The organism is Caballeronia temeraria (genome assembly GCF_001544795.2).
Lineage (GTDB): Bacteria > Pseudomonadota > Gammaproteobacteria > Burkholderiales > Burkholderiaceae > Caballeronia > Caballeronia temeraria.
On sequence record NZ_FCOI02000008.1, the window covers coordinates 171,910 to 275,769 of the forward strand.

The 103,860-nt window shown below is 63.4% G+C and carries 96 protein-coding genes, 2 pseudogenes and 2 riboswitches (1 of these 100 only partly in view); of the genes and pseudogenes, 46 read left to right on the top strand and 52 right to left on the bottom strand.

Annotated elements, in window-relative coordinates:
* A protein-coding gene (locus AWB76_RS14450) for an ABC-F family ATP-binding cassette domain-containing protein (RefSeq protein WP_061160803.1) crosses the window boundary here: on the top strand, positions 1–935 show its 3' portion. The gene continues 760 nt to the left of window position 1, outside the view; the window shows 935 of its 1,695 coding nt (coding positions 761–1,695); its start codon lies off the left edge, out of view; its stop codon occupies positions 933–935.
* A gap of 23 nt (positions 936–958) precedes the next feature.
* Here the strand turns inward: AWB76_RS14450 and AWB76_RS14455 are convergent, their stop codons facing one another.
* From AWB76_RS14455 to AWB76_RS14465, 3 genes are all read right to left on the bottom strand, one after another.
* Positions 959–1,735: a TetR/AcrR family transcriptional regulator gene (locus AWB76_RS14455; protein ID WP_082864442.1), complete on the bottom strand. Its 777-nt coding sequence runs from the start codon at positions 1,733–1,735 to the stop codon at positions 959–961.
* A 91-nt stretch (positions 1,736–1,826) separates the two neighbouring features.
* Entirely contained in the window at positions 1,827–2,738 is a 912-nt protein-coding gene (locus AWB76_RS14460; protein WP_061160804.1) for an SMP-30/gluconolactonase/LRE family protein, read from the bottom strand.
* A gap of 51 nt (positions 2,739–2,789) precedes the next feature.
* The gene (locus AWB76_RS14465; RefSeq protein ID WP_082864446.1) at positions 2,790–3,554 is read right to left on the bottom strand and encodes an enoyl-CoA hydratase/isomerase family protein; all 765 of its coding nucleotides are present in this window, start codon (positions 3,552–3,554) and stop codon (positions 2,790–2,792) included.
* Between the two features lie 350 nt (positions 3,555–3,904).
* Here AWB76_RS14465 and AWB76_RS14470 point away from each other — a divergent pair, with 350 nt between their 5' ends.
* From AWB76_RS14470 to AWB76_RS14495, 6 genes are all read left to right on the top strand, one after another.
* Positions 3,905–5,242: an MFS transporter gene (locus AWB76_RS14470; protein WP_061160806.1), complete on the top strand. Its 1,338-nt coding sequence runs from the start codon at positions 3,905–3,907 to the stop codon at positions 5,240–5,242.
* On the top strand, positions 5,239–7,680 hold the full coding sequence (locus AWB76_RS14475) for a xanthine dehydrogenase family protein molybdopterin-binding subunit (RefSeq protein WP_082864447.1): 2,442 nt from the start codon (positions 5,239–5,241) through the stop codon (positions 7,678–7,680). Before AWB76_RS14470 ends, AWB76_RS14475 begins: the two co-directional genes overlap by 4 nt.
* Entirely contained in the window at positions 7,677–8,537 is an 861-nt protein-coding gene (locus AWB76_RS14480) for an FAD binding domain-containing protein (protein ID WP_061160807.1), read from the top strand. The genes AWB76_RS14475 and AWB76_RS14480 overlap by 4 nt, the downstream gene beginning before the upstream one ends.
* The gene (locus tag AWB76_RS14485; RefSeq protein WP_061160808.1) at positions 8,534–9,022 is read left to right on the top strand and encodes a (2Fe-2S)-binding protein; all 489 of its coding nucleotides are present in this window, start codon (positions 8,534–8,536) and stop codon (positions 9,020–9,022) included. Before AWB76_RS14480 ends, AWB76_RS14485 begins: the two co-directional genes overlap by 4 nt.
* Positions 9,012–9,245: an EthD family reductase gene (locus tag AWB76_RS14490; protein ID WP_244173355.1), complete on the top strand. Its 234-nt coding sequence runs from the start codon at positions 9,012–9,014 to the stop codon at positions 9,243–9,245. Before AWB76_RS14485 ends, AWB76_RS14490 begins: the two co-directional genes overlap by 11 nt.
* Before the next feature lie 127 nt (positions 9,246–9,372).
* Positions 9,373–10,227 carry an NAD(P)-dependent oxidoreductase gene (locus tag AWB76_RS14495; RefSeq protein ID WP_061160809.1) on the top strand — a complete coding sequence of 285 codons (855 nt, stop codon included), beginning with the start codon at positions 9,373–9,375 and terminating at the stop codon, positions 10,225–10,227.
* Positions 10,228–10,272: 45 nt separating this feature from the next.
* Here the strand turns inward: AWB76_RS14495 and AWB76_RS14500 are convergent, their stop codons facing one another.
* Positions 10,273–11,160: a LysR substrate-binding domain-containing protein gene (locus AWB76_RS14500; RefSeq protein WP_061160810.1), complete on the bottom strand. Its 888-nt coding sequence runs from the start codon at positions 11,158–11,160 to the stop codon at positions 10,273–10,275.
* A 128-nt stretch (positions 11,161–11,288) separates the two neighbouring features.
* Between AWB76_RS14500 and argH the strand changes: the two genes are divergently transcribed.
* The 7 genes from argH to AWB76_RS14535 are packed head-to-tail and all read left to right on the top strand — an operon-like array spanning position 11,289 to position 18,351.
* Positions 11,289–12,722: an argininosuccinate lyase gene (argH, locus tag AWB76_RS14505; RefSeq protein WP_208606568.1), complete on the top strand. Its 1,434-nt coding sequence runs from the start codon at positions 11,289–11,291 to the stop codon at positions 12,720–12,722.
* Positions 12,716–13,585 carry an amino acid ABC transporter permease gene (locus AWB76_RS14510; protein ID WP_061160811.1) on the top strand — a complete coding sequence of 290 codons (870 nt, stop codon included), beginning with the start codon at positions 12,716–12,718 and terminating at the stop codon, positions 13,583–13,585. Before argH ends, AWB76_RS14510 begins: the two co-directional genes overlap by 7 nt.
* 10 nt (positions 13,586–13,595) lie before the next feature.
* Positions 13,596–14,360 carry an amino acid ABC transporter ATP-binding protein gene (locus AWB76_RS14515; RefSeq protein ID WP_061160896.1) on the top strand — a complete coding sequence of 255 codons (765 nt, stop codon included), beginning with the start codon at positions 13,596–13,598 and terminating at the stop codon, positions 14,358–14,360.
* Between the two features lie 47 nt (positions 14,361–14,407).
* Entirely contained in the window at positions 14,408–15,244 is an 837-nt protein-coding gene (locus AWB76_RS14520; protein WP_061160812.1) for an ABC transporter substrate-binding protein, read from the top strand.
* Positions 15,245–15,257: 13 nt separating this feature from the next.
* Positions 15,258–16,085, top strand: coding sequence for a polysaccharide deacetylase family protein (locus AWB76_RS14525; RefSeq protein WP_061160813.1), 828 nt, complete (start codon positions 15,258–15,260; stop codon positions 16,083–16,085).
* Positions 16,082–16,963, top strand: coding sequence for a polysaccharide deacetylase family protein (locus AWB76_RS14530; protein ID WP_061160814.1), 882 nt, complete (start codon positions 16,082–16,084; stop codon positions 16,961–16,963). The genes AWB76_RS14525 and AWB76_RS14530 overlap by 4 nt, the downstream gene beginning before the upstream one ends.
* Complete coding sequence (locus AWB76_RS14535) at positions 16,960–18,351, top strand: MmgE/PrpD family protein (protein WP_244173356.1); 1,392 nt, start codon at positions 16,960–16,962, stop codon at positions 18,349–18,351. The genes AWB76_RS14530 and AWB76_RS14535 overlap by 4 nt, the downstream gene beginning before the upstream one ends.
* Positions 18,352–18,462: 111 nt before the next feature.
* Here the strand turns inward: AWB76_RS14535 and AWB76_RS14540 are convergent, their stop codons facing one another.
* From AWB76_RS14540 to AWB76_RS14555, 4 genes are all read right to left on the bottom strand, one after another.
* Entirely contained in the window at positions 18,463–19,554 is a 1,092-nt protein-coding gene (locus AWB76_RS14540; RefSeq protein WP_061160815.1) for an extracellular catalytic domain type 1 short-chain-length polyhydroxyalkanoate depolymerase, read from the bottom strand.
* Between the two features lie 33 nt (positions 19,555–19,587).
* Positions 19,588–20,004 carry a ribbon-helix-helix domain-containing protein gene (locus tag AWB76_RS14545; RefSeq protein ID WP_061160898.1) on the bottom strand — a complete coding sequence of 139 codons (417 nt, stop codon included), beginning with the start codon at positions 20,002–20,004 and terminating at the stop codon, positions 19,588–19,590.
* Positions 20,005–20,167: 163 nt separating this feature from the next.
* Positions 20,168–20,788, bottom strand: coding sequence for an NADPH-dependent F420 reductase (locus tag AWB76_RS14550; RefSeq protein ID WP_061160816.1), 621 nt, complete (start codon positions 20,786–20,788; stop codon positions 20,168–20,170).
* Between the two features lie 130 nt (positions 20,789–20,918).
* Positions 20,919–21,653 carry an SDR family NAD(P)-dependent oxidoreductase gene (locus AWB76_RS14555; RefSeq protein WP_061160899.1) on the bottom strand — a complete coding sequence of 245 codons (735 nt, stop codon included), beginning with the start codon at positions 21,651–21,653 and terminating at the stop codon, positions 20,919–20,921.
* A gap of 106 nt (positions 21,654–21,759) precedes the next feature.
* Here AWB76_RS14555 and AWB76_RS14560 point away from each other — a divergent pair, with 106 nt between their 5' ends.
* From AWB76_RS14560 to AWB76_RS39190, 3 genes and pseudogenes are all read left to right on the top strand, one after another.
* Positions 21,760–22,683, top strand: a complete 924-nt coding sequence (locus AWB76_RS14560; RefSeq protein WP_061160817.1) for a LysR family transcriptional regulator — start codon at positions 21,760–21,762, stop codon at positions 22,681–22,683.
* Positions 22,658–23,010, top strand: a pseudogene (locus tag AWB76_RS39185) (aromatic amino acid lyase); the annotation flags it as partial. The gene AWB76_RS14560 and the pseudogene AWB76_RS39185, both read left to right, overlap by 26 nt.
* A 127-nt stretch (positions 23,011–23,137) precedes the next feature.
* Complete coding sequence (locus AWB76_RS39190; RefSeq protein WP_244173366.1) at positions 23,138–23,314, top strand: epoxide hydrolase N-terminal domain-containing protein; 177 nt, start codon at positions 23,138–23,140, stop codon at positions 23,312–23,314.
* A gap of 205 nt (positions 23,315–23,519) precedes the next feature.
* On the opposite strand, the gene AWB76_RS14570 is transcribed toward AWB76_RS39190, so the two are convergent.
* Positions 23,520–24,503 (bottom strand): alpha/beta hydrolase family protein, encoded by a 984-nt coding sequence (locus AWB76_RS14570; RefSeq protein WP_074171350.1) that lies wholly within the window; start codon positions 24,501–24,503, stop codon positions 23,520–23,522.
* A 198-nt stretch (positions 24,504–24,701) separates the two neighbouring features.
* On the opposite strand from AWB76_RS14570, the gene AWB76_RS14575 reads away from it, so the two are divergent.
* Complete coding sequence (locus AWB76_RS14575; RefSeq protein WP_061160819.1) at positions 24,702–25,406, top strand: glutathione S-transferase family protein; 705 nt, start codon at positions 24,702–24,704, stop codon at positions 25,404–25,406.
* A gap of 102 nt (positions 25,407–25,508) precedes the next feature.
* Here AWB76_RS14575 and AWB76_RS14580 read toward each other — a convergent pair whose 3' ends face one another.
* The 7 genes from AWB76_RS14580 to AWB76_RS14610 are packed head-to-tail and all read right to left on the bottom strand — an operon-like array spanning position 25,509 to position 32,247.
* Positions 25,509–26,555 carry an ABC transporter substrate-binding protein gene (locus AWB76_RS14580; protein WP_061160820.1) on the bottom strand — a complete coding sequence of 349 codons (1,047 nt, stop codon included), beginning with the start codon at positions 26,553–26,555 and terminating at the stop codon, positions 25,509–25,511.
* Positions 26,556–26,569: 14 nt separating this feature from the next.
* Entirely contained in the window at positions 26,570–27,703 is a 1,134-nt protein-coding gene (locus AWB76_RS14585) for an NAD(P)/FAD-dependent oxidoreductase (protein WP_061160821.1), read from the bottom strand.
* On the bottom strand, positions 27,696–29,120 hold the full coding sequence (locus AWB76_RS14590; protein ID WP_061160822.1) for an FAD/NAD(P)-dependent oxidoreductase: 1,425 nt from the start codon (positions 29,118–29,120) through the stop codon (positions 27,696–27,698). The genes AWB76_RS14585 and AWB76_RS14590 overlap by 8 nt, the downstream gene beginning before the upstream one ends.
* Entirely contained in the window at positions 29,117–29,431 is a 315-nt protein-coding gene (locus AWB76_RS14595; protein ID WP_061160823.1) for a (2Fe-2S)-binding protein, read from the bottom strand. The genes AWB76_RS14590 and AWB76_RS14595 overlap by 4 nt, the downstream gene beginning before the upstream one ends.
* A 10-nt stretch (positions 29,432–29,441) precedes the next feature.
* Positions 29,442–30,236, bottom strand: a complete 795-nt coding sequence (locus tag AWB76_RS14600) for an ABC transporter permease (protein WP_061160824.1) — start codon at positions 30,234–30,236, stop codon at positions 29,442–29,444.
* Between the two features lie 15 nt (positions 30,237–30,251).
* Positions 30,252–31,166: an ABC transporter permease gene (locus AWB76_RS14605; RefSeq protein ID WP_061160825.1), complete on the bottom strand. Its 915-nt coding sequence runs from the start codon at positions 31,164–31,166 to the stop codon at positions 30,252–30,254.
* The gene (locus tag AWB76_RS14610; protein WP_061160901.1) at positions 31,159–32,247 is read right to left on the bottom strand and encodes an ABC transporter ATP-binding protein; all 1,089 of its coding nucleotides are present in this window, start codon (positions 32,245–32,247) and stop codon (positions 31,159–31,161) included. The genes AWB76_RS14605 and AWB76_RS14610 overlap by 8 nt, the downstream gene beginning before the upstream one ends.
* A 282-nt stretch (positions 32,248–32,529) precedes the next feature.
* Between AWB76_RS14610 and AWB76_RS14615 the strand changes: the two genes are divergently transcribed.
* Entirely contained in the window at positions 32,530–33,411 is an 882-nt protein-coding gene (locus AWB76_RS14615; protein WP_061160902.1) for an IclR family transcriptional regulator, read from the top strand.
* 39 nt (positions 33,412–33,450) lie between these two features.
* Here AWB76_RS14615 and AWB76_RS14620 read toward each other — a convergent pair whose 3' ends face one another.
* From AWB76_RS14620 to AWB76_RS14635, 4 genes are read right to left on the bottom strand one after another with little or no spacing between them, the layout of a single operon-like run.
* Positions 33,451–34,698 carry an enolase C-terminal domain-like protein gene (locus tag AWB76_RS14620; protein ID WP_061160826.1) on the bottom strand — a complete coding sequence of 416 codons (1,248 nt, stop codon included), beginning with the start codon at positions 34,696–34,698 and terminating at the stop codon, positions 33,451–33,453.
* Between the two features lie 3 nt (positions 34,699–34,701).
* On the bottom strand, positions 34,702–36,021 hold the full coding sequence (locus tag AWB76_RS14625; RefSeq protein ID WP_061160903.1) for an MFS transporter: 1,320 nt from the start codon (positions 36,019–36,021) through the stop codon (positions 34,702–34,704).
* Positions 36,022–36,034: 13 nt separating this feature from the next.
* Positions 36,035–36,802 (bottom strand): SDR family oxidoreductase, encoded by a 768-nt coding sequence (locus AWB76_RS14630; RefSeq protein ID WP_061160827.1) that lies wholly within the window; start codon positions 36,800–36,802, stop codon positions 36,035–36,037.
* Between the two features lie 58 nt (positions 36,803–36,860).
* A complete protein-coding gene (locus AWB76_RS14635) occupies positions 36,861–37,580 on the bottom strand; it encodes a FadR/GntR family transcriptional regulator (protein ID WP_061160828.1) in 720 nt (239 codons plus the stop codon).
* A gap of 231 nt (positions 37,581–37,811) precedes the next feature.
* On the opposite strand from AWB76_RS14635, the gene AWB76_RS14640 reads away from it, so the two are divergent.
* The gene (locus tag AWB76_RS14640) at positions 37,812–38,810 is read left to right on the top strand and encodes a GlxA family transcriptional regulator (RefSeq protein ID WP_244173357.1); all 999 of its coding nucleotides are present in this window, start codon (positions 37,812–37,814) and stop codon (positions 38,808–38,810) included.
* 55 nt (positions 38,811–38,865) lie between these two features.
* Here the strand turns inward: AWB76_RS14640 and AWB76_RS14645 are convergent, their stop codons facing one another.
* Entirely contained in the window at positions 38,866–41,046 is a 2,181-nt protein-coding gene (locus tag AWB76_RS14645; RefSeq protein ID WP_061160829.1) for a hybrid sensor histidine kinase/response regulator, read from the bottom strand.
* A gap of 173 nt (positions 41,047–41,219) precedes the next feature.
* On the opposite strand from AWB76_RS14645, the gene AWB76_RS14650 reads away from it, so the two are divergent.
* Entirely contained in the window at positions 41,220–42,359 is a 1,140-nt protein-coding gene (locus tag AWB76_RS14650; protein ID WP_061160830.1) for an FAD-dependent monooxygenase, read from the top strand.
* 30 nt (positions 42,360–42,389) lie between these two features.
* On the opposite strand, the gene AWB76_RS14655 is transcribed toward AWB76_RS14650, so the two are convergent.
* Positions 42,390–42,728 (bottom strand): chaperone modulator CbpM, encoded by a 339-nt coding sequence (locus AWB76_RS14655; protein ID WP_061160905.1) that lies wholly within the window; start codon positions 42,726–42,728, stop codon positions 42,390–42,392.
* A 5-nt stretch (positions 42,729–42,733) separates the two neighbouring features.
* The gene (locus AWB76_RS14660; RefSeq protein ID WP_061160831.1) at positions 42,734–43,657 is read right to left on the bottom strand and encodes a DnaJ C-terminal domain-containing protein; all 924 of its coding nucleotides are present in this window, start codon (positions 43,655–43,657) and stop codon (positions 42,734–42,736) included.
* A gap of 289 nt (positions 43,658–43,946) precedes the next feature.
* Here AWB76_RS14660 and AWB76_RS43050 point away from each other — a divergent pair.
* The 6 genes and pseudogenes from AWB76_RS43050 to AWB76_RS14695 form a co-directional block, all read left to right on the top strand.
* Positions 43,947–44,162, top strand: a pseudogene (locus AWB76_RS43050) (porin); the annotation flags it as partial.
* Positions 44,163–44,891: 729 nt separating this feature from the next.
* Positions 44,892–46,070 carry a metallophosphoesterase family protein gene (locus AWB76_RS14675; RefSeq protein WP_244173358.1) on the top strand — a complete coding sequence of 393 codons (1,179 nt, stop codon included), beginning with the start codon at positions 44,892–44,894 and terminating at the stop codon, positions 46,068–46,070.
* 3 nt (positions 46,071–46,073) lie between these two features.
* A complete protein-coding gene (locus AWB76_RS14680; RefSeq protein ID WP_061160835.1) occupies positions 46,074–47,306 on the top strand; it encodes an MFS transporter in 1,233 nt (410 codons plus the stop codon).
* A complete protein-coding gene (locus tag AWB76_RS14685) occupies positions 47,303–48,556 on the top strand; it encodes an arsenic transporter (RefSeq protein WP_061160836.1) in 1,254 nt (417 codons plus the stop codon). The genes AWB76_RS14680 and AWB76_RS14685 overlap by 4 nt, the downstream gene beginning before the upstream one ends.
* A gap of 24 nt (positions 48,557–48,580) precedes the next feature.
* The gene (locus tag AWB76_RS14690; RefSeq protein WP_061160837.1) at positions 48,581–49,027 is read left to right on the top strand and encodes a DMT family transporter; all 447 of its coding nucleotides are present in this window, start codon (positions 48,581–48,583) and stop codon (positions 49,025–49,027) included.
* Between the two features lie 10 nt (positions 49,028–49,037).
* Positions 49,038–49,682, top strand: coding sequence for a CHASE3 domain-containing protein (locus tag AWB76_RS14695; RefSeq protein WP_074171351.1), 645 nt, complete (start codon positions 49,038–49,040; stop codon positions 49,680–49,682).
* A gap of 31 nt (positions 49,683–49,713) precedes the next feature.
* Here AWB76_RS14695 and AWB76_RS14700 read toward each other — a convergent pair whose 3' ends face one another.
* From AWB76_RS14700 to AWB76_RS14710, 3 genes are all read right to left on the bottom strand, one after another.
* Positions 49,714–50,619, bottom strand: a complete 906-nt coding sequence (locus AWB76_RS14700) for an alpha/beta hydrolase (RefSeq protein ID WP_244173359.1) — start codon at positions 50,617–50,619, stop codon at positions 49,714–49,716.
* Positions 50,620–51,013: 394 nt separating this feature from the next.
* Positions 51,014–52,186: a glutamine amidotransferase-related protein gene (locus AWB76_RS14705; protein ID WP_061160840.1), complete on the bottom strand. Its 1,173-nt coding sequence runs from the start codon at positions 52,184–52,186 to the stop codon at positions 51,014–51,016.
* A gap of 196 nt (positions 52,187–52,382) precedes the next feature.
* Complete coding sequence (locus tag AWB76_RS14710; RefSeq protein WP_061160841.1) at positions 52,383–53,603, bottom strand: tyrosine-type recombinase/integrase; 1,221 nt, start codon at positions 53,601–53,603, stop codon at positions 52,383–52,385.
* 137 nt (positions 53,604–53,740) lie between these two features.
* Here AWB76_RS14710 and AWB76_RS14715 point away from each other — a divergent pair, with 137 nt between their 5' ends.
* The 3 genes from AWB76_RS14715 to AWB76_RS14725 all read left to right on the top strand — a co-directional run bounded on the left by AWB76_RS14715 (position 53,741) and on the right by AWB76_RS14725 (position 55,469).
* Positions 53,741–54,757: a DNA-binding protein gene (locus AWB76_RS14715; RefSeq protein WP_061160842.1), complete on the top strand. Its 1,017-nt coding sequence runs from the start codon at positions 53,741–53,743 to the stop codon at positions 54,755–54,757.
* 85 nt (positions 54,758–54,842) lie between these two features.
* Positions 54,843–55,118 carry a YlcI/YnfO family protein gene (locus tag AWB76_RS14720; protein ID WP_061160843.1) on the top strand — a complete coding sequence of 92 codons (276 nt, stop codon included), beginning with the start codon at positions 54,843–54,845 and terminating at the stop codon, positions 55,116–55,118.
* Positions 55,119–55,190: 72 nt separating this feature from the next.
* The gene (locus AWB76_RS14725) at positions 55,191–55,469 is read left to right on the top strand and encodes an HU family DNA-binding protein (protein ID WP_061160844.1); all 279 of its coding nucleotides are present in this window, start codon (positions 55,191–55,193) and stop codon (positions 55,467–55,469) included.
* Between the two features lie 140 nt (positions 55,470–55,609).
* Here the strand turns inward: AWB76_RS14725 and AWB76_RS14730 are convergent, their stop codons facing one another.
* The 13 genes from AWB76_RS14730 to AWB76_RS14790 form a co-directional block, all read right to left on the bottom strand.
* Positions 55,610–57,391, bottom strand: coding sequence for a GGDEF domain-containing protein (locus tag AWB76_RS14730; protein WP_061160845.1), 1,782 nt, complete (start codon positions 57,389–57,391; stop codon positions 55,610–55,612).
* On the bottom strand, positions 57,388–58,443 hold the full coding sequence (locus tag AWB76_RS14735) for an ABC transporter substrate-binding protein (RefSeq protein ID WP_244173360.1): 1,056 nt from the start codon (positions 58,441–58,443) through the stop codon (positions 57,388–57,390). Before AWB76_RS14735 ends, AWB76_RS14730 begins: the two co-directional genes overlap by 4 nt.
* Before the next feature lie 361 nt (positions 58,444–58,804).
* Positions 58,805–59,695 (bottom strand): LysR substrate-binding domain-containing protein, encoded by an 891-nt coding sequence (locus tag AWB76_RS14740; protein WP_061160846.1) that lies wholly within the window; start codon positions 59,693–59,695, stop codon positions 58,805–58,807.
* Positions 59,696–59,759: 64 nt separating this feature from the next.
* Positions 59,760–60,485 carry an amino acid ABC transporter ATP-binding protein gene (locus AWB76_RS14745; protein ID WP_061160847.1) on the bottom strand — a complete coding sequence of 242 codons (726 nt, stop codon included), beginning with the start codon at positions 60,483–60,485 and terminating at the stop codon, positions 59,760–59,762.
* A gap of 43 nt (positions 60,486–60,528) precedes the next feature.
* Positions 60,529–61,185, bottom strand: a complete 657-nt coding sequence (locus AWB76_RS14750; RefSeq protein ID WP_061160848.1) for an amino acid ABC transporter permease — start codon at positions 61,183–61,185, stop codon at positions 60,529–60,531.
* Positions 61,182–61,931 (bottom strand): amino acid ABC transporter permease, encoded by a 750-nt coding sequence (locus AWB76_RS14755; protein ID WP_061160849.1) that lies wholly within the window; start codon positions 61,929–61,931, stop codon positions 61,182–61,184. The genes AWB76_RS14750 and AWB76_RS14755 overlap by 4 nt, the downstream gene beginning before the upstream one ends.
* Positions 61,932–61,974: 43 nt before the next feature.
* Positions 61,975–62,787 (bottom strand): transporter substrate-binding domain-containing protein, encoded by an 813-nt coding sequence (locus AWB76_RS14760; protein WP_061160850.1) that lies wholly within the window; start codon positions 62,785–62,787, stop codon positions 61,975–61,977.
* Positions 62,788–62,825: 38 nt separating this feature from the next.
* Positions 62,826–63,899, bottom strand: coding sequence for an ABC transporter ATP-binding protein (locus tag AWB76_RS14765; RefSeq protein ID WP_061160851.1), 1,074 nt, complete (start codon positions 63,897–63,899; stop codon positions 62,826–62,828).
* 13 nt (positions 63,900–63,912) lie between these two features.
* The gene (locus AWB76_RS14770; protein WP_061160852.1) at positions 63,913–64,755 is read right to left on the bottom strand and encodes an ABC transporter permease; all 843 of its coding nucleotides are present in this window, start codon (positions 64,753–64,755) and stop codon (positions 63,913–63,915) included.
* Positions 64,752–65,672, bottom strand: a complete 921-nt coding sequence (locus tag AWB76_RS14775; RefSeq protein ID WP_061160853.1) for an ABC transporter permease — start codon at positions 65,670–65,672, stop codon at positions 64,752–64,754. Before AWB76_RS14775 ends, AWB76_RS14770 begins: the two co-directional genes overlap by 4 nt.
* Positions 65,673–65,677: 5 nt before the next feature.
* Positions 65,678–66,775 (bottom strand): ABC transporter substrate-binding protein, encoded by a 1,098-nt coding sequence (locus AWB76_RS14780; RefSeq protein ID WP_061160854.1) that lies wholly within the window; start codon positions 66,773–66,775, stop codon positions 65,678–65,680.
* 161 nt (positions 66,776–66,936) lie between these two features.
* Positions 66,937–68,415: an aldehyde dehydrogenase family protein gene (locus AWB76_RS14785; RefSeq protein WP_061160855.1), complete on the bottom strand. Its 1,479-nt coding sequence runs from the start codon at positions 68,413–68,415 to the stop codon at positions 66,937–66,939.
* On the bottom strand, positions 68,412–70,109 hold the full coding sequence (locus AWB76_RS14790; protein ID WP_074171355.1) for a 5-guanidino-2-oxopentanoate decarboxylase: 1,698 nt from the start codon (positions 70,107–70,109) through the stop codon (positions 68,412–68,414). The genes AWB76_RS14785 and AWB76_RS14790 overlap by 4 nt, the downstream gene beginning before the upstream one ends.
* 164 nt (positions 70,110–70,273) lie before the next feature.
* Between AWB76_RS14790 and AWB76_RS14795 the strand changes: the two genes are divergently transcribed.
* On the top strand, positions 70,274–70,894 hold the full coding sequence (locus AWB76_RS14795) for a cysteine hydrolase family protein (protein ID WP_061160907.1): 621 nt from the start codon (positions 70,274–70,276) through the stop codon (positions 70,892–70,894).
* A 63-nt stretch (positions 70,895–70,957) separates the two neighbouring features.
* Here AWB76_RS14795 and betA read toward each other — a convergent pair whose 3' ends face one another.
* The 4 genes from betA to speB form a co-directional block, all read right to left on the bottom strand.
* The gene (gene betA, locus AWB76_RS14800; protein ID WP_061160857.1) at positions 70,958–72,649 is read right to left on the bottom strand and encodes a choline dehydrogenase; all 1,692 of its coding nucleotides are present in this window, start codon (positions 72,647–72,649) and stop codon (positions 70,958–70,960) included.
* A gap of 38 nt (positions 72,650–72,687) precedes the next feature.
* Positions 72,688–74,217 carry a purine-cytosine permease family protein gene (locus AWB76_RS14805; RefSeq protein ID WP_061160858.1) on the bottom strand — a complete coding sequence of 510 codons (1,530 nt, stop codon included), beginning with the start codon at positions 74,215–74,217 and terminating at the stop codon, positions 72,688–72,690.
* A gap of 45 nt (positions 74,218–74,262) precedes the next feature.
* Complete coding sequence (locus tag AWB76_RS14810; RefSeq protein ID WP_061160859.1) at positions 74,263–75,771, bottom strand: aldehyde dehydrogenase family protein; 1,509 nt, start codon at positions 75,769–75,771, stop codon at positions 74,263–74,265.
* Positions 75,772–75,858: 87 nt separating this feature from the next.
* Positions 75,859–76,833 carry an agmatinase gene (gene speB / locus AWB76_RS14815; protein ID WP_061160860.1) on the bottom strand — a complete coding sequence of 325 codons (975 nt, stop codon included), beginning with the start codon at positions 76,831–76,833 and terminating at the stop codon, positions 75,859–75,861.
* Positions 76,834–76,987: 154 nt separating this feature from the next.
* On the opposite strand from speB, the gene AWB76_RS14820 reads away from it, so the two are divergent.
* Both AWB76_RS14820 and AWB76_RS14825 read left to right on the top strand, forming a co-directional pair.
* Positions 76,988–77,914, top strand: a complete 927-nt coding sequence (locus AWB76_RS14820) for a LysR family transcriptional regulator (protein ID WP_061160861.1) — start codon at positions 76,988–76,990, stop codon at positions 77,912–77,914.
* A gap of 89 nt (positions 77,915–78,003) precedes the next feature.
* A riboswitch (glycine riboswitch) is annotated at positions 78,004–78,095 on the top strand.
* Positions 78,096–78,098: 3 nt separating this feature from the next.
* Positions 78,099–78,178: riboswitch (glycine riboswitch) on the top strand.
* A gap of 70 nt (positions 78,179–78,248) precedes the next feature.
* The gene (locus AWB76_RS14825) at positions 78,249–79,502 is read left to right on the top strand and encodes a D-amino acid dehydrogenase (RefSeq protein ID WP_061160908.1); all 1,254 of its coding nucleotides are present in this window, start codon (positions 78,249–78,251) and stop codon (positions 79,500–79,502) included.
* A gap of 50 nt (positions 79,503–79,552) precedes the next feature.
* Here the strand turns inward: AWB76_RS14825 and AWB76_RS14830 are convergent, their stop codons facing one another.
* From AWB76_RS14830 to AWB76_RS14850, 5 genes are all read right to left on the bottom strand, one after another.
* Positions 79,553–80,434 carry an NAD(P)H-binding protein gene (locus AWB76_RS14830; RefSeq protein ID WP_061160862.1) on the bottom strand — a complete coding sequence of 294 codons (882 nt, stop codon included), beginning with the start codon at positions 80,432–80,434 and terminating at the stop codon, positions 79,553–79,555.
* Positions 80,435–80,575: 141 nt separating this feature from the next.
* A complete protein-coding gene (locus AWB76_RS14835) occupies positions 80,576–81,148 on the bottom strand; it encodes a TetR/AcrR family transcriptional regulator (RefSeq protein ID WP_061160863.1) in 573 nt (190 codons plus the stop codon).
* An 86-nt stretch (positions 81,149–81,234) separates the two neighbouring features.
* The gene (locus AWB76_RS14840; RefSeq protein ID WP_061160864.1) at positions 81,235–82,578 is read right to left on the bottom strand and encodes an MFS transporter; all 1,344 of its coding nucleotides are present in this window, start codon (positions 82,576–82,578) and stop codon (positions 81,235–81,237) included.
* Positions 82,579–82,663: 85 nt separating this feature from the next.
* Complete coding sequence (locus AWB76_RS14845) at positions 82,664–84,862, bottom strand: acetate--CoA ligase family protein (RefSeq protein WP_244173361.1); 2,199 nt, start codon at positions 84,860–84,862, stop codon at positions 82,664–82,666.
* A gap of 8 nt (positions 84,863–84,870) precedes the next feature.
* The gene (locus AWB76_RS14850; protein ID WP_061160866.1) at positions 84,871–86,067 is read right to left on the bottom strand and encodes an acyl-CoA dehydrogenase family protein; all 1,197 of its coding nucleotides are present in this window, start codon (positions 86,065–86,067) and stop codon (positions 84,871–84,873) included.
* 145 nt (positions 86,068–86,212) lie between these two features.
* Between AWB76_RS14850 and AWB76_RS14855 the strand changes: the two genes are divergently transcribed.
* The 3 genes from AWB76_RS14855 to AWB76_RS14865 all read left to right on the top strand — a co-directional run bounded on the left by AWB76_RS14855 (position 86,213) and on the right by AWB76_RS14865 (position 89,541).
* Positions 86,213–87,061 (top strand): IclR family transcriptional regulator, encoded by an 849-nt coding sequence (locus tag AWB76_RS14855; RefSeq protein ID WP_096031302.1) that lies wholly within the window; start codon positions 86,213–86,215, stop codon positions 87,059–87,061.
* A 162-nt stretch (positions 87,062–87,223) separates the two neighbouring features.
* Positions 87,224–87,946 (top strand): GntR family transcriptional regulator, encoded by a 723-nt coding sequence (locus tag AWB76_RS14860; RefSeq protein WP_061160910.1) that lies wholly within the window; start codon positions 87,224–87,226, stop codon positions 87,944–87,946.
* A gap of 209 nt (positions 87,947–88,155) precedes the next feature.
* On the top strand, positions 88,156–89,541 hold the full coding sequence (locus AWB76_RS14865) for a GntP family permease (protein WP_061160867.1): 1,386 nt from the start codon (positions 88,156–88,158) through the stop codon (positions 89,539–89,541).
* A 190-nt stretch (positions 89,542–89,731) separates the two neighbouring features.
* Here the strand turns inward: AWB76_RS14865 and AWB76_RS14870 are convergent, their stop codons facing one another.
* Entirely contained in the window at positions 89,732–90,445 is a 714-nt protein-coding gene (locus AWB76_RS14870) for an IclR family transcriptional regulator (RefSeq protein ID WP_061160868.1), read from the bottom strand.
* A gap of 200 nt (positions 90,446–90,645) precedes the next feature.
* Here AWB76_RS14870 and AWB76_RS14875 point away from each other — a divergent pair, with 200 nt between their 5' ends.
* From AWB76_RS14875 to AWB76_RS14920, 10 genes are all read left to right on the top strand, one after another.
* Positions 90,646–91,338, top strand: coding sequence for an RraA family protein (locus AWB76_RS14875; protein ID WP_061160869.1), 693 nt, complete (start codon positions 90,646–90,648; stop codon positions 91,336–91,338).
* Positions 91,338–92,282, top strand: coding sequence for an NAD(P)-dependent oxidoreductase (locus AWB76_RS14880; protein ID WP_061160870.1), 945 nt, complete (start codon positions 91,338–91,340; stop codon positions 92,280–92,282). The genes AWB76_RS14875 and AWB76_RS14880 overlap by 1 nt, the downstream gene beginning before the upstream one ends.
* A 20-nt stretch (positions 92,283–92,302) precedes the next feature.
* Positions 92,303–93,229, top strand: a complete 927-nt coding sequence (locus AWB76_RS14885; RefSeq protein WP_061160871.1) for an SMP-30/gluconolactonase/LRE family protein — start codon at positions 92,303–92,305, stop codon at positions 93,227–93,229.
* Between the two features lie 114 nt (positions 93,230–93,343).
* Positions 93,344–94,675 (top strand): MFS transporter, encoded by a 1,332-nt coding sequence (locus AWB76_RS14890; protein WP_244173369.1) that lies wholly within the window; start codon positions 93,344–93,346, stop codon positions 94,673–94,675.
* A gap of 53 nt (positions 94,676–94,728) precedes the next feature.
* Complete coding sequence (locus AWB76_RS14895) at positions 94,729–95,880, top strand: porin (protein ID WP_061160872.1); 1,152 nt, start codon at positions 94,729–94,731, stop codon at positions 95,878–95,880.
* Positions 95,881–95,904: 24 nt separating this feature from the next.
* Positions 95,905–96,948: an amidohydrolase family protein gene (locus AWB76_RS14900; protein WP_061160873.1), complete on the top strand. Its 1,044-nt coding sequence runs from the start codon at positions 95,905–95,907 to the stop codon at positions 96,946–96,948.
* Positions 96,948–98,228 (top strand): MFS transporter, encoded by a 1,281-nt coding sequence (locus tag AWB76_RS14905; RefSeq protein WP_061160912.1) that lies wholly within the window; start codon positions 96,948–96,950, stop codon positions 98,226–98,228. The genes AWB76_RS14900 and AWB76_RS14905 overlap by 1 nt, the downstream gene beginning before the upstream one ends.
* Positions 98,225–99,454: an MFS transporter gene (locus tag AWB76_RS14910; RefSeq protein ID WP_061160874.1), complete on the top strand. Its 1,230-nt coding sequence runs from the start codon at positions 98,225–98,227 to the stop codon at positions 99,452–99,454. Before AWB76_RS14905 ends, AWB76_RS14910 begins: the two co-directional genes overlap by 4 nt.
* Before the next feature lie 25 nt (positions 99,455–99,479).
* On the top strand, positions 99,480–100,805 hold the full coding sequence (locus AWB76_RS14915; protein ID WP_061160875.1) for an MFS transporter: 1,326 nt from the start codon (positions 99,480–99,482) through the stop codon (positions 100,803–100,805).
* Positions 100,806–100,807: 2 nt separating this feature from the next.
* Positions 100,808–101,740: an amidohydrolase family protein gene (locus tag AWB76_RS14920; RefSeq protein ID WP_061160876.1), complete on the top strand. Its 933-nt coding sequence runs from the start codon at positions 100,808–100,810 to the stop codon at positions 101,738–101,740.
* Positions 101,741–101,971: 231 nt separating this feature from the next.
* On the opposite strand, the gene AWB76_RS42170 is transcribed toward AWB76_RS14920, so the two are convergent.
* From AWB76_RS42170 to AWB76_RS14930, 3 genes are all read right to left on the bottom strand, one after another.
* Positions 101,972–102,313, bottom strand: a complete 342-nt coding sequence (locus AWB76_RS42170) for a DUF7713 domain-containing protein (protein ID WP_244173362.1) — start codon at positions 102,311–102,313, stop codon at positions 101,972–101,974.
* A complete protein-coding gene (locus AWB76_RS43260; RefSeq protein WP_445343871.1) occupies positions 102,199–102,597 on the bottom strand; it encodes a DUF7685 domain-containing protein in 399 nt (132 codons plus the stop codon). Before AWB76_RS43260 ends, AWB76_RS42170 begins: the two co-directional genes overlap by 115 nt.
* Positions 102,598–102,749: 152 nt before the next feature.
* On the bottom strand, positions 102,750–103,860 hold a 1,111-nt coding region (locus AWB76_RS14930; RefSeq protein ID WP_061160877.1), incomplete at its 5' end, for an ISNCY family transposase.

Here is a 103,860-nt window from a genome sequence, read left to right on the forward strand (position 1 = left end):
AAAAGATCGCCCATCTGCAGAAATTCATCGACCGCTTCAAGGCCAAGGCGTCGAAGGCGAAGCAGGCGCAGAGCCGGGTCAAAGCGCTCGAACGCATGGAAAAGATCGCGCCCGTGCTGGCCGACGCAGAGTTCAGCTTCGAGTTCAAGGAGCCGCTCAACGTCCCGAACCCGCTTTTGTCGATGCTGGATGCGAACTTCGGCTATCCGGCGCCAGCCGACGCCCCGCCGGGCACGCCACCGACGGTCATCGTGCGGGGCATCAACCGATCCGTGCTGGCCGGGCAGCGCATCGGCATTCTCGGCGCCAACGGCCAAGGCAAGTCCACGCTGGTGAAGACGGTGGCGCACGCGCTGGCGCCGATCGCCGGTGAAATCAGCGAAGGCAAGGGCCTTAACATCGGCTATTTTGCACAGCAGGAACTCGACGTGCTGCGTCCTCTGGACACGCCGATGGAACACATGATCCGCCTTGCCAGGGACACGCCGGCGCACATGCGAGCGCCCGGGCAGAGCGGCACCGAGCAATCGCTTCGCACTTTTCTCGGCAGCTTCAACTTCAGTGGCGACATGGTGCATCAGGCGGTCGGCACCATGAGCGGCGGCGAAAAGGCGCGGCTCGTGTTGTGCATGATCGTGTGGCAGCGTCCGAACCTGCTGCTGCTCGACGAGCCTACGAACCACCTCGACCTCGCCACACGCGAAGCGCTGGGCATGGCACTCAACGAATTCGAAGGCACGGTGATGCTGGTCAGTCACGACCGGTCGCTGCTGCGCGCGGTATGTGACGAGTTCTGGCTCGTCACCAAGGGCGGCGTCGAGCCCTTCGACGGCGATCTGGACGATTACCAGCAGTTCCTGCGCGACGAAGCCCGCCGCTTGCGAGGCCTGAGTGTCGTCGATCCGGCTCCGAGCGGTCATCCGGCATCGCCATGAACATTCGGCGATGCCGTTCCCGCTTACTCTGATCGAACCTGTTCCGCCCGACGAGAGCGCTTCGGCACTGCGGCTTTCGCCGCGCGTTCCGGGGGGCTCTCCACCGAATGCTCGACCAGCGCCCGAACGCCCGCCGCGGCGAATCGCACGAGTTGCTCGTAATGCGCGGTCGATGTCGAGGTCCGCGCGGAAGCGCCCAGGCGCGCGGCACGCCCGTTGAGTGCATGCGCCTGCTGCCGTGCGCCGACGGAAAACAGATAGGCCCACGTGGCGTGTTCGCGCGAGATGCCCGGCATGACCGTATGCAGCGCATCGATGATGCGTTCAGCGATCGGGTCATAGTAAGTCTCGCGGATTCGCCGCGAACGCTCGTCGCTGCCGAGGCTGACCGACGCCACCAGTTGCACGTAAAGCGCCAGATTCACGGCATCCTCGCCATGAAAAATCTCCGACAGCGGCGTGAAGGCGATCGTCAGCACGTCTTCGACGGTGGCGGTGCGTTCGCTCGCGAACAGGTCGTCGAGCAACTTGCCACGGTGTTGATTGATCGCTGACGAGCGCCGCTCGAATACGGCCTCGTAGAGCTTGTCCTTGGTCGCGTAGTGATAGTGCACGAGCGCCTGCGCGACGCCCGCTTCGTCCGCGATGTTTCGCATGCTCGCGCCGGCGTAGCCATGCTCGCCGAACACGCGCTCGGCCGCATTCAGGATCGCGGACAGGCGCGTTCCCGGCGCGCGGTCGGGTTCCTGAGCGCCGTTGCCGGCGTGTGCGGACGCCTTCTTTTCGCGTGGTGTTTTCATCTCCGCAGACTCCGTGGCCTTACTATTCGATCGATCAGTCAGTATATCGCGATCGTCGCGACCTAACGCGACGATCGGCCCGCGCACGCCCTTATCCGAGAAACTCCGGCTCCGGCAGACCCTTCACGCCGGGCCGCACCGCGAGCACGTTGCCCGCGAGCGGCTGCTGCGCGAGTTCCTTCTCGCTCATCCGCCGGCGCGCCGTCGTGATGAAGAGGGTATCGAGGTCCGGACCGCCGAAGCAGAGGCTGCTCACGCGTCGCACCGGCAAATTGACGACCATGTCGATTCTCCCGCGCGGGTCATAGCGCGTGACGCACCAGCCGTCCATGTTCGCGCTCCAGAAGCAGCCGTCGGCATCGACGGTCGAGCCGTCGCAGATGCCGCGCCCGAGCGGCACTTCGGCGAACTTGCGGCGGTTGTAGATGGCGCCATCGACCGAATCGTAGTCGAACACGTCGATCTGGCAGCTGAACGAATCGGTCATGTACATGAGCCGGTTATCGGGGCTGAAGCTGATGCCGTTGATGCAGGTGATGCCTTCCATGATCAGATGCGGCTTCAGATCGGGATCGAGACGGAAGAGACGCCCGCGCGGCGTGTACGCGGCCGCTTCTACCGTACCGGACCAGTAGCGGCCGTGACGATCGCATTTGCCGTCGTTGAAGCGGTTCTTCGGCCGCTCGGCGTCGGGGCGCGCCACTTCGGTCAGCTCGCCGGTTTCGGGCGAGAAAAAGTAGAAGCCTGAGCGCATCCCGACGATCAGGCCGCCCTTCGCGCGCAGACCGATGCTGCCGATTTCTTCCTGCATCGGCCAGCTTTTCTTGGCGCCGCTCGACATGTCGAGGCGATGGATCGCCTGCCCGATGCCATCCACCCACCAGAGCAGTTGCGTCTTCTCGTCCCAGATGATCGATTCGCCCAGCACATCGGGCGTGGAATCGATCACGTCGATGACCGAACCCACCATGTCGATCGGTCTCGTGATGCTGCTGACAGTCATGTTGCCTCCTTGATCCTGACGTTGATATATCGACGAATCCGGGCCGTCCGCTCAGACGGCCGGCTCCCTCATGCGGGCGATGCCTTCGAGCGCGAGTCCGTAACCCAGGACGTCGTGCAGGCGAGATTTCAGTTCCTGATTCAGGCAGGTGCGCGTATAGCGTCGCACGAGACGCGGTTGCCTGAGCATCGACCTGGCGAGTTCGCGGGCCCGCGGCAGCAGGTCTGCCGGCGGCAGCACTTCGTTGACGAGGCCCATCTCCAGCGCCTCGCTGGCCGAGATGCTCTGACCCGTCAGCAGAAAGTAGTGGCCGCGCGCGCGGCCCATCAGCAGCGGCATGATCAGGTGCATGCCGTCGCCCGGCACCATGCCGCCCTGGAAGTGCGCGGTGTCCTGGATCGTCGCCGTGTCCGATGCCAGCACGATGTCGCCGAGCAGCGGAAGCTCCGCGTGCCGCACGGCCGGCCCGTTGATGATGCTGATCACCGGCGCTTCGATATTGAGCAGGTTGATGAGCAGATGCTTCGCTTCCCAGTAGATCGGATCGTAGATCGTGGGGGTCATCGAATTGCGGTTCTGGTGCATGCCCGGCGCGATGGACGGCCCGCTGAACGCATCGCCCGTGCCGGTCATGATCACGACGTCGTTTTCCCGGTCGCGGCCGACGTCGAGAAACGCCTGCTCGAACTCGCGGTGTGCCGTCAGATTCCACACGAGCGGCCCGCCGTGCGTGTGGAAGTGCATCTCCAGTACGCCGTCGGTGCGCGTCATGCGGATGGTCTCGAACTTGTCTGCGTAATCGTCGAAGGTGCTCACGGCTCTGTCCTCTGCTGAACGTTGAAAATCGCGCCGGCGCACGCCGACGAAGGCGTTGGCATGCATCCACGCAAGGCAATCAAGCGCCGATACTAGTCCTGACTGATCGATCAGTCAACAAGGGAAATTCCGGTCATGCTTCCGGTTGACCGGGTGTTTGCTCCTCCGTTACTGTGCTGACTGTTCGATCGATCAGTTTTCGATATGAACAACTCGCCGCCTTCGGGTGCGCCCTCACAAGAGCAGATGCCGCGGACCATCAGCATGTCCGCAGGTTCAAGGAGACAGCTTCATGAGACGCTTTCCGTCGTTCGTATGCCGTTCCGTCCACCCCCATTGAGAGGGCCATCATGTCGCGCAAAATCGCTCTCGATACACACTCGCCCGCCCCGGCGACGGCCCAGATGGACACGCAACGTGCGCTGTATTTCAAAGTCGCGCTGCGGCTCGTGCCGCTGCTGATCGTCTGCTACGTGGTCGCGTATCTGGACCGCATCAACGTCGGCTTCGCCAAGCTTCAGATGCAGGACGCGCTCGGCTTCAGCGATGCGGTGTACGGTCTGGGCGCGGGCATTTTCTTCATCGGCTATTTTCTGTTCGAGGTACCGAGCAATCTGCTTTTGCAGCGCATCGGCGCACGCAAGACCATCACGCGCATCATGCTTCTGTGGGGCATCACCGGCTGCGCGATGGCGACGGTATCGAGCCCGGCGGCGTTCTACGGGCTGCGCTTTCTGCTCGGCGTGTTCGAGGCCGGCTTCTTTCCGGGCGTCGTGTACTACCTGAGCCAGTGGTTTCCACGTCATCGCCGCGGCCAGATTCTCGGGCTTTTCATGACGGGCTTTCCGATCGCGGGGGTGATCGGCGGGCCGGTGTCGGGCTGGGCGATGTCGCGGCTCGGCGGCGTCGCGGGTCTCGCGGGCTGGCAGTGGCTCTATATCGTCGAAGCGGCTCCTGCGGTGCTGCTCGGCATCGTGACGTGGTTCACGCTGTCGGACGACATCGGGCGTGCGAAATGGCTGACCGAGCCGGAGCGCGAAGCGTTGCGTCATGCGTTGCGTGCCGAAGGCAGCGACACGGAGGCAAAGCATACCGGGCAGTTGCGGCAGGTGATCGCCGATCCGAAGGTGTACGTGATGAGCTTCGCGTATTTCACGTTCATATGCGGCACGTATGCGCTGAGCTTCTGGTTGCCGACGGTCCTCAGGAGCGCGGGCGCGACGAGCGTGGAGCGCGTCGGCTGGCTATCGGCGATTCCCTACGGTATCGCGGCCGTCGGCATGGTGCTGATCTGCCGCAACTCGGACCGGCTGCTCGAGCGTCGCTGGCATGGCGCGCTGGCCGCCTTCACAGGGGCAATCGCGCTTTCGCTGCTGCCGCTTATGGCGCATGATCTGACTGCGACCATCGTGTTGCTGACGATCGCATCGACTACGGTGTTCGTCACGCTTCCGCTGCTGTGGTCGCTCGCGTCGGACTACTTCGCGGGCTCATCCGTGGCTGCTGCCGCAATCGCCTTCGTCAACAGCCTCGGCCTGCTAGGCGGCTTTGCCAGTCCGTTCGCAATGGGCTGGCTCAAGACCCTGAGCGGCACGCTGAGCAGCGGGCTTTATCTGATGACCACGCTGCTTGCACTGGGTGCATGCGCGCTGCTGTGCATGCGTACCGGCCGCCAGGCGAATGCATGATCAACCAACGAACGTCGACGCCTGCGCAAGCGGGCACGCACGCGGCCAACATGGAACAGACCTTCAAGGATGCATCGCCGGGGAGCCTGCTCGGAGAGAGCGTGGCGCGGCTCGATGGCGCGCGCTTCGTCTCGGGACGTGTCGACTACAGCGCCGACCTCATTCCTCGCGACGCCCTCCATCTCGCCATACTGCGCAGCGCGCATGCGTGCGCGAGGATCGTGTCGATCGACCTGTCCGACGCGCTGGCGATGCCCGGCGTCGTCGCGGGACTGACGGGCGAGGACGCGGCCCGCTTCAGCGATGCGATGCCGCCGGCGATGGACCTGCCCGCGAAAGGCGCGCGCGGTCCGCTACAGAGCCGCTGCCTCGCGCTCGGAGAGGCGACGTACTTCGGTCAACCCGTGGCGGCGCTCGTGGCGACATCGGTTCACGATGCGCAAGCGGCGCTCGCGAAGATTCGCATCGACTATGAAGTGCACACGCCGACCGCGAGCGCGCGCGACGCCTTGCGCGACGGTGCGCCGATCGTCCAGCCCGGCTGGGACACGAATTTGCTCGTGCACGACCGCATCCGCTCAGGCGACGCCGATGCCGCGTTCGCGCGCGCGGCACATATCGCGCGAGGCGAATTGACAATCGGCTCGTCGACGAGCGCGCCGATCGAAACGCTCTGCTATGTCGCCGAGTGGGATACGCGCGGCGAGCGTTACGCGCTTACCGGCACGTTCCAGAATCCCCATACGAGCCGCTGGCTGATCGCTGCGGCGCTGCGCGTGAAGGAGTCGCAGGTGCGCGTGATCGCGCCGCGTATCGGCGGCACGTTCGGGCTCAAGATGGCGGGGCATCCGGAGGAAGTGCTGGTCGCGCTCTTCAGCCGGCTCACGAAGCGCCCTGTGGCATGGATCGAGGAGCGTCGCGAAACCCTGCTCGCGGGCGCGCGTTCGCAGCATCACAGCTTCGAGATTGCCGCGGATGAGAACGGCAGGCTGATCGGCTGGCGTGATCGCATCCTCGTGGATGTCGGGATCATCGGCGCCGGTCATAGCTGGGCGATGGCGCTCGTGACGCCGGCCGTGTTTCCGACCGTCTATACGATCGAGCATTGCGATGTCGAGTGCTCGCTGGCCATGACCAACCAGCCGCCGTGGCAGGCCATACGCGGTTACGGCAAGGAGATCGGCAATCTCGTGCTCGAACGCGCGATCGATCTGCTCGCGCAACAGACCGGCATGGACCCGATCGAACTGCGCCGCCGCAACCTCGTCGCGCGCGAAGCCTTGCCGCGCCTTCTGCCATCCGGCCTGAACGTGGACAGCGGTGACTATCCGGGCGGCCTCGAGCAGTTGCTCACGATGTTCGACTACCCGCGATGGCAGGCGCGGGCGCGCGCCGCGCGCGATTCGGAGTGCCGCATCGGGATCGGCGTTGCGTTCGAACTCACGCCGGAGGGCGGCGCACGGCCGGGCAATTTTCCGAACGGCTACGAGACATCCACGGTCCGCATGATGCCGTCGGGCGACGTGCAGGTGCTGACAGGCGTGACGTCCCCCGGCAGCGGCAGCGACACCGGCATCGCGCAGATGGTCGCGGGCGAGCTCGGCTTGCGCGCCGACCAGGTGAGCATCATCGAAGGCGATACCGACGTGACGCCGCTCGGCACCGGCAACGCCAGCAGCCGTGCGCTCATGTACGGCGGCACGGCGGCGTACCTCGCCGCGCGCGAACTGCGTGACCGGCTAGCGCAGTGCGCCGCCAACATGCTCGGCGGAAAGGCCGACGACATCGTGCTGCGCGACGGGCACGCGCGCCGCCAGTCGAACGGTGCGCAGATCGCCGTGGCCGAGCTCGCACTCGGCGCCCACTTGCGTCCGTTCACCGTGGCTGCGGGCGTGACGCCTCCGCTCGAAGTGACGCGCAGCTTCGCGCCGAAGAACGTGCGCGTGGAGCCGGACGCGCAAGGCCGCATCGCCACGTATCCGACGTTCTCGTATTCGGTGCATGCCGTGGCGCTCGAACTCGACATGGCCACCGGCAACAGCACGCTGCTCGACTATGCCGTGGTGCACGACTGCGGCGCGATGGTCAACCCCGCGCTCGTGGAAGCGCAGTTGAGGGGCGCGATCGTGATGGGCATCGGCGTGGCGCTGTGGGAACTCATCAGGATGGACGAGCAGAATCGCATGATCACCGATCGCTTCAAGAGCTATCTGCTGCCGCGTGCAAACGATCTTCCGCCGATCCGCGTCGGGCATCGCGTGACGCTCAATCCGTTTCATCCGCTCGGGATGAAGGGCGCGGGCGAATCGGGGCTCGGCGGCGCGCTTGCGGCCGTCAGCAATGCCGTGGCGAATGCGCTGGGTGACGACGCGTGCCTCGCGCACGTGCCGGCGACGCCCGCGCGCGTGATCGCTTCCTTGCAGGAGCGATTCGCATGATAGGGCATCGCTTCGATTTTCATCAGCCAAAGGAACTCGACGAAGCAGCGGACTTGCTGGCTCGCTTCGGTGAGGACGCGTCCGTGCTCGGCGGCGGCACGATGCTGGTGCCGTCGATGTCGGCGAATCTCGTGCGGCCCGCGCATCTCATCAGTCTGAGCGCGCTCGGTCTGGATTCGATCGTGCTCGACGGCACGCACCTGCGTATCGGCGCGATGACGACTTACGCGCAGCTGCTCGCCTCGCCGATCGTCGCAAGCCATGCGCCGCTGCTCGCCGCGATGGCCGCGCAAGTCACGGGCGGCGCATCGATCCTCAATCAGGGAACGCTCGGCGGGGCCGCGAGCTTCGCGAATCCATCGTCCGATGCGCCAGGCTGTCTTGCGGCGCTGGAGGCCGTGTTCGAATTGCGCTCGTCCCACGGCAAGCGTTGCATGCCGGCGCGTGATTTTTTCGCCGATGCGTTTCGTACGGCGCGGCGCGCGGACGAATTCCTCACGGGCATTCTCGTCCCGCGCGACGCGACGCTCATCGGCTGCCAGTACCAGAAGTACAAGGCGAGCGCGAGTTCGTGGCCCATCGTGACCGTCGCGTGCTCGTTGCATCGTGGCGCGCAAATGAGCGTGCGGCTCGCGGTCGGCGCGGCAGGACGCCGGCCGGCGTACCGCTGCTTCATGATCGAGGAGAGATCGTTGCTCGCGCCCGATGCCGTCATCGAGCAGGCGGCGAGCACAGCGCTCGATCTCGTCGGCGAAGGCTGGAGCGACGAACTCGCGGATGGTCATTACCGCCGCGCCATCGTGCCGGGTGTCGTGAGGCGGCATTTGCGCACGCTACTCGCGGGAGCGAAGACATGACAGGAACGATTCAGGTGCGGCTGACGCTCAACGGCGAGTCGCGTTTCGCGGACGTGGACTCACGGCTGCTGCTCGTCGAACTGATCCGCGATGCGCTGGATGCAAAAGGAACCCGCGTCGGCTGTCTGACCGGCGATTGCGGGGCGTGCACCGTGCTGGTCGATGGCGAGGTAAGAAAGTCCTGCCTCATGCTGGCGGCGTCGATTTCGGGCAACGATGTGCGAACGATCGAGGGCATCGAAGGCATCGAGACGCTGCAGGAGGCGTTTATCGCGGAGAACGGATTCCAGTGCGGCTTTTGCACGAGCGGCATGATCGTCGCGGCCGCGGATCTGTTGAAGCGCAATCCGTTGCCGAGTCACGAAGCGATACGGCGCGCCATCAGCGGCAACCTGTGCCGATGCACGGGCTACGAGAGCATCGTCAATGCAATCTATCGTGCGGCGCATGGCAACTGCTTATCAGGAGGAAGCGATGACGAATGATTCCGCCGTCACGGTTTACGTGACGTATGAAGGCGAACCCGGCGCGCGTTTCGATCGGGCTTACTACGTCGGGCATCATCTGCCGCTCGTCATGCGTCACTGGTCGCATTACGGCCTGACCGGTGTCGCTGCGTTTTTTCCGGCGGCGGAGCAGGCCGGCGCGCTCGTGATCTGCGAATGCCGGTTTCGCGACGAAGCCTCGGTCGATGCGGCGTTCGCGTAGCCGGAAGCCTCGGAAGTGATGGCCGATCTGCCGCACTTCACCGAGATCGCCCCGCGCCGTGCGCGGGCATTATCGCTATAAATTTAGGATTCCTACTGTCGACGTTTCGAATCCGGGAGACACATTCATGGAAATCGGCATCATCGGTCTTGGCGCGATGGGACGCGCGATGGCGCGCAATCTGGCGCAGGCGGGACATGACGTGAAGGCGTGGAATCGCTCGGGCGGAACGGTGGACGGCGTGGCGACGGTCGCCTCGCCGGTCGAGGCGTTTCAGGGCGACGCCGTGCTCACCATGCTCTCCGACGACGATGCGATCCGCTCGACGCTCATCGCGTCCGGCGTGCTCGCGCAGGCGAAGCCGGGGCTCGTTCATGTGGTCACGTCGACGATCTCGGTTGCGTTCGCGCGCGAGCTCGTTGCGGCCCATGAATCGGCACGCATGGGTTATGTTTCCGCGCCGGTGCTCGGACGCCCCGACGTCGCGGCGAAGGGCGAACTCAACGTGCTGGCGGGCGGCCCGCCCGATGCCGTGGCGAAGGTGCGGCCGCTGCTCGACGTGATCGGCGGTCGCGTCTGGGATATGGGCGACCAGGCGCCGACCGCCAACGCCGCAAAAATCGCCTGCAACATGATGATTACGATGGCGATCGAAGCAATGGCCGAAGCCGTCGTCCTGACGGAGGCAAACGGCTTGCCGCGCGCGCGATTCTTCGACCTGATCCTGAACACGCTGTTTGGCAGTCGCTCGTATCAGGTTTATTCCGCGAACATCGCAAAGGGAAACTACGAGCCGGGCTTCAAGGCCACGCTCGGCATGAAGGATCTGCGGCTGGCGGCCGAAGCGGCCGAGGAGGCGGGCCGTGTGTTGCCCGTGCTGGCGGCGGTACATGCGCGCATGGCTCAAACGATCGCGGCGGGAATGGGCGATCGGGACTGGTCGGCGATGGCGAAGTTCACGATCGAGTCCAACGATCCATGACGCGAGCAATGGCCGGGAACAGCTTTTCGATCATCCGCTGCACGCTCATGTCGACTCGCTGAGTTGCTGTTCGAGCCAGAATACGAACACAGATGCGAGCGCCGATTCAGCGCGCTCCGGCGGCCGCACGATGTGATACGGATGGCGCGAGGGCACCGTCGCCTTGAATGGCCGAACGAGCGTGCCTTCGACGAGATCATCGCGCACGGAGATGCTGTCGCCGAGTGCGACGCCCTGACCGTGCAGGGCGGCTTCGATGGCGATATGCGCATTGCCGATCTCCAGAATGCGCATGCGCTCGGGATGCTCCACCTTGGCTTCCATGAGCCAGCGCATCCACGAACCGGCGTGTTCGCAGAAGAGCGCATAGTGACGCAGGTCGTCGGGCGAGCGGATCGCCTTCGGACCGTTCATCAGCGCGGGACTCACCACCGGATAGAGCGACGGATGCTCGATTAGCGTCACCGAACGGTCTTTCCAGTGCGCTTCGCCGTAACGGATGCAGACGTCCACGTCAGGCGAATAGACTTCCTTGTCGTCGTTCGACGGAATCAGCTTCAGCTTGATCGCCGGATAGCGATGCAGAAAATCCCCGATATGCCGCGCGAGCCAGCGCGAAGTGAACGACAGCGGCGCCGAGACGACCAGATCGCCTGCGACGACCGTTTCCCCGACTTTCGCCACGGCCGTGGCGATCATCTCGAAAGCGCCGCGCACCGAGGGCAGCAACGCTTCGCCCGCCGGCGTGAGCTTGAGCCGCGCCCGCGAGCGAATAAACAACTCGACGCCGAGCGACTCCTCCAGCACGCGCACCTGATGGCTGACCGCGCTTGCCGTGACGTTCAACTCGTCGGCGGCTTTGGCGACAGTGGCATGGCGCGCGGTCGCTTCGAAAGCGCGCAGCGGATTGAGCGGCGGCAGACGGCTACGCATGGTCGTTCGGCACGTTCACGATTGAGATGCTGAGAAAAATTTCATTAAAGCAGGTTCAAAATCTCGCTACAAACAAAAAAATTGTAGGCCTATGCTCGTCGTGAACTCAACGTGACGAGGACGAAGGCATGAAGGTGACGGAAGGGACCGAACGACTGTGGGGCGGGCGTTTCAGATCGGCGCCGGCGGCCGAGCTCAAGGCGCTCTCGCGCTCCGAGGAAAGCTTTTTCAGGCTCGCGCCGTATGACCTGGCCGGCTCGAAGGCGCATGCCCGCGAGTTGCAGCGCGCGGGCGTACTCAACGCGGACGAACTGCAAAGCCTTCTGGCCGAAATGGAGCGGGTGCGCGCTGAATTCGTCGAAGGGCGGCTTGCGCCGTCGCCGCACGACGAGGACGTGCACACGTTCCTCGAGCGCGTGCTCACCGAACGGCTCGGCGCGGCGGGCGCGAAGCTGCGCGCGGGCCGCTCGCGCAACGACCAGGCCGCCAACGACCTGCGCCTGTTCCTGCGGGACAAGGCGCGCAGGATCGCCCGCGACGTGATCGCGCTGCAGGACGCGCTCGTCGCTCAGGCGCAGACCCATCTGCGCAGCTATAGCACGGGCTTCACGCATCTGCAGCCGGCGCAGCCTGTCGTGTTCGCGCATCAGTTGCTGGCGCATGCGCAGGCGTTCTATCGGGATGTCGATCGCCTGATCGACTGGGACCGCCGCAGCGCGCGTTCGCCGCTCGGCGCGGCGGCGCTCGCGGGCTCGGCCATCTGCGTGAATCCGGCGCTTTCGGCGCAGGAGCTCGGCTACGACGCGCCCTGCGAAAACTCCATCGATGCCGTCGCGGCACGCGATCACGTCGCGGAATTCCTGTTCGTGACGAGCATGCTGGCAGTGGACCTGTCGCGTCTCTCGGAAGAGGTGATTCTGTGGACCTCGCGCCAGTTCCGCTGGGTCGAGCTCGACGACGGCTACGCGACCGGCAGCTCGATCATGCCGCAGAAGAAGAACCCCGACATCGCCGAACTCACGCGCGGCAAGGCGGGGCGTCTGATCGGCAATCTGAGCGGCCTGCTCGCGACGCTCAAGTCGCTGCCCCTCGCGTACAACCGCGATCTCGCCGAAGACAAGACCGCCGCCTTCGACGGCATCGACACGCTCGCGCTCACGCTGCCCGCGATGGCCGGCATGATCCGCACGATGCGCGTGAACGTCGACGAACTGCGCAGGCAGGCGCCGCTCGGCTTCACGCTCGCAACCGAAGTGGCCGACTGGCTCGCGCTGCGGGGCATTCCGTTCAGCGAGGCGCACGAGATCACCGGCGCGCTGGTGCGCGTGTGCGAGGAACGCGGCATCGAGTTGTCCGATCTGACGGCGGACATGCTCGCCGCGGTCGATCCGCGTCTTCATGCCGATGTGCTCGACCGACTCACGCTCGAAGCCGCCGTCGATGCACGCAGCGGCTTCGGCGGCACGGCGCCGGCGCGCGTCGTCGAGCAGATCGATCGACTGAAGCTGGCGCTCGCGCGGCAAAGCGAATGGGCAAGCGAATACGGAGGTCCGGCATGTTGAGCGCAGCCGAGCAGACGCAGCATTCGATGACAGCGGAGCAGCCGAAGCTCGAGCGCGTGCGCCGCAGGTACTGGGGCCGCTATGTGGCGTCGGCGGCGATCGTCGTCGTGATCGGATATATCGTCGCGGCGTTCGCGCGCGGGCAGATCGAGTGGCAGACGGTCGGGCGCTTTCTCACCGCACGCACGATCCTGACGGGCCTCGTCAACACCATCGTGATGACGATTCTCGCGATGGCGCTGGGCATCGCGCTCGGCGTCATCACGGCGGTGATGCGGCTCTCCAGCAATCCGGTGCTGAGCTCCATTTCGCAAGGCTACGTATGGCTCTTTCGCGGCACGCCGGTCATCCTGCAACTGCTCCTCTGGTTCAACCTCGCGCTCGTGTTTCCGGCCGTCGGCATTCCGGGCGTGTTCACGCTGCGCACGGTCGATGTCATGACGCCGTTTCTCGCGGCGCTTCTCGGGCTGGGCATCAATCAGGGCGCGTATACGTCTGAAGTGGTGCGCGCGGGGCTGCTGTCCGTCGATACCGGGCAATACGAAGCGGCGAAGTCGATCGGCATGCCGCGCCTTCAGGCACTGCGCCGCATCATCCTGCCGCAGGCAATGCGCGTGATCGTGCCGCCCATCGGCAACGAGCTCGTCGGCATGGTCAAGCTCACGTCGCTCGCGAGCGTGATCCAGTACGCGGAGATGCTGCACAACGCGCAGAACATCTACTACGCGAACGGACGCGTGATCGAACTGCTGATCGTCGGGGCGATCTGGTATCTCGTCGTCGTCACGGTGCTTTCGTTCGTGCAGACGCGCGTCGAGCGCCGCTATGCGCGCGGCGCGGGCCGCGCGTCGAGCCGTCAGTGAGGAGACAGGCATGAATCCAATCGTGCGCGCATCGGAAGTGCGCAAATCGTTCGGCGAGTTCGAGGCGTTGAAGGGCATCACGCTCGATGTCGCCGAGGGCGAAGTGCTGTGCATCATCGGTCCTTCGGGGTCGGGCAAAAGCACCTTTCTTCGCTGCATCAATCAACTCGAAACGATCAGCGACGGCTCGCTGTGGGTGAAGGGCGAACTGCTCGGCTACCGGCAGAGCGGCAACAGGCTCCATGAACTTTCGGAGAAGGAGATCGCGAGGCAGCGTCTCGCGACCGCGATGGTCTTCCAGCGCTTCAACCTCTTCCCGCACATGACGGCGCTGGAGAACGTGATCGAAGGCCCGGTGCATGTGCTGAAGCGGCCGCGCGCCGACGCGATGAAGGAAGCGCGCGCGCTGCTCGAACGCGTCGGGCTCGGCCACAAGTGCGATGCGTTTCCGGTGGAGCTGTCGGGCGGCCAGCAGCAGCGCGTGGCCATTGCGCGCGCGCTCGCGATGCATCCGCAATTGCTGCTCTTCGATGAACCCACGTCCGCGCTCGATCCAGAACTGGTCGGCGAAGTGCTCGCCGTCATGCGCGGTCTCGCGCAGAGCGGCATGACGATGATCATCGTCACTCATGAACTGGGCTTTGCGCGCGAGGTGGCGAATCGCGTCGTGTTCATGGATCAGGGGCAGATCGTCGAGGCGGGACCGCCGGAACAGGTTCTGTCCGAACCACGCCATGCCCGCACGCGCGATTTCATTTCCGCCGTGCTGGCCTGAGAACGTCCGAACGTCATTCAAACAATCGATTCCGGAGCGAGCAGTTCATGAAAGCCACTTTTCGTTTGCAAAGCCTTTGCGCACTGATGTGCACCGCCGCGTTGCTGCATGTGGATGCGGCCAGCGCGCAGGCGTCCGCGCCCGGCAAGAAGGAAATCATCGCCGCCGTGGTGCCGAACTATCCGCCGTTCGAGTTCAAGGATCCGGAAACCGACAAGCTGACGGGCTTCGACATCGATCTCGGCGAAGCGCTCGCCGCGAAGATGGGCGTGAAGATGATCTGGCAGGAAACGAGCTTCGATCAGATGCTGAGCGCGCTCGCGACAAAGCGTGTCGACATCATTCTGTCGGGCATGACGGATATTCCCGAGCGGCGCGCGTCGGTGAATTTTCTCGACTACTTGAAGAGCGGTCCGCAGTTCTATGCGCTGAAGACGCGCGCGGGCGATTTCCCCAACATGGATGCGCTGTGCGGCAAGACGATCGGTTCGAGCCGGCGTACGTCGTTCCCGACGAACATCAAGGCGTGGAGCGACGAACATTGCGTGAAGACGGGCAAGAAGCCGGTCGCGGTCGTCGGCACCGATGGTTCGTCGGATGCGCGCATGCAGTTGCGTCAGGGACGGCTCGACGCGGCCGTGCAGGGTGGCGAAACCATGCCGTATCAGAACAAGATCGATCAGAACGCGTACGTGACGATCGGCGCGCCGTTCATGTCGCAATACATGGGCGTCGGCATGGCGAAGGACAGCGCGGCCATCAACGAGGCCGTGACGAAAGCCTTCGATCAGTTGATCGCCGACGGCACCTATCAAAAGATTCTCGCGAAGTGGGGCCTGCAGGAACAGGGCGTTCAGAAGGCGCAGATCAATGCGAGCAACTGAGCCACGATCCGCGATGCCGCGCTGGCCCGACGGCAAGCGTTCGTGTGTCGCGCTCGCGTTCGATCTCGACGGCCCGACCGGCGGCGCCATGCTCGACGGCTCGATCTGGCGCAATCCCGCTTACTTCACGCTGGGCGCGTATGGGCCGTGGCGCGCGCTCGCCAGGATTCTCGATGTGCTCGGCGAGCGCGGCGTGCGCGCGACGTTCTTCGTTCCCGCGTGGGTGCTGGAGAATTGGCCGTCGCAATGCCGCGAGATCGTGCGCGGCGGACATGAAGTCGCGTACCACGGCTATCGGCACGAGGCGTTCTGGACGCTCACGCCGGAGCGCCAGCGCGAGGTCATGGCGATATCGACGCAACTGTTCGAGCGTCATCTCGGCGTGCGTCCGGTCGGCTTCCGCACGCCGTCGGGCGACTGGACCGCGCAAACCGCCGGTATTCTCGCGGAGTTCGGCGTGCGCTATTCGAGCTCGATGCGCGGCGACGATCGTCCCTATGTCCTCGATGCGACAAGCGGCCTGATCGAGATTCCGGCGCGCTGGGAACTGGATGATTACGCGTCGCTCGCTTATCAGCGCAAACCGGATTTTCCGGCGGGGCTGGATCGGATCGCGAGCTATGAAACGACGCTCGACAACTGGCGCCGCGAGTTCGACGGCTCGCATGACGAGGGACTCTGCATGACCACGCTGTTTCATCCGAAGGTGTCGGGCAAGCCGGGGCGCGTCGCGCTCATCGAGGGTTTGATCGATCATATGCTCGCAACAGGCGAAGTCTGGTTCGCGACCGGCAGCGAAGTCGCGGACTGGTGGATGTCGAGCGGGCAGGCGCGCCTATGACGAACGATGCGAAATGGCCCGGCGGCGCGCGCTCGGCCGTGATTCTCACCGTCGATTTCAACGACGATCTCGGCATTCGCACGCAGGCGCCGGATATCGAGGGCCGCGAGAAATCGCTTTCCGTGTGGCGCTACGGCGCGAAGCGCGGCGTGGATCGCCTGCTCGCGGCGTTCGATGACTTCGATGTGCCTTCGAGCTGGTTCGTGCCGGGTCAGGTCGCGCGCGCGCATCGCGATCTCGTCACGCGGATCGACGCGGCCGGCCATGAAATCGGCGTGAGCGGCGATGCCTGCGAAGACTTCGATGCGCTCGATCTCGCGCAGCAGAAACGCGCGTTCGACAGCGGCCACGCGACGCTCACCGCGGCCCTGGGCCGCCCGCCCACGGGTTTTCGTCCGTTCACCGGCAACTGGGCGCCGGGCTTCGCCGCGCATCTGCACGCGCGCGGCATTGCCTGGACGTCGACCTGGCATGGCGACGACCTGCCTTACTACCATCACGAAGCGCCGCTGATCGAATTGCCGCTGCACGTGGAGCTCGAAGACGAGCCTTACTTCGCGTTCAATCTCGCGCCGCCGGTGCCGGCCGGTCAGTCGCGCATCGCGTCGTATCGCGAAGTGCTTGGCAACTGGACGCGCGACTTCGAGGCGTTTCATCGCTTCGGCTTGTGTTTCGTGATGCGGCTGCATCCGGAGATCATCGGAACGGCGGGGCGCATCGGCGTGCTGCGCGAATTGCTCGCGACGATGCGCGCACACGGCGATGTCTGGTTCGCAACCGGCGCGCAGGCCGCATCGTGGTGGCGCGAACGATGTCACGCCAACGAGCCCGGGCATCCGGTCGAGATATTCGAGCGTCACAGGAACACCATCGTATGAACATGCGGGAACGCGTTCTGTCGGAACAGCTCGCGAACTTCATTGCGGATTCATCGTTCGATGATCTGCCGCATGAGGTCGCCGGGAAAGCGAAACGGCATCTGCTCGATACGCTCGGCGCGGCGCTCGCGGGCGCGCGCACGGCGCCGGCGCGAGCGGCGCGCTCGGTGATGGATTCGACCGGCGATGCCATCGTCTGGGGCACATCGCGACGCGCGAACGCACGCGATGCCGCGTTCATCAACGGCATCGCGGCGCACGCGCTCGAACTCGACGACTCCGGCGGCTGCGATCACTCGGGCGCGGTCGTCGTGCCGGCGGCGTTGTCGACATTGGCGGCGCTCGGCCGCGTCGAACGGCCCGTTTCCGGCCGGGAGTTGCTGCACGCGATCGTGCTCGGCTACGACATCGCGCGACGCGTGCTCGAAGCGTGCGGCGGCTACTCGGCGCACAACGGACGCGGCTGGCATTCGACGATGACCTGCGGCGTGATCGGCGCCGCCGCCGCGAGCGCGCGCGTGCTCGGCCTCGATGCGCGCGGCACCGGCGCGGCGCTCGGGCACGCGGCGAGCTTCGCGGGAGGACTCTGGGGCTTCATTCACGACGGCTCCCAGACCAAGCGCCTGCATCCCGGCCGCGCGGCCGAAGGCGGCCTCACGGCGGCGCTGCTCGCGGCGCAGGGCGTGAGCGGCGCCACGCACGTTTTCGAGGACGTGTGGGGCGGCTTTCTGCGCACGTTCGCGGCGGACTCGGCGTGCGCCGATGCCCTCGTCGCGGAGCTGGGCGCGAACTGGAAGATCATGCGGTGTTCGATCAAGCCGCATGCATGCTGCCGCAGCATTCATTCGGCGCTCGATGCGCTGATCGAACTGGCGCGCGGCGGTCCCGTCGCGCATGTGCGCGTGACACTCAGCGAATTCGTTCACGGCATGTGCGGCGACCGGAAGCCGGTCAATCTGGCATCGGCGCAGATGAGCATGCCGTACGCGCTCGCCGCTGCGCTCGTGTTCGGTCATGCGGGTATCGAGGCGTTCGTCGAACGGGCGCGCATCGACGCGCGCGTCACGTCGATGATGCAGCGCATCGTCCTTGAACCGGACGCATTGCTCGCCGATCTCGACGAACCCGAAGTCACGGTCACCTATGCCGACGGCACGACACGCTCGCTTCAGGCAACGATTCCGCTGGGCGATCCGCGCCGTCCACTCGACGATGCGCAATTGCTGGCGAAGTACCGGAGTCTCGCGGATGACGTGATCGGCAGCGATGCAGCCACCGCGCTGGCGCATGCCGTGTTGAATGTCGAAGAATGCGCGGATGCTAAAGCGCTCGAACGCTTGCTCGTGGGACGCGACGGTTGGAATGCCAGCGAAATCTGTGTCACTTGACAGCCGGCTGCATCGGGTCGATGCACACAAGCGCCACGCGCGGCGGCGCCGATGTAGCAACGGTCCGTGGGCGCGTCGACGTGGACCGAGGAGCCGCACAGCGCGGGACGCTCAGTGACGACGCGGATGCTCCAGAAAGAATCGCACCATCTCGGCACTGGCGTCGGGGCCCGAAGGATCGGTATAGCTCCCTTTGGAAGAGCCTCCGGACCACGCGTGGGGCGCGCCGTGGATGATCCACACTTCGGCATCGATCCCCGCTTGAGAGGTCAGATGTCGGACCGTGTGCTTCCTTGCTCCGCTCTCACCTTTCGATGCACGATCAGGTTTCGCTTCACTCGCGGAAAACTCGCGTACCAATTCGTTGGCGTTGGCAGGATGCACGGTAGCATCGGCATCGCCGTGAAAAACGATGAGCGGGCATTGCGACGCGTGGTCCGCTCGGACAGGTTTCTGCGCTTTGGTTCTGACCTTGCCACCGCGCATGGCAGCCAGCGCGGAAGGCAGGTCGTGTGCGCATCCGACTGGCAGGCCCGAATGGATACCGGCTGCTGCGTACAGATCAGGATAGGTTTGCGCCACGATCGCCGCCATCGCACCGCCGGCCGAAAGACCCGCGACGAAGACGCGATTCGGATCGACGTTGTAATTTCCCATGACTTCGCGTGTGATGCCCGCGATCAGCGACGGCTCCCCCTGGTCGCGACGCTGATCGGCAGGCCTGAACCAGTTCCAGCATTTCGATGTATTCGCGCCCTGCGGCTGAGTCGGATAAACGACGATGAAGCCGTGCGTTTCGGCAAGCGCGTTCATCCGCGTGCCGGCTGCGAAATCGTCGGCGTCCTGGGTGCAGCCATGCAGCATGACGATCAAAGGCAGAGGGTCACTGCGGGAATGACCCGGAACGTAGACCTTGTAATCGCGCTGGCCAGCGGCGTTGAGGAAACGCCGCGTGCTGAAGTGCCCGCAATCCTGCACGTCGGGCGCGGTTTGAGCCTTTTCGGTGTGGCGTCGCGGTTGCAAAAGATCAGCGAACCGCGTTGTGATCGGATCGTCATGTCGATTTTCATGCACCGTTGCTGCGTCGGTGCGGTCGCCACGCATGGCGCGCTTGACGATCTCCGCGGCTGCAGCGGGATCGTTGCTGCGAAAGAGGGCAAATGCCTCTTTCATCGAATCCAGAAATCCTTCGTTGAGTTTCATATTTCTTCCGTGAGCGGGAAAGAGTCAGGAGCATCAGCGGATTCGATCCGCCAACGCAGCCTTGACCGCCGGTGAAGCATGGAGCGCGCCTCGAACCAGAATCGAGTCGATCGCTGCCAGCGCAAGTTCGGGAGAGACGTCCATGGCGATGCTCGCTAATCCCAGCACTTGAATTCTCAGACGCTGATTGGCCGCGCACGCAGCCTCGAGGTCTTGTTTCGAGAAATGCTGAAGCCCAAGGACGAGTTCACGGCGCGTCACAGTGTCTTTGACGGCCGGAGCATGGATCGATAGTTGATTGCGAATAGCCGTGCGGATCAGATCCGTACGATTCGAGTAAAAGCCCTCTTCGACGAGGAGATCGATCTGGCCCAGGTCGATTGGGCCGAGATTGATTGTGATTTTTTCGGTTTCGCTGCCTCGCGAGCGATCCGGCACTTCTTTCGCCATGTGAAAATATCCTCCGAACACCATCCATATGGATGGTTATAGGCTGTTTTCAAGAGGATATCAACGAGGATTTCTGCAATCGGGCCGTGGACGCGCGATTTGGGATGTAGGGGGCGATACGTGCTGCCTCGGGCCGGCGAGGACGAGACAGTTGCGAGTCGCTTCAGCCGATATTCACGTTCATGGCCAAGTCCCAGGTGCCCGCGCCGTTTTTGGCCAAGCCGATCATCATCAGGCCGAGCGCCTCGAGCGTATGGGCCATAGGCAGGCCGCCGACATCGAACGGACGAAGACCGAGACGCTCGACGAAGGTCGAAACGCAAGCCTTGGCCTGCGCATCGTCTGCAGCGATGAACGCGTCGAGGCGGCCGCCCCGAATAAGGACGTGACCGAAGATGGTGTTGAACGCCTTTACCACGTGCGCTCCGGCGGGCAGGCTCTTGGCGGTCTCCTGCGCCCCGGAACTTCCGTGAGGCGTGACGAGGCCCGAAAGGTCGGGAGCAACCGGGTTGGCGATGTCGACGATCACCTTGCCATCGAGCGCTTTCCCAAAGTCGGCGACGACCATCGCGATCCCGGAATACGGCACCGCGAGGATGACGATGTCGCCCGACGGTGGGGCGCCGTACGTCCCGGTGTTCGCTTTATCCGCGAGTTTGTCGGCCAGCGCCCTTACCTTGGCGGGGTCGCGACTGACTATCTCCACGTTGTATCCCGCCTTGCAGGCACGGCCGGCGATCGCAGCGGCCATGCTTCCTGATCCGATGATGCTGATAGTGCTCATGACAAGTTTCCTCGTAAAAAACCGGCTATGTCCGCGCGCCTGGCTAATCGCTTAGCTCGCGCCAAAGCCTTGAATTCGCCACCAATGCGGCGCTCCGGATAAACGAGCAGAGCGCCGCAGACATATCGCGTCAGAGTTGCGCAAGCCCCCCGTCGACGGCGACCTCGCTGGCCGTCATAAAGCTGCTGTCGGACGACGCGAGGAAGGCGGCCGCCGCTCCGATCTCCGCCGGATCGGCCATGCGCCGGAGCGGAGTCATCGACGCGAAGAGCTTTTGGCCTTCCTCGCCTAGCGCTTCTTTCGCGAGTTCGGTCGCCGTTGCTCCCGGCGACAGCACGTTCACCCGGATGCCGGTGCCCTTCAGATCCTCTGCCCAGCTCCGTGCGAGGTTGCGTACAGCCGCCTTGCTCGCGCTGTAAGCGCTCATCGCCGGGGCGCCCGTGGTGCCGGCGCTCGATCCAGTCAGGATGATCGAGCCGCCCTCGCTCATCAGCGGTAACGCCTTCTGGACCGTGAAGATCGTGCCCTTCACATTGGTGTCGAAGGTTTCGTCGATGTGCTCCGCCGTGATCTTGCCGAGCGGAAGCGGGCTTCCTGCCCCGGCGTTGGCGAATACGATGTCGAGTGTTCCCCGCTCGGCCTTCACGGCCGCGTAGAGCCGGTCGAGGTCGGCTTGATCGGAGACCGAACCCTTCATCGCGCGGGCGTTGGGCCCGAGGTCGGCCAGAGCGGCGTCGAGCGCGTCCTGGCGACGGCCGAAGATGAACACGAAGGCGCCTTCCTCGATGAAGCGCATCGCTGCGGCGCGGCCGATGCCGGTGGCGCCGCCGGTGATTACAGCGGTTTTTCCATTCAGTCTGGTCATGACATGCATCCTTCGAAGCAATAGTGAGAACCACGATTCTGGTCCCCTTGCGTCATGAAGCCAATTGACCAAATATCTATGAATACCATCTACTTTTTGGATATGTATGCTCGATAACGTCACCATCAATCAGCTTCGGGCCTTCGTTGCCGTGTGTGACGCAGGGAGCTTTTCCGGCGCGGCGCGCACGCTGATGCGTGCACAGTCGGCGATCAGTCACGCGATCGCTGCGCTCGAAAGTGCCTTCGATGTCGCGCTGTTCGAGCGCAACACGCGCAAGGCGACGCTGACGGCAGCGGGCCGCAGCCTCCTGCCCGATGCGCGCGGTGTGATTTCACGCACCGAGGAAATGAAGATGCGCGCGGCTTCGATCGCGGAAACGGGCGTCCCGCAGGTCTCGATTGCAGTGGATACCTATTTTCCTCGTGCGCACCTGATCGAATGCCTGCGCACCGTGCAGGCGCACTTTCCGACGGTCGCAATCAATCTGCGCATGACGACGATGCAGGGCGGCGAGCGTTTGATTCTCGACGGCACGTGTGCGTTGGCCGTGACGATCGCGGATGTGCCGGAGCTCGATCCTCGCGCGATAGAAAGACTGTATCTATGCGAAGCGCGTATGGTGACCGTTTGCGCGCCATCGCATCCGCTGGCCGCGATTGCGGGGCCGATTCCGCGAGAGGAGTTTGGCCGGCATATTCAGCTTGTCGTCACCGACAATCAGCCCGATGCAGAGAAGACACAACAGGGCGTCGCAAGTGAACGCCAATGGCTGGTGAATGATCTCGGCGCGAAGCACGATCTGCTGAGAGGAGGCTTGTGCTGGGGGCACATGCCGCATCATCTGGTTGCGGAGGATCTCGTGCATGGAATGCTCGTTGAACTTCAACGTCGCGCCTGGCACATGCGCCCACTCACGTTCATGATCTCGCAGCGGCGCGGGTACTCGTTGTCCGCATGCGAGACACAATTGGTCGGGCTCCTTGGCAAACGCCGGCGCTCCATCTCACGCAAAGGCAAGAAGGCGTAGACGTGCTTTATCCTTGCGCTGCATTCCTCAGGTGATGGGCGCATGCTATGAAGTATTTCGCTTCGCCTGTTCGATGCTCGAAACAGGGGCGCGCAGTGCGTCGGACAATCCACTCATTCCTGTCGATGATGGCGACGTCATCTCTGGCGGCAACTTTCATGCGGAACCCGTTGCGTTCGTCGCCGATGCGCTCGCAAACGTCGCGGCGGAGACCGGCGGCATGGCGGAGCGGCGTATTGCATCCATGCTTGATGGCGTTGGCATTCGGCATCGGTCGAGAGCGTTCCGACTGTGGGCAATCAGGAAGATCACGTATCGATGGCTACCCGTTGAAGACAATGCCAACACGATCAGATGTCCGCCACGGTTTTACGGGAATCCCGTCAAATGGAGCACGAGAATGAACGCACGGTCTCTGAGCATCAATGTGCATGACAGCCAGATCGACGATCTCATGCAACGCCTGCGTAACACTCGCTTTCCCGCGTCTCTCGACGCGCAGCAGTGGAATGATGGCGCGGCCCTGGCATTCGTCCGGCGATTGACGGACTACTGGCAAAGTCAGTTCGACTGGCGTGCACAGGAAGCGCGGCTCAATGAGTTGCCGTTCCTGGGCCGAACGGTTTTTTGAAGTACAGCGATGGAGTTCGATGCCACGTGGCGGACATTTCGCGGCACTGGAACCACCGGAACCGCTCGTGGAGGACATTCGGGCGTTCTTTCGTCCCCTTCGTCACGCCGGTGGATACGGAGCTGGAAGCGCAGATTGAATAAAAAAATAGTCGAACGTGGAGAGCAGCAAACATCCCCGATGCACGCAGCGCTGAGCATCTTTCCTACGGCAGTTCTGACTGAAAAAACCGCACGACATCCGCGTTGAAGCGCTCATGAAACCCGGCCCGATCGAAGCCCGAAAGACTCGTGCAGATCTCCGGCTGTATCCGGGAAAGACGCGTATCGCACGGCGGCAGGAAATCGTAGTGGCCTGCGTTGGCCACCGCGCGATAGTCCGGCGCGCGGGGCAAGTCGTCACGTACCGGCTCGTCGTAGTCAGGATGCGGCTGATGACGATCATCGGCGGCGCTCCAAAGCTGGACCGCAGCGTGTACGTCACTCAGCCCCGCCTTGCCGAACGCAAACCCGAACGCAGGCGCTGCGATGACGATGGCCTTGATGCGGGAATCGTGAATCCATGCGCTGGCCGGAACATTCGCAACCGATGGAAGGTCGACTTGGGCCTGTCGCAGGGCTTCGCAGAGATCATGGTCCCGATGGGCCTTGCAGAACGGCTGGATTTTCAACAGGTCCGGAATACCGCCTGCCGCGACGAGCACGGTGAAACCTCCATTCGAAAAGCCAAATGCACCGATGCGCGCTGCGTCCAATTGTTCGTGCCCGCGCCATCCGTCGAGCATGTAGTCGACCAGCCGATGAAGCTGAGCGGGACGGCGCCAGAGCTGCAAGGTCCGGCTCTGATCTTTGAACGTATCGCCGGCATGGCCGACCGCTGCCGCGACGAAGCCCGCGCGAGCCAGAGCGAGTGCCGTGTCGTAGTGGCCGTCGTACCAGCCCGCGCCGCCGTGCGACATCACCACGAGCGGGAGATGATTGCCGGCGAGAGGGGCATTTGGCGCGACCGTCTGCCTGATAGCGCCCAGCGAGTGCGGCGTGGCGGGCGCATTCGTCGGATACCAGATGCCGGCGATGAGCGGCGGTTCGGCGCCATTCGGTATCGTCACCTCGTCGAAGCCGACATCGACCGCGAAAGCAGGCACGGCGAACAGGCTCAAAAGGAGTGCAGTCACGGCCACCAATTTCACGGGAGTCTCCTGTGTTCTCGGATGGACGCCGGCTTCGGCAGGTCAAAGTTCCCGAGCGCGGACGCGCCGATGCGAATCGCAGCAGGACCCAACTGGCGAAACCGGCGACTCAATCGATGCGGTTCCGATTCGCCTCGGCGCTCAAAGCTCGTTCGACTTAAGATGACACATATCGGCCACGACACGGAGACTATACGCATGATCGAGTTCTACTTTCACCCGACGCCCAATCCCGCGAAGGTCGCGCTCTTCCTCGAAGAATCCGGTCTGCCCTATGAGGTGAAGCCCGTGGACACCAGCAAGGGCGAGCAGCATTCGGCCGGGTTCCGTGCGATCAACCCGAACGGCAAGGTGCCCGCCATCGTGGACACGGAAGGGCCGGGCGGCAAGCCCGCTGTCGTGTTCGACTCCACCGCGATCCTGCTTTATCTCGCGGAGAAGACGGGTCAGTTCGCCGGTGCGCCGGAAGATAGACCGCAGCTTCTTTCGTGGATGCTGTTCATTGCAAGCGGTCTCGGGCCGTTTTCCGGGCAGGCGGTGCACTTCCAGTACGCGGCGCCGGAAGGGCTGGACTACGCGGTGAACCGTTACCGGCGAGAAGCGGATCGGCACTATCAGGTGCTGAACGACAGGCTGAAGGACCGCGATTACATCGTGGGCGACAGCTATACGATCGCGGACATGTCGGCGTGGGGCTGGCTCGATCGGGCATCACGCGTGTTCAAGTCGAGCGACGACCCGCTCGGCCCGTATCCGGAACTCAAGCGCTGGTTCGCGAAGATCGACGCGCGGCCCGCCGTCGAACGCGCACGCGCCGTGAACAGGACGCATGCGTTCAAGTCGGTCAACGACGACGAGACGAAGCGTGCGTTGTTCCCGTCCAACTACCCGAAGACGGCGTGAGAGTTCGTCTAAAAGATCAAGGCCATCCCCCTGGCCGTGCCGGCGAGCAGGATGGCCGAGTCCGCACTCGCCCGATATCAACGCGAATCTGACCGGCGACGCCTACTTCTCGATCTGCTGATTCCAGCGCTGATCCCACTGCGCGCGATTCGCGTTGATCGAGTCCCAGTCCACCACGGTGACCTTCTTCACGAGCGCGTTCAGGTCGCCAAGATTCTTCTCCATGTCCGGCGTCATCTTCGCCTGCGAGTTGGTGGGAATCTGCTTGCCGGCCTCCGCCGCCTTCGTCTGCGCGGGCGCGGACAACAGATATTGCGCGAGCTTTTGCGCGAGCGCCGGGTCCGAATTGTTCTTCACGACGCACACATCCACGAGCAGCAGCACGGCACCTTCCTTCGGCGCCACGTAGGCCACCGGCAGGCCCTTGTCCTTGAGATCGCCGATGGCGGTCGGCGTGAGCGGGAAGAGGCCGGCTTCGCCCGTCGTGATCATCTCCGAGAGCTTCGCCGAGTTCGGAATGTATTCGACGACATTCGGACCGACCGTCGTCGCCCATTTGCCGAAGCCCGGCTCGACGTTCTTCTCGCTGCCTCCCCACAAGCGATTGAGCGCGAGAAAACCGTGCAGGCCGAAGGTGCTGCTCGATGCCGACTGGAACACGACCTTCCCCTTGTACTTCGGATCGGCGAAATCCAGCCACGAGGTCGGCGGCGCCCAGCCCTTTTCCTTGAAGAGCTTCGTGTTGTAGCCGATGCCGGTCATGCCGAGCTGCACGCCCGCGCCCATGTCGTCCTTCAGGCGCGCGAACGGATACAGCTCCTTGAGCACCGGCGCATCGTCGAGTTTCTGGCACACGCCCATGCTGACGGCGCGGGCCATCACGCCGTCATCGAGGAACGCGACGTGGATCTGCGGGCTGTTGCGGTTCGCGAGCAGCTTCGCCAGCACGTCGGACGAGGTGCCCGGCACCACGACCACCTTCACGTTGTTGGCTTTCTCGAAGTCGGGCAGCACCTGGCTCGTGTAGGCCTTTTCCATCGGCCCGCCGTTCATGCCGATGTAAATCGTCTTGCTCTGCGACCAGGCCGCAGACGACGCGCCGAGCGCAACGAGCGTGGCGAGGGAAAGGAGTGTGCGAGGCAGCTTCATCGAAATTTTCCTTGTTATGACTGGGGGATGGCGGAAAGAGGCATCGAACTGAACCGTCCGATCGAAAAGGCCTCGATCGGCGTGCTGGTTTCGCCCTGCGTGACGAGCTCGGCGAGCACTTCGCCGACGCCGGGCGCAAGCAGGAAGCCGCCGCCCGAAAATCCGAATGCATGAAGCAGGCGCGGCGTGGTGCGGCTGGGTCCGATGACCGGATTGTTGTCCGGCGTCTCGCCCTCGACGCCGCTCCACGTGCGAATCAGAAGCGCATCGCGCAATGCGGGCAACAGCGCGCAGGCGTCGCGCATCACGGCGCGCGTCGTCGCCGTCGATGGCTGCGCGTACTCGCCGTCGCCATGACCGCGTCCGCCGCCGATCACGCAGTTGCCGCGCTCGACCTGCCGCGCGTAGATGCCGCCGCCGACCACGCCGAGACTGTGGCCGATGAACAGCGGCAGCGGCTCGGTCACCCACATGTTCGGATAGATGGCCTTCATCGGCACGCTCTCGCCGAAACTGCCCGCGATGCGATTCGCCCATGCGCCCGCGCTGTTGACGAGCCAGTCGGCGCTGATGCGTTCATTGCCCGCGCGCATCTGAAAGCGCGTGCCGTCGAAGACGATGTCGGCAAGCTCGGTCTGCTCGCGCACGTCGGCGCCGGCGCGGCGTGCCGCATGCGCAAAGCCGGGAGACACGAGGCGCGGATTCGCGTGGCCATCGGTCGGACAAAGCGAACCGCCGATCGCCGCCGCGCCGAGCCACGGATAGCGCGCGCGAAACGCCGTGCCGCGCATCACCTGCGATTCGACGCCGTGTTCGCGCGCCATGGCCGACCATTGATCGAGCACGTCGAGATCGGCTTCGCGCCGCGCGAGCCGCAGATGACCCGACACCACCAGTTCGCCGTCGATGCCGATCAATTCGGGCAGCCGCGCATAGACGCGGCGCGCGCGCACCGCGAGCGGCAGTTGCTCCTCGGTGCGTCCTTGCGTGCGCACGCCGCCGTAGTTCACGCCGCTCGCCTGCGCGCCGCAAAAGCGCCGTTCGACGAGCGCGACGCGCATGCCCTGCTTCGCGAGCGCGAGCGCCGTCGAGGAACCGACGAGTCCGCCGCCCGCAATGACGACATCGAAATGACGCGCGTCATTCATCGTGCGCTTCCTCCGGCTGCACGCGCACGCCGTCGTCGTAGAGCATCGGGGTGATCGGAATCGGTTTGACGGGCGCCTGACTGCGCAGACGGCCGACATCGGCGAGCGTCTTGCCGGTTTCGGCGGCGAGCAGGGCGGTGGCGGATTCGCCGCACATGCGCCCCTGACAGCGCCCCATGCCGATACGCGTGAGCGCCTTCAGGCGGTTGACTTCCGTGGCGAGGCCGCTGCGGATGCACGCGCGCAGGGCGCCCGCCGTGACGTCCTCGCAGCGGCAGACGACGAGATCGTCGGGCCAGCGCTGTGCTTCGTTTGCCGGCGGCGCGAATGCCTGTTCGATGCCGGCGCGAAAAGCGGCGATGCGCGCGAGTTCGCGTTCGAGCGCCGCTGCATCGGGCGGGGCGCTTTCGTGCGCCACGATGCCGATGTCCTCGATCAGCGCGAGCGCGGCGCGCCGTCCGGCGAGTTCGGCGGCGTCCGCGCCCGCGATGCCCGCGCCGTCGCCGGCGAGATAGACGTGGCGCACGGAACTGCGGCCCGCCGCGTCGCGCTCGGGAATCCAGCAGCGATTGAGCGCGTCGAAGCGGAAGCGGCAGCCCGCGAGATCGGCGAGCTGCGTTTCGGGGCGCAGGCCGAAGCCCATGCCGACCGCGTCGCATTCGAGCGTGCGCATCTCGCCGCGACGCGTGCGCCAGCGGATGCCGCGCACGGCGTCGTCGCCTTCGATGCCCTCGAGCGTGACGCCGCGCTCGATGCGCACGCCGCGCGCGTGCAGCCATCCGACGTAGTACATGCCCTTGGCGAACGTCGAAGGCTGGTTCAGCATGCGCGGCGCGGCGGCGGCCTGACGCGAGAGCGGGTTCGTGTCGAGCACGGCCGCGACCCGCGCGCCTGCCTTCACATACTGGTAGGCGACCAGATACAGGAGCGGCCCGGTGCCCGCGAGCACGACGCGCGAGCCGATCGCGCAACCCTGCGCCTTCAGCGCGACCTGCGCGCCGCCGAGCGTGAAGACGCCCGCGAGCGTCCAGCCGGGGATTGGCACGATGCGATCCGTCGCGCCGCTCGCGATGATCAGATGCGTGAACGGCACGCTCGCTTCGCGGCCCGCGTGGAGCGTGTCGAGCCGGTTGGGCTCGCAGGACCAGACGAGCGCATCGGGGCGATAGTCGAGCTTCGGCAGCAGGCTGGCCATCGTGTCGTGCACGGCCGCGGCTTTTTTGGCCTCGAAGCCGTAGAGCGTCGATTTGCTGCGCGCGAAGCCCGCGTCGGCCGGCGGCTGGCGATAGATCTGCCCGCCCCAGCGCGCGTTTTCATCGATGACGACGGGACGCATGCCCGCCGCCACGAGCGTCTGCGCCGCGCGGATGCCCGCAGGCCCCGCGCCGACGATCACCACGCGCAGAGCCGCGCTCATCGCGCTTCTCCGGAGTGCGTGACCACGCGCATGCCCGCTTCGATGCGCGTCGAGCACGCGCGCATGCGCCGGCCGCTTTCATCGCGCACCCAGCAGTCCTGACAGGCGCCGATCAGGCAGAATCCGGCGCGCGGCTTGCCGCTGAATTCGCTGTGCCGCACGTGACGCTGCTGCATGAGGATCGCGGTCAGAAGCGTGTCGCCGGCGAGCGCATCGGCTGGCGCGCCGTCGAGCACGAAGGAGATGCGCGCACGGTCTTGCTCGACGAGGCGAACGAACTGCGGCGCGTGATGAGGCGTTGCGTGGCTCATGGGAGTGAGTTCAGTGCTGGCCGATCAGAATGCGGTTGAGCCCGTACACGCGGTCGAGGATCAGCATCGCGCCCGCGGTGATGAAGATCACCAGCGCGGAGACGGACGCCATCATCGGATCGATCGATTCGGTCGCGTACATGTACATGCGCACCGGCAGGGTGACGGTTTGCGGCGACGTGACGAAGACCGACATCGTCAGCTCGTCGAAGCTGTTGATGAACGCGAGCAGCCAGCCGCCCGTGATGCCGGGCAGGATCAACGGCCACGTGACGCGGCGAAAGGTCGTCCACGCGCTCGCGCCGAGCGATGCGGCGGCGTGCTCGATGCTGCGGTCCATGCCGCTCACCGAGGCGAGCACGAGCCGCATCACGAACGGCGTGATGACGACCATGTGCGCGAGGATCAGCCACGTGAACGAGCCGGTTGCGCCGATCATCGCGAAGAAGCGCAGCATGGCGATGCCAAGCACGAGCCCGGGAATCACGAGCGGCGAGAGCAGCAGCGCGTTCAGAAAGTTGCGTCCCGGAAAGCGCGCGCGGCCGATCGCGAGTCCCGCGGGCAGCGCGATGACGAGCGCGAGCGTCGCCGAGGCGAACGCGAGCTTCACGCTGTTGAGAAAGGCCGAGATGAAATCGGGATAGTCGAGAATCGCGCGGAACCAGCGCAGCGAGAGCCCGCGCGTGGGCAGCGTGAGCGTCTCCTCGGGCGTGAACGCGACCAGCACGACGATGACGAGCGGCGCCAGCACGAACAGGATCACGATCGTGTGAAACGCCAGCGCGACGGGACCGTTTTTGCGCATGATGTCTGCCTCGCCCTAGCCCATGCTGCGCGCGTAGCGCCGCTCGAGCACGCGGTAATAAGTGAGCATCACCACTAGATTGGCAATGAGCAAAAGCAAGGCGATGGTGGCGCCGAGCGGCCAGTTCATCGAACTGAGGAACTGGTCGTAGACGGTCGTGGCCGCCACCTTGAGACGCCGCCCGCCGAGCAGGCCGGGAATCGCGAAGGCGCTCGCGGAGAGGCCGAACACCATCAGGCTGCCCGAGAGAATGCCCGGCACGAGTTGCGGCAGCACGATGCGCCTCAGCGTGACGGCGGGCGAGGCCATCAGCGAGAGCGCGGCGTTTTCCGTCTGCGGATCGATGCGTTGCAGCGCGGTCCACACCGGAATCACCATGAACGGCAGCATCACGTGCACGAGCGCGATGACGATCGCGAACGTCGTGTAGAGCAGCTTGTAGGGCCCCATGCCGAACACGCCGAACAACTGGTTCACCAGTCCGTTCACGTTGAGCAGCATGCTCCAGCCGAACGCGCGCACCACGACCGACACCAAGAGCGGTGCGAGGATCACCAGCAGAAACACCGAGCGCCACGGATCGCCCATGCGCGACAGGATGTACGCCTCCGGCGTGCCGATCACGACGCACAGCAGCGTCACGAGCGCGGCGATGCCGAAGGTGCGCAAAAAGATCGTGTGATAGTAGGACGAGCCGAGCACTTCGGCGTAGTTATGCAGATCGAACGCGGCGACGGGTCCGAGCGACGGATCGAAGCGATAGAAGGTCAGCGCGAGCGTCATCGCGAGCGGCACGATGACGAGCACCGAAAACAGCAGCAGCGCGGGCGCGCTCATCATCCACAAGGGCAGATAGGCGTGCCACGGCGCGCGGCGTGCGTTTCCCGAACCGGCGGCGGCGGATTCCGTCGAGCGCAAGGTGCTATCCACGGGCGGCCTCCTGAATGAAGCGGATCGATTCCGCATTCCAGTCGATGCCCACCTGTGCGCCTTCTTCGAGCGGCTCGTCGCCGTGATTCTGGCAGCACACGAGCATTTCGCCCGCGCGGCTGTCGAGCCGGTAGAGCCACTGGCTGCCGAGGAAGAAGCGGCTCGTCACGCGGCCCGGCAGACGTCCGCTGCCCGCCGCGCCGAGCCTGAGCTTTTCCGGGCGGATGCACACCGTCACCGCGTCGCCGACGCCGATCGCGCGCTCGCGCTCCGGCAACTGCGAGGTCGAGCCCGTTTCCGCGAGATCGTGGCCGAGATCGATGCGAATGGCGTCGCCGTCGCGCGCGACGATCGTTCCGCGCAGCATGTTGGCCTTGCCGATGAATTGCGACACGAAGCTCGTCTCGGGACGTTCGTACGCGCGATACGGCGTATCGACCTGCGTGATGCGGCCCGCCTCCATCACGACGACGCGATCGCTGATCGACAGCGCTTCGGACTGGTCGTGCGTGACCATGATCGTCGTGGTGCCGATCTTGCGCTGGATGCCGCGCAACTCGAACTGCATGTCCTCGCGCAGTTTGGCGTCGAGATTGGACATGGGTTCGTCGAGCAGCAGCACCGGCGGCGCGATGACGATCGCGCGGGCGAGCGCCACGCGCTGACGCTGGCCGCCCGAGAGCTCGCGCGGAAAGCGGTGCGCGAACTTGTCGAGCCGCACGAGCGACAGCGCTTCCTGCACGCGCTCACGGCGTTCGCGCTTGTCGATGCCGCGCATCTCCAGGCCGAAGCTCACGTTCTGCTCGACGCTCATGTGCGGAAAGAGCGCATAGCTCTGGAACACGATGCCGAGGCCGCGCTTGTTCGGCCGCATGTGCGTGATGTCGCGGCCGTCGAGCATGATGCGCCCGCGCGTCGCTTCGATGAAGCCCGCGATCATCTGCAGGGTCGTGGTCTTGCCGCAGCCGGACGGGCCGAGCAACGAGACGAATTCGCCTTTTTCGACGGTGAGGTTGACGTCGGCGACCGCGTGCAGATCGCCGAACGACTTCGACAGATCCGTCAATGTGAGGAACGACATGGCCTTTCCCTTCGGCGTAGCGGGCGCCGGCTGCATGTGATGAATTCGATGAAATCGACTTTAGCCAGCCATATTTCGGCCAGTCAAACTGAAATTCCATTCATCGATAAAGACTTGATGTGAAATTTCGTTTGACGGAATATAAGCGCGCTATATGCGATATTCGTTTCACTCAGTGTGATTTGGGTAATCCCTGAGTTCGATACGCATTGTGCGATGCGGCCGTATCGGGTCGAATAGGCGGCACACATGAGCAGCATCAGTCGCATTCCGTTCAATGGAATGAATGAGGCCCGGATGAAGGCATCGAACGAAGAAAACAGAATGGACGCGCCCGGCACAGGCGCGCTGCAACGCGCATTCGCGGTGATCCGCGCGCTTGGTGAGGATCAGGCGGAAGGAAGCCGCGTCACGGCGCTCGCGAAGGCCGTGGGTCTCACGCAGGCTTCCGTGCATCGGATTCTCCAGGCGTTGATGGCGGAAGGCGTGGTGGAGCAGGACGAAAACAGCAAGCGCTATCGGCTGAGCGTGGATTTCTTTTCGCTGGCGGCGCAGGCGGGCAATCCGAGCCGGATGCGCACATTGTGCCGCCCCGCGCTGCTGCGTCTGTGCGCGAGTCTCGGCGAGACCATCTTCCTGCTCGTGAAAAGCAGCTTCGACGCGGTGTGCCTCGACATGTGCGAAGGTCCGTATCCGATCCGTTCCTTCACGGGCGATGTCGGCGGGCGAGTCGCGCTGGGCGTGGGGCAGGGGAGCCTCGCCATTCTCGCGTTCCAGCCGGAAGCGGAGCGCGAAGAGATCATCCGCTACAACGTGCCGCGGCTGCACAACTACGGCGTGTTCGACGAGGTGTATTTGCGCACGGAGATCGAGCGCGTGCGCGCGCAGGGGTACGCGGGCCGCAACAGCGGGTTGATCGATGGCATGGCGGGCGTGGCGGTGCCGATTCTGGACCGCTCCGGGAATGCGCTCGGCGCGTTGAGCGTCGGCACGCTGTCGACGCGCCTGGGCGAAGACCGCCTGCCGATGGTGGTCGAACTGCTGAAGCGCCAGGCGCAGGCGCTCGGCCCGCAAATCAATCCGTTCGATGTGGCCGTGCGCCGTCCGGTTCATGGCCTGACGCGCGCGATGGCGACCAGGCCGCTGTCGGGGCCGGCGGAATAGTGCGCCCGCTGAAAAACGCTGCTGTTCGTGAAAGCAGCGTCAAGGTGTCTGCAGCCCACCGTCCATCAAGCGTGTTTGCGTCCATCGGGTGATATCCCGTTCGCAGGGATACTTTGCCGCTTCACGCTCATCGAGATCGACGCCCAAGCCCGGCTTATCGTTCGCATAGACGAAGCCGTTGCGAAACTCCGGCAGCCCCGGAAACACCTCGAGCAGCGCCTCGCGTGGCCCTTTCAGTTCCTGAATCACGAAGTTCGGCGGCTCGGTGCCCGACCATTCCTGCACGCCGAAATTGCGCGATGCGAGGTCGATATGAATGTTCGCGGCATGGGCGAGCGGCGACATGTCGCCCGGACCATGCCACGCCGTCCGCACGCCGAACTGCTCAGCGAAAATCTGCAGCTTTCGCCCCGCCGTGATGCCGCCGATCTGGCTCAGATGGACGCGAATGAAATCGACCAGCCGCTCCGTGATCAGAAAACGCCATTCGACCGGGTTGTTGAATAGCTCGCCTTGCGCGAGCGGTGTCGTGGTCTTCGCGCGCAATTGACGCATCCACTCGCCTTCTTCGAGCGCGATCGCATCTTCGAGAAAGAACAACTCGAAAGGCTCGAGCTCGCGCGCGAAGCGAATCGCTTCGACGGGTTTCAAACGCTCATGCACGTCGTGGCACAGCGCGACATCGAAACCAATCTTGCTACGGATGCCATCGAACAGCTTGAGCGTGTCGCGGATGTACTTGCGGCTATCGAGATAGATGCCCTCGGCCGCACCTTCGGGCGCATTCGAAGGCGCGCGGCCGAATGCGCCGCCACCGTATCCGCCGCTTTGGCAGCGGATATGCGTGATGCCTTGCTCGCGATATCGCTGAATGTTCTCGCAGAGTTCGTTGAGATCACGGCCATCCGCGTGACGATAGATCGGCACGCCTTCGCGCACCTTGCCGCCGAACAACTGATACACGGGCATGTTCGCCTGCTTGCCCTTGATGTCCCACAACGCCATATCGACACCCGAGATCGCGTTGTTTTCGATCGGTCCATTGCGCCAGTACGCGTTCTGATGCATCAGTTGCCAGAGCTCTTCGATCGCCTCGGCGTCGCGCCCGATGAGCAAAGGCCGCAAGTACTCCTCGATCAGGCACTTGACCGCAAGATGACGATACGCAAAGGTCGCGCATCCGAGTCCATACAGGCCGGGCTGATTCGTATCGACCCTGACGACGATGAGATTGATGCCTTCTGGCGCAGTCAGGATGACCTTGACGTCGGTGATGAGTGTTGCCATGAGTTATTTCACGAGAGCAGAAGCCACGGTATCGGACTTGCTGCCCGTGCCTCCCTTGGGTGTGGAGCGCTGGCCGGTATGTGCGGGCACCAGCATCATGAGGACGACCGATGCAAGCAGCGCCGCGGCCATGAAGACATACGATGCGGAAGGACTGCCTGTTGCACCATTCAGATAGCCGACGAGCCATGCGCCGAGGAAGGCGCCGAGCGCACCGCACGCGTTGATGAGGCCGATTGCGCCGCCGAGCACGTTGCTTGGAATCAGTTCGGGTACGAGTGCGAAGAAGGGTCCGTACGGGGCGTACATCGTGGCGCCTGCGATGACGAGCAACGCGAACGACAGCCAGAAATTCGATGTGCCCACGAGATACGAACCGACAAACGCTATCGTTCCGATCAACAGCAGGGGCCATACGAAGAGCTTGCGATTGCGCGTCTTATCGGAAAGAAATGACGCAATGAGCATCAACACGATGGCCGCGAGATACGGCACGGCGGAGAGCCAGCCGACCGAGACGATATCGATCGTTTTCGACGCCGACTTCAGAATCGACGGCAGCCACATGATGAAACCGTAGACGCCGATGCTCCACAACGCGTGAATCGCGCAGCACTTGAGCACGATGGACGAACGGAACGCCGCCTTGTAGTCGCGCACCGGCGCGATATGCGCCTGCTCCGACTTGAGGATCGCATCGAAATCGGCTTTCTCCTTGTCGCTCATCCACGGCGCATCGGCGGGACGATCCTTGACCGTGAACCACCACACGATAGCCCACAAGATCGCGGGAATGCCCTCGATCACGAACATTTCGCGCCAGCCGAAGTTGCGCACGAGATAGCCGGACACGATCGACATCCACAGCACCGTGACCGGATTGCCGAGAATCAGGAATGTATTCGCACGCGAGCGTTCGGTGCGCGTGAACCATCGGCTGATGTACATGAGCATCGACGGCATCACCGCCGCTTCGACGATGCCGAGTATGAAACGCAGCGCCATCAGCATCGGAATGTTGCTGACCATGCCGGTCGCGGCGGCGCACAGGCCCCACAAGACGAGGCTCGCGAAGATGAGTTTCTTGACGCTGTTCTTCTGCGCGTAGATCGCGCCGGGCACTTGAAACAGGCAATATCCGAGGAAGAACAGCGAGCCAATGAGCGACGAGGTGGCGGACGTGATGCCCAGGTCCTTGTCGATTCCGGCCGCAGCCGCAAAGCCGTAATTCGCGCGATCCAGATAAGCGAGACTGTACGTGATGAAGATGATCGGCATGAGATGCCACCATCGTTGCGGTGCGACCGTCTTGATGTTGTCCATGATGTCTCCGATGTCAAAGCACGGCGAGCCAGCCGCCATCGACGTAAATGATTTGTCCGTTCACATAGCTCGATGCAGCCGATGCGAGATATACCGCCGTGCCGACGAGTTCCTCTGGTTTGCCCCAGCGCTGCGACGGATTGCTGCTCTTGACCCACGTGTCGAAGTTCGCGTTGTCGACGAGCGCCTGGTTCATGTCCGTCAGGATGTAGCCGGGGCCGATCGCATTCGCCTGAATATCGAACGGCGCCCATTCGGCGCTCATTGCGCGCGTGAGCATCTTGATGCCGCCCTTTGCGGCCGTATAAGGCGCGACGGTTGCGCGCGCGCCTTCGCTCGTGAGCGAACCGATGTTGATGATCTTGCCGCCGCGCTTGCGCGCGATCATGCGACGCGCCGCTTCCTTCGCGACGATGAACGCACTCGTCAGATTGGTATCGATCACGCGTTGCCAGTCGGCGAGCGCGAGTTCGATCATCGGCTTGCGGAACTGGATGCCGGCGTTATTCACGACGATATCCACGTCGATGCCCTCCGCATCCCATGCCGCGAACGCAGCGGCGACGGACGCTTCGTCGGTGACGTCGAATGCGCGGCCGCGTGCGTCGAAGCCTTGCGCTTGCAGGCGGCTGACAGCGGCATCGACGGTATCGGCTTTCGTGCCGTTGACGATGACGCGGGCGCCCGCCGTCGCCAATCCCTCCGCGAGTGCGTAGCCAATGCCGCGTGCGGAGCCCGTGACGAGCGCCGTGCGGCCATCAAGATCGAATAACTTGTTCATTCGTATTCCTTATTTAATGCAGGCTGCGGTTCCATGACTGCGAATCGGCGATGCGGTGCTATGAAGGCGTGTCGTTCACGGTGCGGGCAAGCGCCGCGCGATCGTCGAAGTCCTTTTCCGCGCGTTCGATCAGCGTGAGCACGGCTTGCTCGGCGGCATGTGCGTCGCCCTGTTCAATCGCAATGCACAACGCTTCGTGCATCGGCAGCGAGCGGGCTGGGCCGCCCTCGATCTCCGAACTCAACTCGAAGCTCGTGCGCAGGATCGCGGAGAGCGCGTTCTGCATCTGCTGGACGAACTGGTTGTGGCATGCCGTGAGAATCGCACCGTGAAACGCGAGGTCCGCCGGCACGTATTCGCCTTGTCCGGCGACAGCGCGTTCCATCGCCTTGAACGCGCGGCGCACCGCGACGCGATCCTCGGGCGTTGCGCGCTTCGCCGCGAGCTTCGCGGCATTCGGCTCGATGATCGTGCGCAGTTCCATCAAGTCCCGGATGAGGTCGTCATCGACCACGCCGGAGCGCGCGCGCCACGTGATGACATCGGGATCGAACAACTGCCACTGCGAGCGCGGCAATACGATCGTGCCGTGACGGCGCCGCACCTGAAGCATGCCCTTCGCGGACAGCGACTTCATCGTCTCGCGAATCGTGATGCGGCTCACCTGCATGAGTTCGGCGAGTTCGTCCTCGGCCGGGAGGATGTCGCCTGGTGCGAACTTGCCGGCGCAAATCTGCTCGCCCATCTGATTGAGTATTTGCCGGTGCAACGTCGGCATGTTTTTGCTCCTTCTAGATCATACGTATGATTTGGAAGGTAGCAGACGATGTTTTATCGGAACAATCAGGGTTGACCCGATGCGCGAACTTTCGGCTCATGGAGGACACGAACCCGTACCCCGTTATAGATGGCGAATTTTGTCCGCAATCCTGACGCGTAATGCTCTTTCCCGTGTCTATCAGAGCGGACGCTTCGCGCGCATCGCCAGTGCCGGCGACGTCCTCGCTGCATGGCGCATCGCGAAGGCGGCATGAATCCGGCGATATCCGTATGGTTCGTGCTGACGCCGCCCGTGCTGATGCTCGACTACGCGGGCCCCGCCGAGGCGATGCGCATGGCGGCCGAATCCGGCGCGCCGTTCACGCTGCACCACTGCGGCCCGCTCGAGCGCGCGGCGACGTCGCTCGGCACCTTCATCGACGGCATCGAACCGTTGCCCGGCAGGCTGCCGCCGAAGAGTCTCGTGATGGTCGTCGGCAGCACGGAGTCGCCGGAGCAGGGCACGAACGCGCCGTTCGATACGGTCACGCAGTGGCTCAGATCGGCGCCCGCCGAAGACACGCGCATCGCCAGCATCTGTTCCGGCGCGCTCCTGCTCGCGCGCGCGGGGCTGCTTGCGGGACGCCGCTGCACCACGCACTTCGGACTGGTCGACGAACTCGCCCGCGCGGAACCGACGGCGCGCGTGCAGCACGACCGCCTGTTCGTCGATGACGGCGACGTGCTGACGAGCGCTGGCATCACCGCGGGCATCGACCTGTCGCTGTATCTGATCGAGCACTATGCCGGCGCCGAGCGTGCCGCCGATATCGCACGCCGTCAGGTCGTCTACCAGCGACGCGCGGGCGATGACGTGCAGCTTTCGCCGTGGCTTGCGCATCGGAATCATATGCATCCGGCGGTGCATCGCGCGCAGGATGCCATCGCGCACAACCCTGTGCGTGACTGGAGCGTGGCCGAACTGGCGCGTGTCGCGCATGTAAGCCAGCGGCATTTGAGCCGCCTTTTTGCGGAGCACGCGGGCGTCACCGTGCTGGAATATCAGCAGAGTTTGCGGGTGGCGAGTGCGCAGCGCTTGCTTGCGCAGTCGGACTACACCATCGAGCGCGTGGCGGAGGAATCCGGCTTTGCATCCGTGCGGGATTTCCGGCGCGTATGGCGAAGGCATCACGATCTGTCGCCCGCACGGTTTCGAAGCGGCGTCGGCTTCGATGCTTCCGTCGACTGAGCGAACGTCGCATTGGCGCGCCCGTCGCCAAGTCAGGCTCGACTACCTCAACTCGCTACATCTTCACGGTTTGCAGCAGCGCTTGCAGGTCGTCGATATTGAATGGCTTTGAAAGAATCGTCACGCCGACATGTTTCGCACGTTCGAGCTCGTCGGCATAGCCTGTCATGAGCGCGATCGTTTGTCGTGGCCACTTCCGGCGAACTTTCTCGGCGACATCGATACCGCTATTCAATCCCGGCATCTGTACATCCGAAAGAATGAGGTCGAAGGTTGCGCCATCCTCGAGGAGATTAAGCGCGGCATCGCCGGTCAGCTCGTGCCGCGATTGCCAACCGAACACTTCCAGAACTGCAGAAAGTCCGGCCGCGACCTCTTCGTTATCCTCGACAAGCAGAATCGAACCTTTCATGGGCGCTGCCGTGGGCGCAGGTGCGAGAGGCGATGCGACAGAATGCTTCGCGGCGCTTTGCGTCGAACGCGGGAGGAAGAGCGACACGGTCGTGCCTTCTCCGACGATGCTCTCGATACGCGCGGTTCCGCCTGCCTGCTCGCACATCGCGATGACCTGAGCGAGACCGAGTCCCGTGCCCGCATTGGCGGCTTTCGTCGTGTAGAGCGGCTCAAAGGCGCGCTGCACGACCGCGGGCGCCATGCCAACGCCAGTGTCCGAGCAGGCGATGAGCACATATTCGCCTGGCTTGAGATTGCTGCCTGCCGTGTCGACGACGATATTCTCGCAGCGGACAACGAATTGTCCTCCGTGCGGCATGGCATCTTTGGCGTTGACTGCAAGGTTGATTAACGCTGACTGCAACTCGGAAGGGTCGACATAAATCGGCCAGGTCGATTTGGGCGCGTCGATATGCAGGCTGATGCGGTCGCTGAGCGACATCCGGATCAGCGACGCGTCCTGTTCGAGCCATGCGCCGACATTGACGACTTCCTGGCGCAGGGGTTGTTTGCGAGCCACGCTGAGCAGCCTCCGCGCCAGCGCTTCGGCCGTGACAGAGGCTCGTTCGACCGCTACGACCTCTTTCTCGAGTCCGTTGAATCCTTTGCGCCGCGCCAGCTCCATGTTGGCTTTCACGACCATCAGCAAGTTATTGAAATCGTGTGCAACGTTCGCCACCAGATTACCCAGCGCGCCCATACGCTTCATCTGACGCGTCGTTTCCTCGGCCGAAAGACGCATTCCGAATTCCGCTTTCCATCGTTCCCATGCCGTTCGCTCTCGTCTGAGCCGAGTCAGGCTGAACGCGACCAGCAGCCAGATGCCGACGCATGGAACGAGCGTGGCGACGGCGATAAGACCGTCATGTTTCAGCCACCTCGTCATCACGGTGGAAACGGGGATGCCGCTCGTCACATAGAGCGGGTAGTCGCCCACCTGTCGATAAACAAGCAGTTTCCGGACGCCATCGAGCGTCGAAAAAACCCTGAGGCGTCCGCTTTTGCCGTTGACGTGCACGGCCTCCACCAGAGGTTGATTGTTCGTAGGCGGCCTGCGTGCTTGCGGGGCAGGAAATCGGACGAGCGTCGTGCCGTCACCCCGAAAGAGGCCGATGGTCAGGGCGCTGTCATGGATCGTCAGCCGCTGATAGAAAGACAGGAAATAGTCCCGTCGAAGCGAAATGACCAGGGCGCCGAGATATCGGCCTGCGCGGTCGTAGCGTGGGAACGTAAGGTTGAAGACATCGATGACCGGGGCCGCGGTGCGTTCGGGCTGCGAAACGGCCATCTTTGCGCCGCCTGCAGGTCTGTCAGCAAAACTGACGAGGTGCTCGTCTATCGATTGCAGTCCGACCGGGTAGGCACTGCTGCTAGCTAAAAGATTTCTATTGCGTCCAAACAGCGTGATCGAGGCGACCGACGGCAATCGTTGCGCCGTGTCCGCCAGAAAGTCGTGGAGCGACTTCTGCCGCGCGCGGATTTCCGCGTCTCCGTCGCCGCCCACCATGGTCAGCACGCGAAGCGACACCTCCTGACTGACATCGAAGACCTTCACCGCCTGCTCTTCCGCGACTCTCGAAAGGCGGTCGATGCCTTCCGACGAGTCGGAAATTCGACTTTGATAGCCGAAATAGCCATAAACAGCCAAAAAAAGCAGAGGCGTGACGATCGAGGCGATCAGGGTCGCGATGAGCATGCGGCGCGTCGTTCCGAAGTCGCGTGGCGGCACGGGCATGTCCAGCGCGGAGCCGTCCGGATGGGATGTTTCCGGATGAATGATCATGGGAATTGCGTGACGTCTCGGGAACGGGAAGTCTATGGACATGTCCCGAAAGCGTCAAATGCGGTCCGGAGGTGCGAAGAAAAATGGGAGCGGCGAGCACGCGATATTCGAACGAGAATAGCGCCGAAAAGCGGATAGAATCGCCGGCAAGACCGGCCGCGAGGAGGTTCGCGATGACTCGAAACGTTCTGATTTCCGGCGCTGGCGTCGCTGGGCTGGCCGCTGCCTTCTGGCTGGACCGTGCGGGGTTCGATGTCACGCTCGTGGAACGTTCCGACGGATTCCGGCGCGGCGGTCAGGCCATCGATATTCGCGGCGTCGCGCTAGACGTCATGCGGGCGATGGGCTTGCTCGACGATGCACGCGCGTTGCGCACGCAACTCAAAGGCATGTCGATGCTCGACGCCGATGGGAACGAGATACATCGCACTGAGGAACGCACGTACAGCGCGGGCCGTCTCGACAGCACCGACATCGAGATCTTTCGCGACGACCTCTGCGAACTTCTGATGAACGCATTGAGCGCGAACGTCGAGTTCGTCTACGGCGACAGCATTCGTGCGATAGACCCGCGCGAGGACAGTGTCCGCGTCGCGTTCGCAGGCGGCGCGGACCGTTCTTTCGACCTTTTGATCGGCGCGGACGGAATCTACTCGAACGTTCGCAAGCACGTGTTCGACGCTGAAGCGGCGGTTGTTTTCCCGCTAGGTGTCGTGCTTGCCCTGTTTTCGACGCCCAATTTCATCGGGCTCGATGACTGGCAGATCGGGCACAGGGTGGAAGAGTTTGGTTACGTCATCTATCCGAGCCGGGATAAGCGCGAGTTGCGCATCGGTGCGGGCTTTGCGGCGCCAGAACCGCCTTTGTCCCGAGCCGATGTCGAAGCTCAGAAGCGAGTTGTATCGGAGGCCTGCGCGCATCTGAAAGGCGATTTTCCCCGGTTCATCGATGCGATGAGGCGCACGGACCAGTTCTACTACAACGAACTCGCGCAGATCCACATGCCTTCGTGGTCGAAGGGCCATGTCGTGCTGCTCGGCGATGCGGCGCACTGTGCATCGCCGTTTTCGGGGCAGGGCACGAGTCTGGCGCTCGTCGGCGCGTTCGTGCTCGCGCATGAACTCGTGCGCAATGGACAGGATTTCGCGCAAGCCTTTGCCGCCTACGAGAACCGCATGCGTCCGTATGTCGACCTCAACCAGGCGCTGGTCGATCCCGAGCGCCAGGGTCCGGTCCCGGACGAGCAACTGGACGCAGCGAAGAACGGAATCGACTTGACCGATCTGCTCACCGAACCGATCGGAGAACGGTAGAAGCTGCGACCAGAACGCGCGGCGTCATCTTCAACTGCCGTCGTGCGTCTCGCCACGGTCGCCAAAACGCGCGAGCCTTTTGCGCAAGGCGTCGATCTGGTCGAGCAAATCCAGCGCCAGTGCGACGCCCGGCGCATTCAATTCCAGATCGGTCTTCAGCCGTTGCGCGGTGATGGCGCGACCTAGGCACGTGCCACTGAACCGCCACTCCTCCACGCCCGCGCCCTGCGGCTCGAACGCGCCTTCCTCGACCCATCGGGCGAAATCATCGCGCGATGCGCCCGTGATGCGGCACAACTCGACCAGCGTGAACTCGATGCGTTCCTCGACGATCTCGCCGTGCAGATGAGAGGGATCGTTTCCGTTCATGATGGTCACCTGTAAAAATGCGCGCGCGGATCGAAATCGAGCGCCTTGCGCATCTCGGCGTAGGCGGTCCGTTTAGCGTCGGTATCGGCGGGAGGCAGGACGATGCCCAGCATCACGTAGAAATCGCCGGGAGGATTGCCGGGAATGCCTCGCCCTTTGAGTCTGAGACGCCGGCCCGCCGACGACCCTGCGGGAACCGTCACGGTGACGTCTCCCGAAGGCGTGGGCACGACGACTTCGGCACCGAGCGCGGCTTCCCACGGAGCCAGAGGAAGGTCGGTCGTCACGTCGCGGCCATCGATGCGGTAGCGCTTGGGCGCGTCGACTTCGATCTCCAGGAACAGATCGCCCCGCGGCGCGTTGCCCACGCCCGGGCCGCCCTGACCGGCGAGCCGCAGCCGCTGACCGTCGAGGATGCCTGTCGGTATGGCGACATCGAGGGTGCGCGTCTGATACGTGATGTCTCCGTGATCGTCGATCGTCGGCATTTGCAGGGATAGCGTCCGCTGCGCGCCGTTGTAGATGTCTTCCAGGCTGACGGTCACCCGCGCGTGAAGGTCTTCGCCGGGCCACTCGGGTGCGTAGGAGCGTGCCGGCCGGCGTGCGTGCTTGCCGAACAGGTCGCTGAAAAAGTCTTCGGCGTCCTGTGTGTCTCCGGCGCTGCCAAAACCGTCGCTGGCCTGCGCACGAGGGCGGATTTCCTCGCCGTCCCGGAGGTCGGTGCCGAGCGCATCGAACGCCGCGCGCTTCTCGGGATCCTTGAGAACCTGATAGGCCTCGCCGATTTCCTTGAAACGCACTTCGGCGTTCGTGTCTTTATTGAGGTCCGGATGAAACTTGCGCGCGAGCTTGCGATAAGCGGTCTTGATCTCCGCTTCGGTAGCGCTTCGCGGAACGCCCATGGCGGCGTAGTAATCCCTGTATTTCATCGTTTCCCTTATCGTCCAATGAATCGATTTCGGGTAGATGGCCTATCGGCTAGGCGTGACGATCGATGAACAACTATACAAGGAAGCGGCGCGACGTGTTTCGGACTAAGGTCCGCGCTTGACCATCGAGCGCGCGAGTTTTCGTGCCTGATCCTCGACGATCGCTGAGAACATTCCGGAGTTGCAGAGGCTCCTCGCAAGCGCCGAGGTCGTCCGCATGATTCATGCACGCGTGTCGAGCTCGGCGCTTGCGTGCCGCATGGTGCAGTCGGCGGGAAGACGCGCGATCGACGGCACATCCTTCGGCCTGGCGACTTCCTACGACGAGCAACGCGGCGGCACGAACGCGGCGGCGAATTTCTTCGATGGCGTCACGCCGCTTCACATCACATCGAGCGGGGACAAAGACGCGCGTCTTCAGGCCAACGGCTACGTCAACGTGATGGGCGTCAAGCTGGGCGGCAGATGGATTGGCCGTCGCGTGAGCTCGGATGCCGCCGACGGGACATCTTGCCACTTGCCGAGCACATGGAGCAGCATCGCGTGACGCCGCGCGCGAACATCTCTCTGCCGATGCTCAGACGGGTGTCAAGGCATCGGACGTTCGATGTCCGATTCCTTGACACCTCAACACGAATAATCACCTCAACTGTTGAGAACGCGGGCGTTCTCAGATTGGCATAGCCCTTGCAGAACACTCCACTACGCGAAAGGAGTGAATCATGCAATGGACTACGTCAGCAAGCCAGCGAAGCGCCGTTCGCCTCCTTGGCGCAACGAGCCTCGCCGCTGCTCTGGTGCTGAGCGCAAGTTGCGCGGCGCAAACGGACGCTATCGCACCATCGGCCCCGCCGCCTGTCTCCGCAGACGCGCCTCCGCCTCCGCCGCCTCCAATACTTCCATCGGCAACGGCTGTCGCTCCGCCTCCTCCGGTTCCCTGCGCGCGGCCGATCGCCGGCGCCGTCTCGATCGCCACGATGCAAGCGACGGTATCGCGCTTTCTGACGAATCCGGATGGGGATGTCGACGGCTTTCTCACCATCGATGGACGACTCGTGCGCTTTCCGCCGCACATGGGCACGCAACTGACTGCGACCGTTCGCCAAGGCGACAACGTGCAACTGAGCGGCTGGCACGGCGCTTCAAGCGACATCGTTCGGTTCGCCGGGCAACCTCACTCAGATCTACGACCGCGCGCCGCCCGCACCTTGATCGAGCGCGATCCGAACCAGGCATGGCTGACGATGAAGATCGGAAAGCATTCAAGAACGAGCACTTTAACTATGGAGCATTCGTCATGTTGAGTTGGGTGCACTTCGGGGACCTTCATGCCTCGAACGACGACCGCTATGAAAGTCTGAACCATCTGAGATCGATGATCCATTCGGTCAATGTGCACTTGGCCGACCGTATCGATTTTGCGTTCCTGCCGGGAGACAACGCGAACAACGGCACGCCTGAGCAGTTCGAGCGCATCGCAGCGGAAGTATCCGGACTCCGCGTGCCGCTCTACGCGATTCCTGGCGATCACGACTTCGAGCCGGGACATCTGGAAGCCTTCAACGCCTTTGCGAACATGAAACTGCCGATGTCGCGCGTCGTGAATGGTCACCGATGCATCTTTCTGGACGTGGTCTCGGCGGGTCGTGGTGGTCCGGATTTCCGGCTCTCGAGGCTCGATGGCGTATGGCTAAGCAAGGAACTCTACGCGTCAGCGCAAGATCAGGAGCCGCCAGTCGTATTCATGCATGCGTATCCGGGCGATGTGTTTGACGGGTCGTCGCTCGCTTATGCGTTTGCGCGCGCCAACGTCGCCGTGGTCGATACGGGTCACACCCACTACAACGAACTGCTCAATGATGGCTGGGTGGTCTACGCGGCGACGCGTTCCACGGGGCAGATCGAAGAAGACAGCGGTCGTCCGGGCTTCTCGGTGGCGGCTGTCGATGGCGGCGTCGTAAGCTGGAAATTCCATCCTTACGATGCGAAGTGGCCATTTGTCATGATCACGCGGCCGGCTGACCGGCGGCTGCATCGCAGTCGCTCCACACCCGGTTCCGCGAGCGATAGCGTGGTTCGCGTGCTCGTTTCCGATGACGACGTGGTGTCCGTCATCGGCGAGTTGGACGGCATGCCCATTGAATTCGCGCCCAGCGTCGATGACGTGGGTATATGGGAAGCGCCTCTGCCTGCTGTGACCGCGAGTTATCGCAGGACATTGATTGCCACGGCTCATACATCGGATGGGCGAATCGGCGTGGACTCCATCGAGCTCGCGCCTGTCGGCAGCGCCGCAAGCCACCTCAAAGATCAGTCCGCGCTCGGAACCGATGCACACGCAGTCGATCCCTGGCCTGAACACGGCATCCTCGGTTCACAACTGGGGCCCAACAAGAACGGACGTCATTGGTGATCCATGAATCCCCTATACGCGCTAGAAGGGCTGAACTTCTTCATGGCCGACGTGCAGGCAGGCATCGGGCCTTTTCTCGGTGTTTTCCTGCAGGCGCACGGTTGGCATGCGGAGGCGATCGGGACCGTCATGACGCTGGGTGGCATCGCCGGCATGCTGGCCACGTCGCCGGCCGGCGCATTGGTGGATGCTACCCATCACAAGCGCGGCGTCATCGTGATCGCAGGCGTGATGACGACGCTTGCATCGCTCGTGCTGTGGGTCTCGCACAGCTACTGGATGGTCGCCGCTTCTCAGATCTTCACCGCGGTAACAGGCGCGGCCCTGGGCCCCGCCGTCGCCGGCGTGACATTGGGAATCGTGCGCGAAAAAGGATTCGATAAGCAGTTCGGGCGCAACCAGGTGGCCAATCACGCGGGCAACGTCGCAGGTGCCGCGCTTTCCGGTTGGCTCGGGTGGCGATACGGCTTCGGCGCGGTGTTCGTGCTTGCCGGCGTGTTCGGCGTGATGACGGTGATCTCGACACTGCTCATCCGGCGCGATTCGATCGATCACGACAGCGCGCGCGGCCTGAGCGGTTCATCGCCCACCGAGCACGAGCAGGCGAGCGGCTTTCGGGTGCTGCTGACGTGCCGGCCCATCTTGCTCCTCGCTGCCTCACTGGCGATGTTCCACTTGGGCAACGCCGCGATGCTGCCGCTCTACGGACTGGCGGTCGTAGCGGCGCATCAAGGCGATCCCAGTGCGTTCACCGCGCAAACCATCGTGGTTGCGCAACTCGTGATGGTCGTCGCAGCGGTCTTTGCGAACCGTCTCATCCAGCGAATCGGCTACTGGGGCGTGATCCTGATCACGTTTCTGGCGCTGCCGGCGCGCGGGCTCGTGGCGGGAATGTTCATCACGGCATGGGGCGTGTGGCCCGTGCAGGCCCTCGACGGAATCGGAGCGGGCTTGCAAAGCGTGGCGGTGCCTGCATTGGTCGTGCGATTGCTTCAGGGAACCGGCCGGGTGAACGTGGGGCAGGGCGTGGTGATGACCGTGCAGGGCATAGGTGCCGCCCTTAGCCCGGCATTGGGCGGCGTGCTGGCCCAGCATTTCGGTTATGCAACGGCGTTTTTCGTGCTCGGGGCCGTCTCGACCGGCTCGCTCGCACTTTGGCTTCTCTTCGGCGCATCGCTTAAAAAGGCGTGCGGCTTTGAACGCGACGTCACCCAAGATTCCACATTGGCAACATGAATCCGATCTTCCTCTCCTGGAGCATTGCGCTCGCCGCAACTGCCGGTGTCATTCTGCGTCCGTTTCGATGGCCGGAGGCGATTTGGGCCGTTGCTGGCGCTTTGGCGCTCGTCGCGCTCGGCCTTCTTCCCATGAGCCTGGCGTGGCAGGCGGTCGGCAAGGGCACAGACGTCTATCTGTTCCTCATCGGGATGATGCTACTTTCGGAGCTGGGCCGGCGCGAGGGACTGTTCGACTGGATTGCGGTGCTCGCGGTCAATTACGCGAAAGGCTCGCCGCGCAAGCTCTTTCTGCTCGTGTATCTGGTGGGTGTCGTGGTGACGACGTTCCTGTCTAACGATGCCGCAGCGGTAGTGCTCACCCCGGCGGTGTTCGCTGCCGCGAAGAAAGCCGGGACGAAGCCGCTTCCCTTGCTCTACGTCTGCGCATTCATCGCGAATGCGGCGAGCTTTGTGCTGCCGATTTCGAATCCCGCCAACTTGGTTCTATATGCGAATCACACGCCGGCACTCGGGCTGTGGGTGGCGCGCTTTGCCTTGCCTTCGGTGCTGTCGATTGTCGCGACGTATTTCATGCTGCGCTGGACTCAGCGCGCCGAGCTGAGCGGCACTTGCAAGCGCGATCTGGCGATCGAAAAGCTCAGCACGAACGGCAAGGTGACGCTCGCAGGAATCGGGGTGACCGCGACCGCTCTTCTTATCGTTTCGGCTTTCGACATGCAGCTCGGTTTGCCGACAGCCGTTCTGGGCATCCTTACCGCGTTGGTCGTGCTGATCAAGGAGCGTCAGTCGCCCGTCGAACTCGTCAAAGAGGTCTCGTGGAGCGCCTTGCCGCTCGTGGCGGGTCTGTTCGTGCTGGTCGAGATGCTCGACCATACCGGCGTCATCAAGCAGCTTTCACAACTGCTCGCACTGGCCACTCAACAGAATCAGTCGATGACCGCAGCAATCTCCGGCTTGATCATCGCGCTGGGAAGCAATGCGATCAACAACCTTCCAGCCGGCCTGATTGCGAGCGCGACCGCGATACAAGCACACAGCCCCGAGCGCGTGATCGATGCGTTATTGATCGGCGTGGATCTGGGACCGAATCTTTCGATCACGGGCTCGCTGGCCACCATTCTCTGGCTCTCATCCATTCGTCGGGAAGGCGAGGACGTGAGCTTCATGCAGTTCTTCAAGATCGGCGTCGTTGTCATGGTGCCTGCGCTTGTTCTGGCATTAGGCACACGTCTTTTGATTGGGCATTGAGCGAAACGAACGGAGACAATAACGATGAGCAACGCCTGGATCTATCCCTTCATTATTTTTGGCGGCGTTCTGCAGGCAGCCGGCGCGCCGATCAACGGTGAACTCAAAGGCGCGCTTGTCAATCCGTGGCTCGCGTCGGGCGTGTCCTTTCTATTGGTGACGTCTCTCGCGATCGCGTTGTTCTGGATTCAACCCACTCCGCTGCCGACCATCGATGATCTTCGCAGTATGAAGTGGTGGGCGCCGCTCGGCGGGATCGTCGGCGCAGTCGCGGTTTTTGCGGGCCTGACGCTCGTGCAGAAGGTTGGCGTCGGCACGCTGAATGGATTGACCATCTGCGCGAATCTCGTCGCGTCGGTCGCGATCGATCACTTCGGTTTGATCGGCGTAACGGAGCATCCGCTGGGTTGGCTTCGGGCGCTCGGCACACTGTTGATGGTGGCCGGCGTCGCGCTCGTCATGCGATTCTGAGCATCGGATCATGATCCCGCGACGCACCGTGAAGGGCCATGTCCGCTCATTCGACTGGCGCGTCGTTCCGCTTGTGGGCCTGGTGATCATCGCTGCGGCGACGTCCTTTGCTTATCACCGACTTCTTCTTGCGCAGCGTGATTGGGTCGAGCACACCTATCAGGTGATGTCGGCATTGGAGTCAACATTGCAGCTCATGACTGACGCCGAGACGGGTCAACGTGGCTACATTCTCACAGGCAACAAGACTTATCTCACGCCTTATTCGCAAGCCGTGCGTGACGTACAGGCCTTTCCTTCACGACTTCGTACGCTTGTTCATGACAGCCCGACTCAGCTAGTTCGCGTTGATGCACTAGACAGAGCTTTAGCGGAGAAGTTAAGCGAGCTCTCGAGGACTTTGGTGGTCTACGACGAAGAGGGCTCCGCTCAGGCACGAGAAATGGTGCTGAGCAATCTCGGGCAGGAGCACATGGATCGGATTCGGTTGCTCATCGCGCAGATGCGCCAGGCCGAGAATGAACTGTTGATCGAGCGCTCTGGGCAAGCGGCGCAAACGGAAAAAAGGATGCTGTCGGTAACGATTGCGCTTGCGGTACTTTCGATCGGCACTCGAGTCGCGCTGTATCTTTTGATGAGTCGGCGCATGCGTTAATCGTCGAGCGCGCGAGCTGGCTCGATCGTCCTCACCGGGAGGCGGCACCCGAACGCTGGCCGCCGTCAAGAGAATCGATGAACCGGGACACGTCGTCGAGCACCGGCGCCACCGTGATTAAGCCGGACAAAGAGCGCACGGGCCGTCCGAAGCTTCCCACGATCATTGCGTGGTTGATGCCGGCATAGCTTTTCAGTTCGAAACGATCACCGAAAGCTTCGAGGCGTGCCGCAAACCGGGTCGTATTGCCGGGATCGACCGTGTGATCGTCCATACCAACGCCAAGAAATATCGGGGGCTCCGCGCCATCGACATGGTTGATCGGCTGACTGTCTTTCCTGGTCCCCATCGGAAAAATCTGTTCCAGTGTTGGATCTTGCAGCGGCAGAAAATCGTAGGGGCCAGCTAAACCCACGACACCCGCCAGCGCACCGGCATCAACACCGTGTTGCGCAAGATAGCGGCGATCCGTCGCGAGAAGCATTGCGATATGTGCACCGGCGGAATGCCCCATCAAAAAGATCCGCTGCGGGTCCGCGTGGAAGTCGATCGCGTGCGCCTGCGCCCAGGCGACGGCCGCAGCGGCATCATCCATGAAACCGGGAAAGATGGTTTGGGGATAGCGCCGATAGTCCGGAATAACGGTTACATATCCGCGCGCCGCCAATGCCTCACCGACGAACAGGTAGTCTTTGCGATCGCCGGTCTGCCAGCTTCCGCCATAAAAGAAGACGATGAGCGGGCTCGGCGCGCCGGACGACTGCGGTCTTCTCGGGCTGTAGACATCCAAACTATGCCGATCGCCTGCTTCGTAGGGAATATTGACTCGAAGTTCATAGGTGCTGTGCGGGGTCAAAGCGTTCACAAGACCTGCCGGGCTGCATGCTGAGAGCATCGCGATGAACGGCGCCACGAGGACACGAAGGGAGGGAATCATTCTAAGAGCCGTCATTTTGGATGTGCGTGAGCAAGATGGATTCCGTGCGTTGGTTCATATACGAGGAATACCGTTCATCGGATGCGCTCAACGGGATTGGCCCTTCACTGATGACACGTCCATTGAACCGGTAGCCCGCGCCGCGAGATCCGGCTTCGGTTTATATCCGGTCGCCGCCGCGAGGTCTAAGGATAGGCAGGTACGAAACGTGGACGCGAAGGACGGTGACCTAAAAGGCGCGCCGTTCGCGGGCGAGTTCGCGCGACTTCATCGCGGCTACGACGCTCGCGGTCCTATCGTGCCGCCGGGGATGCGTCTCGCGGTGGACGCGGCGCAATCGAAAACGTTTGAGCTTTTGCGTATGCGCCCGCTTTTTTGAAGCGGGCGCTTACGCTTATGAACGGCGCGCCGCCGCTTCGAGAAACGCAATCAGCAACGGATGCGGCGCGCCATCACGCGACGACAGTTCGGGATGCCCCTGCATGCCCGCAAAGAACGGATGCTTATCGGCCTCGATGGCCTCGGCGATCGAGCCGCTCTCGTCGTGCGCGCTGACGATCACGCCGAGCGTCGCGAGCGGCGCTTCGAGCGCCGGATTGAGTCTGTAGCGATGATTGCAGAGAACGCTCGGCTGCGCGTCGAGCATGGCCGCGATACGCGATCCCGGCACCGGGCTGATCGGCCGCAAGCCCACGCGATGCAACAACGCGCCATCGTCGCCAACATGAATCGGCTCGAAGCTGGCGACGCGCGCATCGGGCTGCGCGTCGGTCATGCCGATCTCATCGCTCTTTAACGCGAGCCGTGCGATGGCCGTCGCCATCGACTGCATGCCGAGACTGAAACCCGCGACCGGAATCGACGCCAGCCAGCCGAAACGCGCGGCCTCGATCTGTCCCGCCACGCGCGCCATGTCCGCGCCGCCCGGCAAAAGAATGCCGCGTGCATCGGCGAGTAACGTTTCTGCGTTGTCGCAGTCGATGTCCTGCGCCGCGATGAAGCGCACGTCGAGATCGAAGCCGAGCGCATCGGCGGCGTCACCGAGGGCGGCGAGCGTCGCGGGATATTGCTGATGCTGGTCGCACTCACGACCGATCAGCGCAATCGTCACGGACGGTCCGCTCGCGCGCGATGCGGGTTCTTCCGTGGATCGCCATCTGCCATAGCGATCCCGATGCGCTTGCAAAACCACGCCCGAACCATCTTCGACGAGCTGTGCGCGATCGGCTTCATGAACGACGCGCAACATCTCCACGTCTTCGGCGCATTGCGTAGGAAACGCATCGAACGATTGCACGAGAAGCACAATATCGCGCGTGTGCGCCAGCGCAAAAATCTCATGGCATGGTTCGCCCGCATCGGGCAGGCCCGTGCGCGTGCGCCAGAGGAGACCGGTCGCGACTAACCGTCCATCCGCAGTGACGTGCTGATGCGCATCGGGAAACCGTTGTTCGTCGAAATGCACGCCTGCGCAGCGGAGTTCGGCATTCAAAGTCTGGGCGAACAGCGCGGGAAGGGCGCCGAATTGCGCTGGCTCGGGGGTAGCGTCTTCGATGAGATAGAGCATGGAAGGCCATCCGATAAAAAGAAAAACCCGCGACACCGGTGCTCAGGCGCTTCAGACCGCGGCGACAGCGGGTGTCAACGCCGCACAACCGGTCTCGCTGCGCGCACGCGTCGCGCAGCGTGGGCATCGGAACAGCATACGCGATCCGCACAGGGTTCTCCACGCCGCACGCGCTGTCGTGCAGGCCCCCACGTCGTTACCAATCTATCCGGTGCTTCTCTTCGGTCTCTTGATGGCGTCGGTCGTCGTCGATGTGCAGGTATAAGCTCGTCGTCGTCAACGAAGCATGTCCGAGGGTATCGCGGACCATGCGCAAGTCGACCTGTCGATCTGCCATGTGTGATCCCGCGCTGTGCCGGAGCCAGTGGGCCGACGCTTTTTCCAGCAGGTCGGCGCGTCCCGCTGATACCTCGTCGCGCTCCCGAAGTCGAGCGGCGGCGCCCGCAAACACCTCTTTGACGATCGCATGCAGGGCGGCGCGCGTTAAGGGTGCGCACGTCTGCGTACCACCGCTGGCCGCCGTCACGCCGATCGGCAGAACGAGCGGCGTATCCTCAATCGGCGAAGGTAGTGCGCTCAGCCCAAGGTGCTGTCGGTATCGCGAGAGTTCCGACATCAATTCCTGGGTGGCCGGCACCAGCCGTTCCTTGCCACCTTTGCCATGCACGGTGAGCCACCATCGCGTCTTGCCATCCGCATCGCGCCGGACGAAGAACTGCCCCATCGTGTTGGCGCCGACCTCCGCGATGCGCATTCCGCCCAGATAGAGCAGGGTGAAAAGCCATCGCACCCGGACCGCATGGGCCGTTGCGCGGTCCGTGTCCCGCGGCATCGCCGCAATGAAGTCCTTCACCTCCTGCCAGACGCCAGGCTCCAGATAACGGGTGATTCGTGGCGCGGCGTGTTTGGCGCGCCGTCGTGAAAGCGACAGCGGGTTGCCGGCGAGATACCCCGCCTGCACCAACCACGAAAACAGCGCATTCAAAATCACGATCGCCTGACGCTGGCTGGCCGGTGAGAGCGGACCATAGAACGGTCGCCAGCGCGCATCGCTGCGCGCGTGTTTGCGGCCCCCGCCTGCGACCCACGTGGCCGCCGGTTGCGGATCGGCCAGAAACTGTTGGTAGCGCAGGCAGTCCTCGTGCGTGAGCGAGGAAAGGGGCTTGCCGACGATCACGACCGACCAGAGCAGAAGACGCTCGGCTTCCTTGCGGTAATTCTCGAAGGTGGTCTTGGTGTTCGTGAAGCGCGATAGCCACGCCCGGATCGCGTCAAGATCGGTGGTCGCGGCGATCTGCGCGCGACCTGTAACGCCGCGATTTAGACCCCTGCTGCCATCGAGTCCAGACGGAATGACGAGCGTCTCTAGCGGCGCAGGCTGAAGCGCGAAGGAGGGCGGCGGCAGGGCGGGTTTCAAAATGGAGCGATATGATGATTGGCTTTTACTGAAGCTTACTCGACATTATATTCATAATGTCAAATTTACGCCTTTCGTTAGTTGGATAAATACCGAATTACGTTGTATTATTTGTTGTCTAGTTCAACCGACTCATCATGTCCGACCTTCTCTCCGACGAAGCCCGCCTCGCAGCGGACATCGAGCGCCTCAAGGTCGAATTCCCCAAGACGCGCGAGCTCTATCGCGAGGTGTGCGCACTGCTGTTCTTCCGCTTCGGTGTCCCGCCCACGGCCAACCGCCTCTACAACCTGGTCCGACGCGGCACCATGAGCACGCCGGCTTCCGTGTTGAGCGAATTCTGGGCGGAGTTGCGCGAGAAAAGCCGGGTACGCATCGAGCATCCGGACTTACCGAAGGATCTGAGCGATGCCGCAGGCGAGTTGATCGGCGTTCTGTGGACGCGGGCGACGGCTTCGGCGCAGGCCGAACTGACGTCGCTACGCGATGAAGTCGAAGCGCAGCGTGCTGAAGCCGAGCAGAAAGTCGTCGCCGCGCGGGAAGAACTCGGTCGGACTGAAACGGCGCTCGAGCAGCGCACCGCGGCATTGCTAGCGGCGCAGGTCGAGATTCGTGAACTGGAGCGGCAACAGGCGGAAGAGGCCGCTACGCGCAAAGCGCTCGAAGCGGAGATCAAGCGTCTCGGCGAGGATGCGGTCGCGCGCGTGCGAGAACTGGAAAAAGTGCGCGACACCTTCTCGCGTGATCTGGAGAAGCTCAGAGAGACCGCCAACGGTGCCGAGGAGCGACTACGCGCATCGGAAAAACGAGCGCTCCTGGAAATTGACCGGGAACGCAGCGCCACTGCGAAGGCTCAGAAGGAGTTGGCCGATGCGGCCAAACGGGCAGAAAAGCGAGAGGCCGAGCATCGTCGCACCGTCGACGCGTTGCAGGAGCAGCAGGGCGACGCTCGTCATCAGACCGGCGTGCTTCAAGGCAAGCTCGCCGCGCTCGAAGCGGCACATCAGTCGCTTCAGGAACAACTGAAGTCGATGCGCACAGCGGCGCGGCCGTCTACGCGACGCGCGCCTGTCGTCGAAGCGAGTCCCGCAGCCAGGCGAGTCGCCCGAAAGGCGGCGGCAGGCAAAACGGCGAGAGTGAAAGGTCGCCCGTAGATAATGACCGGATGGCGCCAGCGAATGGCGCAGTCCACCGGCCGTTGGCGCGCCAGTCGCGACGACGGCCAAAGGGAGCGAACAGATGAGAAGATCGGCAGAGAATAAATTGCGCGTCGTGGCGGTGCGCATCGACCCCGTCATCGAACAGCGGTTGCGGGTGCTGGCAGAGGCAACGGGCCGGAAACAATCGTTCTTTTTGCAGCGAATGATCGAGGACGGCATCGATGCGATGGAAGAAATCTGGCTGTCGCCGGACACCTTGGCGAAGGTTCGAAATGGCGAATTGCCCGAACTGCTCGCCGCACAGAGCACGACGTCGGATCTGTTCGACCTCGATGCGACCGATGCAACCTCGTAGCAGCGACGGTCGCCTGTTTTCAAAACCGATCGCCAGGATGGCGTTCAATTTCACCAGAAGGGAAGGGATTCAATGAACAAGCAGGAACTGATCGACGCAGTTGCATTGGAGTCGGGTACGAGCAAGAGCGCCGCTGAAGACGCGATCAATGCCGTCTTGAACACCATCTCGAAGGAAGTGGCGTCGGGCAACGCCGTTCAACTCGTCGGCTTCGGCACATTCGGACGGGGCGAGCGGGCAGCACGGACGGGACGCAACCCCGCAACGGGCGAAGCGATCGAGATTGCGGCCGCGAAAACGGTCAAATTCACGGCGGGCAAGGCATTCAAGGATGCCGTGAATCAAGGCTAAACATCGCGAGAATCGAAAGCGCAAAAAGCGGCAGACGATCCTCTCGACGATAGTCGCATGATCGACGAAAGCGTCGCTGCTGCAACGACTTCATCCGCTGCGCGAACCCTCGTGGTCCGTGTTGGCCGAGCAGCCTGGAATCAGTCCTCTTCGACGATCGTGTTCTCGTACGCGATCTTGACACGCTGCTCCGCCGACAAATCGCAATAGCGCTGCCAGAAGCCGCGCCCTTTCGATTTCGCGACATACATCGCAGTGTCTGCATTGAGAAGCAAGTCGCGCGCGCAGACGCCGTCTTGCGGACACTCACTGATGCCGACGCTCGCGCCCACGGCCACAAGTCTCCCGCCCACGGGGAGATCACTTTCGAGCGCTCGTACGATACTCGTAGCAAGATCTGTCGCCGACTCGGGGAAATGCGCGTCTTCTATCAGAACGACAAATTCGTCGCCGCCCAGTCTCGCGACGGTATGCCCCCTCGAAAGCACTCGTTGCAGAGCATCCGCCACGGCCACGAGCACGGCGTCGCCGAATGAATGACCGAACTGGTCGTTGATCTGTTTGAAGTGGTCCAGATCGATGAACAGCACGGCGAGACGCTTGCCGTTCGCAGTCGCGTCGTGCACCGCGGCGTCCAGCTTCTGCATGAACAACATGCGGTTGGGGAGGCTCGTGAGCACGTCGTGATTGGCCAGATGCGCGAGCTGATGCTGCTTGTGATGAAGCGCGTCGACCTGAGACCTGATCTCTCGCCGCATGCGGTCGAAACAGCGCGCAAGCATGCCGATCTCATCGGTGCGTTTGAGCGGCAATGCTTCAGTCGCGGTTTCGGCAAAGAAATGCGTGGCCGCATGTGTGAGTACCTGCAAAGGCCTGGTCAATGCGCGTGCAAACAGGATGGCGAGCAGCAGTGCCGCCACGCTCGAAAATAGCACCATCCGGACGATCTGATCACCGAGCCGATTCGCACCCGCCAGCACGTCCGAGAGCGGCTTGCCAAGGCCAAGCACGATGAAGCGATTGCCTGCGGACGTGCCAAACGGTCGTCTCACGAACGCGAGCACCTCGTTGGGCGCCTGCTCCGGATTGGTGAGTCCATTGATCAGCATGTTGCTTTGGGTGCGATCGAAGAGCGGCTTCGTCGCGGCGAAGCTGTCCTGCATGAACACGCGGCGTCCTTTGTCGAAGCCGAACGCCTGCGAGGCATCGGGATGAACGAGAAAGTCGCCCCATTCGTTGGCGATATACAACTCATAGTCGGGCGGCAAGTCAGTCCGCAGCAGTTTGAGCAGGACTGCGAGATCCACATCGAGCACCACGACACCTACGACATCGCCCGCGCGCGTGGCGACAGGCGCCGCGAGGTGCAGGATAGGCTTGCCTTCGGCGTAGTGCGTGCCGTATTCGCGATTGATGGTGATCGGCCCGATGTACACGCGGCCGGGTTCCAGCTTCAGCGTGTCGAACATGTAAGCGAACTGACCTTTTTCCTGCAGGTTTTCACCCTGCACCTCCACGATGCCGTGTCCGTCGCGATCGAAGCGAATCCTTTCCAGCCCGAACCGGTCGCGTGCGATGAGCCGTGCCTGCAGATACACGGGATGATGGAGCATGAAGCTCGAGAAGACTTGCGCGAGCCGTGACCGGTCCGCGCTCGTCTTTGCATCGTCGTCCGCCGATTGCGCCATGAGCGCCGATGACGGCATGGTGGCGAGCACGAGCACGTCAGCCGCCATGTCGTCGATGGCGACCGAAAAGCGCTGGCCGAGCAGTTCCGTTGCAGTGAGAAGATTGCGCCCCGCCTCGCCCACCAGCATGCTGCGGTTCGCGCGATACGCGTAATAACCGGTCGAGCCCGACGCCAGCACGCCAATCAAGGCGAGCAGCAACGACAACTTCACCATCAGTCCGGGACGCATCATGGAAAGCGCTCCGGCCGGTCGCCTGACACGATCCGGCTCCAGAGCGACTCGCGCTCCCCGATATTTTCCACCGGCTGAATCCAGACGAGATGCGCGCTGTCGCCACTGTATTCAGGCGGCGGGATCAATGTGTTCGCGAGACCCTGTCGCTGCGTCAGCAGTTCGCTCACGTCGGGCTCGAGCATGTAGTTGATCCAGGCAAGCGCGAGCGGCCGGTTCGTGGCTGCTCGTGTCATCGCCCAGCAATCGAGCCAGGCGAGGGCGCCTTCTTCGGGAATGACATACCCCACGTCCGCACCGGCCTTGCGCAAGAGTGCGAGTTGCTGAGTGCCGTAATTGCCGAACATGAGTGCGGCTTTGTGCTGAATGAAATACGCCGTTGCTTCCTCGGGCACCGTGTAATACGTAAGCAGGTTACGACGCAATTCGACCAGCTTCCGGGCGATCTTGCGCATTTGCGCGTCGGTGAGCTGGAACGGATGCGGGTAGCCGCGCGCCAGCGCCGCGAACGAGAAGTTATGCTGCGCGCTGTTGAAGTCGAGCACTTTGCCCTGATAGCGCGGATTCCAAAGCTCTTTCATGGAGCGAGGCGCATCGGGAATTTGCTTGCGATCGTAGATCAGTCCCATCGAGGAATACGTGAACGGGATCGCGTAGATCCTGCCGTTCTCGGTGAGTCCGTTGATCGACGAAAGCGCGCGAAATCGCGGTAATTGACGTTGCGTGTTGGGCAGTTCGCCCGGATCGAGCGGAGTGAGCAGGTTCTCCAGCGTGTAGCGGTGAATTTCCGCGGTGTTGGCCGCCAGTACGTCGAACGGCGGCGTCGCGCCTGCGTGCATCTTGTCCCACAACGCTTCGTCGGAGTCCACGAAGGTCACCTGGACGCGGGCGTTGAAGCGGCTTTCGAACTGCTTCACGACGTCGCTGTCGGCATAACCCGGCCACGCGAGCACCCGCAGCACGTTGTCCTGGGCGAAAGCTGGCAGCCCGCACACCGTCAGCGCGAAGAAGATGACCGCGACGCCGGAAGTGCGAAAGGCGCGCTTCGCCATCGCGCATACCCAAAGCCGCAGGACGCTGCTCCGTTTGGGCGGTGAGGAACCAAGGCTCATTTGTCAGTTCTTCTGCCATCGCATGTAAAGACAACACAAAGCGCCTTCCAGGATGGGACTCGCTGGCGCGCCCGTCTCACGGACCGCTTTTGTTTCGCGCTTGACGTTTGACTTCGTCGCCGTGGCGCCGGCTGGCGACCTGCGGATGGCTGAACCCTCGAACGACGCCCTGATGCGTCGTTCTACAGCGTCAAGTCGGGCGTGATTCGACGGGACCGGACAAGGTCACCGTCGATATCCTGAAGCGGCTCCATCGCGTTAACGGTTGTGTGACGGCGATCTTTAGCCGCGCGGGCACGAACTATCGGACAGCCGCAACCGCATCCCGGTTGCGCGTGATCCAGTCGCTGAAGAGCTTGACCTTCGGCTGATTCGCGACGCATTCCGGATAGACGAAGTAGTAGCGTGAACCCGTCTCGAGCACGGTGTCGAACGGCATGACGAGCCGCCGGGCCGCCACGTCTTCGCTGACGAGCGTCCGGTCGCTGATCGCGACGCCGAATCCCTGCATGGCGGCGTTCGTCGCCAGATCGAGCGTTTCGAAAGTCGGGCCGAGCGTCGCGTCGATCTCGTTCGCTCCCGCGCGGTCGAGCCATAGCTTCCAGTCGCGGTGATCTCGTGTCGGATGCAGCAGCGCATGATGCGCGAGATCCGCCGCGGCAGCGAGTGGCTTTTCACTGAGCAGATCCGGCGAGCACACCGGCGTCAGCTGTTCGTCGAAGAGCGGCACGGCGTGGACGTCCGCGCCGGGCGACGAGCCATAGATGATCGCGGCATCGAACGATTCCACCTGAAAGTCGACGTCGTGCTGCCAGGTCGTCGTGATCTGCAACTGCAACTCAGGATGCTCGCTCTGAAAACGCATGATCCTCGGCAGCATCCAGCGCATCACGCAGGTCGGCACTTTCAGCGCGAGATCGGTGCGCTGGCGCGTGAGACGCAACGACACTTCCTCGATGCGCGCAAAGCCTTCTCTGACGACGGGCAGCAGCACGTCGCCTTCGGCGGTCAATGTCAATCCCCTTGCGCCCCGTATGAAAAGCGGAAAGCCGAAGTATTCCTCGAGCGCGAGAATCTGCCTGCTGATCGCCCCTTGCGTGAGACACAGATGCTCAGCCGCGCGCGTGAAACTGCGGTGACGCGCGACCGTCTCGAAGATCTGTAGTGCATTGAGCGGAGGAAGTCGTCGCATGGGGCGTGTCTCCGGTCATGGAAATCGTGTCGTGCGCAAATAGTGTAGCAAGCCGGGCGCGATGCTAATGGAGTATCTTGCCCAGAAATTCCCTCGCCCGTTCGGACCGTGGATGGGCAAAGAACGCGTCCTTGCCGTCGTCTTCGACGATGCGCCCGTGATCCATGAAGATCACGCGGTGCGCGACCTTTCTGGCAAAGCCCATTTCGTGCGTGACGCACATCATCGTCATGCCTTCCTGCGCCAGCTCGACCATCACATCCAGCACTTCGTTGATCATCTCCGGATCGAGCGCGGAAGTCGGTTCGTCGAACAGCATCGCGACCGGGTCCATCGACAACGCGCGCGCGATCGCCACGCGCTGCTGCTGGCCGCCGGAAAGCTGCGCAGGATACTTGTCCGCGTGCGCGCGCAGGCCGACTCGCTGGAGCAGGCGCAGCGCCTTGTCCGACGCTTCGTCTTTCGAACGGCCCAGCACTTTCGTCTGCGCGAGCGTGAGGTTTTCCGTGATCGACATGTGAGGAAAGAGCTCGAAATGCTGGAACACCATGCCGACCTTCGAGCGCAGCTTCGACAGATTAGTCCGCTTGTCGTGGACGGATTCGCCGTTGATCGTGATGCTCCCGCTCTGGAACGGTTCAAGCCCGTTGACCGTCTTGATGAGCGTCGACTTGCCGGAGCCGGAAGGCCCGCAGACCACGACGACTTCGCCCTTGTTGACGGTGGTGGTGCACTCGGTCAGAACCTGAAACTGGCCGTACCACTTCGACACGTTACCGATGGAAATCATGCGCAAACTCGTTTTGAAAGGTTGTCGGGCACTGCGTCGGGCTTCAGCGATGTCTGCCCACCTGGTACCGGCGTTCGAGCGCGCGTGCATACCAGGTCAGCGGAAAGCACATCGCGAAGTACAGCAACGCGACCATCGCGTAGATCGGAAAAGGGCGGAATGCCGCGTTCGTGATCATGGTTCCGGTCTTGGTCAGTTCCGTGAGCCCGATGATCGACGTCAGCGCCGTGCTCTTCACGACCTGCACGAGAAAGCCCACGGTGGGCGGCACGGCGATCTTCCAGGCTTGCGGCCAGACGACATAACGCAACTGCTGCGTCCATGTCATGCCGAGGCTCGCCGCCGCGCCCCATTGACCGCGCGGGACCGCCTCGACGCAGCCTCGCCAGATGTCGGAGAGATAGGCGCCGGTGTACAGCGTGAGCGTGACCGTCGCCGCGGCCCACGGCGACACCTCGACGCCCAGCAGCGGCAAGCCGAAGAAGCCGAGGAAGAGCTGCATCAGGAGCGGCGTGCCCTGAAACACTTCGACGTAGAGCACGACGATCCGGCGCAGCCACGGCAGCGGCGACACGCGCATGGCGAGCAGCACCAGCCCGGTCAGGCCGCCGCCGACGAACGCGATCAGCGAAAGCAGCAGCGTCCAGCGCGCGGCGAGCATCAGATTGCGCGCGATGTCCCATAGCGTGAACTCGATCATCGTGAACGCTCCTTCGGAAGGCCCGGACGCACGGAAAAGAAGCTGCGCAGTCCGCGTCCGGGGGTGACCGCGACGCCGCGCGCGGCGCGTCCCGCGAACAGCCGCTTGCCGAGCCGGTTGATCAGAAGGCGCAGCACGATCGACAGCAGCAGATAGATCGCGGTGACGATCACGTAGCATTCGAACGAACGGAAGTTGCGCGACTGAATGAAGCTGGCGGCATGCGTCAGGTCCGGCACCGAGATCTGCGAGACGACCGCGGAGCCGAGCATCACGATCAGCACCTGCCCGAGCAGCGCCGGAAACACATTGGCGAGCGCCTGCGGCAACACGACGTGGCGAAACACATGCGGCCCCCGCAACCCGAGCGCCATCGCGGCCTGAACCTGTCCGCGCGGAATCGAGTCGATTCCCGCGCGGACGATTTCCGTCGCATACGCACCGAGATTGACCGTCATCGCGAGAATGGCGGCTTCGAATTCGCCGATGTGCACGCCGAGGCTGGGCAGCCCGAAGAACACGAAGAAAAGCTGCACGAGAAACGGCGTATTGCGAATGATCTCGACATAGGTGGCCACCGCGGCGCGCACCGGCTTCGACCCGGCCACGGCGATGCACGCTCCGCCGATACCGACGAGCCCGCCCAGCAGCGTCGATACGGCGGTGAGTCCGAGCGTGACCGCGACGCCATGCGCGAGCACGTCGACATAAAGGCCGAAGTCGCTGAAATCGAACGTGTAGGTCATCGCGGCATCCCTGGCGTGCGATTGAACGAAGAAGCAAGACGCATCACAGATCGGCCGGCAGCGGCGCGCGCAGCCACTTCTGCGAAATGGCGTTCATCGTGCCGTCCTTCTTGGCGGCGGCAATGGCTTCGTCCACCTTCTGCTTGAGGCGCGGTTCGTTCTTGTTCAGGCCGACGTGATCGGGCGAGCTGAAGAGCGAAAACTTCTGCTCGGGATCGTTGGAGGGATGACGGGCGATGATCGTCGCGCCCACATCGTTGCCGACCACGAGCAATTGCGTCTGGCCCGCCAGAAACGCGGAGATGGCGCCGTTCGGGTCATCGAAGCGCTTGATGCTCGCGGACGGCGGCGCGACCTTGCTCACGCTCAGGTCTTCGAGCGTGCCGCGCGCAACCGCGATGCTCTTGCCGGCCAGATCGCCCGCGTTCTTCACGGCAAGCGATTTCGGACCGAACACGGCCAGGTTGTACGGCGCATACGCCTGCGAAAAATCGATCACCTTTTCGCGCTCGGGCGTCTTGCCGACGGAGAGCAGCATGTCGGCCTTATGGTCGGCGAGGTACGCCATCCGGTTGTCGCCCGTCACCTGAACGAGTTCGACCTTCGCGTTGAGCGTCTTGCCGATCAGATTCGACACATCGATGTCGTAGCCTTGCGGCTTCATGTCCGGCCCGATCGAGCCGAACGGCGGATAGTCCTCGAACACGCCGATCCGCACGACGCCGGATTTGCTGATCGAGTCGAGCGCATCGGCCTGCGCCAGCGGCGCAAATGCACAAAGGCCCGCGACGCCGGAGAAGGCGAGGGCGGCGGAAGCACGTTTGAAGAAGCGCTGCGCGGAAGTCGTCGTGTTCATGAGGGTGGCTCCTGTGACTGGGTTTCGATCGGCGTGAATCAATGCGCGGTACGTGCCGCGATGAGCTTGCAGGCATGCGGCGGCAATTCCGCGTAGATGGGCATGCCCACGCGAAGGTCCGGCGTTTCGCGTGGCGTCGTGGCCGCGGTGAGCGTGAAGCCGGCGCAATCGATGGTGGCTTCGAGCGACGAGCCGACGTCGCGGATGAACGCCACTTTTCCGGCGAGCACGTTGGGGCCGCGATCGGTCATGACGGTCCGCATCGAGACGTCCTCGGGGCGGATCAGCAGGCGCACATCGCCTGTTGCACCTGTTGCGCGCGGCGCGGCATCAACGATGATCTGCTGGCCGCCGGGCAGCCCGATGCGGTCCGTGCCGTCGAGCGTGACGGGCAGGATATTGCCGAGCCCGATGAAATCCGCGACGAACTCGCTCACCGGATTGCGATAGATGTCGAGCGGCTTGCCGACCTGCGCGATGCGTCCTTTTTCCATCACGACGATTTCGTCGGCCATCGTCATGGCTTCGCGCTGGTCATGCGTCACCATGATCGTCGTGATGCCGAGGCGCTGCTGCAAGAGACGGATCTCCACTTGCATCGCCTCGCGCAGCTTCGCGTCGAGCGCGGAGAGCGGTTCGTCGAGCAGCAGCAGCTTCGGCGACGATGCAATGGCGCGCGCGATGGCCACGCGCTGGCGCTGCCCGCCCGACAGCCGCGACACCGGCCGGTCCGCCATGTGCGGCAACTGGATCAGATCGAGCAGTTCGGCGACGCGCACGGCCTGCGCGTCCTTCGCGACCCGGCGCAGCCGCAGCGGATAAGCGATGTTCTGCGCCACCGTCATGTGAGGGAAGAGCGCGAGCGACTGGAATACCATGCCGAAATCGCGCTGGTTCGCGGGCACGTGCGTCAGATCGCGCCCGGCGAATGCGACGGTTCCGGACGTCGCCGTTTCGAGGCCCGCGATGATGCGCAGCAGCGTCGTCTTCCCGCAGCCCGACGGTCCGAGAAAGCACACGAGCTTGCCGTCGGGCACGGCGAGATCGACGTGATCGACCGCATAGGCGGTGTGAAAGCGCTTCGTCACGGCCTGAAGTGTCAGATGAGTCATGAGGGTTCCCTCTTCACAGCGCGACGCCTTCGTCGCCGACCAGTTTTTCGAGCAGCCAGATCAATGCGAAATCGATCAGCACGATGACGACCGCGAACGAGAACACGGTCGGATCGAGCGAGGACACGGTGCGGCTGTACAGCCAGATCGGCAGCGTCATCGTATTGATGCCGTACAGAAAGAACGTCACCGTGAATTCGTTGAACGAGATGATGAAGGCGAACAGCATGCCGGCGAGAATGCCCGGCCGCATGAGCGGCAGGACCACATCGACGATCGCGCGGCGCGGGCTCGCGCCCATCACGCACGCGGCCTCCTCGAACTCGGAGCCGATCGATGCCACCGATGCCGCGCAGTTCTTCACCGTGAACGGCAGAGCGAGAATCACGTGCGCGATGATGAGCCGCAGGATGCCGAGCTCGACGGGAAGCACGTTGAACACGAGCAGCAGCGAAAGCCCGAGCATCACGAGCGGATAGACGAGCGGCAGCGCGACGAGCTGTTCGATCACGGCCTTGCCGCGAAAGCGGTAGCGTGACAGCGCGTAGGCGGCGGGCACCGAGACCGCCGTGGCGATGATCATCGTCGAGATCGCGACGATGAGGCTCGTGGTCAGGGCGGCGCCCATCGAGAGCACGTCGCTCGCATCGGGCGACAGGAACGTATGCCACGCGGCGTGATACCAGCGCAGACCGAAGTGCTGCGGCGGGAATTCGAGCGTATCCGAATCGCCGAACGACATCGTGATCATCGTCAGGATCGGCAGGGCCGCGAGAAACAGCACGATGGTCGCGAAGAGGCTGGTCGCGCGGCCGAGCCGTCCCGGCATGATCGCGGTGAGGCGCAGGGTGCTCATGAGCAGGACTCCTCCGTGCGTTGCATGCCGCGCACGAGCCGTTGCGAAACCGATATGACGACGAGCGTCGCCACCATCAGCACCACCCCCGATGCCGACGCCGCCGGCCAGTTCAGAAGCGGCGCCACCTGGTCGTGCACGAGCACGGCGAGCATGGGCACGCGACGCCCGCCGAGCAGCAGCGGCACGGCGAACGCGCTTGCGTTGTAAGCGAAGACGAGCAGGGCGCCGGACACGAGACCGGGCATCGCGAGCGGCAGCACGATGTGGCGCAGCGTCTGCGAGCGGGTCGCGCCGAGCGTTGCAGCCGCCTCTTCGTAGGAGCGCGAGATGGCGCGCATCGCGCTCGCGAGCGGCAGCACGGCAAGCGGGAACGCGGTCTGGATCAGGCCGAGGAGCACGCCGTTCTCGCGATAAAGCCACTGCACCGGACGGTGGACGATCCCGGCGGCGAGCAGCGCGTGATTCAGCATGCCGGCCGGCCCCAGCATCACGAGCCAGCCATAGCCTTGCAGCAGCAGGTTGACGAGCAGCGGCAGCAGCACGCCCGCAAGAAGAAGACGGCGAGCGAGCCGCGATTCGGTGCGCGCCATTGCCAGCCCCACGGGAATCGCCAGCAGCACCGCGCAGACCATGCTTTGAAACGCGAGCTTCAGGGTGAGCCAGAGCGAATGCAGGAAGTACGAATCGGCGAGGTCCGCATAGTTGCGCAGCGTGAGCGCGTGCCACTCGTTCCCCGGCACGCCGAAGCTCATGCGCAGCACCGCGAGCGAGGCTGCGACGAGCACGGCGAGAAAGGCCAGGATCGGCGCAAGGAGAATCCAGGGCGGCACTCTGGGCAGCGCGGGCGCCGCGGACTGCCCGGTGTCGACGTCCGTCATCGCGGCTGCCCTGCGGCGGAAGAGAAGTGCGGACATGGATGTCAGGCCGAGAAGATTTCCGTGTAGCGCTTGATCCACGCCGGTTGGACCGCCGCCAGCGCCTTGTCGTCGTGCAGCACGGCGTTCTCGGCGATTTGCTGGGGCGAGGGCACGAACGCGCGGCTTTCGGCGGGGATGACCGCTTTCGAATTCACCGGACCGTTCAGCACGTCGGCGGCCATGCGGCCTTGCACGCCGGCGTCGAGCGAATGGTTGATGAACGCGTGGATCAGATCGATGTCGCCCGGATGCGCCTTCGGGATGACCGTGAACATCAACTGCGTGGCGAAGCCTTCCTTCATGCCGTACGTGACGGCCATCTTGTACTCGGGCTTGCGCAACTGATTGGGGAAGAACGCCGGCGAGTAGATGCCGCCGATATCCAGCGATCCGGTGCGAAACAGATCGGCGACCTGATTCGGATTCTCGCCGAGCGTGAGCACGCGATCCTTCAGTTGCGCGAGCTTTTTGAAGCCCGGCTCGATGTTCTGCTGCGAGCCACCGGCCATCTTCGCGGCGATGATCGCGAGATCGACCGCTTCAGCCCATTCCGGCGGCGGCAGGAAGATTCGGCCCGCGTACTTCGGATCCCAGAGCGCCTCGTAGCTCGAAGGCGCCGTCTTCACCGACGACGTGCTGTACACGAGGCCGTCCGACCACAGCAGATAGCCGATGCCGAAGCCATTGGCGCCGGTGCGGTATTGCGCGCCGACATCCTTCAGGTTCGGCAGCTTGTTCAGATCGGGCTTCATCAGCAGGCCCGCGTCCGCGAGGCCCGAAGCGCCCACGCCCGCGAGCGTGATCACGTCGTAGGTCGGCCTGTCGCCGGCCGCCTTCACCTTCGCCACCATGCCGGACGTGCCGTCGGCGCGATCGGCGACGACCTGCGCGCCGGTCTTCTGACTGAAGGTCGCGGCGATGTTGCGCAATGCCGCGGCGCCGGTGTCGTCCGACCACGTCAGCAGACGCAGCGTCTTGCCGGCAAAGCTCTTTTCCTGCGCCTTCGCCGTGCTGATGAACGGCATCGGCAGGCTCGACGCGGCGAGCGCCATGCCGATGGTCTTGATGGCCTGCCTTCTGCCTCGTTTGATGTCCTGCATGGCTCACTCCTCGGTGAAAGGTGCAGCAGTCGGTCAATGCGGTAAGTCAATCGACAACGGCGTCGGTGAGAACACTCTAGGGATGCAAAATTTCGGCAACAATCGAATTCTCGGCATGGTTGCCATGAGCCGAATGCATGGCTCGGGCTTCTAAAAGCCTTTCAATCGGGGACGGCCGCCGCGCGCACGATCTGCTTGATCTCCTGGAATGCGGCGAGTCCGAACGGGCCGAGCTCGCGGCCGATACTGCTTTTTTTGTAACCGCCCCAGGAAGTCTGAGGAAAGATCAGTTGCGGTGAATTGATCCAGACGACGCCCGCCTGCAGCGCGCCGGCCATGCGCTCGCCGCGTGCCTCGTCCCGGGTGACGACGGTTGCGACCAGCCCGAACTCGGTGTCGTTGGCCGCGTCGATCGCGTCGTCTTCGGTATCGAAGCTGCGCACGCACAACACGGGACCGAAGATCTCTTCGCGCCATACGGCGCTGCTCGTGGGCACATCGACGAACATCGTTGGCTTGACGAAATATCCGGCTCCATCCGGCGCTTCGCCCTGGACCACGAGGCTCGCCCCGTCCGCCTTGCCCCGTGCGATGAAACGTTGCACGCGTTCATACTGCGGGCGGTTCGTCAGCGGCCCCATCTGCACGCCCGCGGCAAACGGATCGCCGACGACGGTTCGCGCCACCCGGTCGGCGAGGCGCGCGATCAGCGCCGGCGCGAGCGAGCGCTCGACGAGCACGCGCGACGTGGCCGAGCACATCTGTCCGGCATTGAAGAACGCGCCGCCCACGACGAGATCGACGGCGAGATTGAGGTCGGCGTCCGCGAACACGACGATCGACGACTTGCCGCCCAGTTCGAGGCTCACGCCCTTGATGGATTGCGCCGCCGCTTTCATGACCTGCTCGCCGACCGCCGTGCTGCCGGTGAACGACACCTTCGACACGAGCGGATGCATCGTGAGCGCCGCACCGACCTCCGTGCCGGTGCCCGGCACGACGTTCAACACGCCCGGCGGCAGACCCGCGCGCTCCACGATCGCGGCGAGTTCCAGCTCCGGCAAGGGCGTGAATTCGGACGGCTTCAGCACGACCGTGCACCCCGCTGCGAGCGCGGGAGCGAGCTTCCACGCCGTCGTGACCATCGGGAAGTTCCACGGCACGATCAAACCGACCACGCCCGCCGGTTCACGGCGGATCACGGCGCGATGATCGCTGCTCGGTATTGCGATCGCTTCTTCGGGCACATCGAGCGTTTGCGCCAGGTCGGCGTAATAGTCGAAGGTCGCGATCACGTCGCCGACATCGATGCGCGATTCCGCAATCGGCTTGCCGTTGTTGAGCGACTGAAGCGCGGCGAGGTGCTCGCCATGCGCCTCCACGCCGCGCGCGATGGCACGCAGAAAGCCTGCCCGTTCCGCGCCCGATGTCTGCTTCCAGGCGCGAAAGGCGCGCGATGCCGCGCGCACCGCGCGATCGACATCGGCGGGACTTCCGGCGTCCACTTCGACGATCGTTTCTTCCGTCGACGGATCGACGACGGGCAGCCGCTGCCTCGTCTCCGGCGCGCACCAGCTGCCGTCGATGAAGAGCCGCGTGCGCAGCGGGAAATCGAAAACGGGGCGTGCCTGCGCGCTCATGACGGCACCCGCGCGAACCAGTCGCCTTCGCGGACCTCGATCACGGTCGGGATATCGCGCGATACCGCTCGTCGCAATTGCGCGTCGAGCGCTTGCGGCTTGTCGACGGTCGCGGCTTCGCATCCGAAGGCTTTCGCGAGCGCGATGAAGTCGGGCGTGTAGATATCGACGCCGACGGGCGAGATATCGCGCTGCTCCATGTATTTCCGGATCTCGCCGTAACCGAAGTTGTTCCACAGCAGCACGATCACGGGCACGCGCGCTTCGACCGCGCTCGCCAGTTCCGGCAGCGTGAACTGGAGGCCGCCGTCTCCGATCAGGCACACGACGGGCCGCTCACGCGCGGCGAGCTTCGCGCCGATCGCGGCGGGCAGGCCATAGCCGAGCGTGCCGTAGCCGGTCGACGAGTTGAACCATGAGCGCGGTGCGGGTGCATCGTGGAGAAAATTGCCGGCATAGACCGGGCTCGTCGAATCGCCCGCAATGATGACGCCGGGCAGGGCGCCGACGATCGTGTCGATCAGGCGCTTCTGCGATCGCATCGCGGCGTCGAAGCCGGCGAAGACGGCGTCGCGCACCGCCGTCACGCGCGCGGCGCCCCAGTCCGGCGACGCGGGACGCACTGGTTGCTCGTGCAGTCTCGTCGACAGTGCGCTCAACGTCTCGCGCGAATCACCGACGATAGCCACATCCGGCTGAGCGTTGCGCATGACCTGCTGCGCATCGATATCGATGCGGATGAGTTGTCCCGCGATCGCGAACCCGCCGTCGAAGAACACGTCGTAGTCGGTCTCGCCGAGTTCGGTGCCGACCGCGAGCACGACGTCGGCTTCGCGAATCATCGTGCGCGTCGGCGGCAGCGATTGCGTCGAGCCGATGAGAAGCGGCGCGTCGCACGGGAGCAGTCCTTTGGCGTTGGTGGTGAGCGCCACGGGCGCCTGCAGCCGCTCGGCGAGTTCGCGCAATTCCACTGCGGCGTGCGCTGCGCCGCCGCCGGCGAGAATCAGCGGGCGCCGGGCATCGGCGAGGAGGTCCACGGCACAGGCGAGCGCGTCAGGATGCGCGGTGGGCTTCGCCGCGTGCACGGCGGGCGTCGTCTTGACAGTATTCGCCGGGGAGACGATGACATCGAGCGGAATCTCGATATGGACGGGCCGCGGCCGCGCGCTCTCGAACACCGCGAATGCGCGCGCCAGCACCTGAGGCAGCTCGGCGGCATCCAGCAGGGTGTGAGAGAACGCAGCGAGGCCGTCGAATACTTCGTGCTGCGAAGGAAGTTCGTGAAGGCGTCCGTCTCCGTTGCCGAGGTGTCCGCGCGCATTGACGCTCGAGATCACGAGCATCGGAATGGAGTCGGCATAGGCCTGCGCCATGGCGGTCGCGATGTTGGTCATGCCCGGCCCGGTGATGATGAAGCACACGCCGGGTTTGCCCGTGACACGTGCGTATCCGTCGGCCATGAAGCCCGCGCCCTGTTCGTGACGCGGCGTCACGTGCCGGATCGACGAGCGCGCAAGCCCGCGATAAAGCTCCACGGTATGCACACCCGGTATGCCGAATACGTAATCGACGCCGTAGGTCTCGAGCAATGTGACGAGCGTTTCGCCGCAGGTTCGAGGACATGCGTCCGCACGGCCATTTGCCGCTCTTGCCGTGCGTTCGTCGAAGTGTTTGGTGGATTCGCGAAGGTTCATCGGTCGTCGCATTCCTGGTTGGTCTCACCGCGGACGCGGTCGGGATGCAACCATTCTCGACGTGGCCGAGTCGCGACGACAATCGAAAAGATCTCATGAGGCGCATGACTTTCCTGCATGGAAAGTCGAATACGATATCCACCGCGGGGCGTCGATCGGTTCCGATGCTTGACCGTATTCCACGACAAGGAGAGGTGACCATGAACGCACCGTCCGCGCAGAGTCCAGCCATCGTGCCGGCGCGAACCGCGCTTATCGTCATGCATTACCAGACCGATATTCTGGGGCTTTTCCCATCGGTCGCGCCGGCCCTGCTCGCCAATACGCGCAAGCTATGCGACGCAGCGCGGGCGAGGGGCGTCGGCGTCTATTTCGCCAATTTGCGGTTCAGTCCGGGCTATCCCGAGGTCAGCCCGCTGAACCGGAACGGACAGGGAATCAAGCGGCTCGGTCTCTTTACCGGCGACCGGACCGCGCCGGAGTTAGGCCAGCGCGATGACGAACCGCTTATCATCGCGCACCGTGCCAGCGTGTTCTTCGGCACCGGTCTGGAGGAACGGCTTCGCGCACGAGGCATCGATTCGCTGATCATGGTCGGCATCGCGTCGACCGGTGTCGTGCTGTCGTCGGTCGCGTATGCAAGCGATGCGGACTTCCGCCTGTACACGGTCAAGGACTGTTGTTACGACCCGGATCCGGTGGTGCATGAACATCTCTTCTCGACCGCGTTCGATTCGCGCACGACGGTGCTGTCGCTCGAGGATGCCTTGCGGTTGCTCGACTAGCCGGCGTGCGCTCGCGCACCACGTGAAACGTGCGGAAACCCGCCACGAGCCGGCCCCTGAAGATCACACGTGATGCAACTTGCGTTTGGGCTGATGCGTACGTTGCCGCGTTTCCCAACCGTCCGCGAGTCCGACTTCCGCGTGCGAAGGTTCGAGCGTCGGCACGCCTTTGACCAGGTCGGCGGCCCGTTCCGCGAGCATGATCGTGGGCGCGTTCAGGTTGCCGTTCGGTTCGGTCGGAAAAACGGAGGAGTCGATCACGCGCAGCCCGTCCACGCCGCGTACCCGCAGTTCGGAATCCACCACCGCCATCTCGTCTTCGCCCATGCGGCACGAACCGCACGGATGCATCGTGCTTTCCAGGTTCGCGCGGACGAAGGCGTCGATCTCGGCGTCCGTCCGCACGTCCGGACCCGGCGCGAGCTCGACGTCGCGGAACGGGTCCATCGCCGGCTGCGCGATGATTTCCCGCGTGAGACGCACGCAGCGCCGGAATCCCTCGCGGTCTTCCTCCCGTTCGAGATAGTTGAAGCGGATCTCGGGATGCACGTAAGGATCCGCTGCGTTCAGGCGCACGTAACCCCGGCTCTTCGGCTTGTTGGGTCCGGTGAGGATCATGAAGCCATGCCCCTTGAGCGGCTTGTCGCCGTCGTAGCGCATCGCGGCGGGCAGGAAGTGGAACTGGATGTCCGGCCAGCGCAGACCTGTTTCCGAGCGAATGAAGCCGCCCGCTTCGAAATGATTGCTGGCCCCGAGCCCATCCTTGAACAGCAGCCAGCGCAGCCCGATCATGAACTTGCTGAACGGGTCCATCTTGCTGTTGAGCGTGACCGGTTGCTTGCACGCGTACTGGATATAGATCTCGGCGTGATCCTGCAGACTTTCTCCGACGCCCGGCAGATCGTGCCGGACCTCGACGCCCGCGCGGCGCAGCACGTCCGCCGGTCCGATGCCCGAGCGCTGAAGCAGATGCGGCGAACCGATCGGCCCTGACGAGATCAGCACTTCGCTGCGGCAGCGCGCGGTATGGCGCACGCCGCCCTGATCGTAGACGACGCCGACCGCGCGCTTGCCTTGGATCAGCACTTGACGTGTCATCGCATTGGTCACGACGTGCAAGTTGGGCCGCGTCATCGCCGGCCGCAGGTACGCGTTGGCGGTGGACCAGCGCACGCCGTCCTTGACGGTCATATGCATCGCGCCGAAGCCTTCCTGCATGTAGCCGTTGCAATCGTCCGTCTTGATGTAGCCCGCCTGCGCACCCGCTTCGACCCATGCGCCGTAAAGCGGATTGCGCATGTTGTTGCCGTTGTTCGTCGACAAGGGCCCGCTCTCGCCGCGATACAGATCGCCGCCGAACTTGTAGTTCTCCGCGCGCCGGAAATACGGCAGGCAGTTCGCATAGCCCCAGCCGCGCGCGCCGAGCGATTCCCATTCGTCGAAGTCGTATGCGTGGCCGCGAATGTAGACGAGACCGTTGATCGACGACGACCCGCCCAGCACCTTGCCGCGCGGACAATGCAGCTGGCGCCCGTCGAGATGCGGTTCCGGCGCGGTCTCGTACTTCCAGTTGTACTTCTTCGTGTTCATCGGCATCGAGAAGGCGCTCGGCATCTGGATGATGATGCTGCGATCGCTGCCGCCGTATTCCAGCACCAGCACGCGCACCGACGGGTCTTCGGAGAGGCGGTTGGCCAGCACGCATCCGGCCGAACCCGCACCGACGATGATGTAATCGTATTGATCGGTTGACATGTCTTTTCCTGTTTCTCAATCGTGGGTGACGAGCCGTGTCAGAAGCGCTTGTCGCCGGTCGTGTACTGGGGCTGGGTCTTTTCGATGTGATGGATCACCACTTCTTCCTTTCGCATGTCGAGCGAACGGGCAAGCAGGAAGTACGCGATGCCCGAGACGATCAGACCGACCAGCCATGCGAGATCGACACTGCCGATCGCCCGTGCGAGCGGACCGACATAGACTTCGTCCTGACCATCGAAGATGCAGAAGAAGGGGATCATCGCGGCGAAGCCGATCACATACGAGGTCAGTCCACGCGCACCCCATGTGCCGTACACACTGCCGCGCGGCATGAAGAAATGCGGAATCGCATAGCGGCCTTTGCGGACGAAGAAATAGTCGGTGAGATTGACCGCCGTCCACGGCACGAGGAAGTACAGCATCACGACGAGGTAGATGTTCAGCACCGACAATCCCTTGCCTGACGTGTAGATGCTCAGCGCCACGCCCAGTTGCAGGCACACGACGAAGAGCACCGCGACGATGCGCGTCCTCGCCGTCGGCCGGATCTTCCTGAACGAGTCGACTCCGGTGATGGCGGTCAGCTTCGCGCTGTAGATGTTCATCGCGATGACGGGCAGGAACGCGAGAATCGTCACACCGACGAACACACTGCCGAGACCCGGCGCGAGATCGCTGCCGACCTGATTGAGCGCGACGAGCACATCGCTCGCATGCAGGTGATCCGCGAGCCAGCCGCCGACGGCGATCATCCACGCACCCGACAGCGACGCGCCCACGAACACCGCCGCGATCAGCTTGCCGCCCGGCGTGTTCTTCGGCAGATAGCGCGAGTAGTCGGACACGTACGGCGCATAGGCGATGTTGTAGCTGGCCGCCGCCGCGAACTGCGCGATGAATCCCGTCCAGTTGAAGCCGAGCGGCGCCGGAGGATTCGCGCCCGCCGCCGCCGCGGGCAACGGGATGTCATGCACCCAATGCATCAGCACCGCGAGCGTGACGAGGCCATACAGCGGCAGCGACAGATAGAGCGCCCACTTGAAGCTGCGATGCATCCAGTCGTGGCCGAGCACGGCGAGTATCGATGCGGGCACGGTGACCGCGAGCGCGATCCTGACCGGGTCCCAGCCGAACAGCGTCTTGAGTCCCTGCATCATCAACACGAGATTGACGATGTTGAAGCCCGCGAAGACGAACAAGGTCGCGAACAGCACCAGAATCACGCCGCGATAACCGAACTGCGCGCGCGACTGGATCATCTGCGGCAAGCCGAGATGCGGACCTTGCGAGCCGTGAAACGCCATGAACAGCGTTCCGAACATGATGCCGAGCGTGCCGGCGACCGTCGTCCACCACGATGTGAGACCGACGCTCGGTCCGACGAAGCCGATCGTCATCGTGAAGAAGGTGAAATTGCCGAGGAACCAGAACGGTCCCTGGCGGGACAAGCGGTCGGTTCGCTCGTGCTCGGGAATGAAGTCGATCGAATGACCTTCTATCGCGCCGTGTTCGCTCGCCGCCGCCGAATTTGCGCTCGCGCCTGCCGCGCTTTCATATGATTTCATCGCGTACCTCGATCAGTATGCTGATGCCGTAAGAGGGAAAGACGCTCAGTGCAAGGTGATCCAGACGGCTTTCGTCTCCGTCAGATGGTCGAGCTGCTCCATCCCGAGATCCTTGCCGAAACCGGATTCCTTGAAGCCGCCGAACGGCATCGCCGGGTCGATCGTGCTGTGCGCGTTCACGTAGACGCTGCCCGCGCGCAGTTGCGGCACGAGCGTGTGGATGCGATTTACATCGTTCGAATAGATGGCCGCGGCGAGGCCATAGGGCGAGTCGTTCGCGAGCTTCACGGCTTCGTCGATGTCGTCGAAAGGCGAGGTCACCAGCACGGGTCCGAAGATCTCTTCGCGGACGATCTTCATCGCGTTGTTGCAGTGGGCGAAGATCGCGGGCTCGACGAAATATCCGGCTTCTTCGCGCTTGCGTCCGCCGTAGACGAGTTCGGCGCCTTCGCGACGTCCCGCGTCGATATACGCGCTCACGCGTTCCTTCTGCAGCGCCGACACCAGAGGACCGATGAAGCAGTCGGGATCGAGGCCCGGCGCGATCTTCAACGTGCGCGTGTAGTCGATGAGCGCGCCGAGAAAGCGCTCGTGAATCTTGCGCTGGACATACACGCGCGTGCCCGCGTCGCAGACCTGACCGGAGTTGAAGAACATGCCGTTCGCGACGGCGCGCGCGGCGGCGTCGACGTCCGCATCGTCGAGCACGAGCACCGGCGACTTGCCGCCGAGTTCCAGCGTCACGCGGCGGATATCCTGCACGGCCGCCTGTCCCACGTCGCGCCCGACGTTCGTCGAGCCGGTGAACGTGAGCTTGTCGATGCCGGGATGACGCGCGAGCGCCGCACCGATCACGCCGCCGCGTCCCGTCACGACATTGACGACGCCATCGGGAATGCCCGCTTCCTGCACGAGTTCGGCGAAACGCAGCGTCGACAGCGACGTGAGCTCGGCCGGCTTGATGACCGCCGTGCAGCCCACGGCAAGCGCGGCGGCGAGCTTCCACGCCATCGTCTGAAGCGGGAAATTCCACGGCACGATGATGCCCACGACGCCGACCGGCTCCTTGCGCGTGTAGGCGACGTAATCGCCCGGCAGCGAAGGCTCTACCGTGCGCCCGTGCAGCTTCGATGCCCATCCGGCGAAGTAGCGGAACGTGTCGATGGTGCCCTGCACGTCGACGTCGCGCGCCTGCGCGGCGGACTTGCCCATGTCGATCGATTCGATTTCCGCAAGCTCGGTCGCGTTCGCTTCGATCAGATCCGCGAGCCGATGCAGCAGGCGCTCCCGTTCCAGCGGCTTGAGCTTGCGCCACGGGCTGCCGTCGAACTGCGTGCGCGCGGCGCGGACCGCGCGATCGAGATCGTCGATCGTGGCGAGCGGAATCTGCGTGATGACGCCGGTCGTCGACGGCTCGATCACATCGAGCGCTTCTTCCGCGGCGCCGCGCACCCACTCGCCGCCGATGAACATTTTCTGCGGCTTGTTCAAAAAGCGCGTGGTGGCTTCCTGAACGCCGAAGCGCTCCAGATAGTCGCGGACAAGGGTATCCAACGTCGTCTCCTGTATGTCCGGGGCTTCATGATGTCGAGCCCCGTGAATGTCGATATCGATATGAACCGGCCGTTGCTGGCGCGTTCGTCAGCGTCGGGCCTTGCTGCGCTCGTGAAAGATGAAGCCGATGGAATTCATCAGCAGTTGAGCGGCGAGAATCGGTGTGACGCCGGCGGGATCGTAGGCGGGCGCGACTTCCACGAGGTCCATTCCTATGATGTTTCCGTGGCTGCGCCGGGCGAGCGCCTGGATGATCTCGAGCACCTCGTAGTACTGAAAGCCGCCGTGGCTGGGCGTCCCCGTACCGGGCGCGATGGACGGGTCGAAGCCGTCGATATCGATGGTTATATAGTAGGCCGCGCCTTCGGGAATCCGCGCAAGCACGCCTTCCGTGCCGAGCCGGCGCACGTCGCGCACCGACAGAATCTCGGAGCCGGCAGAGCGCGCCGCGTCATAGTCGTCGCGGTTCGACGACGACACGTTGCGAATGCCGAGCTGCGTCATGCCGACGATATGCGCCATCTCGGACGCGCGCCGCAGCGGATTGCCGTGGCCGTAGCGCACGCCGTGACGCTCGTCGACGAAATCCAGGTGTGCATCGAAGTGGACGATATGGATGGGTCCCTTGCCCTCGAACGCCTTGATCACGGGCGCGTGAATCGAATGGTCGCCGCCCAGCGTGACGGGCATCGCGCCGCATTCGAGAATCTTGCGCACCGCGAATTCGATGTTCGCGTTGCTGCTCTCCATGTCGGTGTGCACGATATCGGCATCGCCGACATCGACCATGCGCAACTGATCGCGGCTCAGATACAGCACATCGTCTTCGTGATCGTAGGCGCCCGCGTGCCCGAACGAAAACAGCGTCGACGCCTCGCGGATGCTGCGCGGCCCGAAGCGCGCGCCGGAGCGCCATTGCGTGCCCATGTCGTTCGGCGCGCCGAGAATGGCGACGTCGGCGTCGATCCGGTTCCAGTCGAGGCATACCGGCGACTTCGCGAACGTGCAATGGCCGACGAACGGCAGATTGAGCCGCCCGGATTCATAGCTGTTGCCCTGCATTTCAGCATCTCCTGTTCTGTCAGATGGGACCGCGGGTTTGAGCCCGCGCGTTGTTTTGCGAAACTATGAACAGGAATGACGGCCGTAAAAATCACGAGTATCGGATGTTCACATCGGATAATCCGAAGCAACGACGCGAGGAGGCGCGAACCCGATGACCCAGTTGCAGGACGTGGATCTCAAGCTGCTGCGCGTCTTCATGGCCGTGGTGCGGTGCGGCGGCTTTTCCGCTGCGCAGGCGAGCCTGAACGTGAGCCAGTCGACGATCAGCGAACAGATGACGACGCTCGAAACCCGCCTCGGGCTCAAGCTGTGCGAGCGCGGCCGCGGCGGCTTCCGGCTGACCGAGCACGGCATTGCGACGTACGAAGCGGCGCAACGTTTGCAGATCGCGGTGGAAGCGTTCTGCATGGATACCGATGCGCTCAAGAAGCACATCTCGGGAAAGCTCTACCTCGGGACCATCGACAACACGGTGTCCGACAAGACTTCGCCGTTGCCGCATGCGTTGCAGAAGTTCGTATCGCGCGGGCACGACGTGCACGTGGACGTCTACGTCGGCTCGCCGGCCGAACTGGAGGAACGCGTGCTCGACGGCCGGCTGCATATCGCGATCGGCCACTTTCCGATCCACGTGCCGGGGCTGCGGTACGACGAGCTTTACGTCGAACCGGATGGCCTCTATTGCGGCAAGGGCAACCCGCTCTACGCACGCGCGTTCGATGCCGACGTGTCTTCCGAAGCGATCGCGGAAAGCCGGATCGTCGCGCGCGGCTACTTTCAGCAACACGATCTGCGCATGTTGAGCGCGAGCAAGGCGGCCGCCACCGTCGATAACGTCGAGGCGCAGGCCATCCTCATTCTGTCGGGCGCGTACGTCGGCTTTCTGCCCAATCACTATGCGAGCAAATGGGTCGAGAGCGGCGACATGCGCAGAATCTGCGCCGGGCGCTTCGGCGGCGACTGGCCGTTCTGCGCGATCACGCGACGCGGGGCATCGATGCCGTCGATCCTCAAGGTGTTCATGGCGGATCTGCAGGCGTGCCAGGAAACATTGCGATCGACTTGCCCCGATAACTGAGCTTCGCGCGTCGCGACGGGCGCGATGACGGTCCGTCTCAAAAATCGCTTGCGTGCGGTAATTCGTAACGCTATCGTGCGAATGTTCTCGAATGCAGCGCGGGAGAGACCGTCATCCTCATGACGGCGCCGACGGAGCAACCGCCCCGGAAACTCTCAGGCCAAAGGACCGCGCCGCACGAACGATCTGGAGAGAGGCGCGCTGCGCCCACCGAAGGGGATTTCCCGCCACGCGGGATCGAAACTCTCAGGTACATGGACAGATGGGGCAGGGAGCCGGAATGGACGCACATCGCGTCGCGCCGGCACATGCTCAACGCAATCTGGACCATGTCATGTCAAGAATCGCCATCATCGGCGCCGGCATCACCGGCGTCACGACCGCTTACGCCCTCGCTCGCCGTGGCTTCGACGTCACCGTCTTCGAACGTCATCGCTATGCGGCGATGGAAACCTCCTTCGCCAACGGCGGCCAGTTGTCCGTCAGTAACGCGGAAGTCTGGAATCACACCGCCACCGTCGTGAAAGGGCTGCGCTGGATGCTCACGCGCGATGCGCCGTTGCTCCTCAATCCATCGCCTTCCTGGCACAAGTATTCGTGGATGGGCGAGTTCCTGCGACAGATCGGCAATTACCGCGCGAACACCATCGAGACCGTGCGCCTGGCGCTTGCGGCGCGCAGTCATCTTTATGCGATCGCGGAGCGCGAGCGGATCGACTTCGATCTGGAGCGCCGCGGCATTCTGCATGTTTATCGAAACAGCAAGGACTACGATGGAGCCGCGAAGGTCAACGAGCTTCTGCGCGAAGGCGGTCTCGACCGGTACGCCGTCGATGGCAGCGAGATCGGCAGGATCGAACCGGCGCTGCATGGCGAGTTCTACGGCGGCTTCTTCACGCCATCGGACGCCACCGGCGACATCCACAAGTTCACGCGCGGACTCGCGCAAGCGTGCGTGAGGCACGGCGTCGAATTCAGGTACGACACGGAAATCGCATCGATCGACCAGACGCGCAATGGGCGTTTCGACATCCGCACGCATCACGCCGACGATGCGCACGCGAGCGGGTTCGATCGCATCGTCGTATGTGCGGGCGTGAGAAGCCGCGAGTTCGCGCAGATGCTCGGCGACCACGTGAACGTGTATCCGGTGAAGGGCTATTCGATCACCGTATGCCTCGACGACGAAGCGAGCCGTCAGGCGGCTCCGTGGGTCAGCCTGCTCGACGACAAGGCGAAGATCGTGACGAGCCGTCTCGGAGCCGACCGGTTTCGCGTTGCCGGGACAGCGGAGATCAACGGCTTCAATCGCGATATCAGGGCCGATCGCATCGCGCCGCTCGTCGCGTGGACGCGTGAATTGTTCCCGGATACGTCGACGGCGCGAGTCATTCCGTGGGCGGGTCTTCGCCCGATGATGCCGAGCATGCTGCCGCGCGTCGGGCAGGGCAAGCGGGCCGGCGTCTACTACAACACCGGACATGGTCATCTCGGATGGACCTTATCCGCGGCGACCGCGGAGTCTGTCGCCGATGCGATCTTGCTGGACGCGTCGCCGTGCGCGGCGGAGTTGCGTCGCGCCGCATGAGGTGAATCGCGCGCGGCCTCGTCGATAAGGCCGCGCGCATGCCCACGGAATCATGCGCCGAAAGAACGCCGGTTCGCGCGAACGAAGGCTTCGACCGTCTGCGGCGCTTTTCCCGTGACCCGCTCGATGATGCCGTCGACGCCTTCGAACACGCCGTTCCGGTAGTCGATGGCGACTTCGATAAAATGCTGGATCATGAACTCGGGAAGATCGTATGTCCGCAGATGCTCGCGATAGCCGTCGAGCGTGTCCGGGCTATACGTGATCTTCCTGTCGATGACGTGGCTGATCTTGTCCGCGATCTCGTGGTAGTCGAGTTCCACCGGTCCGCAAAGCTCGTACGTTTTGCCGATGTGGCCGGCCGGTTCCGTCAGCACCGCGGCGATGAAGCGAGCCTGATCCTCCGCGGCGATCGGCGCGTGACGGCCATTGCCATAGGGAAGGGCGATCTTTCCTTCCTTGACGATCGTATCGAGCACCCACGGGAAAATCAGCCATTCGGAGAAGAACGTCGGGCGGATATGCACAGTCGGCACGCCCGACCAGTCGAGAACGCGCTCCGCGATCCAGTGATCGCGTGCGGCGTTGCTCTTCGAATCCTGACGGGCGGAGATCTGCGACATCTCCACGACGACTTCCAGACCGGCGCGCCGCGCGGCCTCTGCAAAGTACGCCGTGCCTTGAATGAATCCGGGACGCACCGGGTAGCACAGGTACGCGCCGAATACGCCCTCGGCGGCACGAATCAGATCGTCATGCCTGAGCAGATCGCCCACGACGACTTCGGCGCCAACGGCACGAAGCGCTGCGCTGCGCTCGTCTTCCGTGCGAACCAACGCGCGGACCTCATGGCCGGCCTCGAGAAGATTGTTGACCGTATGGACGCCGGTTTTGCCGGTCGCACCGGTGATCAGGAATTTGCGTTGTTGCATGACGAAGCCTCCAATCGATAAGTGAATGCGCCCGCGAAAGTGCGGAAGTCCTTTGCCCCGTGGCCGCTATCGGCCTCGATAAACGAATGTGCATATGCACATTCAAGTGCGCGTTTTTTGAGTCTCGAAGTGCCGTGAAACTCAAATGGCAGCGACGTGTTGCCTGACGTCTTCCAGCAGCGATGCTGACGCCTCAGGGTCTGAAATGATTCGGGAGATGGTCAGCGCACCGATCATGGCCGATAACGCAAACACAGCCTTCGAGCGGCTCGTCTCTTCCTCGGAGTGTCGGATCCGGTTTGCCAGCATGTCGACGAAGTCGTCGAAGCCGCGAGAGGCGGCCGCGCGCGTGGATTCGTCCGCACGCGCGAGCTCGCTGCCCATGCTTGCAAGGGGGCAGCCGCGCGCCGGGCTGTCCCGATGGGACGTCGACATGTAGGTATCGACGAGAGTCCTGAACTCATTCTCGCCGACGCCTTTCCCGGCTGCGGCATCGAGTGCGCCGATGATCTCGGCGATGGCCGCTTCGCACGCTTCGGCGACCAAATGCTCCTTCGATCCGAAATGCCGATAGAACCCGCCGTGCGAAAGCCCGGCAGCAGCCATCACGTCGGCAACGCCGGTGGATTGGATGCCGTTCGTCCTGAATTCTGCGGCTGCGATTTCGACGATCCGGCGCCGGGTTTCCGCGGTTTCGAGCTTGGACTTTTTCATGATTCGGCCTGCTGCTTGATTCAATGTTTTAGATGATAATCGTCATCTAAAAAGAAATCAAGGACAGAAAGCGCGTGACGCGCCGTTCACGCGGGAACGCGATCGGCGTTCTTGGCGGAGTCGGGTCGCGCTCGCTGATCCGGAAACGTGATCAGCAACAGCGCGACGCCCGCAAGCAGCACGACACCCAGCCCGATCAGGCCGTATTCGGCACTGCCCGTCTGGGTCTTCACCCATCCGACGAATGCCGGGCTCACGAAGCCGCCCGTTCCGCCGAGGCTGGTGATCATCGCGATGCCGCCGGCCGCCGACGATCGCGAGAGGAACATCTGCGGAATCGTCCAGAACACGACGAAGCTGCCGTAAGACGCCGCCGCTGCGAGCGCGAGCAGCCCGACGCCGAGCGGCACGCTGCGGCCCGCCACGGGCAGCAGCGCGAAGGCGAGTGCCGTGACTGCGCCGCTGGCGGCGATGTGCCAGCGGCGCTCCATCGTGCGGTCCGAGTGGGAGCCGACCACGTACGTGCCGAGCGCGGCCGCGACGAAGACGAGCGCCGTGAGCAGGCCGACATCGAGCAGATGGGTGACGCCCAGATCGCGAATCACGGTCGGCGCCCAGAACCCGATGGCGTTGAACGGCATCATCACGGCGAAATACACCAGCGCCGCCAGATAGACGCGCGGATTCCCGAGTGCGCCGCGCAGTCCTTCGAGATGGCCGGTGTGCTTCGTTTTCTCTTCCGCGAGCAGATCCTCTTTCACGAGCGCTTTCTCGGCATCGCTCAGCCAGCGCACTTCCGCGGGCGCGTCGCCGAGCGTGCAATACACGATCAGCCCGAGCAGCACCGCCGGCACGCCTTCGAGCAGGAACAGCCATTGCCATCCCGGAAGGCCTGCCACGCCCGCGAGGCGCGTCATGATGAAGCCCGAAACCGGCCCGCCGACGATGCCGGCCACGGCCGTCGCCATCATGAAAAAAGCGGTGACGCGGGCGCGGCGTTCGCCCGGAAACCAGCAGGCGAGATAGAAGATGATGCCGGGGAAAAAGCCCGCTTCCGTCACGCCGAGCAGAAGGCGCATGGCGTAGAACTGCGCAGGCGTGCGCACGAACATCATGAGACTCGACACCACGCCCCACGCCACCATGATGCGCAGCAGCGTGCGGCGCGCGCCGATGCGCTGCATCAGCAGATTGCTCGGCACCTCGAACAGCACGTATCCGACAAAGAACAGCCCGGCGCCGAGGCCGTAGGTCGCTTCGGAGAAGCCGAGGTCGTGCATGAACTGAAGTTTTGCGAAGCTGATATTGACGCGGTCGACATAGCTCACGACATAGCAGAGGAAGAGCAACGGGATCAGCCGGAAGAAAATTTTCCGGTAGGTCCGCTCGACATCGGCGGCGAAGCGCTCGGGTTCGGCAGGGCTGTTCATGGTCGGATCGTCTCGCGAAAAAGGCATGGGTCGATGGGCGCGCGCCCGCGACGGGCGCGTCCTGAGCTGGCGAGGCGTGGCCTCACTATCCGTCCATCACGGTGCTTTCGCAACACCCGGTTTCGTGAACCGCTTCCGGCGAAACGGGGAGCGCAATGGCGCGCGCGAGCGCGTCGCCTGCGCGTACGCCTTCGCCCTGCGGCAGCACGAACAGCGGGTTGATGTCGAGCTCTTTGAGACTCGTCTGCTGGTCGAGCGCCATCTGCGAGAGCGCGGCGATGGTGCCGGCGAGCGCATCGATGTCGGCGGCGGGTTTGCCGCGCGCGCCCGTGAGCATCGCGTGGGCGCGCAACTCGCGGATCATCGCGTGCGCTTCGTCGTGCGTGACGGGCGCGAGGCGGAATGTGACGTCCCTGAGCACTTCGGCATAGATGCCGCCGAGCCCGCACATCACGGCTGGACCGAAGGACGGATCGTTCTCGATCCCGACGATGATCTCGACCGCATCGCGTATTTCCTCCTGCAGCAGCACGCCGTCGATGCGCGCGCCGGGCGCATGACGGCGCGCGTTCGCGAGAATCTCGTCGCAGGCCTGGGCGAGCGTGGCCGCGTCGCGGATGCCGGTGCGCACCGCGCCCGCTTCCGTCTTGTGCGCGATATCCGGCGACTGAACCTTGACGACGAGCGGAAAGCCGATCGCATGCGCGGCGCTCAGCGCGTCCTCGCGGCCGCGCACGAGCACGCTTTTCGGCGTATCGATGCCGTACGCACGCAACAGACCCTGTGACGCGTGCTCGGTCAGATCGCCCTGGCCTCGCGCGATGAGGGTCGTCGCGTGCGGCACGTGGCGCGGTGCGGGCGGCTTCGCGAGCCGCGACTGCGCGCGCGCACGCCGGGCGCGTGCGTAGAACGACAACGCCGCGAGCGCGCGGGCGCAGCGCACCGGCGTCGGGAACAGCGGCACGTTCGCTTCCTCCAGCAGCGCGTAGGCTTCACGCGCCATGTCGCGGCGCGCGTTCCAGGCGACCATCATCGGCTTGGCGGTGGCGGCGAATACCCGCGTGATCGCGCCGGCCATCGCGCGTGCGACTTCGCCGCTCGCCGCCGCAGCCATGATCGCGATCGCGTCGATGTTCGGATCGTCGGCGATGATCTGCAGCGTATCCGCGAAGATGCGCGGATCAGTGAGAATCCCGGCGGTCAGATCGACCGGATTGTTCAGCGACGCGAATGCCGGCACGAGCGGCGCGAGACGTTCGATCGTCGCGGGCGTGAGCGGCGGCGTCGACATGCCGTTCTGCGCGCAGACATCAGTCGCGAGGATGCCCGCGCCGCCCGACAGCGTCACCACGGCCACGCGCTCGCCGCGCGGCAGCCGAGCCATGCCGAAGGCGTTCGCATAGTCGCCGAGATCGGCCACGTCGCTCACCTCGATCACGCCGGCTTGCCGGAACGCGGTGCGATACAGCGCCGACGCGCCGCCGAGATTCGCCGTATGCGAGGCCGCGGCCCGCGCGCCGTCGGCGGTGTTCCCGACCTTCCAGGCGAGAATCGGCTTGCCCGCGTCGAGCGCGCGCTGCGCCACGCCGACGAGCCGCCGCGCATCCTTCAATCCTTCGATGTACGCCGCGATGAGCGACGTGCCCGGATCGTCGATGCAGGCGTCGACGAGTTCGAGCAGGCTCACATCGGCCTCGTTGCCCGTGGTGATGAAGTGCCGCAGCCCGATGCCGAGTTCGTCGGCCGCGAGCAAAAGCGCGCAGCCGAAGCCGCCGCTTTGCGAGATCAGCGAGAGCCCGCCGCTGCGATACGCGACGCCGAACGGCGCGCCGAATCCCGCGTAGACGCCGCTTGCCGTGCTCACCATGCCCTGGCAGTTCGGTCCGATCACCCGCATGCCGTGCGCGCCCGCGATCTCCGTGCATTCGCGCTGCAGCGCCGCGCCCGCCGGGCCGCTTTCCGCGAACCCGGAGCTATACACGATCGCATGCCGGATGCCGCGCTCGCCGCATTCGCGCAGCATCTGCGGCACGCGCCGCGCGGCCACGAGGATGAGCGCGAGATCGGGCGTCTCCGGCAAGGCGGCGATGCTCTCGTAACACGCGACGCCCGCGATCTCCCGGTATTTCGGATTGACCGGATAGAGCGCGCCGCGATATCCGTGCTGCGTGAGAAAGCGCACGGGCTGGCCGCTGATCGAAGCCGCATCGCCCGATGCACCGACGATTGCGATCGAGCGCGGATTCACGAGCGCGTCGAGAAGAAGGGTGGAAGCAGTGTTCATGGCGATCCTCATGCGGCACAGGCAGCTTCGTCGGCGACGCGCTTGGCCAGCGTGTCCGCCGCGCGCCGAAGTGTGATCTTCGCGATGTTCAGTTGATGGATCTGCGTCGTGCCTTCGTAGATGCGAAAGGCGCGCACATCGCGATAGAAGCGCTCGACGGCATTGCCCGAGAGATAGCCGCGTCCGCCGAGCATCTGCACCGCGCGGTCCGCGACCCGGCCGCACATCTCCGAGGCGAACATCTTGCACATCGACGCTTCCATCGTGACGTCGCAGCCGGCGTCGCGTTTGCGTGCGGCGTCGAGGATCATCGAGCGGGCGGCGAAGATCTCCGTCTGCGATTCGGCGATGAGCGCCTGAATCAGCTGAAACTCCGCGACGGGCCTGCCGAACTGCTCGCGCTGCATCGTGTAGGCCACGGCTTCTTCCAGCATGCGAATGGCCGGTCCCGTGCAGAGCGCCGCGAGATGAATGCGCTGCTTGTTGAGCACTTTCATCGCGGTGCGAAAGCCTTGTCCTTCAACTCCGCCGATGAGGTTCGCCGCCGGCACGCGGCAGCCGCGAAGATGCACGTCGCCGACCGGCGAGCCTGCTTGTCCCATCTTTTCGTAGGGCTCGCTCGTCGAGATGCCCGGCATGGAACGCTCGACGAGAAACGCCGAAATGCCCGACGCGCCCGGCTTCGACGGGTCCGTTCGCGCCATCACGGTGAACAGGTCGGCAATGGGCGCGTTGGTGATGAAGCACTTGCGGCCGTCGAGAATGTAGTCGTCGCCTTCGCGGCGCGCGACGGTCGAGAGCGCGGTGGCGTCGGAACCCGCGCCGGATTCGGTGAGCGCGAAGGCGCCCGTGATCGCGCCAGCCGCAAGACCGGGCAGATAGCGGCGCTTCTGTTCGGGCGTGCCGTCGGCGACGAGCGCTTCCGAGCCGATGCCCGTGTTCGTGCCGACCCGTGCGCGAAACGCGACCGAAGCCTGTGAAAGCGCCATCGCGCCGCGCACCAGTTGCTCCGTCGTGAAGCCAGCGCCGCCGTATTCGCGCGGAATGCTCCAGCCGAAATAGCCGAGTTTGCGCATGCGCTCGACGAGATCGCGCGGCACTTCGTTCGTCTCTTCGACTTCGCTTTCGCGCGGGATCGCCTCTTCGCGGACGAATCGTGCGACTCCTGAAAGCATGGCATCGAATGCCATATCGGTCTGCGTCATTCCTGTCTCCGCCTGATTGATCGATGTGTGAAGACACTATCGGTCAGGCTCGAACGCAATCGGGCGCTTGTTCGACTATGCTGAACAGAGTTTGGATATGCAGAACGATTCGCGCAGAATGACCGGACCAGTGAGGCAAAACCCTATGATTTCGCGCCATCCGACTGAAACCGAGCCACCCGCGAGCGATTACGCCGATTCGAAGGTGCGCTATGTGCCCGAGGAGTTCGAGGGCGATCGCCAGTTCGCCACCACGCTCGCGCGCGGGCTCGATATCCTGCAATGCTTTACGCCGCGCGAGTCGCAACTGGGTAACGCGGAACTGGCGGCGCGCACCGGCATGACCAAGGCGACGATTTCGCGCTTCACGTACACGCTCACGCGGCTCGGCTATCTGCGCGTGAACCGGCTCAACAACAAGTTCCAGCTCGGCTCGGCGGTGCTTTCGCTGGGCTATCCGTTGCTCGCGAGCCTGACGGTCCGGCAGATCGCGCGGCCATCCATGCGCGAGCTGGCCAATCAGGTGCGCGGCTCGGTGTCGCTCGGCATGCGCGACCGGCTGAACATCGTGTATCTGGAAAGCAGCCGCAGCGCGACGCCGCTCGGACTGCCCGCCGACATCGGCCTGAGCTATCCGATCGTGCGCACGGCGATGGGCCGCGCGCTGCTCGCGGCCATGCCGCGCGATCGACGTGAGGCGGCATTGAACGAGATCTCCGTCAAGACGCCCGAGGACTGGGAGACGTTCCGCGAGCGTGTGATGAGCGCCATCGACTATTTTCACGAGCGCGGCTTTTGCGCCTCGTTCGGCGATTTACGCCGCGAAGTGCATGCGGTGGCGGTGCCCATGAAGCCCGCCGCGGACGGCGAGATTCTGGTCTTCAACTGCGGCGTGCCTTCTTATCTGTTGAGGGACGGGCAACTGGAAGGCGAGATCGGCCCGCGGCTCGTCGCGATGGTGCGAGCCCTGGAAGGCGCGATGGGCGTCGTCTGAGCGTGTCAACCCATTTAAACGCTGGCTGTCTGGTAGCAGGCGGACATTCGTGTCTTCCGACGCGGCCCGCGATATGGTCGCGTCAGCGGCTAGCAGGGTTATCCCCCGATCCCTTCGAGGCGAAAACATGTAATCATATATATGAATTCGATGGAGACGATCATGCAGGCCGATGGCCGGTTACCCCGTTATCAGCGCTTGCGGGACGAAATGGTTGCCCTGATCGCGGCGCGTGACTGGCGCCCGGGTGAACCGATCCCGACCGAACAGGCGCTTTCCCAAAGCTACGGCCTCGCCGTCGGGACAGTGCGAAAGGCCGTCGATCTGCTTGTCGCGGAAGGTCTGCTCGAGCGCTTCCAGGGAAGAGGGACGTTCGTACGACGCGCAAACTTCGACGGCTCCCTGTTTCGCTTCTTCCGCTTCCAGACGCGGCAAGGCGAACGGCGCATCCCGGAGAGTCGCATACTGCGCCGGGAGGTGATGGACGCGCCATCGGCGGTAGCCGCGAAGCTGCAAATATCGAGAACTGCGCGCGCGATTCAGATGTCGCGTGTGCGGCTGATCGACGGCGTCCCGATGCTCGCCGAAGAGATCTGGTTGCCCTACGCGCGTTTTGCTGCGTTCGCGAAGATGGACTTGAGCGAAGTCGGTGATCTGCTTTACCCGGTCTACGAAAGGCAGTGCAATCAGATCGTGGCGTCCGCCACAGAAACCCTCACCGTCGAAGCCATCGGCTCGCGGCACGCGAGGCTCTTAAACATCGAACCGGGTACGCCGGCGGTCGTCATCGAGCGTCTCGCATTCGGCTACGATCGACAACCGCTCGAGTGGCGCTGTTCGCGCGGTCCCGCCAGCGAATTCATTTATCAAGCGGAGATCCGCTAGGGATAGAACGCTACCGCAACGACGTTGTTCTGGCTTATACGCTCGATGGCATCTACCTGTTCGAGGAATAAGCGGCAATCGATCAAGTCGCCATGTCACTGATAAAGCCGCGCCGCTCGCCTGAGGCCGACGCGACCATGCTTCCCCGTCCGGGCGTGATCGATTGACAAGTACGCCCAGCAAAGTAATTCAAACCTAAGATACATTTCATGACCAATCTAGATATCGATTTGTTGCTGACCGCGCTGATCAGCGTGGTGGTGCTTGTCGCGCTCATCGTGTCGCGCATCAAGATGCACCCGCTTCTCGCTTTGCTGGTCGTTTCCATCGGCGTGGGCTTCGCAACGGGCATGGAGCCGGGAAGTATCGTCAAGCATCTGACCAACGGCGCGGGCAAAACATTGGGGGCGGTGGGGGTCGTCATCGCTCTGGGTGCGATGCTCGGCAAGATCCTTGCGGATGCGGGCATCACCGAGCAGATTGCCGAGGCCATTCTAAGACGCGCTTCAGACCGGATGATTCCCTGGGCCATGACCCTTGTGGCTTTCGTCGTGGGCATTCCGATGTTCTTCGAAGTGGGACTTGTCGTCATGCTCCCCCTGATTTTCAGCGTGGCGCGCAAGCTGGAAAGCCATGCCCGGTTCAAGGGCTCGGCTTATGTCTATGTCGGGGTGCCCGTGATTTCGGCTCTTGCCGCCATGCACGGCATGGTGCCACCGCATCCGGGCCCTTTGACGGCGATCGCCACGCTCAAGACGTCGGTGGGTCCGACCATGCTGTACGGCTTTCTGGCGGCCGTTCCCGCGATGATCCTCGGCGGCCCGCTCTACGGCGCATTCATTTCGCCCCGCATGAGCACCAAGCCCGATCAAGCCTTGCTGGACCAATTCACCCTCGTCGAACAGTCCGACAATGAGCCCCGGGCCGGAGTCGGTCTTGGCGTGCTGGCAGCCCTGTTGCCCGCCATCTTGATGCTGGTTCATGCTGTTGCGGAAATGGTGTTGCCCAAGAGTGCGCCGATGCTGCATGTGGCCAGCTTTCTGGGCAATCCGCTGATCGCCATGCTGCTGGGCGTGCTCTTCGCTGTTGCAGCGTTGGTCCTCGCCCGCGGAGGCGATGCCGAGAGGCTGCGCCACGCGCTCGGCAGCAGCCTCAAGCCGATTGCCTCCATCATCATGATCATCGCTGGAGGCGGCGCCTTTCAGGAAATGCTGACCAGTGCGAAGGTGGGCGAGGCGATCGTACATCTGACGCAGCACTTTGCCTTTCCCCCGCTGATCCTGGGATGGCTGATCGCCATGTTGCTTTCCGTCTCCACGGGGTCGGCCACCGTGGGTATCGTGGGCGCGGCGGGTTTGCTGGCCCCGCTGGCCGGCGCCGATCCGAGCCTTAACTTGCCTTTGCTGGCCTTGTCCATCGGCTGCGGTTCGCTGTTCTTCAACTATGCAAACCACGCCGGGTTCTGGATGGTCAAGGAATCGTTCGGTATGTCGATGGGCGAAGCCACCAAGACGATCTCGGTGGTTCAATCCATCGTGGCTGTGGTTGGCTTGGTGATGGCGCTTATTTTCAATGCAGTCGTGCACGTCCGCTGAATGGCCAGCGAAAGAATTGACGATCACACGGGTATCTCTCGAGACGGAGCATCGACCGTCTTGAGTTGGAGATCGAGCATTCAGCGGCAAGGGCGGGCGCACCGCAGCGGCAAACCTTTCGCGAGCACTGGGCGCGAGCCATGCGTTCTGCCAGAGTATCTACATCGCCGCGTTGTCGGGCCACGCCGGTTTAGCGGATGGCGTAAATGAATTCGCAGAACGCGATACTTGCACCGAGCTTGCGCGACAGGTCCGAGGCCGCGTTGAGTTGCAGCGCGTTCAACTCGCCGGTCTTGTGGGCGGCGTTCAGTCTCGATGCGGGCCCGGAAAGCGTGAGCGCGGCCATGAACTTGTCCGACGCTCCAAAAATCGGCGTTGCGAACGCGGCGGTATGTTCATCTCGCGCGCCGGAGGTGAAGAGCGGCAAGGGAGGTGCACTTTCGTAAAGCGGCTCGCCCAAGCCCCAGTATCGCAGTACCTGACTGATCGCCGTGTCATCCAGGGGCAGCGATGTGCCCGCAAGCCTCGTCTCTCTCAGACCTTCTGACGGCTCCGCCCGAAAAAGGCAAAGGCGCTGCGCCTTGTCGATGACGTAATACGACGCGCTTTCCTTCGTCGAGACGGCAAGTGAATGCAGGATCGGTTCGACGATCGTGGAGAGGTGGAAAGACTGCTCGTACAGCTTTCCGAGATACAGGACCCGATGGCCCAGAGAATAGGCCCCTGCGTCGGACCGCACGACATATCCCATCCGTTCGAGCGAGTTCATCAGCCGATAAACAGTCGTCTTGTGCATGCCCGACGCTTGCGCCAGCGCAGCCAGTGAAAGCGACTCCACACCGGGTTTGAAGCAATCGAGCAGCGAAAGCGCCTTTTCTACCGCTGCCACACCTTCGTTTCCCACGTTTGTTCTCCCGTCGCTTGTCTCGTCGGCGCATTTTACACAGTAAAACGCCGAGAGCGAGGGTGTACATAGTACAACGGTGTTTCACACAGTAAAAGGGTTAACGCCGATGGCGATGCGGCAATGCCGTGATTAATATTCGTTCCATCCTGTACACCGTAGTTGTATCCGGTACAACGCTAACCAGAGGTGATATCCAGATGAGCACGACGTCCAACTCTTCCATCAACCGCCGTGTCGAGCGTGTGAGCCCCGAGCTCGTCGAGGCCGCTGCCAGATTCCAGGCCGCCATCCTCGCCGACGTGGCCGGCCGTCGCGGCACGCTCAACGGCCGTGTGAAGCCGCTCGCGCCGACGATGAAGGTAGCGGGACCCGCCGTCACCGTCGAAGTGCGGCCGGGCGACAACCTGGCCATTCATGCGGCGCTCGCCGTGGCCAAGCCGGGCGACGTGATCGTGGTGGATGGCAAGGGCGACGTCAGCTGCGCTCTGATCGGCGAGATCATGGCGACTCAGGCCCACGCCACAGGTATCGCGGGCTTCGTCATCGACGCCGCCGTGCGCGACTCGCACGAACTCGCGCAGGGCGAGTTTCCGGTGTTCTCGGCCGGCCTCAATCCGTGCGGACCGACCAAGAGCGTCGCCGGCCGCGTCAACATCCCGATTTCGGCGGCGGGCGCCAGCGTCAATCCGGGCGACCTCATCGTCGGCGACGCTGATGGCGTCGTCGTGATTCCTAAGGACGACGTTGCGCGCATCGTCGAACTCGCGCAAAAGAAGCTCGACGCCGAAACCGCCCGTATCGCGGCGATCCGCAACGGCGACACCCGTGCCGGCTGGCTCGAGAAGGAACTCCGCGCCGCGGGCATGCTCGCGGAAGGCGAGGTGCTGTGATGGCCGCGAATTCTGCAAAGCCCGTGCTGCTGGTGACGGCAGCGGACCTCGCTCCCCAAGCGCTGGAGATGCTCGACGATTTTGAACTCGTGTTCGCCGGCAAGCAGCCGACTGAAGACGACCTCGTCGCGCTGTGCGCACAGCACAAGCCGGTTGCCATCATCGTTCGGTACGGTAAGGTCAATGCCCGCATCATGGATGCGGCCGAAAATCTCCAGGTCATCTCCAAGCACGGCAGCGGCATCGACGTGATCGACCAGGAAGCCGCAGCTGCACGCGGTATCGCGGTCCGCGCAGCGACCGGAGCCAACGCCGCGGCCGTGGCCGAGCACGCGTGGGCGCTGATCCTGGCATGCGCGAAATCGGTTCCTCAGATCGACGTGCGGATGCGCGCGGGTCATTGGGACAAGTCGACACACAAGTCCTTCGAGCTCGAAGGACGCACGCTCGGACTCGTCGGGCTGGGTGCGATCGGCCGCCGCGTCGCGAAGGCAGGTCTTGCTTTCGGCATGCAGGTTCAGGCGTTCGACCCGTTCGCGAAGGAGGCACCCGAGGGCGTGAAGCTCGTGCCACTCGAAGAAATCTATCTCACCTCGGACATCGTTTCGCTGCATTGCCCGCTCACAGCGGAGAACCGCGCAATGCTCAATCGTGAAGCGCTGAACCAGTTCAAGCGCGGGGCGATTCTGGTCAACACCGCGCGCGGCGGTCTCATCGATGAAGAAGCCTTGATCGAAGCGCTCGCAAGCGGTCAATTGCGCGCAGCAGGCCTCGATAGCTTCGCCGTCGAGCCGATGACGACGCACCCGTTCCAGTCGGTTCCCAACGTCATCCTTTCGCCGCACATCGGCGGAGTGAGCGATGCCGCGTACGTGAACATGGGCAAGGGCGCGGCGGCGAATGTCCTGGCCGTGGTCGCGGAAAACGCGCGCAACGTGGCCTGATCCGGTAAGAGAGGTCAAGCATGTTCTATCTCACATCGCCCGAAGTCCGCGCCGCCGAAGTCTTCACGCGCATGCCGGAGAAATTCCGTCAGCCGGACGTTCAAACGGAATGGGCGCGCGCGAACCGAGGCGGCGTGTCCACGGACTCCTTCCTCGAAGGACCGGTCTGGGATCCGGCCGGCTTTCTGTTCGTGACGGATATCCCGCACGGTCGCATCTTCAGGATTTCGCTGGCGGGCGAGTGGGAGCTCGTCGCGAAGTACGACGGCGAGCCGAACGGAATGAAGCGTTTCGACGATGCCCGTCTGCTCATCACGGACTATCGCAACGGACTGATGCTACTGGACATCGCGAGCGGCGAGGTTCGTCCGTACCTCGAGCGGCGCAATACGGAACGCTTCCGCGGCGTGAACGACCTGACCTTCGACTCCGCCGGAAATCTCTATTTCACCGATCAGGGACAGACAGGGCTGCACGATCCGACCGGCCGCGTCTATCGGCTCTCGGCGGACGGCAAGCTGGACGTGCTGCTCGGCAACTGCCCGAGTCCCAATGGCCTCGTGTTGTCGCCCGATGAAAAAGTGCTGTTCGTCGGCATGACGCGTGGCAATTGCGTATGGCGCGTCCCGCTTCAGGCCGATGGTTCCGTGAGCAAGGTCGGCCAGTTCTTTACGTCGTACGGACCGAGCGGCCCGGACGGACTGACCGTCGATCTCGACGGACGCATCCTGGTCGCCAATCCCGGGCTTGGCCGCGTGTGGGTGCTGAATCATCGCGCCGAACCGGTCGAGATTCTGACGAGCCCGGAGGGCGCTTCGCTCACGAATCTGTGTTACGGCGGCGCCGGCATGAAGACGCTTTTCATGACCGAATCGGTATCCGGAACGATCCTGCGAGCCGACATGACGGTCGCCGGCCCGCTGCCCAAGCGAGCCAAGCCAAGCTAGTCCGCGCGCTCGACTCATCCAAGCCACGACAGAAACACCTCGCGCCGCGAAGAGCGCGATGGAGGAGCACACATGAACATGTCGCAAAGTGTGAACGGCGCACAGACTACGCCGATGACCGAAACGAAGCCGGTCCAGAGCATCAGCAGCGAGGACTACGCGGCGAGCGAGCGCACCCTGGCGAAGGTCTTTCGCCGGATATTGCCTTTTATCTTTGCGTGCTATGTCATCAGCTACCTCGACAGAACGAACGTCGGGTTCGCGGCGTTGACCATGAACAAAGACCTCGGCCTGACTGCCGAGCAGTTCGGCTTCGGCGCGGGGATGTTCTTCATCGGGTATTTCCTGTTCGAGATTCCCAGCAATCTCATCATGCAGAAGGTCGGTGCGCGTATCTGGATTGCCCGCATCATGATTTCGTGGGGAATTCTTTCGATGGCGACGGCCTTCGTCGTCGGTCCGAAAAGCTTCGCGGCGGCGCGCTTTCTCCTCGGCCTGGCCGAGGCCGGATTCACGCCCGGCATCTATCTGTATTTCACGCACTGGTTCCCGGGAAAGTGGCGCGCCAAAGTGACGGCGGCCTTTCTCGTTGGTATTCCGGTGGCCAATATCATCGGCTCGCCCATCTCCGGCGCGCTGCTGCAACTGGGCGGCATGCATGGGCTGCGTAGCTGGCAGTGGCTGCTGCTGATCGAAGGCTTGCCCGCGGTCCTGCTCGGCATCGCGTGTCTGTTTGTGCTCGCTGACCGGCCGGAGAAAGCCAAATGGCTCTCCGACGACGAAAAGGCCGCGCTCGCCCGGAGGCTGTCGGCGGAGCAACGCGACATCGGCGCCAAGCACGGCAACACGCTGCGCGATGCGATGACCAACTGGCGCGTGTTCGTGCTTGCGTTCATCAACTTCTGCGGCATCGTCGGGTCGATCGGCGTCGGTCTGTGGATGCCGCAGATCATCAAGCAACTCGGTGTCGATCACGCCGTCGTCGGCTGGCTGACCGCGATCCCCTACGTCGCGGGCGCGGTGGTCATGCTGTTGTGGGCAAAAATCGCGGCCCGTGCGGCCAACCGCATTCCTTATGTGGCAGGCGCGCTGGTGGTCGCAGCGGCGGCCCTTTGCCTGAGCACGTATGTCGACGGCGCCGTCCTCAAGCTGCTGTGCCTGTGCTTCACCGTGAGCGGAATTCTTTCGTTTCAAGCTACCTACTGGGCGATTCCGTCGGGGTTTCTGACGGGCCGCGCGGCGGCGGGCGGTCTGGCGCTGATCGTGTCGGTGGGCAATCTCGGCGGCTTCGTCGGCCCGTCGATGATCGGTGCACTCAAACAGATGTCAGGCGGTTTCACCGTTCCGTTGTTCGCCATCGCGGCAGTAATGCTCGTGGGCGCAGCGACCATCGCGTGGCTTGGCGATCCCGGCGCCAATGCAGGCGAGGCATCGGCGACGCATTAGAAGTCGTGCGCGTCGAACAAAGCAAAAATCTATTACCACTGTCTGGAGACACCATGTCTTTGAAGAAGGCTCCCAAGAAAGCCAACCTGAACACGACCTTCTCGCTTGGCGCCGTCGCAGCGGCAAGCCTTGTATTCGGCCCCAGCCTGGCGCATGCGCAAAGCAGCGTGACGCTCTATGGCATTGCCGATGTCGGCGTCGAATTCCTCAACAACACGACGGCAGGCGGATCGCAGGTCAGGGAAGTATCGGGCAATCTGTCCGGCTCGCGTTGGGGCCTGAAAGGCGTCGAGGATCTGGGCGGCGGTATGAAAGCCATCTTCCAGTTGGAGAACGGTTTCAACATCAACGACGGCACGACCGCGCAATCGACCCGCGGCCTCGGCGCGAATGCGACGACGACCAGCCGGCTTTTCGGCCGCCAGGCGTGGGTCGGGCTTTCCTACAAGGGCCAGCAACTGACGTTGGGTCGGCAGAACGCCCTTATCTATGAACAGTCGATCGTGTTCGACCCGATGGGCGTGTCGTCCCGCTACTCCGCGCTCTCGCTCGACTATGCGCTGGCTGCGCGCATCGACAACTCCGTTAAGTACACGGGAAAGTTTGGCCCAGTGACGGCCCAGGCGATGTACAGCACGCGCTATGACACGGGATACGGTGCCGAAGTACCCGGCGCGCTCATCACCGGCCGGTTCTTCAGCGGCGCCCTGACGTATGCGAGCGGCCCGGTTGCCGCGACTGCCGTCTACGAGCAACGCAACAGCAACACGGTCGCGACCAACACGAGCACCGAACGCCGCGCACTGGCCGCTGCGAGCTACAACTTCGGGCCCGTGACGGCCTACGCCGGCTATCGCTATCTGCGAGCGTCGAATGCATTCCTGCCGACGAATCCGATCACAGTCGCCAACGGTTCGGAAGCCAATGCCGCAAATCTCTACTGGCTCGGCGCGCAGTACCTGATCACGCCATCGTTCCAGCTGACTGCTGCCGGCTACTACCACGACGTTCATTCGACGGGCGCGGATCCGTGGCTCGCCGTGCTGAACGCGGATTACTTCCTGTCGAAACGTACGGACCTGTACGCGACCGTCGCCTACGCGCACAACAAGGACAATTCGGCGCTCGGCGTGAACGGCTACGGCACGGTCGCAGCGGGCCATAACCAGACCGGCGTCACCGTCGGTCTTCGCCAGAAGTTCTGACGAGCGATCCTGACGAGAACCGCCGTGCAAATCGTCCATGCGCCACATTTACCCGTCCGCGAAGAATGGCTTGCGTTACGCGAGGAGCCGATCCTCGAGCCCGAGCTGCTCATCGTCGATGCTCATCACCATCTTTGGGATCGTCAGACAGGGCGATACCTGACCGACGAGTTCGGCAAGGATGTGCGATGCGGTCATCGAGTCGTATCGACCGTCTACGTGCAATGTCGTTCGATGCTGCGCCACGACGGTCCGGAGTCGATGAAACCTGTCGGCGAGATCGAATTCGCGAGCGGCATCGCGGCGATGTTCGCAAGTGGAGGGTATGGGCCGGCGCGCGCTTGCGAGGCCATCGTTGGCGGTGCGGATCTCACGCTCGGCGACGCGCTCGAGAACGTGCTCGAAACGATGCTGGAGGTTTCGGGCGGGCGGTTACGCGGCATTCGCAATCCGCTGGCGTGGCATGAAAGTCCCGACGTGAGTTCGAGCCCGGTTACGCCACCGCGCGATCTGATGCTCGATTCCGCTTTCCAGCGCGGCGTGAGGACGTTGGCCCGTTTCGGTTTATCGCTCGACGCGTGGGTTTATCACACGCAATTGGGCGAGTTGTACGAGCTGGCTCGCGCCGCGGCGGATGTGACGGTCGTCATCGACCACTTTGGAGGACCGGTCGGCGTCGGGCCGCACGAAGGCAAGCGTGAGCAAGTATTCGCCGACTGGAAACGCGGACTTGCACGTCTCGCGACTCTGCCGAATACACGAATCAAGCTCGGCGGCGCGGGCATGAGCGTATTCGGCTTCGATTTCGCGCGCCACGACTCACCGCCTTCTTCCGGGGATCTCGCCGCCGCATGGCGACCGTACTTCGATACGTGCATCGAATTGTTCGGCGTCGAGCGCTGCATGTTCGAGAGCAACTTTCCCGTCGATAAGGGCATGTTCAGCTACGGCGTCCTGTGGAACGCCTTCAAACGACTGGCAGGTTCGATGACGCTGCAAGAGAAGGCAGCGCTCTTTCGCAAAACCGCGGCGGCGACTTACCGGCTGTCACTTCACGGAGACCAATGATGAAGACAAGCGCGAGCCTTGCGCAGGTTCGACCCGATAACGAGGTCGAGGGAAAGCGCTACAAGGACATCACCCGCGTCGAATGGCGGTCGCTTTCCCTTGCGGGACTCGGATGGACATTCGAGAGCTACGACTCGTTCCTGCTATCGCTTCTTCTGCCGACGCTCGCTCTCCAGTTCGGTCTGTCGAAAGCGCAACTCGGGTTGTTCACGAGCATTACGGCAGCGGGGCAGATCGTCGGCGGAATTCTGTTCGGCTATGTGTCGGACCGGCTCGGGCGCGTGCGCACGGCCATGCTGTGCATCGGCATCTACTCGCTGTTCTCGGGCTTGCTCGCCTTCGCACCGAACGAGCACTGGTTCGCGACGATCCGCTTCTTCGGCGCGTTGGGAATGGGTGGAACGTGGACCGCCGGCGCGGCGCTGATTGCCGAAACCTGGCACGCGAGCCGTCGGGGCAAGGGCGGTGCGCTCATGCAGATGGGCTTGCCGGTTGGCGCGATTCTCGCTATCACGATTGCGGGCATCGTCACGAGCGTCAACGATGGCTTGGGCGGCAACGGCTGGCGAGTGCTGTTTCTGATCGGCGCACTGCCGTTTTTCATTCTCTTCCTAGTCGCACGCAAGACGCCCGAGTCGCCGATCTGGCTTGAGCGCAAACGCGCAAACGCTCAGCCGGCGATCCAGAAAACAGCGATCGATGAAAAGCTCAACGTTCGCGGTCTCGTGACGGCGTTCACGTTCATCTTTTTCCTTCAGTACCTGTATTGGGGCGTGTTCACCTGGACGCCGACGTTTCTCGTCGCGGTGAAACATCTCGACTTCGTGCACAGCCTCAAGTTCGTTCTCGCGCTACAGTTCGGCGCGATCACCGGCTTTCTGTTGTTCTCGGCCTTCGTAGACCGTCTCGGCCGCCGGCCGATGTTCATGGCGTACCTGCTCGTCGGCGCGGCGGCGGTGTTCGGCTACATCATGTCGTCGAGCGCACTGGTTCTGATGGTGGCGATCTTCTTCACCGGCTTCAGCGTGAACGGCATCTTCGCGGGCGCGGGGCCGTTCCTCGCGGAAATCATCGGAAATACGGCGTCGCGAGGGTTTTTCATGGGGCTCGCGTACAACGGCGGACGGCTCGGCGGTTTCATCGCGCCGTTGGTCATCGGCACGTTGGCGTCGACATCGGGCGGATTCGTTCTCGGGCTTTCGACGACGATCGTCGCGTTCATCGCGGCAGCCATCGTGGTGTTCTTCGCGCCTGAGACGCGGGGCAAGGCGCTTTCATGAACACGGCCGCACGATCATCGGGCATCGTCAGCCGGCTTTTTCCCGCGTTGACCGAGCCGGCGCTGCGGCGATATCTCAGCGGGCAGGTCGCATCTGTTCTCGGCAGCTGGACCCAGAACGTGACGTTGAATCTGCTCGTATATCACCTGTCGGGTTCGGCGGCGATTCTTGCCTTGCTGAACTTCCTGCTGTACGGACCGCAATTGGTCGTCGCGCCGATTGCAGGTTCGCGGATTCGTTCCGAGAACGCACGGCGCGTCACGCTTTGCGTATTGACGGTGTCGCTCGTTCTGACCGGTAGCCTGATTACTTTGTCGGCGCTGGGCGTGTTGGGCGTCAAGCTGATCCTCGCGCATGCGCTGGCGATCGGCGTTTCCAGCGCCGTGGAAGTGCCCGCGCGCCAGGTCCTGCTGCTGACGAGCCTGCGAGACGGAAGTCTCACGTCCAACGCCGTGGCGATGAACACCATGGTCTACAACGTCGGGCGGATGGTCGGGCCGACGATCGCAGGCTTCGTCTATCCGACCCTCGGACCGCGCGCATCGTTCGCCATTTACGCCTTGGCGCTTTGCTTCATGGCGACCTGCGTGCGCTCGATCCGCCTGTCCGACAGGGCCGCACCGTCTCGCGCTGAAAGCAGCCTGCGTGACGCCGTCGGCTATGTCATGTCGGACGCTTTTTCAGCGCGCTACCTGCCGATTCTTGCGTGCATCGGTTTGTTCGCGGCGAGCTATCAAACGCTGGTTCCGCTGCTCGCAGACAAGGCGTTTCACGACGCCGCGCGCTTCACCGGCGTGTTCTTCGCGTGCGCGGGCGCCGGCTCGCTGAGTTCTGCGGTGCTGTTGTCGTCGGCGCTCGGGCCGCGTGCATCGGCTCGGTTCATCGCGTGGGCGCCGTGGTCGGCCATGGCTGCTTTGATGGTCCTCGCGACGACCGCTGCCGCCGCCGCGTCGATGCCGGCGTTTTTTATCCTGGGCTTCAGCCTCACCTTCGCCGCGACCTCGACGAACGCAACGATCCAGCGCCAGTGCCCGGAACACGTGCGCGGCGGACTCGTGGGCATGTACGGCATGGCCTACAACGGGACGATGCCGTTCGGCTATTTGCTCGTCGGGACGGTATCCGAAGCGCTGGGCGTGCGGCACACATTTGCGGCGATGGCCGTCGTGCTGGCAGTGAGTGTCAGTTCCATCGTCGTATGGCAACGAATCAACGAACAGCGCTAAGGCGCAAAATAGAGCGGAGACAAACATGCAAGCTACCGGTGTCATGGCGAAATCGGACATTGAGCGCCGCACTCTACGGAAGGTCGTATGGCGGCTGATTCCCTTCCTGATGATCTGCTATCTGCTGGCGTTCATCGACCGCGGCAACGTCGGCATGGCGTCGTTGCAGATGAATCATGACCTCGGCATGTCGGCGAGGGTGTTCGGATTCGGCAGCAGTCTGTTCTTCATCTCGTACTTCTTCTGCGAAGTGCCGAGCAATATGGCGCTGCAAAAGTACGGCGCGCGCATCTGGATTGCCCGCATCATGATCACGTGGGGCATCGTGTCGTCGGCAACGGCGTTGGTGCAAAACGCGACGACGTTCTACATCCTGCGCTTTCTGCTCGGCGCGGCCGAGGCCGGATTCTTTCCGGGCGTGTTGCTGTATCTGTCGTACTGGATTCCTGCTTCATATCGGGCGCGCATTGTCGCCACGTTCATGGTCGCGATCCCGGCCGCGAGCTTCATCGGCTCACCGATCTCCGCGGCGCTGCTGCAAATGGACGGGTTCTGGGGCCTGCGCGGCTGGCACTGGCTCTTCATCCTCGAAGGCATTCCCACGGTGCTGCTCGGCGTTGTCTGCCTGTTTGTCCTCACGAACAAACCCGCTGATGCGAAATGGCTCAACGACGACGAGCGCAAGTGGCTCGTCGATGCGCTCGCCAGTGAGACCAAGGCACCCAAGAAGGTGCTCGACATGCCGCTGACGAAGCTCTTTCGCAATCGCTATGTGTTGTGCCTGGCGCTCGTCGATACCTGCGCTTCGGCTGCCGGCAGCACGTTGTCGGTGTGGCAGCCGCAGTTGCTGAAATCGTTCGGCCTCTCGGTCATGCAAACGGGTCTCATCAATTCGATTCCCTACGCAGTGGCATCTGTCCTGATGGTCTATTGGGGACGCCGTTCCGACCGTTCGGGAGAGCGTCGCTGGCATACCGTCGTGCCGATGCTCCTCATCGGCGGCGGACTGTTTGCGACGTCGCTGAGCGGCTCGCTCGTGCCGACGATTTTCATGCTGTGCGCAGTGCTCGTGGGTGCTTACTCCTTCAAAGGGCCTTTCTGGGCGCTTGCCACGGACATGTTGTCGAACAGCGCGGTTGCAGCGGGCCTCGCGACCATCAACGCGATCGCAAACCTGCTCGGCGGCGGACTCATGGTCAATGTGTATGGATGGGTCAAGGAAGCGACGGGCAGCTACGCGTTGGCGCTGATGCCGCTCGCAGTCCTCACGCTCATCAGCGTCGCAACGCTTCTGATGCTGACGCGCAACGGTCAGGCGAAACATCTGGCAGGCAAGACGGAGACCGTCTGACCATGCAAAAAGCGACTAGACGCAGTTTCCTCAAGACGGGTGGGGCGCTGATGGCGGCGTCGACGTTGCCGACCCATGCCCAGGCGACCGAAACCTGGTCCAGCGGGTCGGAGCGGGCCGCGTTCCGACTGCCTGCCGGAGCCGTCGATTGCCACATGCATATCTACGACGACCGCTTTCCTGTTGCTCCCGGCACGACGCTGCGGCCACCCAATGCGACGGTGGAGCAGTATCGACTGCTGCAGGCTCGTCTCGGCGTTGACCGAAATGTCGTGGTGACACCGTCGACCTATGGAACCGACAACCGCTGCACGCTGGATGCGCTCAAGCGCTTCGGAAGCAACGCGCGCGGCGTGGCGGTCATCGACACGTCGGTAAGCGACAAGCAGTTGCACGAACTTCACGCGGGCGGAATTCGAGCCATACGGTTCAATCTCAGCTATCCCGGCGCAACAACGGTGGACATGCTGGCGCCGCTTGCGGCGCGGATCGCCGCCATGAAGTGGCATATCGAACTTGTGGTGCAAGGCGTCCGGCTGCCTGAACTTGAAGTCCATCTCTCGGCGCTTCCTTGTCCGCTGGTGATAGACCACATCGCGCATATTCCCGAGCCAGGCGGTCTTTCGTCGGAGGCGCTCCGCACGGCGCAGCGCCTCGTCGATAAAGGCAATACGTTCATCACTTTGTCGGGGCCGTACGTTGATACAAAAACCGGCGCGCCTGCTAACGAGGACGTTGCGCCCGTCGCGAAGACGCTCATAAACATGGCTCCAGAGCGAATGCTTTGGGGCACCGATTGGCCGCATCCTACCGAGAAGGGCGCCAAGCCGGATGATGCAGGTCTTCTCGACACTATCGCCGGCTGGATCGGCCGATCGGACTGGCAGCAGAAGATTTTTGTAGACAATGCTACGAGGCTTTATGGGTTCGATTAGAGGTCTAATGTAAGTCGCTTTTGCGCGACTTGCTCGGGAATAACTCGCGGGCTTACCTGCGCATCGAGCGTTCGCCGATCCTTTTCGTTGCGGATTCTGACCAAGTGCTCCCCATCTTTTTGCCACGGGCAAGCGCTGTTGTTCCAATGATGGACGCGCAGAAAAGGGCGAAGTCGAAGCGGGGCGCAGCCGGTTAAATCGCAGTCGGCAAAGCCATGTAGGCCGTGAGCTTCAGGCCTCGTCGCCCGGATCAAGCATCTCGAGCCGGAACTGCCACCCTTCGAATGCCGAAAGCATCGCGCCAAGGTCGTTCCATTCGATGCGCCGTCCGTCGATGATCACGCACGGCTGACTGGCGCCTTCGTCGCCGTTCCATTCAACGCGGCCTCGAACGGTCATGTCCATGATCTGCAAGTGGCCGGTATTGGTTTGCAGGTGCGTCATGCTCAAGGCCCGCCTCATCTTCTGGATGAGTTTTTCCAACAGGGCGAACGGCTCGGAATCGGGTTTGCCCAGGACCTGAAAGCGGTAGCCCGCGGCCGCGTCGTCGCCAGCCAGTTCGAATGCTTCCAAGGAAAGCCGATCGCCGAGCGGCAAACTGCGGAAGTGAAATCGTGATCGTTGTCGTGCGCATCGCGGAGACGCAGCCGTGTAAAGCTCGGATGTTCGAATGCCTGCTTCACAGCGAACTGCGCTATTTCGGCGTTGAAACACCGGCTGCAAAGCACGCGCCAAGTGCCATCCGACTCTGCAGTCACGAAGTCGTGTGCCGGCCCATTCGCGCTGCAGCGCTTACATCGGGATTGCGTCATTAGAGCACCGGCTGGATGTCGCTCATTGGAAGGACATTGTCGCATCAGCGGCCGGCGCCGGGCGTCGCCTAAGACGGGCGGCAAATGGCCGACGCCCCCTGTTTGCTCCCGATTATGTCACGGCCAGATTGAAATGTCGGGGTTTCAGCTTTTTAGAAATGTCAGGTTTTGAGTTTTATAAATCTCACTGTAAAAGCTCACTTCTGCACCGCGGCTGCCCGTTCTCGCGCGGTACTCAAGACCGCCGCGTTGAACTGCTCGCGCGTCAACTCGCGCTGCGTGCGGGTACCGACCTTGCGTTCTTTTGGTCGCGGCGCCTCGCCCTGATTCGTGCGCGAGGGTGAGCCCGACGCGCGCCGGTTATCCCGCTCGGCCTGCAGCACCTGCGCGACCTGCAACGCGTGACCCAGGCGCTTATTGTCGAGCACCGCCCCTTGATCAATCTCGGAGAGTCGGTCGTACTGCCGATAGGCGAGGGCCGCGCCGTTCACACGAATCTCGATGCGTCCATCCGGATACTCGAATACGTCCAGATACTGGTGAATCAGCGCACGGTTCTCCGGCGTATCATCAAGCATATAAATCACCCGGTCGTACTGCACCGTCAACACCTTAGTCACGCGGCGCGCCACCCTCGAACTCAGGATCAGGTCGAGATCTTCGTCATCACGCAATGGCCGATGCGCATTAAATGCGCCTCTGGGCACCTTGCCAAAGCGGCCATTGAAGTCGGCGATGAAGTGGGGCGCATAGGCATTGGCCGCTTCCTTGGTATCGATGCCGCGCAGTCGCAACTCCTTCACCAACCGATCCTGCAAGGTCAGATTGGCCCGCTCAACGCGTCCTTTTGCCTGGCTGCTATTAGCACACCAGGTATCGATATTGAGCTCGTACAAGGCCCGCCCGAACTGCGTCACACCCTTGCCAGCGGCCTCGGCGTGGCCGTTGCAATGGAACACCGCCGCTTTGTCGCTATAGAGCGCCACTGGCTTGCCGTGCTGCTCAAGATACTTGCGGGTGGCCTCGAAGTAGCTGAAGGTCGACTCGGTGGCAGTGAAGTGCAAGGTCATCAGGCGGCCCGTCGCATCGTCGATGAACACCAAGAGCGTGCAGGCCGGCGCGCGTTCCTCGAACCAGCGATGATCGCAGCCATCGATCTGGATCAACTCGCCCAGACACGAGCGCCGGTTTCTCGGCTGATGCAGTGTCGGCGGACGCTGCTTGCGCGGGATCCAGAGGCCCGCATCGCGCATCCAGCGCCGTACGGTTTCCTTCGCCAACGCAATGCCGTGACATTCGCGCAGCTTC

What these genes read in the sequence shown, in the direction of transcription:
- AWB76_RS14825 (WP_061160908.1), top strand. Translation starts at nt 78,249, where the DNA reads ATGTCAAGAATCGCCATCATCGGCGCCGGCATCACCGGCGTCACGACC.
- AWB76_RS14715 (WP_061160842.1), top strand. Translation starts at nt 53,741, where the DNA reads ATGTCCGACCTTCTCTCCGACGAAGCCCGCCTCGCAGCGGACATCGAG.
- AWB76_RS14705 (WP_061160840.1), bottom strand. Translation starts at nt 52,186, where the DNA reads ATGCTCTATCTCATCGAAGACGCTACCCCCGAGCCAGCGCAATTCGGC.
- AWB76_RS14610 (WP_061160901.1), bottom strand. Translation starts at nt 32,247, where the DNA reads ATGTCGTTCCTCACATTGACGGATCTGTCGAAGTCGTTCGGCGATCTG.
- AWB76_RS14920 (WP_061160876.1), top strand. Translation starts at nt 100,808, where the DNA reads ATGCAAAAAGCGACTAGACGCAGTTTCCTCAAGACGGGTGGGGCGCTG.
- AWB76_RS14730 (WP_061160845.1), bottom strand. Translation starts at nt 57,391, where the DNA reads ATGATGCGTCCCGGACTGATGGTGAAGTTGTCGTTGCTGCTCGCCTTG.
- speB (WP_061160860.1), bottom strand. Translation starts at nt 76,833, where the DNA reads ATGCAGGGCAACAGCTATGAATCCGGGCGGCTCAATCTGCCGTTCGTC.
- AWB76_RS14885 (WP_061160871.1), top strand. Translation starts at nt 92,303, where the DNA reads ATGTTCTATCTCACATCGCCCGAAGTCCGCGCCGCCGAAGTCTTCACG.
- AWB76_RS14550 (WP_061160816.1), bottom strand. Translation starts at nt 20,788, where the DNA reads ATGAGCACTATCAGCATCATCGGATCAGGAAGCATGGCCGCTGCGATC.
- AWB76_RS14575 (WP_061160819.1), top strand. Translation starts at nt 24,702, where the DNA reads ATGATCGAGTTCTACTTTCACCCGACGCCCAATCCCGCGAAGGTCGCG.
- AWB76_RS14495 (WP_061160809.1), top strand. Translation starts at nt 9,373, where the DNA reads ATGGAAATCGGCATCATCGGTCTTGGCGCGATGGGACGCGCGATGGCG.
- AWB76_RS14640 (WP_244173357.1), top strand. Translation starts at nt 37,812, where the DNA reads ATGGCGCATCGCGAAGGCGGCATGAATCCGGCGATATCCGTATGGTTC.
- AWB76_RS14695 (WP_074171351.1), top strand. Translation starts at nt 49,038, where the DNA reads ATGATCCCGCGACGCACCGTGAAGGGCCATGTCCGCTCATTCGACTGG.
- AWB76_RS14835 (WP_061160863.1), bottom strand. Translation starts at nt 81,148, where the DNA reads ATGAAAAAGTCCAAGCTCGAAACCGCGGAAACCCGGCGCCGGATCGTC.
- AWB76_RS14905 (WP_061160912.1), top strand. Translation starts at nt 96,948, where the DNA reads ATGAAGACAAGCGCGAGCCTTGCGCAGGTTCGACCCGATAACGAGGTC.
- AWB76_RS14785 (WP_061160855.1), bottom strand. Translation starts at nt 68,415, where the DNA reads ATGAGCGCGCAGGCACGCCCCGTTTTCGATTTCCCGCTGCGCACGCGG.
- AWB76_RS14590 (WP_061160822.1), bottom strand. Translation starts at nt 29,120, where the DNA reads ATGAGCGCGGCTCTGCGCGTGGTGATCGTCGGCGCGGGGCCTGCGGGC.
- AWB76_RS14580 (WP_061160820.1), bottom strand. Translation starts at nt 26,555, where the DNA reads ATGAAGCTGCCTCGCACACTCCTTTCCCTCGCCACGCTCGTTGCGCTC.
- AWB76_RS14820 (WP_061160861.1), top strand. Translation starts at nt 76,988, where the DNA reads ATGACCCAGTTGCAGGACGTGGATCTCAAGCTGCTGCGCGTCTTCATG.
- AWB76_RS14510 (WP_061160811.1), top strand. Translation starts at nt 12,716, where the DNA reads ATGTTGAGCGCAGCCGAGCAGACGCAGCATTCGATGACAGCGGAGCAG.
- AWB76_RS14540 (WP_061160815.1), bottom strand. Translation starts at nt 19,554, where the DNA reads ATGAAACTCAACGAAGGATTTCTGGATTCGATGAAAGAGGCATTTGCC.
- AWB76_RS14845 (WP_244173361.1), bottom strand. Translation starts at nt 84,862, where the DNA reads ATGAACACTGCTTCCACCCTTCTTCTCGACGCGCTCGTGAATCCGCGC.
- AWB76_RS39190 (WP_244173366.1), top strand. Translation starts at nt 23,138, where the DNA reads ATGCAACGCCTGCGTAACACTCGCTTTCCCGCGTCTCTCGACGCGCAG.
- AWB76_RS14490 (WP_244173355.1), top strand. Translation starts at nt 9,012, where the DNA reads ATGACGAATGATTCCGCCGTCACGGTTTACGTGACGTATGAAGGCGAA.
- AWB76_RS14600 (WP_061160824.1), bottom strand. Translation starts at nt 30,236, where the DNA reads ATGCGCAAAAACGGTCCCGTCGCGCTGGCGTTTCACACGATCGTGATC.
- AWB76_RS14460 (WP_061160804.1), bottom strand. Translation starts at nt 2,738, where the DNA reads ATGACTGTCAGCAGCATCACGAGACCGATCGACATGGTGGGTTCGGTC.
- AWB76_RS14720 (WP_061160843.1), top strand. Translation starts at nt 54,843, where the DNA reads ATGAGAAGATCGGCAGAGAATAAATTGCGCGTCGTGGCGGTGCGCATC.
- AWB76_RS14780 (WP_061160854.1), bottom strand. Translation starts at nt 66,775, where the DNA reads ATGCAGGACATCAAACGAGGCAGAAGGCAGGCCATCAAGACCATCGGC.
- AWB76_RS14635 (WP_061160828.1), bottom strand. Translation starts at nt 37,580, where the DNA reads ATGCCGACGTTGCACCGGCAAATACTCAATCAGATGGGCGAGCAGATT.
- AWB76_RS14475 (WP_082864447.1), top strand. Translation starts at nt 5,239, where the DNA reads ATGATCAACCAACGAACGTCGACGCCTGCGCAAGCGGGCACGCACGCG.
- argH (WP_208606568.1), top strand. Translation starts at nt 11,289, where the DNA reads ATGAAGGTGACGGAAGGGACCGAACGACTGTGGGGCGGGCGTTTCAGA.
- AWB76_RS14850 (WP_061160866.1), bottom strand. Translation starts at nt 86,067, where the DNA reads ATGACGCAGACCGATATGGCATTCGATGCCATGCTTTCAGGAGTCGCA.
- AWB76_RS14890 (WP_244173369.1), top strand. Translation starts at nt 93,344, where the DNA reads ATGACCGAAACGAAGCCGGTCCAGAGCATCAGCAGCGAGGACTACGCG.
- AWB76_RS14830 (WP_061160862.1), bottom strand. Translation starts at nt 80,434, where the DNA reads ATGCAACAACGCAAATTCCTGATCACCGGTGCGACCGGCAAAACCGGC.
- AWB76_RS14645 (WP_061160829.1), bottom strand. Translation starts at nt 41,046, where the DNA reads ATGATCATTCATCCGGAAACATCCCATCCGGACGGCTCCGCGCTGGAC.
- AWB76_RS14660 (WP_061160831.1), bottom strand. Translation starts at nt 43,657, where the DNA reads ATGAAATACAGGGATTACTACGCCGCCATGGGCGTTCCGCGAAGCGCT.
- AWB76_RS14690 (WP_061160837.1), top strand. Translation starts at nt 48,581, where the DNA reads ATGAGCAACGCCTGGATCTATCCCTTCATTATTTTTGGCGGCGTTCTG.
- AWB76_RS14555 (WP_061160899.1), bottom strand. Translation starts at nt 21,653, where the DNA reads ATGACCAGACTGAATGGAAAAACCGCTGTAATCACCGGCGGCGCCACC.
- AWB76_RS14675 (WP_244173358.1), top strand. Translation starts at nt 44,892, where the DNA reads ATGGCTGACGATGAAGATCGGAAAGCATTCAAGAACGAGCACTTTAAC.
- AWB76_RS14745 (WP_061160847.1), bottom strand. Translation starts at nt 60,485, where the DNA reads ATGATTTCCATCGGTAACGTGTCGAAGTGGTACGGCCAGTTTCAGGTT.
- AWB76_RS14755 (WP_061160849.1), bottom strand. Translation starts at nt 61,931, where the DNA reads ATGACCTACACGTTCGATTTCAGCGACTTCGGCCTTTATGTCGACGTG.
- AWB76_RS14775 (WP_061160853.1), bottom strand. Translation starts at nt 65,672, where the DNA reads ATGTCCGCACTTCTCTTCCGCCGCAGGGCAGCCGCGATGACGGACGTC.
- AWB76_RS14480 (WP_061160807.1), top strand. Translation starts at nt 7,677, where the DNA reads ATGATAGGGCATCGCTTCGATTTTCATCAGCCAAAGGAACTCGACGAA.
- AWB76_RS14765 (WP_061160851.1), bottom strand. Translation starts at nt 63,899, where the DNA reads ATGACTCATCTGACACTTCAGGCCGTGACGAAGCGCTTTCACACCGCC.
- AWB76_RS14805 (WP_061160858.1), bottom strand. Translation starts at nt 74,217, where the DNA reads ATGAAATCATATGAAAGCGCGGCAGGCGCGAGCGCAAATTCGGCGGCG.
- AWB76_RS14630 (WP_061160827.1), bottom strand. Translation starts at nt 36,802, where the DNA reads ATGAACAAGTTATTCGATCTTGATGGCCGCACGGCGCTCGTCACGGGC.
- AWB76_RS14545 (WP_061160898.1), bottom strand. Translation starts at nt 20,004, where the DNA reads ATGGCGAAAGAAGTGCCGGATCGCTCGCGAGGCAGCGAAACCGAAAAA.
- AWB76_RS14880 (WP_061160870.1), top strand. Translation starts at nt 91,338, where the DNA reads ATGGCCGCGAATTCTGCAAAGCCCGTGCTGCTGGTGACGGCAGCGGAC.
- AWB76_RS14855 (WP_096031302.1), top strand. Translation starts at nt 86,213, where the DNA reads ATGATTTCGCGCCATCCGACTGAAACCGAGCCACCCGCGAGCGATTAC.
- AWB76_RS14735 (WP_244173360.1), bottom strand. Translation starts at nt 58,443, where the DNA reads ATGGCGAAGCGCGCCTTTCGCACTTCCGGCGTCGCGGTCATCTTCTTC.
- AWB76_RS14500 (WP_061160810.1), bottom strand. Translation starts at nt 11,160, where the DNA reads ATGCGTAGCCGTCTGCCGCCGCTCAATCCGCTGCGCGCTTTCGAAGCG.
- AWB76_RS14615 (WP_061160902.1), top strand. Translation starts at nt 32,530, where the DNA reads ATGAATGAGGCCCGGATGAAGGCATCGAACGAAGAAAACAGAATGGAC.
- AWB76_RS14725 (WP_061160844.1), top strand. Translation starts at nt 55,191, where the DNA reads ATGAACAAGCAGGAACTGATCGACGCAGTTGCATTGGAGTCGGGTACG.
- AWB76_RS14620 (WP_061160826.1), bottom strand. Translation starts at nt 34,698, where the DNA reads ATGGCAACACTCATCACCGACGTCAAGGTCATCCTGACTGCGCCAGAA.
- AWB76_RS14520 (WP_061160812.1), top strand. Translation starts at nt 14,408, where the DNA reads ATGAAAGCCACTTTTCGTTTGCAAAGCCTTTGCGCACTGATGTGCACC.
- AWB76_RS14840 (WP_061160864.1), bottom strand. Translation starts at nt 82,578, where the DNA reads ATGAACAGCCCTGCCGAACCCGAGCGCTTCGCCGCCGATGTCGAGCGG.
- AWB76_RS14595 (WP_061160823.1), bottom strand. Translation starts at nt 29,431, where the DNA reads ATGAGCCACGCAACGCCTCATCACGCGCCGCAGTTCGTTCGCCTCGTC.
- AWB76_RS14865 (WP_061160867.1), top strand. Translation starts at nt 88,156, where the DNA reads ATGACCAATCTAGATATCGATTTGTTGCTGACCGCGCTGATCAGCGTG.
- AWB76_RS14875 (WP_061160869.1), top strand. Translation starts at nt 90,646, where the DNA reads ATGAGCACGACGTCCAACTCTTCCATCAACCGCCGTGTCGAGCGTGTG.
- AWB76_RS14860 (WP_061160910.1), top strand. Translation starts at nt 87,224, where the DNA reads ATGCAGGCCGATGGCCGGTTACCCCGTTATCAGCGCTTGCGGGACGAA.
- AWB76_RS14915 (WP_061160875.1), top strand. Translation starts at nt 99,480, where the DNA reads ATGCAAGCTACCGGTGTCATGGCGAAATCGGACATTGAGCGCCGCACT.
- AWB76_RS14795 (WP_061160907.1), top strand. Translation starts at nt 70,274, where the DNA reads ATGCTTGACCGTATTCCACGACAAGGAGAGGTGACCATGAACGCACCG.
- AWB76_RS14650 (WP_061160830.1), top strand. Translation starts at nt 41,220, where the DNA reads ATGACTCGAAACGTTCTGATTTCCGGCGCTGGCGTCGCTGGGCTGGCC.
- AWB76_RS14455 (WP_082864442.1), bottom strand. Translation starts at nt 1,735, where the DNA reads ATGAAAACACCACGCGAAAAGAAGGCGTCCGCACACGCCGGCAACGGC.
- AWB76_RS14910 (WP_061160874.1), top strand. Translation starts at nt 98,225, where the DNA reads ATGAACACGGCCGCACGATCATCGGGCATCGTCAGCCGGCTTTTTCCC.
- AWB76_RS14625 (WP_061160903.1), bottom strand. Translation starts at nt 36,021, where the DNA reads ATGGACAACATCAAGACGGTCGCACCGCAACGATGGTGGCATCTCATG.
- AWB76_RS14485 (WP_061160808.1), top strand. Translation starts at nt 8,534, where the DNA reads ATGACAGGAACGATTCAGGTGCGGCTGACGCTCAACGGCGAGTCGCGT.
- AWB76_RS14700 (WP_244173359.1), bottom strand. Translation starts at nt 50,619, where the DNA reads ATGATTCCCTCCCTTCGTGTCCTCGTGGCGCCGTTCATCGCGATGCTC.
- AWB76_RS14680 (WP_061160835.1), top strand. Translation starts at nt 46,074, where the DNA reads ATGAATCCCCTATACGCGCTAGAAGGGCTGAACTTCTTCATGGCCGAC.
- AWB76_RS14515 (WP_061160896.1), top strand. Translation starts at nt 13,596, where the DNA reads ATGAATCCAATCGTGCGCGCATCGGAAGTGCGCAAATCGTTCGGCGAG.
- AWB76_RS14470 (WP_061160806.1), top strand. Translation starts at nt 3,905, where the DNA reads ATGTCGCGCAAAATCGCTCTCGATACACACTCGCCCGCCCCGGCGACG.
- AWB76_RS14770 (WP_061160852.1), bottom strand. Translation starts at nt 64,755, where the DNA reads ATGAGCACCCTGCGCCTCACCGCGATCATGCCGGGACGGCTCGGCCGC.
- AWB76_RS14560 (WP_061160817.1), top strand. Translation starts at nt 21,760, where the DNA reads ATGCTCGATAACGTCACCATCAATCAGCTTCGGGCCTTCGTTGCCGTG.
- AWB76_RS14535 (WP_244173356.1), top strand. Translation starts at nt 16,960, where the DNA reads ATGAACATGCGGGAACGCGTTCTGTCGGAACAGCTCGCGAACTTCATT.
- AWB76_RS43260 (WP_445343871.1), bottom strand. Translation starts at nt 102,597, where the DNA reads ATGCGACAATGTCCTTCCAATGAGCGACATCCAGCCGGTGCTCTAATG.
- AWB76_RS14655 (WP_061160905.1), bottom strand. Translation starts at nt 42,728, where the DNA reads ATGAACGGAAACGATCCCTCTCATCTGCACGGCGAGATCGTCGAGGAA.
- AWB76_RS14790 (WP_074171355.1), bottom strand. Translation starts at nt 70,109, where the DNA reads ATGAACCTTCGCGAATCCACCAAACACTTCGACGAACGCACGGCAAGA.
- AWB76_RS14750 (WP_061160848.1), bottom strand. Translation starts at nt 61,185, where the DNA reads ATGATCGAGTTCACGCTATGGGACATCGCGCGCAATCTGATGCTCGCC.
- AWB76_RS14530 (WP_061160814.1), top strand. Translation starts at nt 16,082, where the DNA reads ATGACGAACGATGCGAAATGGCCCGGCGGCGCGCGCTCGGCCGTGATT.
- betA (WP_061160857.1), bottom strand. Translation starts at nt 72,649, where the DNA reads ATGTCAACCGATCAATACGATTACATCATCGTCGGTGCGGGTTCGGCC.
- AWB76_RS14525 (WP_061160813.1), top strand. Translation starts at nt 15,258, where the DNA reads ATGCCGCGCTGGCCCGACGGCAAGCGTTCGTGTGTCGCGCTCGCGTTC.
- AWB76_RS14895 (WP_061160872.1), top strand. Translation starts at nt 94,729, where the DNA reads ATGTCTTTGAAGAAGGCTCCCAAGAAAGCCAACCTGAACACGACCTTC.
- AWB76_RS14685 (WP_061160836.1), top strand. Translation starts at nt 47,303, where the DNA reads ATGAATCCGATCTTCCTCTCCTGGAGCATTGCGCTCGCCGCAACTGCC.
- AWB76_RS14740 (WP_061160846.1), bottom strand. Translation starts at nt 59,695, where the DNA reads ATGCGACGACTTCCTCCGCTCAATGCACTACAGATCTTCGAGACGGTC.
- AWB76_RS14585 (WP_061160821.1), bottom strand. Translation starts at nt 27,703, where the DNA reads ATGAATGACGCGCGTCATTTCGATGTCGTCATTGCGGGCGGCGGACTC.
- AWB76_RS14760 (WP_061160850.1), bottom strand. Translation starts at nt 62,787, where the DNA reads ATGAACACGACGACTTCCGCGCAGCGCTTCTTCAAACGTGCTTCCGCC.